Here is a 102,157-nt window from a genome sequence, read left to right as displayed (position 1 = left end):
TCACCGCCGGTCACGGTCGTATCGGCGTCCAGCGTGAGGGTGCTTTCGTTCCCTGCCTCGATACCGGCGCCGCCGTCATCACCGCCACCGCCGGTCACGGTCGTATCGGTGTCCAGCATGAGTTCGTTTCCGTCCCCTGCGTCGATACCGGCGCCGCCGTCGAAAGTATCGCCATCGCCACCGGTGATCTCGCCGGCGATTTCGGCCCAGCCGTTTTGACCCAGCTCGATGCCGGTGCCGCCGTCGTTATCACCGTCACCACCGGTCACGGTCGTATCGGCGTCCAGTATGAGTTCGCTTCCGTCCCCTGCGTCGATACCGGCGCCGCCGTCGCCGTATTCTGCACTTTTGCCACCGAAAGCCTGTCCATCGAATGTTAGGGAGGCCTCCTCGATCATGTCGAATGTGATCTCTGCCCCGTCCCGAGAGGTGCTGTCCGCAACGCTCAGATAGTGGTCGCCGGTTTCGATGGTGAGGTCGCTTTTGATCTCGGGCAGGTCTGAATCGCCGCTGTCGGGGTCGTATGCGATGTTGCCGGTGAAGGTTATAGTGTCCTGGCCATCGCCACTTTCGTTGGCATCGGTGATGGCATTGCGCAGTTCCTCGTAGGTGTTGACTTCGAAGGTCTCGGCAAAGGCGACTGTCGTGGACAGCAGGCCGGCGGTGGCCAGGGCCGTGGTGCCGGCCAGGATCAGATGCGTGCGGCGATTGCGGATCGGCTGGAATGTCATGAGGAAGCCCCCGGGCGTCTTGTGGTGTGTGCCGAACCCTTGTTGTCCGGCGGCATTGCCGGCGTCCCCTCGGCCGGCCGGGCGTGCACCGCGTGCCCTGTCGTTCGGACAGGCGTGGGTGGCGTCCCGATGCCGCTTTCCCCTATACTGGAAAGCAAAAGGGGGCGCATTGAGCACCAAGACAGAGTTTATTGATTATTTTGACAGGCCCTATGACTGGTCTCCGGACCCGGGGCTCAGCGGGGAGGCGCGGCTGGCGGCCTGGAGCGATATCCTCAGCCGGCAGAGCATTCCCTGCCGCGTTGAGGCGGGTCGGGCGCGCAACTTCGAGGCGCTGATCCGGATGTGCAGCTTCGGGCCGCTGACCTTCGCCGAGGTGCGCTCGAAACGGCAGGTGATCCATCGGGGGCCGGAGGAGATCGCGCGCGGGCCGGCGGCGCGCTATTTCGTCAGCGTCATGTCCAGGGGGACGGGCTGGCTGCACAGTGAGGCCGGCGCCGTGGAGGTGCCGCGCGGGTCGGTGTCCTTCGTCGACGGGGACCAGCCCTATGCCCTGGAGTTCCGCCGGCCGTTCCGCTTCGTCACGGCCTTCCTGCCGCGCGCGGCGGTGGACCGCCTGTTGCCGGCGGCGGAAAGCGCCCATGGCAAGGTGATTCCGGAACCGGCCGGGCCGGCGCTGGCGGGATTCCTGATGGCCCTGGCGGAGATCGCCGGGACCGGGGATGGACAGGATGAGGCCGACAGCCCTGGAGCCGACCCAAAGGTATCGACCGCATTTCCCGAATCCCCCTGGCGCGACACGGCCTTCCGGCGGGGCAGCGATCGTGAGCAGCTCTATCACTATTTCCTGGGGCTGGCTGTGACCTCGCTGGCACCGCTGACCACGGCCAGGCGCCGCGGCGAGCCCGGCGAGCAGCTGTTGGCCCGCATCAAGGTCTTCTGCGAGGCGCACCTGCAGCACGAGGGCCTGACCCCGGGCGTCATGGCGGAGCAGTTCGGCATTTCCGAGCGCAAGCTCTATCGCCTGTTCCAGATGGAGCAGGTGTCGCCGGGACGCTGGCTGCGCCGGCAACGGCTGGAGCGCTGCCGGCGCGATCTGGCCGACGGGCGCAAGTCCGGGCGCTCGGTGAGCGCGATCGCCACCGCCTGGGGCTTTTCCGACGTGGCCTTCTTCAACCGCAGCTTCCGCGCGGCCTATGGCCTGCCGCCCGGCGAATGGCGGCGCCGGGCGCAGGGCTGCTGAAGTGTCGTTGGGTGTGCTGGGAGGGAGTTATTGCGAGATCGCGGCGCCCGTCAGGTTGTCGAGGGCCTTTTCCATGTTCTGAACCGCTTCCGAGTCCTCGTCGATATCGTAGCGATCCGCCAGCTCTTCGGGCTCCAGATAGGCGACGCGGGTGTTGCCGGAGCTGTCCTCCCACACCAGGACGCGCACGGGCAGGTCCAGGCCCACTTCCGGGGCTTCCTGGATCAGAGGCGTTCCCATCTTGGGATTGCCGAAGATCAGGACCTCCATGGGCGGCATGTCCTCGTCAATGGCTGCAGCGCCGGCAGCATGGTCGATGCGGGCAAAGACCCTGGCGCCGTTCTCCTCGACGACCTCGCTCAGCCGGTCAAGGGTTTCGGAAACGCCATGCGGGCTGCTCTTGATGACCAGATCGTCGTTTTCAGCCAACGCCGGGGCGCTGACGAGGGCCAGGCCGGCGGCCAGGGCCAGGATGTGCTTGAGCATTGAGAAGACCTCCCGTTTCTTGAAAAGCAATACCCAAGAAATTGGGCTGCCATGCCTTTAGACAAGAGGTGTGCGGAAAACCGGCGCTCACGCTTTCGTAAAAGCGCTGTCCATCAACTCGAAGAAGCGCTCGAACAGGTAGTGGCTGTCCTGGGGGCCGGGCGAGGCCTCGGGATGGTACTGCACCGAGAAGACCGGGCGGTCCTTGACGCGCAGACCCTCGTTGGAGCCGTCGAACAGGCTGACGTGGCTGACCTCCACGTTTGCGGGCAGGCTGTCGTCCTTGACCACGAAGCCGTGGTTCTGGCTGGTGATCTCCACCTTGCCGGTGGCCAGGTCCTTCACGGGATGGTTCCCGCCGCGATGGCCCAGATGCATCTTCTCGGTCTCAATGCCCAGCGCGCGGGCCAGCAGCTGGTGGCCAAGGCAGATGCCGAAGATCGGCAGCTTCTCGTTCTCCATCAGGCGCTGCAGCGTGGGCACTGCGTAGGCACCCGTGGCCGACGGATCGCCGGGCCCGTTGGAGAGGAACACGCCGTCGGGTTCATGGCGCAGGATGTCCTCGGCGCTGGCCTGGGCGGGGACCACCGTCACGCGGCAGCCCAGCGCGGCCAGGCAGCGCAGGATGTTGTGCTTGGCGCCGTAATCCACCGCGACCACGTGATAGCGCGGTGCGGTCATCCGGCCATAGCCCTGGTCCAGCTGCCAGGTGGTCTGGTCCCAGCTGTAGGTCTGGCGGCAGGTAACCTCGGCGGCCAGGTCCATGCCCGTGAGGCCCGGCCAGTCGGCCGCCTGTTTCTGCAATGCCTCCACGTCGATCCTGCCGTCCGGCGCATGGACGATCACGCCGTGGGGCGCGCCCAGGTCGCGGATGCGCCGGGTCATGGTGCGCGTGTCCACGCCGGTGATGCCGGGCAGGTCCTGGGATTTCAGCCAGGCGTCCAGGTGTTGTGCTGAGCGCCAGTTCGAAGGCTCGGTCACCGGGGCGTGCAGGATCAGGCCGCGCGCGGCGGCGGTGGTGGTCTCCACATCCTCGGCATTGGTTCCCACATTGCCCACGTGCGGAAAGGTGAAGGTGATGATCTGGCCGGCGTAGGAGGGATCGGTCAGCACTTCCTGGTAGCCGGTCATGGAGGTATTGAAGCAGATCTCGCCCACCTTGCTGGTGGCGGCACCGATGCCCCGGCCCCAGAAGACGGTGCCGTCCGCCAGCACGACCGCCGCCGTGGCACCGTCCGGTCGCTGTCCGGAGCCGCTGGGGAAGGCGTGCGGGGAGGGGCTGCTGGAGGTCGGGCTGTCGTTCATGATCGGCGTGTCCTGTTGCGCGAGGCCGGTGGAGAGCCGAAACCGCGAAGTCCCGGCAGTCCGATGCGGCCGCAAAGCGGTTGCGTTGTACCCCTGCTTTACTATATAGGGCCTTTCCGATCTGCCGGAGGAAATCCGGTGCTCGGAAGACCGGCGAGCGAGGATAGGGCCGCATCCGCATGATTGCAGATGCAGTCTTTACGTCACGGACCGGGATTGGTCAAGCACCGGGCGGTTACTGTTTTTTCATTGGATATCATGTAGTTGAGTGAACATGCCGGGCGTCCGCCCGGCTCAGGCTCGATGATGCAAGGAGAAGCGCGGTCATGTTGCGCGAAGATCTGACGACAGCCTTGAAGGAAGCGATGAAGAGCAAGGACCAGACGACCCTGTCGACGGTGCGTCTGATCCTGGCGGCCCTCAAGGACCGCGACATTCAGGCGCGCACGGATGGCAACAGCGATGGTCTGAGCGAGGACCAGATCCTGGAGATGCTGCAGAAGATGGTGAAGCAGCGCCGGGAATCGGTCGATTTCTACGAGAAGGGCGGCCGTGCCGACCTGGTGGAAAAGGAGAAGGCCGAGATCAAGGTGATCGAGCGGTTCCTGCCCCAGCCCATGAGCGAGGAGGAAATCCGCACGGCTGTCGACCAGGCGGTCAGCCGGCTGGGAGCCGACAGCGTCAAGGACATGGGCCGCGTGATGGGCGATCTGAAACAGCGTTATGCCGGCCGCATGGACTTCACGCGTGCCAGCCAGATGGTCAAGCAACAGCTGTCTTGACCTCAGGCCAGGTGGACGGCCTCTTCCAGGGAGGATGCCTGCCGGAAGGTAGGAAAATCGGGGTGTTCGGCTTGCTTGTCCACATGGCGGAGAGGCGCGGTCTGCGGCGTCTCGAGGCCCTGAACGGCGAATTTATCCACAGGGTTATCCCCACCGGGCGGTTGCCGCGGTGGATGGCCGGGGGACAACCCATTTTCAGGGGAGGCCTTCCGCAGCGCCGGCCGGGCCCCCATCTCTTGTTGCGTGGAAGTTTTCTCCGCCGCGAAGATCAGGCATAAAGATCTGCCCCCACACGGGCTCTTCCTCTGGCGGGTGATATGGGGTCATGGCATTCGATACGGATTTCCTCGAGCGTCTGCGCGACAATCTGCCCGTTTCCGAGGTTGTCGGCCGGCGCGTGCGCCTGACCCGTCGCGGCCGCGAGCACACGGGTCTTTGCCCCTTTCACAATGAGAAGACGCCCTCGTTTACCGTCAACGATGACAAGCAGTTCTATCACTGCTTCGGCTGCGGGGCGCATGGCGACGTCATCCGCTTCGTCATGGAGACCGAAGGGCTGGAGTTCCGCGAGGCCATCGAGAAGCTGGCGCCGCTGTGCGGCCTGGAGGTTCCCCGCACAGGTCCGGAGAGCCAGGCGCGCGAGAAACGCCGCGCCGGCCTGCAGGACGCCCTCGAGGAGGCCTGCCGCTGGTTTGCCGAGCGCCTTGCCGCGCCGGAGGGCGCGGCCGCGCGCGCCTATCTCAAGGGGCGCGGACTGGAAGACGTCACCCTGCAGCGCTTCCGTCTCGGCTTTGCCCCGGACCAGCGCGGTGCCCTGCGCCAGGCCCTGAATGCGCGCGGCATCGACGATCATCTTCTGATTGCCGCCGGATTGCTGAAACAGCCGGACGACGGCAGTGCGCCGCGCGACTACTTCTTCAACCGCATCATCTTCCCCATCACCGACCGGCGCGGACGGGTGATCGCCTTTGGCGGCCGTGCCATGGCGGCGGATGCGAAGGCAAAGTATCTCAATTCCCCGGATACGGAACTCTTCCACAAGGGGCAGGTGCTGTACAACCTGCACCAGGCACGCCAGGCCGCACGCGACGGCGAGGACCTGGCCGTCGCCGAGGGCTACATGGATGTCATCGCCATGGCCCAGGCCGGTTTTCCCGCGGCCGTGGCGCCGCTCGGAACGGCGCTGACCGAGGCGCAGCTGGGCGAGTTGTGGAAGATGGCGCCGGAGCCGGTGATCTGCCTGGACGGGGACGAGGCCGGCCAACGCGCGGCGCACCGCGTTTCGGAGCGTGCGCTGCCGATGCTGAAGCCCGGGCACAGCCTGCGCTTCGTCACGCTGCCGCCGGGCGAGGATCCCGACAGCCTGCTGAAGACCGGCGGCGCGGCGGCGCTGAAGGCCCTGTTGGACCAGGCGAAGCCCCTGGCGGAGATGCTCTGGGCCATGCAGCTGGCGGGCCGCAGGCTGGATACGCCGGAACGCCGGGCCGCCCTGCGCCACGACGCCCTGAAGCAGACCGAGGCCATTCAGGATCAGGCCGTCCGCGCGGCCTATCGCCGGGATGTCTTCGAACGCCTGGACCAGCTGTTTGGACGGGGTCAGGCCAAGGGCTTCGCCGCTGGGCGGAGCGGTGCGAAGTGGGGGCGTGCGACCCCGGGTTGGCAAAGAGGCGGCTGGCAGAAGGGTGGCTGGCAGGATCGAGGCCAGCCGGTGGCACGCAGCCGTCCCCTGCCGCCGCCGCAGACGGCGCTGCGCCGCCGGCCGGCCCAGGTCCTGCTGGCCCTGGCCCTGGCCTATCCCGAGGCCGCCCGGGCGCGGGCCGAGGAACTGGCCATGGCGGAGCTGGGGGCCGAGGACCTGGATGGCTTGCGCCGGGCATTGCTGGACCTGTTGGCCGAGCCTGCCGACCTTGACTCTTCACAGGTTAAGTGCCACTTACGCGATCAGGGTTTTTCCGGGCTTCTCGAAGGGCTTTCGGAGGCCTCTGTGGTATTGCACGAGCCGTTTCTGACGGAGGATGCGTCCTCCGTAGAAGCACAACGCAGGATGGAATACTGGCTGAGGCGAACGCAAGAGAGTGTCCGGGGGGCGCAGGTTAGCGAGGAAATCCGGAAACGGGCCGAAGATACCTTGGCCGAAAGCGGCGTGGGCGAGGGCAAGACGGAAGGGCATCTCGAAAGAATGCGGGCGGATATCTCCGCGGCGGAAGATTCGACAGCGCATCCGCGCGTCATAAATCGGTTCGAAAAGAAGGACTCGGATGACTGACAGCGGTTCGGCCTGTATCCGGGCCGAAGCAACCGTTTGTATGGTTCTCTGGTGAGGGTGTAGATGGCGACCAAGACGAAGGAAAACAGCGAAGAAACGGAAGCCGGCGAGGAAAGCAGCGAAGGTGCCCTCGGTGACAAGGTTACGGCGGCCGTCAAGCGCATGCTCGCGCGCGCCAAGGAGCGCGGCTACGTTACCTACGACGAACTGAACCAGATCCTGCCGCCCGACCAGGTGTCCTCGGAGCAGATCGAGGACGTGATGGCCACGCTGTCCGAAAGCGGCATCAGCGTGATCGAGGACGAGGAGAGCGAGGAAGCCGAGCCCAGAGACGCGGAGGAAAGCGAGGAAGGCGAGGCCGCCAGCGGCAACATCAACGACGCCGACGCAGCGCGCACGGATGATCCCGTGCGCATGTACCTGCGCGAGATGGGCTCGGTCGAGCTGTTGAGCCGCGAGGGCGAGATCGCGATCGCGAAACGCATCGAGGCCGGCCGCGAGAAGATGATCGGCGGTATCTGCGAGAGCCCGCTGACCATTCGCGCCCTGCTGTCCTGGCGCGAGGCGCTGGTCGAGGGCGATATCCTGCTGCGCGACATCATCGACCTGGACGCCACCTATGGCGCCGATCTGGGCGTCGCCGCGGCCGGGGATGCCCAGGCCGGGGCCGCGCTGGACACCGCGAGCCAGCCTGGAGAGGCGGTCCGCGAGGCGGACAGCGAGAGTCAGGCGGAGAGTGAAAGTCAGGCAGAGGCTCCCGCGACCGAGGAGGCGGCCGAGGAGCAGCCGGCCCAGGCCCCCGCCTCGCAGAAGAAATCCGCCGAGAAAGGCGAGGACGAGGACGACAGCGCCGAGGACGAGTCCGAAGAGGGTGAAGAAGAGGACGACGAGGAGGAGGAAGAAGAGGAAAGCTCCATCTCGCTGTCCGCCATGGAGCAGCAGCTCTTCCCCCATGTGCTGGAGACGCTGGATTCCATCCACGAGACCTTCGTCGCCCTGTCGCAGGCGCAGGAGAAGCGCCTGCAGTACATGCAGGCCGGCAAGGATGTGCCCGAGGACGCCGAGCAGCTCTACACCGCGCTGCGCCACGAGCTGGTCGAGCACATGGAGAAGGTGCACTTCAACAATGCGCGCATCGAGCAGCTGGTCGAGAACCTGTACGAGCACAACAAGAAGCTGGTCACGCTGGAAGGCCGGCTGCTGCGCCTGGCCGAGAAGCACAAGGTCGATCGCGGCGACTTCCTGAAGCAGTACTACGGGCACGAACTGGACCCCAACTGGCTGTCCCGGGTGTCGGGCATCAACAAGAACTGGAAGAAGTTCGCCGAGCGCGAGGCCGACGAGATCGCCCAGCTGCGCGAGCAGATCGGCGAGATTTCGGCCGAGGTCGGCCTGCCGGTCAGCGAGTTCCGCCGCATCGTCACCACGGTGAAGCAGGGCGAGCGGGAGGCGACCAAGGCCAAGACCGAAATGGTCGAGGCGAACCTGCGCCTGGTGATCTCGATCGCCAAGAAGTACACCAACCGCGGCCTGCAGTTCCTGGACCTGATCCAGGAAGGCAACATCGGGCTGATGAAGGCGGTGGACAAGTTCGAGTACCGGCGCGGCTACAAGTTCTCGACCTATGCCACCTGGTGGATCCGCCAGGCGATCACGCGCTCCATCGCCGACCAGGCGCGCACCATCCGCATCCCGGTCCACATGATAGAGACCATCAACAAGCTGGTGCGTACCAGCCGGCAGATGTTGCACGAGATCGGCCGCGAGCCGACGCCGGAGGAGCTGGCCGAACGCCTGGTCATGCCGCTGGACAAGGTGCGCAAGGTGCTCAAGATCGCCAAGGAGCCGGTCTCCCTGGAGACGCCGATCGGCGACGAGGAGGACAGCTATCTCGGCGATTTCATCGAGGACAAGAACGCCATCATCCCGGTGGATTCGGCGGTTCAGTCGAACCTGCGCGAGACCACGACCCGCGTGCTCTCCAGTCTGACGCCGCGCGAGGAGCGCGTGCTGCGCATGCGCTTCGGCATCGGCATGAACACCGACCACACGCTGGAGGAGGTGGGCCAGCAGTTCTCGGTGACCCGCGAGCGCATCCGCCAGATCGAGGCCAAGGCCCTGCGCAAGCTGAAGCACCCCAGCCGCAGCCGCAAGCTGCGCTCCTTCCTGGATACCTGAACGAGAGACCGGCCTCTCCATCATGCATGGAGAGGCCGGAAATCTCTTGAACCCGCGGGCGGAAACGGCACAATGCCGCTCGCTGGGCCCGTAGTTCAGTGGTCAGAACGCGCCGCTCATAACGGTGTTGTCGCAGGTTCGAATCCTGCCGGGCCCACCACTTCTTTTTACAACTTATATGTGCGGTAACGCATATCATGCGTCTGTAACGCATAACTTGCATCTGAGGTAAGTTATGCATTATCGTTTAAAAACAATAACTTATGAAATTCGGAACGCATATATTGCAGTTACCGAAAATTCCCTAAGCTAATCAAAATGCCACTGAGCGGGGTTTTATCCGAGCCATTGGCTATAGCCAAAGCAACGACATGCCCAGGCGACATATCAATCAAATGGCTGTTGCATTTATCCCCTAAGTCATCGACCGATGGGTATGTACATTAAGGGCTACAGCTTACAACCAATTATGTATGAAAATTTTTCGACAAACGACGAACCTGACGATCGTCGTGTCTTCTGTTCGGAAAGTACCCAGAAGAAAGCCGCAGGGAGCCCTGTATCGGGTTCCCTGCGGATAGGTGCAAGAGAGTTCGCGCTGAATCACTCATCACATTGGTGAATGGTGTTCAGGTCCGTCCAGAGGTGGAGGCATTACATTTAGGCTGCTATCAAGCGCTGGTGCCTTCTCGTAATATGGGAACTTGTAATGATATAGTTCCTTGACCTGTTTAAAGAGGGGAATTGCGAAGGCTTTTGTTTCCTCGATGACGGAAGAGAAGTGTTGCGGAATTTCGGGGTCGAGCGGTTGTGAGTTACGGAATTTATGCCAGATGTTCTTAGAGCTTTCTTTTTGGGCGAAGGTTAAGGAAAAACTAGGTTCCCAATAACAATCTGGTCTCATTAAGTACCCCATAGATTGTCTCTGACATAACGCAAGCCACAGCGCTTCAACAAGATTACGACGATCGATGCTGTATGATCTCGCAATAAAGCTAATATCGTAATAATGTTTTAGATTTCTATTCTCGCATCCAAACTCAATAAGAAGTGACAGTTTATCCGCGAGCATAGCCTCCTTCTTTGTTACAAGTACACTAACTGGTTCATCGAGCTTAATCATACTTGGGTAGGGAAGATAATCAGCCCAGAAAGTTTCCAGAGGTGAATTCCATACCGTTACGGTAAGGTTTACTATTGTACATCCCAAGATGGCCCGCACTTTAAATTTATTATATCCTGTGTAGCCATTTCTTACAGATTTCATTCTATGGTCATTTAATTCGTATTTGATGCCGAATAATGAGGCGCTATCATTATTTGTGATGGCCCATAAGAGTTCTTTTGGCTGGACATTCCGGTTTTCGCAGAGAAGTTGAATGTCCAGCCCATTCGAGCAGCGGTAATATCTTTGTTCCCACGCATTTAGTGACTGACCTCCTTTCAATGCCGCATAGGTCACATACTTGGATTTAGATAATCTCCAAATCAGATCCATATAGCTGCATTGGGCGAGGAGATTTGCTCCGTTCTTTGCCAATTCTGGATAACGCCGTTTAACAGAGAGTAATGAAGTAGAGTGTTCGTTAGTCATTTTCGCCTCCTGAATTAAGATCAGGATGAAATTATCAAATAAATAATTGGTAGAATCAAATTCAGGCAATATATACGATAGATAGTGTGCTTATCACTTTAGTATAACAAGGAAAATAGCGTTTAATTCATCATCTCAAGTAAACGAATTTCTTGAAAATCATGCTCAAAAATTTTTATATTCGATATAGGTATCCCTATTGGGAGTGATCGTTTTTTTGTTTTTATACAAAAGATTATTGAGAAATGACGAAAATTCCTTCGGTATACCTATAAAGAAGTTGTTATGTATTCTTAATTGTGTATTTTTTTAAACTATATAGTGAATTCAAATTAATTCTGCGTGATCTGCTCGATCGTCGTTCCAATCAAAACAAGGAATTCCTTTGGATGGCGTTTGTGCTATATGAGCTACAATCTTCTTTACCCCATTTGCGCATCTTTCTGGTTTGTTTTCCTGATAAAATACTTATGTGTGATGGCGAAGAGCGGCAGTGCAATTCAGGCATTTTTTGGCTTGGGTATAAGTCCTTGGCAATTTCTTCGATGAAGCCTTCTGAGCAAGGAATTATTCTCTCGTACTCGCCAGGATGCGGTCTAAGGGTTAAGTCAGTTACCTACAGTATATGCAGATAACTGACTTAACCCTCCCTGGTGCTCTCTCTAGAGGATCTTAGTGACCTCCGCTCCAGCCATTATCATCGCGCGTCTATATGCGCACCATCCACAATCCTAAGGACTAACCAGTTTTACTCAGTGGCGATCATGGGTTGCGCTCAGTTGGAGCGCATTTTACCATTATTCCGCAAAGAGTGATGAGGTAACATCGAGAGGGCCAGTTATGCAGTTCGAGAACGGAATCGAACTCAGTGATGTGGACGAGGGTTTGCTGGTCAGTCAGTTCGATGATGCCTACATCGCGCGAGGGTGGAGACTGACAGCACCAACGATTGAACTCGTGGAAACCGCCCTTGCGAGTGGATTGCGGTGGATGATCCGAAAAGGGCATCCTCAACCCCATGCCCGCTGGCCTTCACGCAAAGGCCGTGTCTACCTGGCTTTCTCCCCAACCCGAGAAAACCAATGGTCCCTGGCAATAGATACTTACAGAGACGGCCGCGGTGACTATGGCGTTGGGGTCTTCAATGGGAAGTATCACGAGCAGTTCCTGGAACATCAGGTTCCCTTTGAATTCGAGAAGCGCAACCGCGGTGCGGGGCATATGGTGGTGGCTCGCGAGCATATTCTTCCCACGCTAAAGCTCTTGGGAGACCTGGATCATAATGTGCTCTTTCTAGGTCGCGACAGTCAGACAGCGGACGGCTTCCAGACCGAATACGATATCCAGCGAGCAATACTGTTTGAGTGGAAGAAAACCCCGTTTTCAGAGCGCCACCGAATCATTGGTGATGAATTCCCTGTCGACCCTGGTGTGAACCCGCGGCGGATTGATGTCCTTGCGCGCGATATGGCATCGGGTGATTGGTTGGTCATCGAGGTAAAGCGTGCGGAAGCCAAGATCGCGGCCGTCCAGCAGATCGAGGACTACCTTGGGACAATAGGGCGACGCGACGATTTTGCTTACGGCAAGCTCACGGGCGCCTTGGTCGCGGAGCGGGTGCCGCCTGCGGTTCGCCATTATGCCGCGTCCCAAGGTATAGAAGCCTATGAAGCCTCGTATCCCTTTGCCTTGAGGCAGGTGGCATGACATTAGGGATAATGTCTACGAAATACGCCCTGCCCTTCATACGGTCTGTCCCACCAGAGGGACAGTAGGCGGCCATGCAGCATCGCGAAGGCCACTTGCATCTGAGTGCCACGGATCTGGTTGGCCATCTGAACTGTGGCTATCTCACCCAATTGGAGCGAGCCGTAGCCGAAGGGCGCCATGAAAAGCCGGAAGGCTGGGACCCTTTTCTGGATATCCTATGGGAGCGCGGTGCCCGGCATGAACAGGGCTATCTGGATCACCTGCGAGAACAGGGGTTTGACGTTCGGCTCATAGAGGGCGTCGAGGTTTCCGAGCAGACTCAATCCGACACCCTGCAGGCTATGAGAGAGGGGGTGGACGTCATTGCCCAAGGCGCCCTTCAGCAAGGACGCTGGCGAGGGCGGGCTGACTTTCTGTTGCGGGTGGACAAGCCGAGTTCACTGGGTGACTGGTCCTATGAGGTGGCGGACGCGAAGCTTGCCCGGGAGACAAAGGCGGGCACCATTCTTCAGCTATGCCTCTATTCGGACATGCTCGCCAAACTCCAGGGTGTGGCGCCGGATTATATGTATGTGATTCCGCCCTGGACGAACTATCAACCTCAACGGTTTCGGGTTGCTGACTTCGGTGCCTATTTTCGTCAGGTCAAGCGCGCCTTCGAGCGTGAGATAGCGAGTCAGACCGGCCATAGCACCTATCCGGAGCCAGTGGAGTACTGCAGCATCTGCACCTGGCAGGCGAACTGCGAGAAGCGTTGGCGAGACGATGACCATCTGTGCCTCGTGGCGGGTATATCGAAATCCCAGATCAATGAGTTGAATGAGCGGGGTGTCTCGACGGTTCAGGGTCTCTCGGATCTTCCCTTGCCACTCCAGTGGCGTCCGCAGCGAGGGGTGGTGCAATCCTATGAACGGGTTCGCGAGCAGGCGCGCGTGCAGGTGGAGGCGCGACAGAGCGGTCAGCTGAAGTATGAACTGTTTCAGGTTGAGGAAGGTTTCGGCCTGACCTGCTTGCCTGAACCATCACCCGGAGATGTCTTTTTTGATTTGGAAGGTGATCCATTCGTTGGCGAGAGTGGGCTTGAATATCTCGTAGGCTATCTCTTCGCGGACGAGAATGGAGAAATCATCTACCGCGGGGATTGGGCTTTTTCACGGGATCAAGAGAAGCAAGCCTTCGAGGCGTTCGTGGACTTCATCATGGCCCGCTGGAAGGCCTATCCCGACCTTCACATTTATCACTACGCACCTTACGAGCCTGCCGCCTTGAAGCGGTTGATGGGGCGTTATGGTACGCGGGAAGAAGAGGTCGACCAGATGCTTCGGGCCAAGCTCTTCGTCGACTTGTACAGCGTGGTGCGCAATGGCCTACGTGCGAGTGTCGAGAGCTACTCCATAAAGCGTCTGGAGCCATTCTACGATTTCGAACGAAGCACTTTGTTGGTTGACGCCAACAAGGCACTGGCGGTTCTCCAGGCGGGGCTCGAGCTTGATGACATTCCTTCGATATCCGAGGAGACCAAGGAGGTTGTCTCTGGTTACAATAGGGATGATTGCAGCTCGACCTTAGAGCTGCGGGATTGGCTCGAGACCCTGAGAGACGAGCTTGTTGCGCAGGGGATCGAGGTGCCTCGTCCCGCAGAAGGAGATGGGGCACCAAGTGAGAACGTCGGTGCATGGCTGGAAAGGATCACACCGATCGTCGAGGCGTTGACAGTGGATGTCCCTGTTGACTCTGAGGATCGGAATCCGGAGCAGCATGCCCGGTGGATTCTCGCAAACCTACTGGATTGGCACCGGCGCGAGGAGAAGGCGATTTGGTGGGAGTTTTTCCGGCTTTCCGACCTCTCGCCCGAAGACCTTCTGGAAGAGCGTGCGGGATTGTCGGGTTTGGTCTTTCAGGAAAATGCAGGCGGGACGGATAAGGTTCCCATACATCGCTATGAATTCCCGCCCCAGGATGTCGATTTGCGTGGAGATGATCTGCGCAGTTATGGCGGGGAGAAATTCGGGACACTGGTGGAGATATCTCCAGAACACCGGTTTATAGATATCAAAAAGCGACAGGACACCGCGGATATCCATCGGGAGGCCATCTTTGCTCATCGGTTCATTAAAACGGATGTGATTAAGGAAGCCATATTACGGTTGGGAGAGTATGTCGCGGAGAACGGCATGTCCGATACAGGTCCCTATCAAGCTGCAAGGGATCTGCTTAGGAGGGCGTCACCTCGTATTGGTGATCAGCCAATCCAGTTGGATGGAGAAACCACCCTGGAGGCGGCTGTTCGATTGGTATCGAGTCTCGAACCGGGTGTTCTGCCTATTCAGGGTCCGCCAGGTGCCGGTAAGTCCTTCACTGGGGCTCACATGATATGTGAGCTGGTTCGCCAGGGTCAGACTGTCGGTATCACTGCCAATAGTCACAAGGTGATCCTGAACCTCATGAAGAAGGCAATTGAGGTTGCCGAGCAACAGGGCGAGGTGCTGACATGCCTTCATAAGTCCCGACAGGGAGATGAGCCCCATGAACGTATTCCCTTCACTACGAGCAATGAGCAGCTCATCGGTTCGTTAGGCAACGGGGTCGATGTTGGTGGCGGCACAGCATGGTTCTGGTCGCGAGAGGATGCCTTCGATGTTGTTGACGTGCTCTTTGTCGACGAGGCCGCGCAGATGTCGCTTGCCAATGTCATTGCTGTTTCCCAGGCAGCGAAAACACTGGTGCTGATAGGGGACCCGCAACAATTGGATCAGCCGATCCAGGGCAGCCATCCAGATGGCTGTGATGTCTCGGCCCTTGATCACCTCCTGGGAGGCGCACAAACAATATCGAAAGATCAGGGGCTCTTTCTTGGAGAAAGCTGGCGTCTACATCCGGATATCTGCGCCTTCACCTCCGAACTCTTCTATGAAGGCCTACTGCATTCCCGGGAGAATTTGGGAAAGCAGGTTATTCAAGGAAGCGGTCCTCTAGAGGGCTCGGGAATGCGGTATCTTCTGGTCGAACACGATGGCAATCAGAACTCCTCTCCAGAGGAGGTTGAGGCTATCGTCAAACTGGTCGAAGAAATCCTGAAGGCCGGTCAAACCTGGGTGGATGGATCGGGCCAGGAACGGCCGGTGACACTTGAAGACATTCTGATCATCACTCCCTACAACGCACAAGTATCGCTGATATCAGAGCGAGTTCCGACTGCGCATGTGGGGACCGTGGACAAGTTCCAGGGCCAGGAAGCACCTATTTCGATTTACTCTGCCGCCAGCTCGAGCGCATCGGATGCTCCGAGGGGCATGGAGTTTCTCTACAGCCTGAACCGCTTTAATGTCGCGACATCCCGGGCGAAGTGCATGTCCATACTCGTGGCTTCGCCTGAGCTATTTGCGCCGAAGTGCCGAACGCCCCGACAGATACAGCTGACGAATGCCTTTTGTCGGTATGCCGAGATGGCGGAAGTGATTCAGTGAAGTTGGGTATGTGTCGCCCACTTTTTAAATCACCTCTCGGATCTGTGCCGTCACCATTTATGATAATTCCCTGAGCAGGTAATCCCATGTCTTCGCTAACCTGGGTTGATTTCGACGCCGAAGAACAGAAACGTGTCCAGCACATACTCGCCATGTTCGAGGAAAGCACGACACGTAATGAGTTGGGATTGGCTGCAATACGCGATTCCATATCAGATCACTTCTTCCCAGGAACGAGCACCATCCATACAAGGCTGAGGTATATGCTCTTCATTCCTTGGATGTTGCAGGAGATCGAGGAAAGGGAGGCTTCTGAAAGGGTCAACCTGACTACACTCAGAAAGTACGAAGGACTATTGATTGACGCCTTGGAGGCAGGAGGGGAGACCAACGGTGTCATAGGGCAGCGCTCCAGAAGTCAGCTGCAGCGTCTACCAACTCATATCTATTGGTACGGGCTGGAGAGCTGGGGTATCCGCATTTTCCACGGGTCATTGGATAGCTACCTGGCGGCGCTTCGGCAGTTGAAACAGACAGGCGGGGCGATATCGCAAATAAATCCTGAGGATACCGAGCCGCGAAGCTTTTTGATCGAAAGCCTCCCCAAGGCACCCGAGGGATTTCTAGACAAAGTCGATTTCACCCTGCGGACCGAGGAAGCGGAATTCCTCCGTGATCGCCTGAGCAAATCCCATCGGAATACACTACTGACACAGTTGTCGGTGCGGGATTATGCAGATTGCAATTACGTCTGGGAGCATCCCTGTCTTTCGGAATTGGAGGAGATAACACGTGATCTTTTGGAGCATGCAAGACTATTCTCTCATTTAATGCATGGTGCAGCCCTGCTTTATGGTCTGCAGATCTGTGAGTTACTTGAAAGAGATGATTGGCTGGAGAAGCATTCGGAGGCTTTACATCAGTGGACCACGGAGTTGGAACTTGGTGCTCTGCGGCATTGGTCATTAGATAAATTAAGGGGAAGTGATTTTCATGATTTTCACGCCATAAAGCCTAAAGTCCGGAACTTCGTTGCCGAATGGAAAACCCGAGTAGTCGAAACTCAGGGGAATTTGGCGAACGATCCCAAAGCACGAGAGCTGATAAAGAAAAGAGAGCGCGGACTGAAGGGAAGTAAGTCCCGCTTCACAAACAGCTCAGTGCGCAGAATGTGGAACGGTGAGACTACGTCGGGGCGTATGGATTTTCGCTGGCCCCAGGCAAACAGCTATTTACGGGACTTGGCCAATGCCCAATAGTCCAAGTCTCTCTCCCAATGATCGTAGCCTTTATACGGAAAACCTGAGGCCGCCTCCAGGTTATCTTTTTGATTCGGCGATTGCGACGACCTACACGCTGGATCTGGAGACCCTACTGACGGTTCCCGTCAGTCTTTCTCTGTTTGCTGTTGAGGATGCGCAGGACGAGTCCAACCCTCTCGCTCTTTTGGAAGGTATCGAACGTACCGCAGAACGAATTGTGGTGTTCACCGAGGCTGGAAATATCAAGGCCAAGGAGGAAGCCTATCCTCGTCTCTGTTCCCTGATGGAGACTATGGTCGTCGAGGTACTGGCTCCGGCGGGTGGGGCTTTTCACCCCAAGGTATGGCTGTTGCGGTTCAAGCCCACGGAGAGAGGACCAATCCGGTTCAGGTTGTTGGTTCTATCAAGGAATCTTACACGGGATCGTGCCTGGGACATTTCACTCTGCCTCGATGGGACTGATACTGGTGAACTCCAGGCCGGAAATGAAGCGATCATCGAGTTTGTGGAGAGCTTGAGTAAGCTTTCGGTTCGCGACGCCCCTGATCATGCAGCGGAGCTGCTCGAGCAGGTCACCGAGCGTTTGCCGTATATTCTCTGGGAACTGCCGTCCCCCTTCACCGAAGTGGCCTTCACGGTGAACGGGCTAGGAAATACTCCGTGGAAGCCGACCCCCTGCTCGCGCCTGGGTATCGTCAGCCCTTTCTGTGACACCAGAGCACTGGAGCGATTGCGAAGGCTTTCTCAGGACTATGAGCCAATGATTGTGAGCCGTCAGGACCAATTGGATGAGGCTTTCGGAAGGGATGATTCTGACGAACTACTGGACGGCTATAAGGCTTTGATCCTGGACGACAGAGTAGAGACAGCGGATGGAGAGGATACGGAGGGTGAGCAGATCCAGGGACTGCATGCCAAGATTTTCATAGCCGAGAGAGGAGCTGAAACGAACCTGACCGTAGGGTCCGGGAATGCAACCGCAGCGGCACTGTTGGATGGACGGAATGTCGAATTCTTTGCATCTCTCGTAGGACCTAAAGCGGAAGTTGGCGATGTGGAGACAATCCTGGGACCCGAGGGTTTTGGCCAGTTGACACAGCCCTATTGTTTTGGGGAAATTGAGGATGAAGTCAGTCCCCAGGACATGGAGAGACATCTTAAACAGGCTCAACGTGACATTTGTCTCAGCGGCCTAAAGTTGCACTGTGTAAGTGAGGGCTGTGACAGCGATGATCAGTGGCGTGTTTACTTATGCGCTGAGAAGCCTCTGTCTTTGGCTCAGGTTTCCAGTTTGCAGGTCTGGCTCATTACCCTAGGCAAGGCTTGTGCTCGGAATGTCTTGGAAGAACTGAGATCCGGGGCGTCCGTAGATTTGGGTAGAATGTCGCTGTTGCATGTCACCGGATTCACCGCTTTCAGTATGGTGGCCTCGGATAACGAGACATCGCATCTCTTCAGTACGTGTTTGGAAGTCGAGGGCTTACCTGAGGGACGGTATACCCAGATATTCCGGAACATAATCAATAACGATAAGATGTTCTTTCGCTATCTCCGTCTGCTTTTGGCTCACTCCGATGATCCTTTTGCGGCCACTGATAATCGAAAGAACTGGAAAGGAGGATCGGAGAACCAGGTTGGAGAACAGGCATCCATAGTGTTTGAGCCTGTCCTAGAGGAACTGGTCCGAGATTACTGCAACGGGGCGACGCGGCTGAAATCTGTGGATCGACTCATCGAGCGATTGAGCTCTTCTGATGATAAGGAAGAAGCTTCTGTCGTTCCCGATGATTTCCTCAAGATGTGGGCGGCATTTCGGGAAGTGATGGTTTCCAAGGGAGGTGGCCAATGACGGTCGACACATTCTCGGCGGAGGCTGCCCTGAAGCCATTGAAAAAATTTCAACGTGATACGGTCGAGTACGCTTTCAGACGCCTTTACCTGGACGAGGGTGGCACAAACCGCTTTTTGGTCGCGGATGAGGTTGGTCTGGGGAAGACGCTTGTTGCCAGAGGGGTCATAGCAAAGACCATCGAGTATCTCCGAGACAAGCAAGACCGAATAGACATCATCTACATTTGTTCCAATCAGGCGATTGCACATCAGAACCTTAAGCGCCTGAATGTTCTCGGTCAGAACACTCTTTCCGCCGCGACACGCATTACCCTCATACCATTCGTACGTGGCGACTTACCTGCTTTGTCGGAAAGCAAGGTGAATTTCATCAGCCTGACGCCGAGCACAACCTTCGACCTGAAATCATCCAAAGGGGTCAAGCAGGAGCGCGCATTCCTCTATCATCTGCTGAGTCCCCTCATTCCTTGCCAGGAGGGTTTCTGCAAACTTCTGCAGTGCAGTGTGGGCGATGGCAATTGGAAATGGGAAGTTTCCAATCTGAACCTTGATAAGGTTGAGGCCTCGCTTATCGAAAGGTTTCGACAAAAGATCCAGGCTGAAACAGAGCTGTTCGAGGAAGTTATCCGTCTCTCGGAATTGTATCGAGCTTATAATACCGAAGAGTTTTCAGAGCCTGTTTACGATCGTAATGCCTTGATCGGAGAGCTTCGGCGACAATTGGCCACTGTGTGCCTGGACGCTCTGAAGCCTGATCTCATCATTCTGGATGAGTTCCAAAGGTTCAAACATGTACTCAACCAGGAAACGGATCATGGAGAGTTGGCCCGGGAACTTCTCTCCTATTCAGGTGAGGGTGTCGTTTCCGATGAGACGTCAGATGTACGAGTGCTGATGCTTTCGGCTACGCCCTACAAGAAGCTCACTTTGTCGGGTGATGCGGACGAGGACGGTGACCACTACGATGAGTTCCTATTCGTTCTGAAGTTTCTCTACGACGATCCCGCTGGAGAGTCGGAGGTTATCCAGAATCTGCCCAGCAAGCTCAAATCCTTCAGAAGGGCTCTCCAACAACTCCCCTCCTCGAAGGAATGGGCTGCTCAGAATCGCGATACGATCCAGACCTATCTCAAGGCCGTCATGGTTCGAAGAGAGCGCGTAAGGCATACGAGCAGGCAGGATGCGATGTTAGAGGAAGTCAAAGCATCTCCAGTGCAGCTGACTGCAGATGATCTTCGAAATGCGGACGCCGTGTCCCGTGTTGCTATGTCCGTTTCAGCACCCAATAACCTGGAGTACTGGAAGTCGGCGCCCTACCTGCTGAATTTCATGCAGCATTACAAACTGAAGCAGTTGATGAAGGAGCAGCTTCCGGGGCCACTATCTGATTATATCGACGCGATGAACTCGGCTCGGCCGAGCCTGTTGAATAGGGAAAGGATCAGTGACTACCAGCCGATCGACCCTGGCAACGGCCGAATGCGACGGTTAATGGAAGACCTATTCGGACAAGGGGAGCCAGGTGAGAATGACCGAAGCCTTCATCGGCATCTCTGGCTGCCTCCTTCCCTGCCATACTATGACCGTAAGCAAAGGCCTTGTGACGGCTCGTCAGAACAGCGGCCCCTGACGAAGTCGTTGATATTCTCCAGTTGGTCCATGGTGCCGGATGCAATTTCTGCATTGGTTACCTATGAGGCTGAAAGGCTTATGGGGTGTGGCCAATCCGGTCATGGTTACTTCGATCAATACGATCAGCGACCTCTTCAGTTTCAATATCACGAAGATAGGCCTACGGGACTGAGGAACCTGCTCCTGCTGTATCCGTCGCCCACCCTTGCGTCAGAAGGCGACCCATTTAGCGTTTTCTCGGATCATGAGACCGGCCTTACCTATCAAGAAATGCGTACATCCCTGACGAAACGGATACAAAAACTCCTCTCCGATCTCGGATTACAGCAGTCCTCTCAATCCAGAGCACATGGAGAACTCTCGACAATACCCCTTGTGCTGGATGCAAAGAAATCTAGTCGTCTCCTCGAATGGGTGACGTCGGCGGAGGTAGGATTGTTGGGACTCTCCAAGGAGGAGGGGTATCAAAAGCATTGTGTGGCGCTAGCCGACAAAGCGAATGAGGTCTCAGAGCCACGAGTATCCCAAGAGGATCTGGATCTCTTGGTGGATCTCTGCCTGGGCAGTCCCGCGGTCTGTGCGTTGCGGTCCTTGCGGCGTATTGCACCGGAGATTGAATGGGAAAATCAGGTATTGCTAACGGCAGCTGCGAAAGTGGCTTGGGCCTTTCGCTTTCTCTTTAACCAGCAGCAAGTTGTTGAACTGGTGCGGAAAGAGGACAAGAGGGGATATTGGAATAAGGTCCTCCAGTACTGTGCGCGGCACAATCTCCAGGCTGTCCTGGATGAGTATGCCCACTGCCTCGTGGAGAACGAGGGATTAAGTGCAAGTGAACCTGAGGAAAAGGTTCGAGGTGTTGCTGAGGCTATGGCCAATGCACTGACCATCAAGCCATCCCAGATTCATGTGGATTGGCCGCAGGTGAAGGATGGGCAGGTCACCATAGCCGCCAATCCTCAGATGCGCGGTCGCTTTGCCATGCGCTTTGCCGATTACAAGGATGAAGAAGGCGAAAGCCAGCGCGTGGACAAGGTGAGGTCAGCCTTCAATTCCCCTTTCCGTCCTTTCGTTCTGGCCACGACCTCGATCGGTCAGGAGGGTCTTGATTTTCACCCCTATTGCTATCGGATCTACCACTGGAACCTGCCAAGTAACCCCGTTGATTTGGAACAGCGTGAAGGGCGCATTCATCGCTTCAAGGGACACGCTGTCCGGTTAAATCTGGCCAACAAGCATGTTGCTGACGCCAAGGAATGCAATAACCAAAACACAGATCCTTGGACCAGGATGTTTCAGGCGGCACAGCAGGAATCTGACTCCGAGACAGGTCTAATTCCATATTGGATCTATGAGGGGGATACCTGCATCGAACGGGTTGTCCCGATGTTTCCCTACAGTCGGGAAGAAAAACAGTTGGAGTGGTTGAAGCGAAGCTTGGCGGTTTATCGATTGGCGTTTGGCCAGCCACGCCAGGAAGACCTTCTGGATTACTTGAACACTCTTCAGGACGAAGTGATGAATGTAGATGATCTCTCCGAGTTTCAGATAGAGCTCCTGCCAGCTGCTGTATAGTTACAAATAAAGAAAAATTATTAATGAATATGTTCACTTTATAATTTATATTTTTATTCTATCAGATTTAATTTTATCCCAGAATTCACGTAATTTAGGGTATTTATTATTGTTTGAGCAATATAGGCATACATCTAGCTTTATTGATCTTAGTTCATTCTCTAATGATATTAACTTTCCTCTCATTAGTTCATCTTCTATAATTTTTTTTGGTAACCAAGACAATCCCATATCTGAAATAGTCATCTCTTTTATACCCATGGTAAAAGCACTTTCACAAACGGTTTCAATAGTATTATTTTTAACTAAATCTAGTAAGCATTCCCGTCTTAATATGCGCCCCAGAAAGCTATCTTCTGGGTATTTTAAAAGTCGAATATTCCCACCATTTTGCAGCGCAGTGCGTATCTGCTGAACTGATATTTCTGTCCCAACAGGTAAAAGGTATTCATGTCCGAGAAGAATGCATGAGAAATCACTCGTTTGATCTAGTCGTGGTTCTTCTTCAGATCTAAACGAGAGAAGTAAATCAGCATGACCTTGTGAGAGTTGCTCTATACAATCATCTAAGTCACCAGTGCGGACTTGGAACGCTGTTTCGTGCCTATATTCTTGTAAGATATTCAGCAATTTTGGTAAGTGACTAACCATTAACGTATGCTGCGTAGCTAATGAAAAACGTGAATCCGCAGCTGCGTCGGCGCGCATGTGGCTGCGAAGTTCATAAGTTGATTCAACGACGCGCCGCATTACTGGTTCGAACCTGGCTGCGGTGGTTGTGAGCTTTAAGCTATGAGAACCGCGATTCACCAGTTGAACTCCAAGCCAATGCTCTAGCATTTGAATTCTGCGTGAAAATGCTGGCTGCGTCACATTCCGGCGTTGTGCGGCTTTTGAGAAAGAGCCGGTTTCTATCAATAACAGAAAATCTTCGAGCCAGTTCAATTTCATAGCTGGTCGTACCTATCTGCAAAAGCTGTATTATGCAAATTTTTAATGCAGCAAGCAATTATTGGCATTGGAGCGATTTATGCCCGACTGGTATTTTTCAGCTACAACCTACTTTGAAGCCATCCCGACATGGAACGGCTCTCAAATGCTAACAGTGAGATCATAAATTTATCGCATAAAGGAGCTAGAGAGCATTATGCATTTGTCTCGTTTCAATCGTCTGCACTTTGCTCACCTCCCGACGCCACTAGAGCCTATGGAGCGTCTTAGTGCCTATCTGGATGGGCCGAAGCTGTGGATTAAAAGAGACGATTGCACAGGGCTATCCACCGGGGGCAATAAGACGCGGAAGCTAGAGTTTTTGATAGCGGATGCCTGGGAGCGTGAAGCTGATTGCGTAATTACCCAGGGCGCTACTCAGTCCAACCATGCGCGACAGACAGCAGCAGCTGCAGCGAAATGCGGAATGGAATGTCATATCATTTTAGAGGACCGCACTAATATAGAACACTCATCGTATACCGATAATGGGAATGTCCTACTTAATCTCTTGCATGGCGCGAATGTTAGTACGCGCCCTGGGGGCACAGACATGAACTCTGAAATGGAAGTTCTTGCTGATGACCTTAGGACTCAAGGGAAAAAGCCATATATAATACCAGGCGGAGGCTCAAATGAGATCGGGGCTCTGGGATATGTGGACGCTGCACTTGAGCTTCTCACACAGGCAAATTCTCAAAACTTACTGATTAATCATGTTGTGCATGCCACGGGGAGTGCAGGGACACAGGCTGGACTTGTAACGGGTTTGGTCGGTTCTAATAGCGGTATACCCGTTTTAGGTATCGGTGTCCGAGCAATGAAAGAGGTTCAGGAACTAAATGTTCTTGCTCTTGCTGAACGTACATCTGAGCATATCGGGATCGGAAATGTAGTGAAGCATAAGCATGTCGAAGCCAATTGCGATTATGTGGGATTGGGTTACGGGTTGCCCACAGATTCAATGATTGAGGCGGTTGCTCTGCTTGCCCGACTGGAGGGGATATTGCTCGATCCAGTTTACTCAGGAAAGGGTATGGCTGGTCTTATAGACTTAATCAGGAGGGGTTATTTTAGTCGTGATCAGAATGTCGTATTTATCCATACAGGTGGGAGTGCGGCACTATTCGGTTATCCTGATATATTCACTGATAAATAGTAATAGGAGGGAAGTGCCAGTGCTATAAATGGGAAAGTTATAACTCGGGCGTTTTGCATTTTCTTTTTGTGCGCAATGGTTGTCCGCAGGAAGTTGGTATGCAAAACCTATCACCAAAATACAAATTCGAATTAGAACAGGGAGATGGGAATGTTTAATAGATCTAAGTTGTGTGCATCAATAGCTTGTTCAGCACTACTTTTTGCTGCGCCATTTAATCAGTCAGTTTTGGCGCAAGATGAGCTTCCAGAAACAGAGGTTAACGTTGTAGGCAGCTGGGGCAACTTAGCTGTATATCAGGAGCGCGAAAAGCCATTTTGGACTAAAACTATTCCGGAAGAATCGGGAGGCGCCGTTACCGCAAATCTCCGTCCATTCACGGAGATGGGTATGAGTGGTGAAGAGGTGTTTAGCCTATTAAGGCAAGGTGTCCTTGAGTTTGCAACTTCTGCGATCGGCTATGTAGCGGGAACAGATCCGCGAACAGAAGGAACTGATCTTGCGGGTCTCACAGAAGACATTGATCAAATACGAGAGGCAAATGAAGCTTATCGACCCTATCTCAATGAGCGATTTGAAGAGCAGTACGGGTTAAAGCTTCTTGCGTTCTTCCCTAATCATGATCTTGCAATGGCATGCAATACGCCTATCAACGGTATTGATGATCTAGAGGGCAAGAAGATCCGTGTCCATAGTCGATCCTTGGCTGAATTTGTAGAGGCTGCAGGCGCTACAAGTTCCAGCATCCCATTTCCGGATGTGGTTCCAGCTCTGGAGCGTGGCGTAATTGACTGTGCTGTATCAGCAGTTTTGGGTCTCTATAACGCAAAATGGTATGAAGTCACCTCTCATCTATACACGCTACCGCTAGGGTGGAGCATGTTGTTCCATGCTGCGAATTTGGAGGCTTGGAATGCTCTCCCAGAGAACGTCCAAACATTCCTCGAAGATGAGCTGCAGGCTTGGGAAGAACGGAATTGGGAGTGGGCCCAAACTGATACCGAAGATGGGGTGGCCTGTTTGACAGGCGGTAACTGTCCTTATGGTGAACCAGCCTCTCTTACCCTAGTTGAGGTATCGGACGAGGACAGGAAAAGGATTCACGAAATTCGTGATGAGGTCATAGTGCCTTCCTGGGCTGAGAGGTGTGGTGAAGAATGCACAACCTCCTGGAACGAAACTGTTGGAAATGTGCTCAATACATCTGCTTCCATTGAAGAATAAGAGAAGCCATAGTGCAAGCTGGGCTCGCCTAACGAGCGTGCCTAGCTTGCGACTATGCACATGGTGTTAAAGAGCATGCAATTGGAAAAAATAATCAATCTTATCCGTACAATAGCGCGCGCCGGTGTTTGGTGCAGCGGAAGCGTAATGCTGATCATTGCTATTTTAATCACCGCTGAAGTTATTTCACGTAAGGCATTTAGTTATCATATTATCGCAGCTGATGAACTAGCGGGATATGCATTAGCCATAACAACGTCATGGTCTATATCATTTACTCTACTCGAACGTGGACACATACGAGTTGATGCTCTTTACATGATACTTCCCAATAAACTGAAAGCCATACTGGATATAATAGGTCTTTTTGCGCTATCAGTGTTTCCTTTATCATTAACATGGTACGCGTATCACATGCTTACTAATTCATGGGAACTTGGAAAAGTATCTAATACTGCAATGGCAATGCCATTATGGATTCCACAGGGTATTTGGTTTATTGGCTTAATTTTCTTTGCTCTTACCACTGTTGTTTTGCTTCTAAGAGTTTTAGTCCTTTTTGCTGCCGGAGATGTGGAGCAGGTGAATCGCTTGGCGGGAACACGATCAGTAAGCAGTGAACTGCACGATGAGATTGACGAGATCACCGTAAACAAACAACAAAGTTATTCAGGGCGATAATAGGTTATGCTCCTTTATACTCTTATCCTACTTGTCGTTCTACTGGCGTTAGCTATTCCAGTGGCCGCCACACTTGTTGTGATGGGGTTCGCTCTCAACTGGCAATTCTCTATGATGCCCCTGCATAAGGTGATAGCGGAGATTACCTGGACTAGTTCTACTAGCTTTATCCTAGTAGCAATTCCTTTGTTCATTCTGTTGGGGGAAATCTTACTACGCGCAGGTATAGCAGAACGCATGTATGGCGCTATGCGAATTTGGTTAACCTGGCTACCTGGCGGGTTGATGCATTCGAATATCGTTGCCAGTGCTGCATTTGCAGCCACTTCCGGTTCAAGTATTGCTACTGCAGCAACAATAGGAACAGTCGCTGAGCCTCAGATTAGAAAACAAGGCTGCAACGAGCGCCTTTTTTTGGGCACCCTTGCTGCTGGTGGTACTGTAGGTATTCTTATACCGCCATCTATTAACATGATTATATATGGCGTACTAACTAACACATCGATCGCTCAGCTTTATATCGCAGGTATTATACCAGGAATACTTTTAGCGATGATGTTCATGCTGACTATTTTTATTGCCTGTGCGTTAAAGCCCAGTTGGGGTGGTAGGCAGGAAGAGGCCACTTGGACGCAAAGGTTTTCCGTCATAGCGGATTTTCTCCCACCCTTTGCGATATTCTTCGCCATCATGGGATCTATTTATTTGGGTTGGGCCACTCCCACGGAATCCGCTGCAATTGGGGTTATTGTAGCGCTGTTTTTAGCTTTGTGTCATGGGCGCCTCAATTTGCGCATGCTTCGTAGTGCGTTCGAGGGAGCCATGCGCACAACAGCTATGGTCATGCTTGTTATCATGGCCGCCTATTTTCTAAATTTCGTACTTTCGGGTATTGGGTTAACATCCCAGTTGAATGAATTCATTGTTTCTCTCGATCTAACCAAGTATCAGCTATTGATAACAATAATATTATTTTATGTTGTGCTGGGTTTTTTCATGGAAGTACTGACACTAATGATAACAACAGTTCCAATAATTGCGCCAATAGTATTCTCTGCTGGTTTTGATCCGATTTGGTTTGGAGTTATTTTGATGATACTACTTGAAACGGCCCTAGTAACACCACCTATAGGTCTGAATCTTTATGTGGTCCAGGGTATTCGTAAAGCAGGGCCTATTCACGATGTTATTATCGGTGTTGTTCCTTTCGTGTTCGCCATGTTTGCTATGATAGCAATTCTGATTGGGTTTCCAGAATTGGCAACTTATCTACCGGGAATTATGAAATAAAGAAGCTGATATTATGTATAAATTGCAATATAATATTATTATAGGTGAAATTAATGAGTAATATTGACATTGGTTCTAATGCTTGGAAGATGCCGTCAAATCATAATGGAATGATTGATTTACAGAATAATTCACCTGATGAGAATTCTGGTGAGGTTGGAATTTCTTATTATGGAAGTTCTGCATTTTGTATAAATTCGCCAACTGGGATATCAATAATGATTGACCCATGGCGTAACCACCCTTCTAGGACATTTGATTGGTACTTTGAGGATTTTCCTCGTGTTAGGGTTAACATTGGTGTTTGCACACATGCGCACTTTGATCATGATGCATTACATAGATTAGACACCGATGTTGCAATTGAGCGCCTTGTCGGTGATTACAAGTTCTCTGATGTATCTATCCAGGGTATTGCTGATAAACATGCGACGGATTGTAGTTGTGGTTTCTATGACTATAACAAGGTCCTGAAAGAGGTATACGCTGTTGACATAAATCCACCCAATAATCCCCGTTCATGGGATAACTGTTTGATTGTTGTGGAAACTGGAGGGCTGCGCATTCTTCATTGGGGAGACAACAGGGCAGATCCTCCTGAGGAAGTCTGGCAAGCACTTGGTCATATAGATATTGCACTCCTTCCGATTGATGATTCCCGTCATGTTTTGGGATATGCGCCAGTTGATTCGGTTATTGCCCGCTTGAACCCAAAAGTTGTTATTCCGCATCACTACTATATCTGGGATGTACTTCAGCGACATAGCACTTTGCTAACCCCTGAAAATTGGCTTGAGAAGCAGTCAACTGTTGTGCGGCTTGATGAAGCTAAAGTCAGTTATAGTCGAGATACTTTACCAAACGTTGGGCCAGTCGTTCATTATTTTGGTGAAAATGTAATGTTTGATAAAGAATCGTGGCGACGTGGTGAGATGATTTAATCCATTTTTTTAAATACCCTAAAGTGGTAAGTGAGGTGAATTATTATAAAAATCTAATTGGATGGCCTAAGTACTTATTTAGAAGTGTCTTCGGAGTTCACCTGCCAGGCCTGCTGTTCAGTATTCTGATTGCCATAGCCGCACACTTCATCACCGATCACTACGGCGGGCCGACGATCCTCTTTGCCCTCTTGCTGGGCATGGCCTTCAATTTCGTCTCCGCTGAACCCCGCTTTGCGCCGGGCGTGGGCTTCACGGCAAAGCAGATCCTGCGTATCGGCGTGGCCCTGCTGGGCGCGCGCATCACGGTGGAGCAGATCCTGGCGTTGGGGGGCGAGGTCATGCTGGCCGTGGCGGCCGCTGTCGTGCTGACCATAGGTTTCGGCTTCCTCGCCGCCCGGACACTGGGGCTTAACAGCCGTTTCGGGATCCTGTCCGCCGGTTCGGTGGCCATCTGCGGCGCCTCGGCCGCGGCCGCCATCTCATCGGTCCTCCCGAACTACAAGAGCAAGGAACGCGATACGGTCTTCACCATCATTGGCGTGACCACGCTCAGCACGGCCGCCATGATCATCTATCCCGTGATTGCCGGACTTTTTAATTTCGACGACACCCAGATCGGCGTCTTCCTGGGCGGCACCATTCATGACGTCGCCCAGGTCGTGGGGGCAGGCTACAGCGTCTCGGATGAGGCAGGTGATACGGCCACCATCATTAAGCTGCTGCGTGTCGCGCTGCTGGTGCCGGTGGTCCTGACCATATCCCTCGCAGCACGTCGCAATTCGGATAGCAACGGCGGCGGCAAGGCCGGAAACCTGTTGCCCGGCTTCCTGATTGCCTTCCTGCTGATCGTGGGCGCCAACAGCCTGACGTTGATTCCCACCAGCGTTCAGAACCTGCTCAGCGAGGCCTCTCGCTGGTGTATCATCACCGCGATCGCGGCCCTGGGGGTCAAGACCTCACTGGTCGAGATGGTGAAAGTCGGAGGCCGTGCCATCGGCATGATCGTAGCCGAAACGCTTTTCATCGCTGCAATCGTCATTACCGCCCTGCTGGCAATCTGAGTGCTCGAGAGTAAAAAATAGAGAATTCCTGGAAATTTATACGATATAAATAAAAGTTAATTTAAAGGAAAAAAGATATCCTGGTCGGTCCAATCAAATCGTTCCCGCAGCACTTCGGCCAGTGTTTTCACTAAGCGACTCACTTCCTTACGAGCAAAACCAGTAGATACGCATCTCCGGTAAGAACCAAAATACGGTGTGCTGTTAACATAGTGCAATTTAAAATTGTTTCGCACTAAATGGTTACTGCTGAGAACAGGAGAAGTGCGCGGTCTGTAGCAATTAGAGTGTTGATGCAATTCAGACGTTAAAGGCAGCCAGCCTTGCAAGCGAGATGTAAGGATGTCTAAAATGCTAATCAAAGTGGTCTAAGGGGTGCGGCTAGGGGTATGCCGAAACCAGAATATCACTAAAGAATACAATATACTTTCTTATACGTGCCCCAATAATGCGTCTGTATGTGACCGCTAAGTACCAGGCGCAGCAAACTAGGGGAAGGTTGGTAGTTAGTGTCCTTACGCAATTTCTTTTCTAGGGTGTTCGGATGGTTCGAGCGTCCTCGTCACACGTATGTTCCATCAACACGCACATTTCCGGTCCCTGATACTGAGGAGCTCAAAAGAGAATTAAACCTGGAGCGTCTTGGTAAGCAGCGGGGTGAAGTGGAGGAACCAGCGTCGGATGCTGAGAATTACGATGATGTTGAACGGGAGATCATATCTGTAATCGAGAGGGAATTTGATAGGTCCAAAGAGAAATACAATGATGAGATGAGGGGATATTCGGATCGCCTTTCATCTATAGATCTGGAAGAACCTGTTAGCTCGATTAAGATAATCTCTCGCGATGCGTTAAGTAAAATACAAGCAAATCTTAGCGGTGGAGCGGATAAGTTATTTAATAGTAGATATTCCTTAATAGGTATAAGGAGGGAGTTGGAAAACTTCAGGAGTAATAATGGATTAGAAAACCGAAATGCGCACTATCCAGAATCTAGAATACTACATTATGGTGTTCTACTATTATTTCTATGTATAGAAGCGATTATGAATGGTTTTTTTCTTGGGGAAACTCATACTTTTGGATTGTTGGGAGGGTTTTCCGAGGCAGTTATAATCGCTATAGTCAATGTATCTATAGGATTTATAGTAGGGTTATTTTTCTTACGACAGTTATTCCATAGAAATATATTCAGAAAACTCATAGGTGGATTATTTTGCATAGCATATTTTTCGGGAATACTATTATTTAATTTGGCTGTTGCTCATTATAGAGATGTGCTTGCCGGGGGAAATTGGGAAGTCGCTCATCTCGAGGTAATCCCGCGACTGCTTTCTGATCCACTTGCGGTAAGCGATATTAAGTCATGGCTGCTGTTTGGCGTGGGGGTTTTGTTTTCGATTTTTGCGTTGGTCGATGGACTCACGGTTGATGATCTGTACCCAAACTACGGTCCCCTTTGGCGGGAACACAAACGGGAAGGGGAGGATTATGCGGAGGTGAAGGATGAATGTATGGGAGACCTCGAAGAGGTGCAGGTGGATGCCATTGAGAGGCTAGAAGAGACAAGAGAGCAGTGGAAACAAGATCGCGGAGAGTACGAAAGAATTATAAATTTTCAGAATAGACTACATCAGTCATATATCGAGCATATTTCTGCGCTCCAACGTGTTGGAAATGAACTTCTGGGTGTCTATCGCAAGACTAATCAAAAATACCGCAGCACACCAAGTCCAACACATTTTCAGGATGCGTGGACACTTCAAGCAGAAATACCCGCAAACCCCCCAGGCGTGAATCAGCAGAAATTGGAGGATGCTTCAAAACAGCTGAACGCTGTTCTTGAGGAGGAGCTCGACAAAATTCACCAAAAGTATGATGAGGGAGTGGCGGTTTATAAGAAAATCGAGGAATTGACGGAAGAGGAGCTCCGTAGTGGCTCGGCGCAGGACATCATCGAGAAGACGTAGTCGATCATCGCAACGGCGAGTTCGGCAGAAGAACGTTCTCGGCTTCGTGATTGGTGGACTGGTTATTGCCGTTATGGGGGGTGGTTTGTTTGCTTACCAGAACTTTACCCGAGAGCCTCTCAATCCAGAAACAGGCTGTCCTGAGTCGGGAGCTGACTCACTGACCGTGGTCATGGTGGATGGTTCAGATCCATTGACTGCTCGTCAGCGTGCGTTCGTCGTAAATCAGTTGGAAGATGTGAAGGAGGAAACACCTGTTGGAGGTGCTCTGAAGGTTTACCGCCTTGGTACGGATATGGAGGACCTTCTGGAGCCATTGGCGTTCGTTTGCAATCCCGGTCGAGCTGAGGATGTTAATGAACTCGTAGCCAGCCCCAAACGCGTGGAGAGGCGTTGGAATGAAGTGTTTCAGTCCAGGCTGGATGAGGTGTTTAAGAAGCTCTTGAAACCCGGTCAGGAAGATTGGTCACCGATTTTTGAGTCCGTTCAGTCCGTGGGTATAACCAATTTCTCGGACAATGATTGGGAGGGAAAGCCAAAGAAGTTGGTGATTATATCGGATCTACTACAGTATACGCCAAGGTATAGTCACTACGAAGATCCGGGAGATTTCGAAGAGTTTAAGAATATAGATTACTACAAGGAAATTCGAACAAACTTAAAGGGTGTTGAGGTGACATTATACTATGTCCCAAGAGATACTCAGAGAGACATTCAAGGGCAGGAACATCTCGAGTTCTGGAAAGATTACTTTATTAATCAGGGAGCGAAACCGGGGGATCCTGCCTTTTTCGTGCATGTTCAGGGATAAGGCTTAATGGCACGCTCAAGGGGCACTCAAAGGAAGAATGCAAAAGAGGAATCTAAAGATAATAAATCATCATTTGTTGATAAGTATGCGTTCTTTCTAATTTTCGCAATCGGCGCAGCTGGTGTTATATTTCTTAGGGCATATTATGATATAGAATATATCTATATCATAATATTACCTCTCGCTCTAATGCTATTATATTTAGTGGTTTGTCATTTTAGTAGACGGCTTCGCCTACGACCTGATCAAATTGGCGACAATATTTATTATCTTGGTTTTCTATATACACTCGTAAGTCTTGCTGTCGCGCTGTATTACTTTTCGGAGGAAGAGGCCCTCGAGCATATCATTTCAAATTTCGGCATCGCCCTTGGCACGACGATCCTTGGTGTAGCTTTGCGAGTGGTTATGCACCAGATGCGCGAAGATCCGATTGATGCAGAACAAGAAGCGCGGTCTGAACTCGTGGAGGCGAGCAGCAAGCTGCGTTCTGAACTCTCCTCGATTACAACTCAATTCAGCAGCTTTAGCCATGCGATGCGCCAATCTGTTGAAGAGGCTATGGAGAGTGTTGGGCAGTCGGCTCAGTCTGTTCTACGGGAATCAACCGAGGAATTCCGGCAATCAACGGAGCAACTTTCGGAGACATCAAAAAGAGTCACCGAGGATATCGCGGCCACATCCGAAGAATATAACAAGCGTGCGAAAGCATTGAACTCAGCGTCACGGCGACAAGTGACAGCAGTTGAGAAAATTGCGGACCGCCTGGAATCCATAGAGATCCCCGAGAACTACATAGCGAACAAGGTATCCGATCTAACAGAGCAGCACCAACGTGCGCTTGAAGAGCAGCTCAGCCAGTTCGGGCAAACGCTCAGCAGTCAGATTGAGGAGAGTTCAAGGCAAACCTTTGATGCCATGCAGGAACTGACGAAACGCCAGAAAGAAGTGTATGAGACTTTCACTGGCCAAGCCAAGGAGGACCTGGAGAACCTGAGAGAAAACAGGCGTGCCATCGAGGCCGAGGCCGAACGTGCGAAAAGAGCGAGTGCAGAGATCGTAAACAGTTTGGCCGAAGTGGAACGTGCGCGAAAGGCGGCAGCAGAGGCCAGCACTCGAAACGAACCCGAAGGGGCATTGCACCGCGAGGCAGAAAAGCGTCCTGGCCCTTTCAAGCGTTTACTCGGGCGTAGATGACACGCCATGAGGCAGAAGTAATCTACACATGAAAATACATCAGCAAGATGAGGCTTATAAACGGGGCCTGGTCCTAGGTCTCACAATGGCGGAAATCGTGATTCTCTTGCTGTTCTGCCTCCTTCTGGCGTTGGCAACCATACTCCTGAACCGCAGGGAAACGATCGAGGAGTATGAGAGCACGATAGAAGCTCAGGCAGAAGAAATAGAGGACATAAAAGAGAATCAGGTCACGGATGAAGAAAGGGAGGCCATACTCAAGATAGTGAGATATTGGGAGGAGTATGGTCCAGAGGATACCTCTGCATCGGAATATTTCAGTGAGCTTGTTCTCAATATCGAGAATCTGAACTCACTGGAAGAGGAGATAACTAAGCTGGCTGAGAAGAGAGAATCCCTTGAGAGGCAGGTATCAAGGTACCAAGAAGAGATTGATCAAAGAGATGTCCTTGAGGAAAGGCTCGCCAATTTGGAACGTGAGCTAGATAGGGCAAGGGAAGAACTGGAGGAGAAGGAAGAGGAACTCCGTGCCGAGACAGAGGGGCACAACTGGCCTCCAATCATTATGCTGAAGGAAACGGAAGGCTATAGGTTTCCAACGGGGGATGCTGAGCTAACGGCTGATTTTGAAGAGAGGTTATCCTCATCGGTCATCCCGGCGATTGAACGGTATGCAAACGAATTTAACGTGGATGTCATTGAGGTTATTGGACATACCGATGAGCAGCCTATCAACAGGAGCCAAAGTAACCTTGATCAGGCGTTGCTCCCGTTTCTCTCGAATGAATCAGATGCAAAACTTATCGCTGCGGATAATCCGGGATTGGGAATGGCTCGGGCAGCCAATGTAGCACGATATCTACTCCGCGACGGTCGTCTTGGGGAGTATGAGATTCTCCCAATTTCGAGTGCGCAGGTGGTGGATAGTAGCGGAGAACTGGCGGACGGCACTGAGAGCGGGGATGTCCCGGAGCGGCGACGCATTGAGATCCGACTAAGAAGGTCGCAGAGCGAAGACAGAGCCCAGATCGAAATTGAATAGTATCCCTTGAGATAGGGCTCTACTGGCTCGAACCTTTATAGGTATATCGCATACTACGACTTTGCGTTTTAGCTTTTGGATGCTTCATACAAGTGAGTGTGATTGGCTCTGCGATGGGGAAGGCTAACAGCCTAATTGGGCATCCAGGGAATTCTTAGGCCACCCAGGCTCCCGCGGAAACAGATCAAGATCGGTGCGCTCCTCGATTTCACTTAGTGACACCGTGTAGGCACAGTAGTCAGCGTCGCGAGGGATGTCCTGGTCCATCACGAAAGCTGATAGGCGGCCGTTTGGTGTGCTGATCACCTTCCAATAAGCCGAGGGCACTTCGTGGACCTCGTCGGCATTAGGCAATTCGGGCATCGGCTCTTCATACAGAGGGCCAGTGATCACGTAGACGCCACCCAGCTCGTAAGCAGCATCCCGAACGGCCGTTTCAAGGTAGCGCCAGGCGCCTTGGTTCATGTCACTTTTCTGGGGTGCAATGTTGGAGATGATGTTGGTCGCCCGCCAGTAGACGGTGCCCGCAAAAGCTGCCAAGGGGGCCAGGTGACCGCGGTCGTAACCAACCTCTCTGTGGGCATACTTGTAGTCATCCCGTTCTAGAACCTGTGGATCATCCAGGAATTCATCATCTTTCCAGGAGCGGTTCAGGGAGCTGGAGGTTCCAATCGTGGAAGGCGTGACTTTGTAGGCAACCCAATCAGCCAGCTTGGTCTCATCATTTGCTGAGAAGGTAAAGATCTCGCGGACAACCAGTGGATTGCTATCTGCGGCGCTCTCTGGGCAACCGGCAAGGCAATGAGCAATATGGATGTCGCGTGCTTCGGCAGAGTCTATCAGTACGCTTGATATTTCAATTACCAGGGCCGTACATAGAAACCATACGGTGGCGGATATTCTGATTTTCATACTTTCGGCATCCTCCTGAGCCTTATTCAGTTAACTCTCCTGGAAAGAATACATCCAATCGGTGGATTCTGAGTCACGCTGTACCCTCTCAAGGTGAAATGAGTGTATGACATTTCTCCTATCAAGAATCGAAATTTTCTAAAGCCTATAGTAGTGTTCTCTCTTCAGGTCGGGGAAGCATAAAAAGATGCGTCTGTTGGGTTCTTTCATCGCAATATTGCCCGAGAGGTATTGAAGTAAGCGAAATTATTAATTTTCGCTGATTTAAGCTGGTGCTTTGGCGGGCTATAGATTTGATGAATGTTATTTTGGCAAGATGGCGGCCCGGGGTGGGTCGGTTAACAAGGTGAATAAGGCTGTGGAATTTAAGAAACTACCACTAGGGGGGGGATATGACACTTTACTTAGATACGGAAACAACGGGACTCAAATATCCAAATGATGACCTCGTGGAAGTGGCGTTGATCGATGAGGATGGACAAAGGCTACTTGATACGCTTTGTCGTCCTTCTGAACACTGCATGCTACGGGGATGGGCGACCGCCCAATCAATTCATGGCATAGGGCCTGATCAAGTGGCTGATGCACCACCTTCCGATGAGGTGCGCTTAGAAGTTGAGCGCCTTGTGCAAGGGCAAGAATTAGTAATTTACAATGCTCGATTTGACTTGGGCTTCTTTAGTTCTCCGCTTCCTGCAAATGACGTGAATTGTGCAATGCTTGCCGCTCAACGTTTTTTTGACTGGTACAAATGGCCAAAATTGGTCGAGGCTGCAGAATGGATTGGCTATGACTGGGACATTGAGGGAATTCCCCCTCATCGGGCAGCTGGAGATGCGCTCGCCACACGAGCCGTCTGGCAATATATGTTTGTAAGAGAATAGGAGCGGCCTAGCCCAGATTTTCCAGAAGCTTCAGTTTGTGACGTGACCGTATAGAGTCATCCAGTTGCGCCTGGAATCTTTAGTTGATGATTGCGCTTGTGAGCAGATGGAGCAAGGCTAACCGCCGTGGCAAATCGGAGGAGCGCCCGATATCCTAAGCCGTTCTTGCTGTTGCTATTTTTGATGGACTCTTGCTTGCACGTATAATCTTCCTCTGACCGCTTTTCAGCGCATCAGAAAAAACAAGATTACGGCACCGATCACAAGCCACCAAATCCAACCATGTCCTGCTCCCGAGGAAGTAACTGGTCGATGAGACTGTCTTGGTTCCTCTAGACGGCCACCCTCCTCCAAATGAACGCCAGAGGCCATTTTGTCCATCAGAACTTCAAGTTCATGATTCCCAACTTTGAGGACCTGAGCCATCCGGTGAGTATGATGCCCTTCATCGCTCTGCAGATGGTCAAGCATTACAGGCAACTGTTCCCGAGCACCTTCCTCGACAAGGGATTTCTCCATCTGCCTCAGGTGATTCAATAGTTCTTGCTTTACGTGAACGTCGCCAGATGAAATCCACTCGAATCGTTGTTCGAGGTTTGTTGGAATTTTGTAGTTCACCACAACGTTTTCGATGTGCTCGCGAATGGCAACCACGACGTCTTCAACATCAGTGTCTAGTCCTACTCGCAGACGTTTACGCGAGCTAGGGCCGACATGCCTCCAAAGATTTTCGATTAAGCGGTACTTCGCCTCGAGCGGCATCCTAGGTGGAAGAAGCTTAAAAAGCCGACTCGCGACCATGCCGCTCATCTTCACACGGCCGGAGCGCCACTTGGGAAGGGTTTCCTCAGCGTATTGCCTTGCCTGAACGCCATAGCGTAGTTCATAGGCGTCGAGGATCTCGTTAAGCTGGCTTTCCGTCAGTGAAAAGAAATACTTCTTAACGTCCTGATCCGTCCCGCCTAACTCCTTCGATAGCTGTTGCGCCTCCTCGATATGCTTAAGGGCGCGTTCACGGCCTTCACTGCGCGAATAGTGTCCGGAGTAGCTGGTCCTCGCAGACCGATACCGACGGCGATCCATTCACCGCCACCGTATTCTTTCCAAGAGCCGCTGGAACCAAGTCCGACGGTCCCCGACGCGAAAGATGAGTTTGACGGAATAACTTTCTCCGGAGACTACTTGTGTCGCATTCATATGTCTGCCCTTGGTCGCCAATTCGCGACCATGTTCCACTAGCGATCTCAGAACCTCTCCAACCCGTTCCGCGACCATAGCCGAATCATGTGGGGCAACGCCCGCGCGCTCGCACTCCGCTTTTAGGTCGGCTACCCTTGCCTCAACGTCGGTCTCCTCGTTGGCGCGGACGGTTGTCTTGAGCATGACTTACCCCCCGCCGACAAGTGCAGCGATCAGAACTACGGCTATAAGTCCGCCAATTACGTAGTAAGGTGTCCAATCACGTTCACCTGTTTGGCTTTTGCTGAGCTTGCCCGACTGAGCTTGATTGGTGTTACCCATTATGACCTCAGTCCGCCCGATAGAGGTTGTTTGCGTGTGGCTCACTGTCACTGCATTTCCATCCTCGGAGACTTCCTTCGTAGTCGACGCGAGTGTATGAAGAGTGTTCTGCAGCGCGCCTACGTCAACATGAAGCTCTTGAGCTTTACGGCTGATATCAAGCATTCCGTTCGTGTACTCCTTAAGAAGAGTTCTTCGCTCTTCTTCGGGTAGCCACGAGAGGTCCATGTTTGTCTTTGGCCCGAGTGGGACTGACGTGGGAGCATCGGTGCTCTCCGTCGTCACATCATTTCCCGATGTTCGTTCGTCGTTATCCATAGTAACCCTCCTCTCCCCAAGGCCTGAAATACTACCATTCTCTGTTAGAAACTAACAATGCTACCTTTCTGAACTCCTTATGTTGAAGGCTTGCCCCTTCGATCAGGTCACACCAGATCATGAATGATGGGCTAAATATTAATCACTGACGTGATAATCGAGTACATGAAATCTCCGCAGATTATATCTGCACACAGGAACGCGCGGACCCGGCACCTTCGTTGCAGCAGTTTGAAGCGTGATTTCCAGACGACATTGCCTTTGCTGTCTATGCGAGCAAAAAAGATGGCCCAAAAGATTCATCAGCCCGGAATGGGCTTCCGTTCGAAGTTGGAGACTCGGGACCAGGCATTGGACACGCAAATGTCGTGACTACGGTCGCTAGATCTTGAGGACAGATACTACGGAGATGGATGGCTCAAAAGTGCACCGTGTACTTGGTTTCTGATCGCCCATCCCATTGCCCCGCATTCTAACGGTATGATCGTTTTGCAGATCCAGGCTAATCTCGGACAAGGGTTCTGCAAGACTGATTAGCTTCTTACGAACAGGCTTAGTCGGGCCATAATCCCCCCCGACTGACGTGATGCTGTGGACGACCTTCGGCCTACTCCTGACCTGATCAGCTACTATGGTCGCTGCAAGACGTCACATTTAGAGAACTGGTAGATGACGGAGGTCGCCGTTGTCGGACTGGATCTGGCGAAGAACTTGTTTCAGGTGCATGGGGTGGGTGAGGTAGGCGTGGTCGTGCTGGGACGTCAGCTGAGACGCAGCCATGTTGCCACTACTTTGAGAGCTTATCGCCGTGCCTGGGTTGGCATGGAGGCCTGCGCCTCGGCTAATCATTGGGCACGGTTGCTGAGAGCGATGGGTCACCAGGTGCGGCTGGTGCCACCCACGTATGTGAAGCGCGGCAAGACCAATGCGGCTGATGCAAAGGTGATCGCCAGAGTGGTGACCCGGCCGACAATGCGTTTCGTCGCCGTGAAGACCATAGTGCAGCAGGCGGTACTTATGCTGAACAAGACCCTCGATCTCCTGGTACGGCAGCGGACGATGACGATCAACGCACTCTGGGGGAATCTGTGCGAGTTTGGCGTTGTCGCGCCTCAGGACGCTGCAGGCGTGCGGGATGCGATTTAGAAACTACCCAATCATCGGGACTGGATTCCACCTCTTGCTGTCCTGGCCCTGACGGCCCTGGCCGATCAGGTAACTGCGTTTGATGGTCGGATCGTCGAACTGGAGCGGGACATTCTCATGTGGCATCGAACCGGCGAGACGAGCCAGCGGCTCGCGACAATACCTGGCATCGGGCCGGTCACCGCCAGCTCTCTGGCCGCCAGCGTACCCGAGCCATCCCTGTCCTGGTCAGGACGGCAGTTTGCCGCTTGGCTGGGCCTGACGCTCAAGGCCCACAGCAGCGGCGTCAAGGAACGCCAAGCCGGGATCAGCAAGATGGGTGATGGTTATCTCAGGCGCCTGCTGGTCATCGGCGCAACGGTCGTACTACGCATGGCGGGACAGCGCGGGTAAGCCAGCTCTTGGCTGAACGGTCTGCTCACTCGAAAGGCGCCCAAGGTCGCCGCCGTGGCCTTGGCCAACAAGATGGCACGGATCGCCTGTGGGTACTGATGTCGAGACGCGAAGACTACATGGCGTCCGTCCGCAGAGCTTGGCCGGGTGATCTCGTCCAGGAGCAGGAGTGATGAGACATGATGACGGACTGGCCGCAGCCGGGGATCGGTGAAATCCATGGGTCAGAGCGCTTCGAGCGCGTTGACGTGATTAGGGAGCCGCTCCGCGGACTTCATCAGGACCAGACAGCCAGAAGTGCTGCATCAACAGGCCGCACACATGACTAAACTCGACCAAAAGTCTCACCGTCAAAATCGCCCTTGCTTTCCGTAAGTCCGTTTACACATGTCGAAAATGGTTAAGACGACAACCAGACATAACCCCGGAAGAGGTCATATAAAGCGATCCCGGTGAGTGTGATCGCAATTAGCACCAAAAGGACTTTTCCAGGCAGTGGCATAGCATGTCTCCTAGATGGGGAGTTAATTGTACACACGGTTCGAGAAACACTATCAACACAATAAAATAGGAAGAAACCAAAAAGAAGAATCTTGCTATTTCTTCGAGTTTCATACGGCCTACCCTGAGCAGGGCGTTGAGTCGGGTCCCGAGCGGTTCTTTCAGACAATTACGACCAAGGTGGCGATCCCTCTTACTGTGGCCGATGACGAGCCCGATGGCCGAGCGTTGTCGCAGGTTGATGATCTAATCCAGGCGTGCCCGTAACGATCGTCAGGGCCGTCTCTCTCCTGTTCTCCAGGGCGCATCACCCCCCGGTTGCCTCGCCAGAAGGGAAGCACGACCGCCCTGAAAACGGAATCAAAATCGCAAGGTTTCATGCCTCAAAATCCCCTAACCTGCATTTTCGAATACTAGGAGAAGCCTTCAAACCCGCAGGTCGCCTGGCCGGGGAACGTCGTTCACGGGAACTAAGTATAAATAATTAATTTATATAATAGCATAATTCAGATTTTTTATATAAAAGTTATTAAGTATAGTATAGTATATGCTTTACGTAATTTTAATTGCATGATTATCAACAATCCAACCTGAATAAGGATCGAATCGAATTTTTACATCTCCAACTGTATGCGATTTAGTTCCGGTTGGAGGGAAAATTACTCTCTTATAATTGTTAACATTTTTCTTCCTAGGCTCACTTGTAAATAATATTTGTATATTTTTTCCTTTAGAAAGTGCGGACACAAGAAAGCTCTCAAATACATGAGATGGACGTAATTTATCGTGGTAGTCGTGTGATAACAGCATATAGGAAGGTTCATTCTGGTTTGGATATCCAGCTTTATTTAAAACATCGTAAAAATACGCATTATTGCCACCGTGATGTGCAACCTGAACTATATGCAGTGTCTCTAGTTCTTTTAATAAGTCTTTATAATAATTTTTTTTATCATCTAAAAAATCAACACATCCAGCATCACCACTAATTAATATTCGTTGTCCTAAAAAATCGAAACATCCGATATAGCTTAGTTCATTGCTTTCTGTAATCCGACGTATTTCTATTGAAGGTTCTGACGCCATTTTTATTAAATCGTAAGTTGGAATTTTATGTAAATGCTTATTTACGAGGGATTGAGAAGGGCCTAGTAGTGTAAAAGTAGGTTCTTTATTTTTTTGTGGTGATAACGTGAAGCGATTAATTCTTGTATTCCACCAATACTTCTGCGGAGTACCATCATCTATGATTTTCGATTGAATCGGGATAGATCTTTTTCTAAGAGCTTGCACTACGTTGTGGAGTGCCTTCGCGTTAATCGCGCGCTTTGCTGAATTTTTTCGGATTGCAGCGTAGGAGTTTGCTATCATCAGCGCAATTTTTGGATCATTACGACGTATAAAATATAAGTGTTTAGCTATCTCTTTAAGGTCATTAAGATTGTGGTGGTAATAGCTTTTATTTATTATAATCTTAGGTATATTACGAAAATAATTATATTCATCTATATTATCATTTTCTGTATCGAAATCAACGTCAGAGTGATAATTATCTTTATAAGAGTCTTCAATTTGCTCTCGGAAAAATGAAAGTTCGTGTAAATAACTTTCATTCACATTTACCTTGTGATAAAATTCATTTATATCAGTTAATTCTGTTTTTAATGTCTTTTCTAAGTATAAGCAAATATTAATTTCTTTATATTTTTCCTTAAGGTAGGATGTAATTAATGTATTATTCACATCTTTTGTGAATTGATGCGGAAGAAGACCTTCCTTAGATACATCTTGATAGCTAGTTCGTTGATCCAAGTCATTAACTACAGGAGGCATCCAGGCTTCATAAATAGTAATCGAGGTATCATTTATTATTGGAACAAGGCCGTTGAGATGATCCTCATCATAATGAGTTCCAATTATGAGGTGGAGACAAAATTCATCAGAGTTAAAAACTTGTTTGAGTTTCTTGTGTACATGATCCGGTGGATAGCCACTCCACCTACTAACACCGCCATCGGCTAATACGTTTATGGGCCGCTTTTTCGTTCCAAATCTTAATAAAAGTGCTGCTCCAAGTTTTACTTCAAACATATCAATCTGAATCATAACGATACGTCGTCCCTGATATTTGATTAAATAATTTTATGTCGTGCAGTACATCTTACTTTTTCCAACTTTGGGATTTCTTGATCACCCGAAATATGCTAATTATCTGTCACATGGAGGCTGATTTGCAAATAAAATTTCCAGCAGCTCTTATTATATTTATTGGGTCATATTTTCCATTGAGCTTAATATTAATAGCCCAGGACTATAATTACGATATGGTTACATCTAGTATATGCAATATTATTACCAGTAATAATTGTATAATACCTTTTAATAATGGATATTATACTATAACTTTCTTCATTGTCTGCTTGTTGTGTTTTCTAATTTCTCTAGGAGCGTTATCAACTATAAAACCTAAAACACCGGTAAATATTACACAATCGAAGTATATTCCTGCAGAACTTATGAGTTACACGCTTCCATATATTGTATCTTTTATGAGTATTGACTATCAAGAAACTGGTAAGTTTGTTGGTCTATTGGTATTCTTATGTTGGATATTTTTAATAACTTTTCGCTCTGGACAATTAATACTTAACCCTCTTCTAATTGTGTTTGGTTGGCGCCTGTATGAAATTAAATATACATTTCCAGGTGATGGGAATGAGCGAACTGCCAAGACACTTTCTAAAAGCCCACTCCAGCCTGGAGAACGCTACAACCAATCTATTATTCAGGATATAATGATTATCAAATCTAACCAGAAACCTTGAGGTGATTGATGCCGGTATTAGAGGATATCAGAGCACTTGATTTTGATAATTCCCAAGTAACATTCTGGACTATAAAAGGGCCTAATGGGTTAGCCTCAGAAGCACCTAAATATTCCGGAAAATGGGTTGAAACGACTGATCAACTAGACGCATTTTTAAAAACAACATTAGTGGAGGATTTGTTAAGAATTGAGGAGGTTCTTGATTATGGTCTTTTGACGCAGAATAACGAAGCAAGTGCACTACACATACCAACTGATGAGACTTATGCACATAAAATATTAGTAGAAATACAAGCGGAAATATCTGAGAAAAAGGTTACTAAAGTTAAGCAATTATTAAATTCAAGTTTATATTTAGCAAAAATAATAATCGAAGATGATGTTATAATAGCTGTTCGTAAAACTGATTCGAGATGGCGGACAAAAAAGGCAGCCAATCTTAAAAATATTTATTTTTCAGATGAACAACTGGCAATTGACAATTGTCCTCATTTTGAATTGAGTAAGACCTTTGATTTTATTATTTTCAGAGGCGATATACTCATATTAAACAAGGGAGCGTTCGAATCGGTACTGCGTCACAAGCAAGCTCAAAAGGATGACTTTGCAGAACTTTTGCAAGAGGAAGAATTCCACGCTGCATTCGTCGATGTTGCTCCTCTGGTGAATTATATAGGAGATAATAAAATTCAACTAAGACGTGCTTGTGCAATCCGTATGAAGGGACACTATAGAGATGCGGATTTTATGGAAAGACTGCGCGTCAACCAAGCTGAATATGGGTTCAATATTCATTTTGACGTGAATGGTAAAATTATCGCAACAGAGGAATCTTGCCCACAGATTATGAAGGCGTTACTTGATCATAGACTAAAGTCTGGTTTTTCAACACATATATATGATGTACAAGATACAACACCTGTATTAGTAAGATAAAAGTACCTGAAAAGAAATAGTAATAATTTACATTTAAATGTTGCATAATATATTATTATTTATTAGTTAATATACTAATGATATTATATTTATATACATATTTTTATAATGCCACTAAAGAAATTGTTCTCTAGTGCGAAAACTATCATAACATTAAGCTATGAGATTCTCCTTCACCCAAGCTTCTGCTCCCTGACAGTCAAACATTCGCCTTCCATACCCTTTTTCTAGAAGCCCCGCTGGCAGGTATTCGTCGTATTTTTCGACCATCTTGTTTGACACCATCTGGGCAAGTACCATTTCATTAGAAAATCCACCTTCGCAGGCTTTCCTTAGGCAATCCCTGACATTGGTTGCTGCTGTGTCCTGAACTTCAATAATGCCACCGAATGAACTTGCCTTCAGGCCAGATTGCATCAAAACGGCGCTCAAGGTGTTGACTACTCTATCCCCCAACCAGGGAAACATGTAGCAGGTCGATCCCATCTCCAAGATAGGATTATTGGCCAGCTCGGCATCCTGGAAGCTTTGCAAGCCTTCCTGGAAGAGGGACCTTGCTTCTTCAGTGAGGTAGTCGACAATCCCGCTGGAGGTCTCAATACGATATTCACCAGACGTATATATCCTGTACATCTCCTGGCGAATGATATCGTGCAGATCAAAGCCGCCCCCTCCAAATCTTGGTGGGTCGCCTCCCTTGGTGGCTTCAACACGCACTACCTTTTTATCGGAATCAACTTCGAGCACGATCCAGCGCTTGCCCGCAAAAACGATATGCTGCTCGGGAAGGAGCATGGATTCCACTGGCACTGTGCCAATGGTCCTTCCTTTGTTCTCGATGCGGTATTCCTCGGGTGTCTCGAAGACTGCGTAAAAGGTGTAGTGATCCACCAAACGTTCGCCTTCGACACCGAGCGTCAGTTCACCACTGGTCAGCTGTGTCAGATATTCTTGCTGTCCCATTTCGTGCAATAGTGTTTTGAACTGTTCAGGACTGACCTTCTGAAAGGGGCCTTGTTTACACAGCAGTGCATAGAGCCGGTCAGCTCGAATGCCGCCCCATTGGGCCGTGGTCGCGAGCACCTGATGGAACAATGTCGAGAAGTGATACTGACTCGTATCCGGAGGCTCGAACCATTTATCAGCGATTAATAACCGAACCATGGCCAGGGATTGGACAAGGTTTAACCGAAGACGATTGGGTAACGCTGTATCGCCTGTAATCTCCGGCTCCGAGATGAGCATCCTTAGAACAGAAGGCTCCCCGCGGCGGCCCGAACGACCCATGCGTTGACGAAGACTGGAAACCGAATGAGGTGGTGTGACCTGTACAATGGATTGGACCTTCCCGATATCGATGCCGAGCTCCAACGTCATGGTGCAAATTGCTGTGGTCGGTTTGTCTTCCTTCTGTAGTCGCGATTCCAGTTCGTGACGCAGGTCACGGGCAAGCGATCCGTGATGAGGAAAGAATTCGTTGGGCACCCCGTTTTTGTCAGAAAGTTCCGCCAGACTGGCCGCAATCGCTTCCGTGCGGCCTCGTGAATTGGCAAATACGAGATGAGAATCGCCCCGACAGATATCGTAGATGTCCTGAACAACCCGATCCTCAGCAAGAGGGCGGCGATCTTCTTCATCGCGTAATGCAGGATCCAGATAGCCGCGAACCTGAACCTTGACCCCGGACTGCGCGTTCGGATCAGTCAGAATCTTGCATGACAGAGATCCATTCGGCCTGAGTGCTGCAGGAACCAGTTCCAGTTCGCCCAGGGTTGCCGAAAGCGCTATGCGCGGCACTGGGGCTTCCAGACGCCCGGTCAGATGCTCGAGGCGCGTTAGGATAGAGAGCAAATGCTGGCCGCGTTCGGAGCCTATGAAACTATGGAACTCATCGATGATGACGTACTTCAGATTTCCGAAAGCCCAGCGTACCCATCCCGCTCGGGTGACCAGCATGGCTTCCAGGGATTCCGGGGTGATCATCAAGACACCAGATGGTGACTTGCGTGCATGCTCCTTGCCTTTTTGAGGGGCATCGCCATGCCATGGAGTCACCTGCATATCCAGCGCTTCGCAGAGCAGCTCGAGGCGTCTGTACTGGTCGTTGATGAGGGCTTTCAGTGGGCTGATGTAGAGGATGCCGAAGCCGTCTTCATCGTCGCCAATCGCCGTCAAGGCAGGCAGGAAAGCAGCCTCGGTTTTGCCCGCGGCTGTCGAGGCGCTGATCAGGATATCCTGATCAGCCGCCAGGATCGGCTCGATGGCGTGCTTTTGTATGGTCCTGAGGTCAGGCCAGCCTTGTTTGTAGATCCAGCGCTGGATGCGAAAATCCAGCTTCTCGGCATCCGTTCCCATCTACAGTCTGAAATCCGCCAGCCCATCTTCTTCGGAAGAGGTTTCCTGTTGCTGGCTACCCGCATTGTCCGGGATTTCTTCGTCCAGATCGTCGGGGCGATCCTCTTCGAGTTCGACCTTGGCAACGAGGTCTGACCACTGAATCTCGGGGTGTTGCTCCATCACGGAGAGCATGTCCAGGAACGCTTTGATGATGCTCCGAGGCGTTTGGAAATACGCAGAGCCGACCGTCTGATGGATATGGCTTAGAAAGGCTTTCAAAGCCTCGTCCGGCACCAGGTATTCATCCGGATTACCGCTGGCATAAACATGCCTGAGATTTTGCAAGAGGATGTAGAGTTCCTCGGGTGTCAACGTGGCCAGATGCAGGCTTGGAGAGTTGTAGTCCACAACACCTGCCTGCTTGGCAAAGCTGTTCTCGGCCAGTCGGGACTGCAGAGCTTCGTAGCTGTAAAGTCCCTTGCGCGGATCCATCAGGAACTCCGGTGTTCCGCCCAGCAGGAAACCAAGTCCTTCCACGGAGCCTTGAAGGCAATCATTGAGCATACGCAGGATCTGCTCGTAATTGGCTCGACGTGCCTGAGCCGAGGCCAACTTGTAGAGATTCACCATCTCATCAAGATTAACCAGAAGCCCACTGTAACCTGCCTGGCGCACGAACAGACTCATCAGCTTTAATGCGTCATATAAAGACGCATCATCAATGATCGTGCGTACACCAAGGTCTGATCGCGCCTCCGTCTTCGTGGAGTATTCAGCCCGCAGCCAACGGATAGCATTGGTTTTCAGTGTTTCATTGCCCTCTTCGTGGCCGCGCCAATAGGCGTTGATTACGGACGCAAAGTCATAGCCGCCGACCATTTCCGTAAGTGCAGACAGTCGGTCGTGAATAACATCCTGAACATTACGCCCCTGAGAATCAGCCTCCTTACGAGCTTCGGTAACAAAGCGTTCAACAACGCTGTTCAGTGCATTGCCGTCCGGTTTGTTCCGGGTCGCCATATTGCGCATCAATTCGGAATAGAGGTTTCGTGCCTGACCTCCACTGGCATGCAGGCGGCGATCGGGTGAGAGGTCTGCGTTGATACAAACCAACTTCTTTTGCAGCGCAATGGAGCGAATAACCCCGAGAAAGAATGTTTTTCCCGAACCGTACTCACCGATTACCAGGCGAAACGCAGAACCGCCATCAGCGATCCGGTCCAGGTCCTGCGTGAGGGCCTCGATCTCTTTTGCGCGTCCGACTTGAATGTGTTGGATACCCAATCGCGGAGTGACGCCTGACCTTAGGGACTGGATAATTGCGTCACGTTCACGCGTCCGAATTGCTTTGTTGGTCATACGCTCTTACTCCACCCTTTCCGCGATTTCATCGACAACATCCGGACGCATATAAATAGTGTCCCCTGCATCCTCGATAACGGCATCATCAACTGTGTCGAACGCCCAGTCGTTGATGGCCTCAAGGGCCCCGTCCATCATTAATTCCATCTCATTGCACAGTGTCTCAATCTGAGTGCGGCTCCAGGTCTCTCTTTCGGTCATCTGCAGATAAAGAGCACTGTGGGCAGCATCCAGTCCATTGATAGCGCCATTGGTGGACTGAGGATCTGCTGGCTGTGAGAGAACTTCTTCCTCATCAGCCTTGTTCTCTTCGGCGCCTTCCTCGGCAAATATCCGGCCGAGCATACTCTGGACATCCCGCGTTTCGCTCGCGTGGAAGGCAAGCACAGACTCATCAAGTCTAAAGGCTTCACGTCCTGTTGCGGCTTTATCAGTATGCGCCGGTTTGCTGGCCGATGACTGATCAGCTTCCTTGTAGTCTGCCGGAGCACGTGTAGCAGTAACTCCATGAACATCACTGCTAACCAATGACTTATCGAGCCCGAGCTGCGTATAGAGCTTTTCGAGTTGTCGAATCTCATCAGGTGTGACGACACCATCAGCGAGAGCAACCGAGACCAAAAAGCGGCTTACGGCATGCTTTGCCTCTTCAGACAGTTCCTCCAAACGCGCCTTGAGACCGGCTGTGCTGGGTTTGTTGATCAGTCGATATTGCAAATAGGCGAGCAAACTTCTGCGCTCGACGTCTCGAAGTTCAGGATGCTCTTCGATAAGTGATTTCAGGATTTGAGCTTCGTCCGTATGTACATGTCCGTCCCCCTGCGCAACCATGGCCCCCAGACGCACGGACATACCCGTTTCATAGAATGCAGATGAAGGTTCGTAGTCTGGGCCGGGTGAAGTGTCGAATAATACGATCGTGTCTTCTGCCTTGGGCTTTGCGTCATGCCAGCGTGGATCCGGAGCAAAGCCAAATCCGGCTTTGTCGCCCACGGCTTGTAATAAGGTAATCTCTTTCTTGTTGAGCTTGGTTACCTTTTCATCGTTTACTTGCGCCCAGAAATCGCGCGTTGAAACTTGGCCTTCTCGTTGATCGATAATATCACTGGCCCACTGCTGGATATTCTCAAGAGTGCCATCCTGCCGTGCCTCGAGCAGTTCATTCGGTAGAAGCAGAAGCCCTTCCAGACCTGGCTCATCTTCATCATTGCGTCCCAGATATCTGCTGTAGGCATCAAGCTCGTCACAGCATTCATCACCAATACGAGCGACCTTCTTCTGATGAGACTTGAGGCCAGTGGGGTCGGGAAGCTCGAGTTCCTCAAGCTCCTGTCCCCTTAAAGTGCCGCTTGCGGGATGATAGGTGGGACGAAACAGAGTCTTGTTTGGCTTAACCTTGAAGCCTTCGCCATACTTCTCTTCATATTTCAGCCGAAAAAGCTCTTTGAATTCATCGTAGCAACGTCGCGCTGGTGCTCTGAAAGTGAACTCCTCGGAAAACCGCAACCACAGGAATGCAGTTGTGGGGTCGATCGGCTGTCCCGACACAGCATACCGGCCAACTCTCAATGAGAATGCCTGCCTCAGGCTGTGATCCAGAATCTCTTCATCGGTTAACTCGACCACATCAGGCCTGAGCAGAGCCATCCATTCCAGTAGCCTGCGGCCGTACGCCGAAAATGAGCGATTATAGCTATAAATCGACAGGAGGCGACGAACCTCTGCCGCCAACTCCCTGAACTCTGCATCTGTAACCGCATCCTTCTGGCGGGAATCGTGAACGCCGCGTCTTTCCAGGCCATAGAAGTAGATGAAGACATATCCGATCGGCACATCCGTGCGATCACGGCTGCTCGACAGCCAGGCTAGATACGCCCCTCTACATTTTGGCGATAGCTGATTGTACTTCGGCCAATATCCCAAAGTTTCGTCAGAATAATCCGGACTGGCAGCCCGAATGGAAAGGTGGTCATCAATAAGGGAAGCTTCCTGTCCGGAATAGGAGAGCGAAGGCAGACGGCCGCCAAGATAGAAATTGCCCCCTTCGATGCGTTGGCCTTTGAACTCTATAACCTGATCGGGCCCTATCCATTCTCCCGGACGCTTGTTCGAACTTTTCTCTTCACGGTTTGGGCTGCGTACGAAACTCGCCATTCCGCCATCGTCGACGTATCCATGGATATCGGGCTTTGACATCCGAGCCGTTGATCTTTGTGCATTAGTTCCGGGAGCGGAGCGAGTTTTCGATGACTTTCGTTTTCGTGAGGGCGCGCTCTTTGGCTTCAATTTTCCCAGCATGTGGATGAGAACAAAGAACGCTATAACGCCAACAACCCATTCCATGGCATGCCCCCCATGCAGCCATCAGTTTTATAAATTCGATGGCTGATACAGAATACCCAAGAGTAAGCTGTCAATTCTGGTTGTATTTGTCAAAGATCATGCACCCCCTGGAAGTTGGAAATCTGTTCGGTTGGTTGGGACTAGATACATAAGACTTCAAGCAAATATGATGTGAGCCGAGTTTGAGTGTGACCATATACCTCTCTGGTTTGCAGTCATAGCTTGTGACACACCAGCGGAACTTATGAATCTTCGTAAAGAAGCATTCCAGTGGTCTGGAAAAGCGGCAAAAGGGGCTAGATACAGAAAAGGCCTGCCCGGATAGAAGAACACCATAAAATGGTATTAACCATCTAGTCGCAATTGAGTGATGCTCCAAGGACCATGTGTCCACCATCATGAGCTTCCTCACCAAGCAGGACATTGCCAAATGGCTTAATTACCCCTACATTATGCCAAAGGAGTGAAGCCATGCTGCAGGAACTCGAGAAGACCAAAGCCAATCCGGAGAACCCAAGAATCACCGCTGAAGAAGCGCGGGCCATGGCACGCACTGTGCTTCGGCTTTTCGACAAATGGCAGATCACGACGGCACAGGCCCAGGAAATCCTCGGCGGTCTTCCGCAGCGGACCTATGCGCGCTGGAAAGCCGGGGACATCGGTCGCATCGATCGCGATCTGGCCACCCGGCTCTCGCTTCTCATGGGCATCCATAAGGGATTGCGCTATCTCTTCTCGGATCCGGCCAGAGGCTATGCCTGGGTCAAGAAGCCGAATCGCGTCTTCGGCGGCCGTGCGCCGGGAGATGTCATGGCCGAGGGGGACATCTTTTCCCTGCAGCGTGTGCGCGCCTATCTCGATGCGGAGCGTAGCGGTTGGTGAGGGTCCGGCCCGATCTCGCCCATATCTCCTGGCCCCGGGCGTACCGGGTCATCCGCTCGATCCACCCGCCCATCGATCTCTTCGAGGACGTTGCCGACCCCAGGGATTGGGAGGCCCTGGCCTCGGCGGAGTCCAAGACCAATCCGCGGATCTGGGAGCATCTCGGACGGCTCGACCTTGTCCCACCCGAGCGGCGCGTGAGCGGCCCGGGGGCGGGCTGGCTCATGGCGCCCTTCGTCCATGCTTCCACCGATCGGCCGGACCGTTTCACCGATGGGATCTATGGCGTCTACAGCGCCGGGGACAGCGAGGCGGTGGCGATCTATGAGGTGGCGCACCATCATGCCGTCGCCATGACCGCCAGTGACGAGGAACCGGGCTGGACGTCGCAATTCCGGCTGCTCGTGAACAGCATAGATCTCGATCTGCACGACGTCCGCCCCTTCCCTGACTGTCATGATCCGGATGACTACAGTGTGCCCCAGGAACTTGGCCGACGGTTGCGTGGGCAGGGAAGCAACGGGCTTGTCTTCCGCAGCGTGCGCTCTCCCGAGGGGAACTGCGTGGCGGTGTTCTGGCCCGACCTCATGGATATACCGGTCCAGGGCGACCACTATCACTTCCATTGGAACGGCGAGGCGGTGGACTTGGTCCGCAATATGCGCAGCGCAGCGATTTTCGCGCTGTAGTCAGTCTCCGCCATGACCTCACCTTATGTAAGCAGGCTCCTGAGGTGTTCTTGGGCCTAAGGTGACTGGAGGCTGGGAATTAGGGGACAGCGAAACCAGGAGAAATACCCCCTTCGATCTAGAATAAACATAGTTGGTAAGATGGTAAGGTTTTTAGGAAAGTATTAAGTATTTGGCAAAGCCAAGCTTTTAAGCTAATAGGGGTAAATACATAACTCCTTCATGGTTCAGGATCTTAAATATTGGATTCTTGGTCCTTGGTTTAGGGTAGATCTGGGCTGGGTAGAATAGGAATTACAATGGCTGACAATGAACCGACAGACCTAGAGCTGTTGACGTATACAACGGAAATCGTCGCTGCCCATGTACGGCGGAATTCGGTCGCCTCGTCCGACGTTCCCGGGCTGATTCGGTCAGTGCATGAGGCATTGGCAGAATCGGGCCAGCCTGCCCCGGAAGAACCCAAGAAAGTACCCGCCGTTCCCATCAATAAGTCGGTGCAGCCGGATTATATCATCTGTCTGGAGGACGGAAAGAAGCTCAAGATGCTGAAGCGCCACCTGAAAACGGCGTACGGCATGACTCCCGAGGAATACCGGGAGAAGTGGAACCTTTCGCCGGACTACCCGATGGTGGCCCCGAACTATGCGGAGCAACGGTCTTCACTTGCTAAGCAGATTGGTTTGGGTAAGCGGAGCAAAGATATGCCGGAAGCTCCAAAGACCTCAAAGGCCGCAAAGGGTACCAAGAAAGGTTCGGCGAAGCGGGGCCGAAAGGCTGCAGCAACTGGGTAAAGCTTTGGTGTCACGTCAGCTCTGCGATTAGTGAGCACGCTATTATGTGCGGGCGTTACACTGAAAGCCGATCCCTTAAAGAACTTTAGGACCACTTCACACCTGATTTGATCGGCGACGAGCTAGATCTAGCCCCAACGCAGCGAGCTCCAATCCTCCGAAAAATTGACGGCGAGCGGGGACTCACGCAGCTCATCTGGGGTCTTGTTCCGTTCTGGGCTTAGAACAAGTTGATCGGCAGTCGGATGATCAATGCTCGAGTTGAGACGGTGACAAAGAAGCCAGCCTATCGAGCGGCCTTTAGGAAGCGCAGGTGTCTGGTGATCGCGGACGGCTTTTATGAATGGAAGCGCGAGGAGGACAGGAAGTGGCCTTGGTACTTCTGTCGAAAAGACCGAGGCCTCTTCGCGTTTGCCGGTCTTTGGGAACAGTGGACGGGTGATGGAGACACACTTGATACCTTCACCATCCTCACGACAGGCGCCAACGAACTGGTGAAGGAAGTACATCCTCGGATGCCAGTCATGCTGCGCCTCGACCAGGAAGACCCATGGCTGGATTTGGAAAAGACGGACCTTGCTCCGCTGGAGGCCTCTGAAATGATGTCCTGGCCAGTACCGAAAGCAGTTAACTCTCCTATCAACGCGCAATCGCCTTTTAGCAAAGCTTTATAAGTTCGATTGTTCGGGGTGCCCTTTCATGGAACACTCAGTTGCAGAGAATAACCTGAGAGCTGCCAAGATGCTCATTGCAGAGTTCTTAGCCTTACATTCTTTTTCCAGTGATTTCAGGTTAATTCATTTACGTTCCGAATAGGCGGCGACATCTCGATGAATACCCATTGCACGCACCACGATCTTATCATTAAAGACGTCCGTATCTTCGACGGCACGGGGGAAGAGGAACGTCGCGGGGATGTGGCCGTTAAAGGGGATCGGATCTCGGCAATAGGATCGCTCGAACGAAGCTCCTCGGCCGCCGTGATCGAAGGTGGAGGGTTGGCGCTCGCCCCTGGGTTCATCGACGTTCACACGCACGATGATGCGCAAGTTCTGTCTCAAGACCCGATGGCGTCAAAAATTACTCAGGGCGTGACAACCGTTATTGTTGGTAATTGCGGCATCAGCCTTGCGCCGCTCCAGCCCGATGGGCCTGTGCCTGCACCCCTAAATGTTATTGGCGACGAAAGCATCTATCAGTATCCAAAGTTTTCTGACTATATCGCGTCGCTGCAAAGTGCACCCCCGGCGGTAAATGTAGCCCCTCTGGTAGGGCATTCGACATTACGTGTGGGGGCGATGGATTCCCTTGATCGACCTGCCACAGACAAAGAGCTCGATAAAATGGGCGCTTGCCTACAGGAAGCGCTGGACGCCGGTGCTATCGGTCTTAGCACCGGACTTTATTATCCACCTGCCCGCCACGCCCCGGCGACTGAGGTCCTCCAACTTCTGAAGTTAATGGCAGGTACGGGGGGCATATATACGACCCACATGCGAAATGAGGACGATCATGTCGAGGAATCGCTACGCGAATCCTTCGAGACGGCTGCGTCTGCCGGTGTCCCGCTGGTTGTGTCCCATCACAAATGCATGGGTCATAAGAATCATGGTTTAAGTACCCAAACGCTCAAAATGTTCGACGAGGTTCGGCGGCATCAAACGGTTGGCCTCGATGCATATCCCTACATAGCGGGTTCGAGTTCACTGTTGCCGGAAATGGTCGAGCAATCTACTCGCGTTCTGGTGACCTGGTCCCAACCCTATCCAGAATTCAATGGATGGGACCTGGAACGTATCGCCGAAGTGTTGAACTGCACGATAGACGAGACAATCGAGCGTCTGGTTCCCGCTGGTGCGATATATTTTTGTATGTCGGAGGACGATGTACGACGCATCATCACGTATCCTTATACGATGATTGGCTCCGACGGCATTCCGTACGGAGCGCATCCTCATCCTCGCCTCTGGGGCACCTTTCCCCGCGTACTGGGACGCTACGCGCGAGATTTGGAATTGATGCCCTTAGAAACAGCGGTCCACAAGATGACTGGATTAGCAGCCAGCACGTTCGGTTTGAAGGATCGAGGACGCATAGTCGAAGGCGCATTTGCTGATATTGTGCTATTCGACGCGGACCGGATCGCTGACACCGCGACGTACGAGGAGCCTATCAGGCCCGCTAATGGGATAGAGCTGGTTCTTGTCAACGGTTTGATCGCACTCGATCACGGAACAATGTTGGAAGCATGCGCGGGGCATGTCGTTCTCCGAGAGAAATGATTGCCAAACAACAATCGATTGGAATCAATCTCCTATCAGGTAGGCGGTATTTTTAGATCGCCGATGTCGTCACTACAAAACGTCTATCAACACCTAGCTGATCCAGACGCCCATGGCGACGTCACTGTCGATAACAAACTGAATTAATCAGTTTAGTTAACACATCAGTTGACCGCTAAAATTTTACTGTATGTAACCCTGTGGGCAAGGCTTCAGGATGCCAAGGAACTTACCGTTTGCCCACGGTGCGGGCGCGTGTCAAAGCGGTTCATGCAGCCTGTTCGCTTCTCGCTTATTGGTGTCTGCCCGGTTCGCAGGCCGCCTAGCGACGGATGTGCTTGGAGGTATTGACGGGTGTGGAGCGACGGAGGCTCTGGTCACCGGGCCATAAGCAGGTGATCCTGACTTCGGTTGGGGTTAAACGGACGAGCATTACTGATGTTGCGCGTCGACACGTCATAACGCGCTAGCATGACTACCAGTGGCGCTGCGACTTGCGTCGCAAGGACCTTTTTGCGGATGGACACGTCGTAGTCATGGTAGTGGATATGATGCCGCAAGCCATGGCTGAGCAGACTTCGATGTCGGAGCAGGTGGTGTTGTTGATATTGGCCTCGCAACGTACAGCGCCTACGTTGTGCTGGCGCTTCGCCAGAGGCGGTGGTGCGCCACATGATCCGCTGGGCAGTGGCGGTATGATCGGCCCAAACAATAGCATGCACGAATAGTTTCCCGATTGGTTGGTATGCGTTCTGCTAGGCCGCAACTCCATGGGATATCATCATCCTTCGGAGAGTTTGCGTATCAAATTCCCAGAAATGGCTGAGCTCAGAAGGCCTGGAAGCTATAGCTCCAGGGTCAATAAATACGTAAGCAAACAATATGCACTAGAATTTGCATAATATACGTATGTGCAAAAAACTATTGCGTAGATAAATTATGCATGTACAGTTTGCACATATGGACGCAACGCAAATGCGGAAGGCTCCTTATGGCGACAATCGAAGCTTCTCAAGCTGTACCTCAGACGACTTCTGAGCTAAGCGCCATAGTGGAGGGGGTTCGTCGTGGGGATGATCGACGGATCGGGCGTCGTGCCCTTGGGGCTTTGGTCTTAATGCTTGAGCATCCGCATCGTGCGGCAGTTCAGAACATTTCCCAGATCGCGAAAGAAACCAATGTCGATCCCTCGACCCTGACCCGGTTAGGGCAACGCCTAGGGTTCAGCGGGTTCACTGAGTTACAGGAGGTCTTTCGCAGACATGTCGCTGAACGCGGGCTTTTCTACAGTAGCCAGACACAGGGGCTCATAGAAAGGAATCATCCTGGCGCTGCCAATGGGTTTCAGGATCTCGCGAATGAAGAAGTCGGCAGATTGCTGGAGACAGTCGCTGGGCTCGATGAAGAGGAAGTCAGGCGTGCTGCAGAACTGATCTGCAATGCGGAAGTGGTTTACGTGATGGGGCTTAGAGCAACCCATGCTGTCGCCTACTTCTTCACGTCCTTCGCCAGCTTCTTGCGTCCCAGAATTTTCATGCTGGGTACATCCGGAGCTGCAATTGCCGAGGAGATGGCGCAGATAACGGACAAGGATGTCTTCGTCCCCGTCTCGTTCAGGCCCTACACCCAGATCACCGTGGATGCGTGCTCAGCGATGATGAAGAGGGGAATTCCCATCGTTTCGCTGACCGATCTGTCTTCCCCGATCGCTGGAGAGGGGCCCTCTCATGTGACCCTCAGGGCCAGAGGTCCCTTTTACTTCAGTTCAGCCGCTTCGAACTTCTTTGTGGCGCAGATCCTGTTGTCTGCTGTCGCGCAGCAGCTTGGCGAAACCGCGATTAATCACATGGGGAACGTGGAGACCTTGCTGAAGGAGCTGTCTATCGAAACCGAATAATAATGTGCCGGGAAAACAAAAACGAGCCGGTGAACCGCTTAAACAAGGGAGTACACGGATGAGTGAGATATACCAATCTGATGCGATCAATAAAGATCGCAGGACATTTCTGAAGGGTGCTAGTGGGCTTGCAGGAGCTGCATTTCTATCAAGCCTCGGCTGGTCAACTAAAAGCGCCAAAGCTGCCGACGGTGTGCTGAGAGTCGTTCCGCAGGCTGATCTCCGTACTTTGGATCCTGTTTTTACAACAGCCCAGATCACGGCCAATCACGCCCACATGATCTATGACATGCTCTTCGCGATGAACGATGAGCTGGAGCCACAGCCTCAAATGGTCGGGGATTATTCGATCAGTGACGATGGCCTGACTTACCAATTCAAGCTGAGGGACGGACTCAGGTTTCACGATGGGACTGACGTCACGGCCAAGGACTGTGTTGCTTCAATAAAGCGTTGGTCTCAAACGAGAACCGAGGGCGGCTTGATGATGGAGCGGGCAGAGTCTCTTGAGGCCGATGATGAAAAGAGCTTTACGCTACAGCTCTCCGAACCATTTGGGATGGTCTTGTTGGCATTGGCCAATCCAGTTCTTCCCTGCGTTGTCATGCGCGAGGAAGATGCTCAAAAAGCTGCCAGTGAGCAGGTTGAAACGACGGTTGGCTCGGGGCCCTTCATCTTTGTGGATGATGAATGGGATCCAGGACACAAGGTGGTTTATCGTCGCAACCCTGACTATGTTCCGAGAGACGAGCCAGCCAATGGTTTGGCAGGGGGCAAAGTCGTAAACGTCGAGCGGGTGGAATGGCTCTACATCCCTGATCCCGGGACGGCAGTACAAGCCCTTCAGGCAGGCGAGGTGGATATGTTGGAGTTCCCCTCGCACGACATGCTGCCTCAGTTGGACAGCGATCCGAATATTGCCGTTAAGGTCATAGATCCAGTTGGCTACCAAGGGATGCTCAGGATGAATACCCTGATTCATCCGTTTGATCATCCCAAAGCCCGCCAGGCGTTGCTTCATCTGGTTCAGACGCAGCAACAGGACTACTTGTCTGCGATGATTGGAGTGCCGGATTACGAACGCGTCTGCCTTTCACCGTTCATTTGCGGATCTCCTAGTGAATCTGAAGCAGGCCTCGAGCAATTCGAGGGCAGCGAAGATCCGTTTGAGGTTGCGCGGAAGCTTTTCGAAGAAGCCGGATACGATGGACGACCGGTTGTATTCATGGATCCAACCGATCAGAACCTAATGCACCTCATGAGTCTCGTTGCTGCAGATCATCTACGGCGTGCGGGACTGGAGGTGGAGCTACAGGCTCAGGATTGGAGTACACTTACGTCTCGCCGCCCCATCAAGGAAAGCCCGGAAGAGGACCGGGGTGGTTGGCACATATTCCCCACATGGTGGCCGGGCTTCACGATGCAGAACCCGATCACCAATGTACCGCTGGACACGAGCTGTGATGGAGACAACTGGTATGGATGGCCCTGCGATGAAGAGCTTGAAGAGTTGCGGGTTACCTATGCCAACGCCCAAGGCGTCGAAGAACGCCAGGAAATCATAGATGGATTACAGACTCGGTTCTTTGAGTCTGTACCTTATGTCCATGTCGGACAGTTTTTCCGACCAGTAGCCTTCGTAGAAGATCGAATAAGTGGTGTTGTTGGGCAGCAAAGCCCAGCTTTCTGGAACATCGAGAAATCATGATTATTAGAGTGCGGGTATCTACGGATAACCCGCACTCTCTTTTTTTGGGTAATAAAAATCAAATACTAAAAGGGACTAGGGATTAAATGTCACCTGATCCAAAGCCGAACACAGATTTGGCAACAGCTCTTGACGATGCTGCTTCGCGATACCTCTCAAAGAATCCCCTTAGCTTCGAGCAGCACAACAGGGCTCGTCAATCGATGCCCGGCGGTAACACGCGCACGGTTCTATACTGTGAGCCGTTTCCGATTACTATTGCAGAGGGAGATGGGGCGTATATTCGTACACTGGATGGACATGAATATGTTGATTTTCTGGGCGAATATACGGCCGGTTTGTATGGTCACTCCGAGCCGATCATAATCGATGCGGCAAAAAAGGCCCTTGATGGGGGCATCGTTCTGGGCGGGCACACACAGCTTGAGCAACAGCTCGCCGAATTGCTCTGTGATCGCTTTCCCTCTTTGGAGCGCGTGCGCTTCACCAATTCAGGGACAGAAGCCAACCTCATGGCTATGTCGTTGGCCCGAGCGACCACGGGGCGAAACAAGATACTGGTATTTCACGGTGCTTACCATGGCGGCGTGTTCGTTTTCGCCGGTGGAGGGAGCCCAATTAATGCGCCGTTCGAGTTTGTTCTGGGACAGTATAACGATATCGAGAGCACCCTAGAGCTTGTCAGGGAGCATGCCTCGGATCTAGCAGCCATAGTGGTAGAACCCATGATGGGGGCCGGGGGCTGCATTCCGGCAAAAGCAGAATTTCTGCAAGGACTGCAGGACGCCGCTACGGATGCAGGTGCGTTGTTCATCTTTGATGAAGTCATGACATCACGCCTGGCTCCCGGTGGCCTGCAGGAACTCCTGGATATCACTCCAGATCTGACCGTCCTGGGGAAATACATTGGGGGAGGCTTTAGCTTTGGGGCCTTCGGTGGGGCGTCCAGACTGATGGACCATTTTGACCCGCATAAGCCGGGTTCATTCCCTCATGCAGGAACGTTCAACAATAACATACTGACGATGTCAGCTGGATATGCCGGGATGAGCCGCGTCTTCACTTCGGAAGCCTCGCGTGAGCTTAATCAACGGGGGGAAAACCTGCGCCATCGCCTGAATGAGATTTGTAAAGCTGCTGGGGTCCCAATGCAGTTCACTGGTCGGGGCTCGATGATGACCGTGCACATGCGCGAGGGTGAAATTCACTCTCCCAAGGATGCAGCTCAGGCGAACAGTGATCTGCGTGAACTTTTCTTCCTGGATCTTATAGATGCAGGTGTGTGGTTGGCACGACGTGGAATGATCAACGTCTCGTTGCCCATGAGGGATGCGGAATTCGATAAGCTGTGTGCTGCGGTGGAAGAATTTGTCTCGGTAAGGAAGCCACTGCTTGTGAAACACTGAGTTTCTGAAAAGGAGAGAGTCATGAAAGCTGGCCTGATACAGATGTCACTCAAGGGAGAGACGGACCTTTCGCCGGATGTTCTACGAGAGCACATGCTCGATGCTCATGAGAAGCTGATCGATCAGGCTGGTGCCCAGGGTGTCCAAGTTCTCTGCATGCAGGAGATTTTCAATCAGCCGTACTTCTGTGCTGTAACTGATGACAAGTGGTTTAACGCGGCCGAAGAGGTTCCAGATGGCCCCACGGTTCAGCGAATTTCATCCCTGGCTCGAAAACACGAGATGGTTATCGTCGCGCCCATCTATGAAATAGACGACGGAAAATACTACAATACAGCTGCTGTTATAGATGCCGATGGCAGGTATCTGGGGAAATACCGAAAGAATCACATACCCAACCTTCCTCAAGGCAAGGAGACCTACTACTTCGAGCCAAGCAACATGGGCTATCCGGTGTTTGATACCCGGTATTGCAAGCTTGGCGTCTATATCTGCTACGACCGGCATTTCCCGGAAGGATGGCGCGCGCTGGCACTGAATGGTGCGGAGTACGTGGTGAACCCAAGTGCGACGCCTGCAGACCTGAGCCGATACCTCTGGCAAATCGAGCAGCCTGCAGCTGCTGTTGCCAACGGCTTCTTCATTGGTGCCATCAATAGAGTCGGCAGAGAAGCCCCCTGGAATATCGGCGACTTCTACGGATCCAGCTACTTTGTGAGCCCAAAGGGACAGATCATAGCCCAAGCCAGTGACGATCAGGATGAGCTTGTAGTGGCTGATCTGAATTTGGAGGAAGTAAAGGAAGTGCGCTCGAAATGGAAATTCTTCGAGGCACGGCAACCAGGAACTTACGCTGAGCTAACGAAATAAAAACCAGAACTCAAGCTCGCGAAACGAATAATATGTACAGTGGAGGCAAGGGATGAACCGGGAAGACCTAAAAGGCAAAATTCAAACAGTAACCGGCTTGATTGAGCCGGAGGCTCTTGGCCAAACGCTCATGCATGAACACGTTTTGTGCGACATCCGCTCCCCAGCAAAGCGGAAGATCGAGGCCAACGATCCCGAGATCACTCTCCAGAACTATCACGACATCGCTTACGGCAGAGTCGAGCACATCACCAAATACCGGTTAGATATGATTGAGGTGGCCAAAGAAGAAATGCGCCAGCTCAACAAGGTTGGTGGCCAAGCCGTTGTAGAACTGACCTGCGGTGGATTGCGCCCCGATCCAGAAGGCCTGGTTGAAGTCGCCAAAGACAGCAACGTCGATATAATCATGGGCTGCGGCCATTACGTCGAAGAATACCAAGACCCTGAAAACTTCAATCGAAGTGTGGACGATTTTGCTCAGGAGATGGTTGGTCAGGTTTTCGGGGGAGCCTGGGGAACCGAAATACGGGCAGGCTTAATTGGTGAGATCGGTTGTCAGTCCCCTTGGACGAACCTGGAGAAAAAAGTGATGCGCGGGGCTATCATCGCGCAGGAAGAAACCGGGGCGGCATTGAACGTCCATCCTGGACGCGATCAAGATCAGCCTCAGGAAGTCGCGGATTTTGTCAAAGAGCATGGGGGTGATGTTTCGCGGCTGGTTATCAGCCATATTGATCGCACGATCTTTGATGAGGAACGGCTACTTCGTTTGGCGGACACCGGTTGCATTATCGAGTTCGACCTTTTCGGTCTCGAGCACACCTACTATCCGCTGGCAGACATCGATATGCCGAATGATGGTGCCCGGTTGAAGTTCATCCGGACGTTGATCGAACACGGTCACCTGGATCAAATCGTGATCTCACAGGATATTTGCTATCGCACAAGGCTCTCCCAGTTTGGTGGCCACGGTTACGCTCACATTTTCAAGAATGTTCTGCCGCTGATGCGAGAGCGTAATTATACCGAAAACGAGATCGAGGCTATTCTTGTCCGGACTCCTCGCAGAATTCTGACAATACAATAAGACTCTGGAATCTGCAGAGAGGAGCGACTCGTGTTCTCCTACATAGTTCAACGACTGCTAGCTACCATTCCTGTTATGGGCGTCGTCGCTCTGGTGGTGTTCTCCCTACTTTACTTTAGTCCTGGAGACCCCGCGACGATTATTGCCGGAGACATGGCCAGCGCAGAGGACGTGCGCGAGATCCGCGAGCAGATGGGCTTGGACCAGCCATATTTTGTTCGCTTCGGCACCTGGATTGGCGGGGTTCTGCAAGGTGATTTGGGAACGTCCATTTTTACCAATCGCCCGGTTGCAGACCTTATATTGCAGAGATTGGAGCCGACCGTTGCTCTGACCGTATCAACGATGATTGTGGCTGTTGCTCTTGCTGTACCTTTAGGGGTGATCGCCGCCTGGAAGGCTGGCACGGCTATTGATCGGATTGTGATGGGGTTTGCGGTTCTGGGATTTTCAGTACCGGTTTTTGTTATCGCATATACCCTTATTCTGGTCTTCTCCGTATGGCTAGAAGTCCTGCCGGTTCAAGGATATGTCAGTATTTCCGAAGGGTTCCTGCCCTTCATTCAGCATCTAATTCTGCCCAGTCTTGCCCTTGGGACCGTGTTTGCCGCTTTGATAGCGAGGATAACAAGGGCGAGCATGCTCGAGGTCCTGAGCCAGGATTATGTCAGGACAGCCAAATCCAAGGGGCTTAACCAGAAAGAGGTCTTGCTGCGCCATGCGCTGAAGAATGCAGCTGTTCCCATTGTTACAATAATTGGGATTGGAGTTGCTCTGCTGATTGGTGGAGTGGTCATCACAGAGACGGTGTTCGCCATTCCCGGCTTGGGGCGGCTAACGGTGGACGCAATCCTGCGTAGAGACTATCCGATAATACAGGGAGTTATCCTGCTGTTTTCATTTGTATATGTATTCATCAATCTTCTTGTCGATGTCAGCTACTGCTTCTTCGACCCGAGGATTCGGTACTAACATGGCAATCTCAACTCTTACCCCTCCTCGGATTGCAAGGAGTCGGCTCACTGGTCGACTGGTTGCTCAGATAAAGCGTCATCCCACTGTGGCTCTGGGCTCATCACTGCTGCTTTTGATGATGGCTATGGCTCTTTTAGCTCCGGTACTACAGACCCATGGCCCTCAAGCTATTTCTCCAGCTGATCGACTTCAGGGCCCCTCAGGCGAATTTGTCTTTGGCACCGATATGCTGGGCAGGGATCTGTATAGCCGCGTTGTGCATGGCTCAAAGATATCACTGCTCGTCGGTGTTGGGGTCGCTGCTATTAGCATCAGTGTCGGGTTGGCCATTGGCTTGTTAACAGGTTTTCTCCGTTGGTTTGACGCCATTGTAATGCGGATCATGGATGGACTGATGTCCATCCCTCCTGTGTTGCTAGCAATCGCCCTTATGGCCCTTGCCGGAGCTAGCATTCAGAATGTGATAATGGCGATTGCCATTGCTGAAATACCAAGAGTGGTTCGTCTGGTTCGAAGCCTGGTTCTCAGTTTACGAGAGGAACCTTATGTTGAAGCGGCCGTGTCCAGTGGCACGCCCCTACTGCGTATTCTGATACGACATATACTTCCAAACACACTTGCTCCGTTGCTCGTGCAGGGAACCTATATCTTTGCGTCCGCAATGATCCTGGAGGCTATCCTTTCCTTCATTGGAGCAGGCACACCTCCGGAAATCCCGAGTTGGGGAAATATTATGGCCGAAGGGCGGACCTACTTTCAGTCCGCACCTTACATAATTCTCTTTCCCGGCTTCTTTCTATCGCTCGCTGTTCTGGCTGTGAATCTCCTGGGAGATGGTCTGCGCGACGCCCTGGATCCGCGCTTAGCACGGCGACTGTGAGGAGGCTATGGTGACAACAATCGAAAGCGCCGAGGAAGATGCGGTTGGCCACCAAGGGCACGAAGAGTGCGCTCTGCTGGAAGTGGAAGGCCTATCTACGTATTTTTTTACCCGCGATGGTGTGGTGCGTGCCGTAGATGACGTTTCGTTCTCTGTTAGGGCTGGGGAAACCTTAGCAGTTGTTGGCGAAAGCGGCTGTGGAAAGAGCGTCACCTCCCTCTCGATTATGGGGCTTCTTCAAACGCCTCCGGCAAGGATCGTCTCCGGGCATATCAAGCTTCAAGGACGTGACCTCTTGGATTTGCCTGAAGCGGAGATGCGCAAAGTCCGCGGCAATGAGATCTCCATGATCTTCCAGGAACCAATGACCTCTTTGAATCCCGTCCTGACGATCGGTCGTCAGATAGGAGAGACATTGGTTCTGCATGAAGGGTTAAGTGAAAAAGAGGCAGAGAGCCGAGCTGTTGACTTGCTGCGCCTCGTGAACATTCCGGAAGCCGAACGCCGGGTGCGTGAGTACCCACATCAGCTTTCAGGCGGCATGCGTCAGCGTGTGATGATCGCTATGGCGTTGGCATGCAAACCCAAGCTCCTTGTAGCCGATGAACCGACCACTGCCCTGGACGTAACGATCCAGGCGCAGATTCTTGAGCTCATGAGTGACCTTAAGCAGAAAACCGGTAGCGCGATCATTTTCATCACGCACGACCTGGGTGTAGTGGCGGAAATGGCCGAAAGGGTCGTCGTGATGTATGCCGGAAAAAAAGTGGAGGAAGCGCCTGTCGTAGACCTCTTTGAACGTCCTCGTCATCCCTATACAGAAGGCTTGCTTGCATCGGTACTCAAGCTTGGAAGCTCCTCAGGAGAGGGGGAGGAAAGACGGCTGAACGAGATACCTGGAACAGTTCCTTCCTTGAAAGATGAAATAGTCGGGTGCCCCTTCGCCCCGCGTTGTTCCTATGCGACGGACTATTGCCGAGCCAATGCTCCTGTCTTGGAGGAAAAGGCTCCTGAGCATTTTGCCGCTTGCTTCCATTCCGATCAGCTGGTTGAGCAGGAAGGCAGAGAATGACTATCGGAACTGTAGCTCCAGAGACGGAAACGCCTCTGCTGGAAGTAGAGAACCTGAAGAAGCACTTTCCTATCAGGAAGGGCTTGTTTTCACAGGTGGTTGGCCAGGTCTATGCCGTGGATGGCATCTCTTTCTCCGTCGCTTCCAATGAAACACTGGGAATTGTCGGGGAAAGTGGTTGTGGTAAGTCGACAGCAGGCAAAGCGATCCTGAACCTCATCAAGCCCACTGATGGACAAGTGAGGCTTGAGGGCCAACGAATAGATAATTTAAGCGGCGCAAAGATGCGGGCCGTCCGAAAGCAGCTTCAAGTCGTATTCCAGGATCCATACTCTTCACTGAATCCGCGTCTCCGGGTCGGCGAGATTGTGGGTGAGCCGATACTCAACTTTGATAGCCGCAGTCGACATTCGCGAGAAGAACGCGTTGTCGAACTGCTGGAAAAAGTGGGGCTGCCTGCAGAGGCAGCCAAAAAGTATCCCTATGAATTCTCGGGTGGGCAGCGCCAGCGAATTGGTATTGCGAGGGCGCTCGCCTTGGATCCCAAGATGATAGTGTGTGATGAGCCTGTTTCTGCCTTAGATGTCTCGGTCCAGGCACAGGTCGTAAATCTCCTAATGGACCTTCAACAAGATTTGAAACTTTCGTACTTGTTTGTAGCGCACGATCTGGCGGTGGTTGAGCACATCAGTCATCGTGTTGCCGTCATGTACCTTGGCAAGATTGTCGAGCTTTCCGACAAGCACTCTCTATTCAGTGGTCCTCTCCATCCGTATACGGAGGCGCTCCTCTCCGCAGTTCCGCAACCGTCGCCACGGCGAAAGCCAGATAGAATTGTGCTCAAAGGAGATGTGCCGAGCCCGATAAACCCTCCCAAGGGGTGTCGGTTCCACACCCGTTGTCCTTATGCTTTCGACCGCTGCTATGTAGAGGAGCCACCACTGCGTGAAGTTCAGCCAGGGCGCCAAGTGGCTTGTCATCTTCATGATGAGACAGAAGAAACTAAGAGCTCTTCTGTACCTTTGTAGGCCCAACTGATCCAAACTTGGGGCAAGATCACTCAACCAAAGATTCCAGTCGCAACTGGATGAAGCCTTGGGGTCATGTCACTGCTTAGGTTCAAAGAAGCATAGATAATATCGGTGGAAGTCCCTGCAAATTTAGTGAGTTCCCGCAGTATAACTTGCGTCCGGATTTACAATTCGTGAGCATGTCACTATGTGCGGACGCTACACTGAAAGCCGTTCCCTGGTGGATATCCAGGACCGCTTCACGCCTGACGTGATTGGCGACGAGCTAGACCTAGCCCCCCGCTTCAATCTAGCCCCAACACAGCGAGCTCCGATCCTTCGAAAGGTCGACGGCAAGCGGGAACTCACGCAACTCGTCTGGGGCCTTGTTCCGTTCTGGGCGAAAGATAGGTCAATCGGTAGTCGGATGATCAATGCTCGAGTTGAAACTGTGACAGAGAAGCCCGCCTATCGAGCGGCTTTTAGGAAGCGCAGGTGTCTTGTGATCGCGGACGGCTTTTATGAATGGAAGCGCGAGGAGGACAGGAAGTGGCCCTGGTACTTCTGTCGGGAAGACCGAGGTCTCTTTGCCTTTGCTGGTCTGTGGGAACAGTGGACAGGTGACGGAGACGCACTCGAGACCTTCACTATCCTCACGACAGACGCCAACGACCTGGTGAAGGAGGTACATCCTCGGATGCCGGTCATACTGCGGCTCGACCAGGAAGACCCATGGCTGGATTTGGAAAAGACGGACCTTGCTCCGCTGGAGGCCTCTGAAATGATGTCCTGGCCAGTCTCAAAGGCAGTCAACTCGCCAAAGAATGACGGTCCGCATCTTGTAGAAGCCGCAGTGAGCTAGAGGCTAAGCAAGACCACCAACGAAGCCGCTCAGCTCATCTAAGCGTACCATGGAGAGCCTAACCTGGCCGCGACAGCCACGTGCCTTACAGATCGTCTCCTTTTCCAACTCGGCGATCGACAGAAACTCCCGCTCCGGTGACACACAGACAATCGCACGTGTGAGGTAATGGGTATGCCCACACTTCCGACAGCGGGCCTCCAGCTTCTGCTCGTCGGCTAGGTCTCCAACGCGGATGTTCTCCTTCCAGCCGCTCACCAGAAGTCCTCCGCTGAAGGCACTCGGGTGTAGCTGATCTTGCCGCCCACGTGGCCGCCTTTGGGAGGGTTCCAGTACCCGAGGCTGACCACCGTACCTGCATAGCGAGCGTTGAGTTCATCGATGGCCTGACTGATGTTCTCCCAGCGTTGACGAGTTCGATCGTCACGTAACAACAGGTCGAGCTGTCGTTCGCTCGCGGGGGAGAGATCATAGAGGGTCACGCCCACGCGGAAGATCATTACTCCACGCGGAAAGGCTTTCTCCACCTGGCCCCACAGTCCCGTCAGAGCTTTGAGGACCGCCTGGTCATCACGAACGATCGGTAGCTCAGTCTTGCCAAGCCAGGTACCGCTGCGGGTCGATAACCAGAGCCAAAGACCACCCGCGTAGTAATTCTCACGGCGTAAGCGACGAGCTGCCTTAGTCAGGAGCAGTCGGGAGATCTCACGTGCCGCCGGGACTGTTCTCGAATCTGGGGGCAAGACACGCCCGTGACCGAACATACCCCGCCCGGAAGGCTGGGCCTGGATGTCATAGCCGTGCAATGCGTACCACAGGCGCTCACCGGTCACGTTGCCCCAGAGCTTACGCATGTGCTTGGGTTGGAGACTGTACAGTTCTTCCGTAGTGACCACGCCCGCCATCTGTAGGCGTACTTTCATGTTGCTACCAACGCCTGGGATATCGTCGAGCGGAACGGCAAAGAGGGGTTCCGGCATGTCCTCCGGGTCCCAGATGGCAAGGCCGTCACCGTAGCTCCCCTTGCTGTGCTTGCCTTCCTTGCAGGCGATCTTCGCTAGCTGCCGGTTGGCCGCGAAGCCGATGGAACAGGTGATCCAAGGCCCGATGTTCTCCCGGATCGCCACCTTGATCCGTCGGGCCAAATCCACTGGATCATGTCGGTCAGCCTCGTCCAGACGGCAGGTCAGTTCGTCGATGGATTTTGCTGCGTCGATGGGAATGACGGTCTCGATCTCTGAGAGGAGGGCGTTGTGTGCTCGCCTATAGAGGTCAGGCTTCTGTGGCACCAGGACGAGGCCGGGGCAGCGTTGCCGCGCTTCACGGACCGGCATGACGTTCTTGACGCCATAGGCCTTGGCTTCACGCGAACAGGCAATGACTGTCGTTCTGTCTGTACCATCAAAGGGGACGACACCGATGGGACGGCCGCGCAAGCGGCGGTCACATTGCTGTTCAACCGCCGCAAAGAAGCCGTCGAAGTCGAGGTATAGGCGTTCGATGGTCTCCGGTTTGCGCATAGTGCCTCTGCCCTGAATGAGAACATATAGAGAACATCTATGTAGGGCTGTGAGTCAAGGCAGTGTTGCTGACTCGTTCAAAGCTTGTGATGGAGACGCTTATGTACAGAGAGGAAAGCGATTGGGTTGCATAAGGATAAAATGGGATATACCCTACAACCTAGGGAGGTGATAACATGTTGAAAACTCTTACTTTAAGTGTGGTAACGGTGGCTCTGGCCGGGGGTATTGGATTAGCTGCCCCAAGTCAGCCCCAGGCAGCTTGCGTTGGCTCTGGGTCCTATCAGTCCTGCACGGATCAGTACGGTAACACCTACAGCATCCAGCGTTTTGGCGATCAGACGTATATGCAGGGCTATAATAGCCAAACGGGTTCCACGTGGTCCCAGAACTCAACGACAATGGGAAACACGACGTTCCATAACGGAATGGATAGCGATGGAGATAGCTGGAACTCGACCACAACACAGATGGGTGACTTCAGAAGCTGGTACGGAACCGATAGCGATGGGAACTCCTTTCAGGGTTCCTGCACGATTGGCTTCAATTGTTAGCGGACATTTGAGGGTATAGGCAGATGCCCTAGAGTTTAAGTTGTGTGCCTTAAAGTAAATGGTCTAAAGGGGTGTGGAGGGTGATCTCTCCAGTCATCCTCTCATCTCCTTGCTCTACGCCACCCAGCGTCTCGAGCTTCCTCTTCGGAGCAGAACCATCGCTCTCCCCTCGAAGGACTGATTCTCGTCCTGCCGTAATAGTCGTCGCTGGGCATGTGGTAGATCTTGACCCCGTCCCTGTTGATGTTCCCCTTGATATTGCAGTTACGGCTTTGGGAGGGAGCCTCTGACCTAGTAGCAGCTTCCTGGCCTCCTACACGGTCTCCACGACGCCAGTCCCACGGCATCACGAAGTCACTTGCCCAGATGTTTCTTTCGGCCTCTTGGGCTCGCTCTTCGTGGTTCACGTAGGCTTCAGAATACTGTCGGTATGCGACTGCCCAGCCTTGACTGACCATCCAGCCGTTGAGGTCTACATCGCCCTTCCGGCAGACGCTGACCACACGGTCGTAACGGTCCATAGCGACACCCTCACATTGAACAGGGGCCTGCCCGATGCGATCCGCCAGGGCGAAAGCTGCCTTCTGTCCGCAGCTCCATTTCTGACCGGAGTCATCTACACAAAGCTGACGGCTCTCAGGAGCATCGATCCCATGTAGGCGTATGCGATGGCCGTGAATTTCAATGGTGTCCCCATCGACCACTGAGGCCCTGCCAGAGATCTCTGGGGCGGCGAGGGTTTCAGCAGAGGCCAGGAGGCAAAGTGAAACCAAGAAGGCGGATATGCGGAGCATTCTATACATGGTGCATCAATATCATCGATATCGTTGAAAAGATGTTACTGAGCTGTAAGGCTCAAGTTTAGCAATGGATTGGGCAGCTCTCCGCACTGCGCTGTGAGTTACTTTCGGACACTCCGTCTCGATTGCTACCGGAGCCATGGCGTTCAATGCGCTCCATCTTTGGCAAACTCACAGCCATTGTGCGGATTATTGCTTCCACGCCTGTTTTTGAGTGCCATAAACGCTGCCCCTTGGCGTTCCCATATGCGTTGCGAGGAGATGTTGATTACGCAATCAATACTTCTCGTCATCATCAATGTAATCTTTTGCTGAGAACGGTTTCAGAGATACAACGCCTTGATCGGGATTCACTGGTTCCGCCACCGTACGCTTGGTCAGGATCATCGCTCTGATCCTCTGCCCAACCGTCGCCCAGGTCAGGCTGCGTGGAAACCCAGAGGGTGTCGTAGGTCGTCGGACTTCGCTTCGGCCTCCTCTTGCAGCATTTGGACAAGAGCTTGGTGGTCATTCCGTGTCCCGAGAACATTCGCCTTGTGCCGAACGAGGGCAAAATCCGCCGGTGTCAAGTTGCGCAGAGTCCGCAACCTCTCCGGCGGCTCCATCTGATAGAAGCCGCGGAACGCTACCAGCACCATCGACTCCGTCAGATAATTGAACTTGAGCTTGAACGTAAAACGCCTCAGAGAGGCTTGGTCGATGCGTTCCATCAGGTTTGTGGTGCATATGAAGGGCAAGGGGTGCCGCTCCATTTGCGAGAGCATCTCATTGACCTGGGTGATCTCGAACTGGCGATGTGCCTGGCTTCGCTCCGCCAGCAGACTGTCCGCCTCGTCGAAGACCAGGACAGCATCCCGTTCCCGAGCTTCCGCGAAGGCACTTGCGATGCTGGCCTCGGTCTGACCGACATAAGGACCCAAAAGGTCCGAAGCACGCTTTTCCAGAACGTCCATGCCCAGGGTCTCGGCCAGGAGGTGGGCGAGTTCGGTCTTGCCGGTTCCGGGGTGGCCGTAAAGGCAGAAGGATATATCGCGTCTCTCACCTTGGGCCAGGCGCTCGAGCAGATCCGGAAGGTCGCTCTGCGTGTTGAACAGGCGCAGGTCCAGGGAGTTCGTGTCGCGGCCCGTCGCGCTGGTTGCGGTCCCAGCGCCCGACAGGGCCTGCTGGATGCCGGTGATCGCGTGCTCCACATCCTGAAGGTTGCCACTCGCCAAGGCCGCCGCACGCAGACCGTTCGCCCCCACGCCTGGAGAAACGAGGAACCGCGAAAGTTGGTCCGTTTCCTCAGTGGTAAGGGTCAGGTTCTCCGTCCGCGCCATGCGCTCCCAGATTCGGGCCCGTACCTTGGCGGGCGGCAGTCCCATCCGGATCGAGAAGGTCATGCGGCGTCGCACTCTGACGGGAATCGAACTTAGATCGTTCACGATCCAGATAATGGGGCGGTTGTTCTCCTCCAGCAGCCTGTTGAGGAAGACCTTCGAGCCGGTGGTGGACGAATTACCTCGGAAGACCGGCAGGTTCCATTCGAAGAGATCCTCAGCGTCATCAACAAGAACCGCACTCTGTGTGTCGAGGCAGAGTATATTCTGCAGCAGCAGGAGGTCCTGGAGGCGCTCGCTGCGCATGGGCTCGAAGCCCTTCTCGTCTTCCTCGCCCGCCGGATAAAGCGACAGGCCTGCCGCGGCGGATGCCACCTTGGCGAACTCGGTCTTACCGGTGCCGGGCGGGCCATGGATCAGAATGTTTATACCTTCGGGTTCTTGCTCCCTGGTCCCTTGCAGCAGTCGAACCAGCAGGTCCTGGTCCCGGTTCAGATGGGCAAAGTCCTCCGGCTCCAGTTCGGAGCGACAGGCCTCTCCAATAATATCCTTTTGCAGCTGTTCGACATTTTCATAGGGGCGTGCGAGGATCCGTTCCAGACGGGGCACCAGCTTGAACCAGCCATAGAAGGAACAGTCGCTTTCATCCACCAGCAGCACGCCCGAGCGCCGCAGGGTGCAATCGGGCAGGGTGAGCCTGTGAGCCTCTTCCCGCGATATGTCGAGCAGGCAGGAAACTGTTTCCGAGGCTGATCTCAGTTTGGCGATAAGCTCATCGGTCAGGTCTTCCAGGCCACGGCTGTACTGACAGGCGGCGACCGTGAACAGAAAGTGGGCCTCGGTCTCGCCAAGACCGACCAGCTCGGCGATATGGGATACATTCCGCTCGACCTGATTGAGGAGCGAATCCTCCTTGCTGCTGTCGTCCTGCTGCAATGAAAGAATGAGGTGATCGAGCAGCGCCTCCTTCTCCTCTCCGGTACTGACATCGGGGCTCGTCTCCAGGAACTGGTCCAGCGCGTCCGCGGCTTCGTCGACAGCTTCTTCGTTGCGTTTCGGGAAAAGTCGCGCCAGACAATCCCGGCCGTCCTGGTCGAGGCTTTCCGGCGGTGTGTGTTTGAGTACCTTCAGGCAGGGAGGAACGATCTTCGGATAGATATGTCTTTTTTTAAGGGCAGCGGCGGCATACCTGAGTGCGAGCCTGTCGCGCAGATCATTGCGTCCTGTAATGTCTCTATAGTTTAGCTTCATTATACCTCCAACCCGGTTGAACTGGCTTGCCATGGAGCTCGGTAACGCAAAACAAAGCGCGACAAATCCCCCCCTCTGTCTGGACGTGAGCACGCCCCCAAGACCAAGGGATTATCAGGATGTCGGTTCTTGCCGGAACTTCATGGAAGTGCATGGATTATATCAAATGCCACGGAAATATATCGTACAAACTTGAGCTGAGATCAGTCATATTATATCGATTGAACGATCCAGTCCGGTTTACCATTCATACAATCCTGGTGATGCAGGAAGAACATAACGTCTCATGCAGCTGCGCTTACGCCGGTGGTGGGGCGCAAGCGGAGGCAGGTAGAACCCTTGGGCTCTTTTCTTCCAGAGGAAGTATTTCGAGGGGCAAGCGAGCCCAAGTCTTGAAAACCAATCGCTCGACCATGAAGCCTCGCATTGGTTTCATATCCCGAAAACCAATAGGTCTATATCGGTTGATGAAAAGAGCCTTCTGGTGGCTCTTACCCGCGCCAATCAGGTTTGGAGATTGCCGCTCCATCCTGATGGGACCACCTCCAAGGTCTCAGCGTTTATAAATCTGTCCGGGGGGCTGGCCGGACCTGATGGGCTTGCCATGAACAAAGACGGCGGACTTGCCATTGCACATTGTGGATTGGGGACTGTCTGGGTGCTGAATAGGCTGGGAGAGCCGCTCTATCGAGTGCAGTCCTGTGAAGGCCTGTCCACAACGAATATTGCTTATGGGGGCAGCGATAACCGGCAACTCTTACATCACTGAATCTGATACCGGGTGTATTCTGAGGGCCACCCTGCCAATTGCTGGGCAACCAATGTACTCTCATCTCTGAAGCGGTACTGGAATATGGTGTCGTGCAGCAGCTTCAAGGTTGGATTGATATCCCGTGTATCCTAAGCGTGGCGCTTTTGACCGGTTCATATCCGGCGGCCTTGAAGAAGTTGTTGCACTCTTGCTTAGCGAAGACTTCGCAGAAATAGCTGATGGTCTGCCAGCGCTCGTCGTGGGAGTGATCGGCGGTTTTGTGTGTCAGGGCCATCTATATGGAAACGCCATATCGAAGGGTGTGAGATCAGGGCTGTAGGGCGATAGGAAATAGATCTAGGCGCCGAGATTCTGTAGGGTTTGGAGGCTTTGGGCCTTTGTGGTTGGGGAGGTTGTCGAAGGTGATCACATCGCTCGGCTACAGAAGGCCTTATAGAGCTGTGGAATGGCCATCTTCCGGCCCGGAACCAGAATTCAAGGAGGTGAGCGAAAATGCTCGGGTGGGGGCAGCAAGACTGTCATTGCTCAGGTGATTCACTGGGGAAGGGACACCACCGGGCACAATAGTTCCATTTGCATATTGATATTTTGGCAGTCTTTCCCCGGGTGCCGGTCGTGCTCCGAACTCAATTTCCTGAATGTCGCTCTTGGGGATGGATACGCTGATCTTCGATTGTTTTCTGGTTGCTGATCCGGACCTCACGCATGGAGCATTGTAAAGGTATTAAACTGGGTGCGGGACCCAATGAAAAGCTGTATCAGACAGTAGTGGCGAATGGGGCGCACCTTTTCTCCTCGGCAAAGCAAATATGTATCATGGAGGATTAAGTGGACCGCGCACTAACGGTATTCATCTATGTCTGGATTGGCCTGTTCGTACTGGCAAATCTTGCGGGCATCCTTGGACAGTTCTATCTGAACGGTTTCTCCGAGGGTGTTAGCTACATCCAGGAGATTTACAACCCGTTCAATTTCATAAACTACCTGTTTTCCGCTATCGTTCTGTCACCAGCGATCGGAGCTTACTTTTGGCGGGAAAACAGGAGGGCAAAGATCGCGTAATGTGATTCAAACAACCTGGGTAACACTCTGCCATTGGTGACCAGATTGCATTATGAGCGGCCTACCGGATTGAGTGCAGTAAGCGCGTTGCCTCAACATACAAAAGCAACTTATCGTACTCGGTAATCGTCCGCGCGTGCATCGTGTCCAAGCGTATTGGGTGCAATCGGTCGAAGCTCTCCTGAACGCTTTCCGGGCGGTTGAAATATGGATGGAATACGTTGCGCCAATTGTCCTTCTTGACAATCAGCTTTTCGTAATCCGTGAAGTCCGCATAGTGGATCAATGATCTGCTGACCGCCCCACCCTTTTCCGTCCTGTGTTTCTTAGTCTTCCACTTTACAAGGATGTCCCTGGGTACCTGTGTCTCGACCCAATTCGGTCCATAAAAGTGCTCCATCTGTCTGACGACGAAAGCTCGAAGCTCGCTTTCCAATCGCATAAGCCAGTTGTGAGCTTCATTCGTGCGCTCAAAGGCTTCCTCGGTTTCCTCATCATCAGCTAATGGCAAAGGTGGGGTGTGCAAATCCAATAGATGAGGCTCAGGAATTTGCAGTCCCGAACAGCGCAGGCCTTCCTTGCTGTCCTCGAGAGAACCCGACGTCAGTTCCCGATCAAATCCAAGATCCCTGTAGAAATCAGTGCGTGCATCAAGGTTGGTAAAGATGTCTCCAGGCCAATCAAGGGATCCCCGCCAGTCACCAAGATCCCCACGCAACGAAGTTGCCAAGTCATCACTATATGGCGGCAGCCGCGATACGGCCGTGCCAATGTTCATCAGGGCCTCGAAACCAGGAGACAGCCTGACTTTCTCCATCGTCTCACGGTAAGGCTCGAGCATCCTTTCGACGGATGCGTTGATCTCGTCAACTGTCTCTCTATGTCGTGCAAGGGCATGTGCATATGGGCCGGAACTCAGCCTTTCGCTCAGTTCCGTAAAGGAACTGAAGTCAGGTGACTGTATACGGTCGTAAAACTGACTGAGGGCATCATGCCTTTGAACGACTTCTTCGACCCTTTTAACCATAGGGTGCACAGCTAAACGTGTCAGTTCGTGCTGTTTGGATATATCCGCGAGGATTTTCGGATACTGATTCAACGCTCTCACCTTCGAATCATCGATCGAAAATTGTACTCTGATTCTGAGTGATTCGCGACCCGCTGGTAGCAGTAGGGTTGAAGAGCTAATCCTTGATCTTTCAAGGGCTTTCTGAACATACCCCGGCGAAGACAGCGTATCTATCTATCGTTACCAGTCAGCCTCCAAAAATCCTCTGGCGTTAGGTCAGCAGCGTAGAAGAGGTCGTAGGGAATGCCCGTTTCCTTGATATGCCTTGCAACCAACCGCTCGATCATCAAGCGCCGTGTTGGGTTCATGTTCCCATGAACCAGTAGGTCTATGTCAGAATGGAGGTAAAAGCTTCCGTCTACCAAGGACCCGATGACGGAAATCTGGATGTCGGCCTCTATTGCCTCCTGGCATATTTGCTCGACACAGGCCTGTGCCGTTTTCAAACGGGCGTCCGCTCTTTTTCGGGTAAGTGCCTCGAGCTTGTTCATCCATCATCCCCTGGCTTTCAGGCCGATAGAGCAAAAGGCTAGACGAGGCATTCTATGCCGACCCGGCTTGTTTGTGACTACATCGGTGGAAAGCCAATTGCAGTGAGGCATCGCACGCTACATGGAGCTCAAATGATGCGATCCAAAGGGAACACGCTGGGCCAGATATGAAATGACCGGTCCACGCTGTGGTGACCCGGTCATATTGAGAGGACAGACCCTATTCGGGTTTGCCGTTTGCAGCCTATGCTGAAGGCTGAGGTATGTGGGTATCTCATCCTTCAGCCCTCAATGTTGATTCGTCATTTTCTCGCGAGTGGCCACCACAGCATCGATGAGTCGCCGCAGATGCCGGACAGAGCCGCCCTTCCAGTAGGAGCCGAGAATGTCCAGCTCCTTCCCGGTCAGGGGAAGCGCCCAACGTTTGTCCATTCCCAACTCTTCGTAGGCCTGTACCAGGAGCGAATTCCCAATCTTGTATAGATGCTCCGGCCCTGGCTCTGGGAAAGTGATGATGCGACAGCGATCGCGGAATGGTGCTGAGAGTGTGTCCAAGCTGTTCACAGTAGCGAGCCAGATGACTTGCGAGATATCGACATTGGCTTCGAGATAGGGGTCATGCCAGTTCCTTGCTGACTGTGGTTCGAACATGCCCAAAAGCGCGTCGACAAGATTGCCGTTGTGTCGTGAAGAGCCCGCCTTCTCCAACTCATCCATGATAATTCCGGGCGAAGCGCAATTGAAGCGCCGCACCAGATTGATCGGCAAGGAAGGCTCCCCTGTCGACCAACGCCGTGGTGTGCCCGCAATTGCACCATCGGAGACCCCACCACAGGAAAACGTCTCATTCGGTACCTTCAACGCACTCAGAAACTGTTGAGCAAACCGTGTCTTCCCTGTACCCGGCGTACCAATGAAAATAGTAGGCCGGATATAGACTTCCGTACGCATCGTGAGGTCATTAAGCATGGTGTCGATGATCTGCTGAGCATGCGGAAACTCCGCCAAAAGCTGTTCCCGCACGTCCTGAAGGTCTGGTCGTGGGATGAGCGGCAACTTAGCGCTTTTCAGACGGCGGTAGGTTCTCTGTACAGTCTTACCCTCCGAGGTATCCGGATTGCCGATTTCCTTGATGACCACAAGACCAGGTTCCCCGGGTTCTGACTTGTCCTTTTCCGATTTGTCATTGCCATCCGGCCACGCAAAAACTCTCCTTCTGGCCGTCTCCCGCTCTTTCCATTCAGACACGAGGAGGTTGATCAATTGGCTTCCCTCATGCTCAATCCGATCCCGGATTTCGTTGGAAGATAACGCTGTGCTGATGTCGTCCAGCTCAGCCTGATCCAGTTTCGCTGCCAAGTATGACCAGCCCAGGGCCTGTTCAATTAGCAACAAAAAGCCATGATGAAGCTTTTTGTCCGATAGAGCGAGATAGACGATATTCACTGCAACCCGGCGCGCGGATTCCGGACAACGCATGCTGGCGGCATAATAGTCGAAGCGAAGTGCGTCATATTCACGTGCAATCCGATTGCGATCGGTCTTGATGGCGCGGAATGCCTGGGCCGCCCTTCTGAAAGATTCAGCACCCGGCTCATGTTGCACGGCTTTCAGGCATTGATGGAGCTCAGCTTCCTCGTCAGGGAGTTCCGGCCATCGCTTGTACAGACGATGGATGAACTCTTGAGCATCCGTCATAAGATGCTCCTCGCGAAAGGGCATGCTGTGCAGGAGTTCCACTGTCGAAGGAAGGTGAAGGCCTTTGATCGCCAGCTTGCTACGACGGGAAAAGATGGCCTCAAGGCGTGCGCGTTTAAATTTGTCTTTCATGATATTGTTCCTGGAAGTCTGAAGCCTTCCGGAGTGCACGAGCTGGGTATGCAGCAGCCATTAGCGAAGCTGAATGGCACCGCAATCAGCACCCGCGGCCTCCGGAAGATCCGTTTGGAAGAGGAAACCCTAAGGGCGGCTTACGGCCGCCAAATGAGGGTTTCGGGGCCGATCGGACTATCTTCCAGGTCGACTATGATCTGATGCTTGAAATAGAGATATGCGATGATGCTGATCGCACTGGTGCTCATCATAAGCGACTGAACACACTCAATGATCTGTAATGGGCCACAAGCGTCCAGCAACGCCAGAAGCTTGATCCGGTCCTCGAGAGATCCGGGCTCAACACAGGCGTCAAGAAGATCCTTTACATTCATGAGCTTGTAGCCCCCGCGGATCTCTTCTTCACGGACCACGCGGTAATCCGGCTCCGGATCCATCACCGGTGCTGACAAAGGGCTCTTCTCGGTTTGGGTTGCGACCGATCCAGCTGGAAGGGCATCCACCAGACTGTGTGTGCCATCAAGTCGATACACATGGAAATCCGGGACATGAATGCGCTGGATGCCCTCATGATCGGTGCTTGTCACGGTCCCTGCCAAGCATCGCCAGGACACGATTTCAGGATCCGCATCGAAAAGGCAACTCAGATCGCGCGCGAGCTGACTACGGAAACGTGGCTCGCTATCACAATTGACGACCTTCTGTGGTGGGAAACTCAGCCCTTCCGCGGCGGAATGGGCCTCGTTGCTCACCTGGGCGGCTTCTTCCGATAGGAGGCGCAAATGATTGATTGATAGACTCGACATAACACTAACCTCCGACGATTGGGCACAGCATGCCCAAAGCCATGAAACGGGTTCGATGGGGGAGTGGTTAGCGTATTATCGAAGAACGGACTCCACCTGCCATGGCGGCAAGCGCGCCAGTCTTGATTGAGGATGGGGCAGGTGTCTGTTGCATAATGAGTGGATGATCTCTGAAGTTCTTTGAGGAAGTCAATTCCCAAGAGTGGGTAGTACTTATGGGTATGGTTAATATTTTCCTAATGGGCCCTAAAGTGAAAATTGGAAGAGGATGGTAATTCATAAGCAGTAGGAAAATGTATCAGAGTTGAATCATCTGGAGAGGCGCAATAATCCTAGTATCACAGGGACATCTGCTGCTTTCTGGAGTGCTCATTGGTGGAGTTCGCAAAAAAAATTATTGACTCCAAATCAGAATTTTGATCATATCCCAGCCTCAACTTTCTCGGAACGACGGCTCCAATGAAATACTCCCTTCAACATAATGCAGCTTTTGCTCGCAGCCGAGCCGTCTCGGAGTCTGCCCGCCTCATACGCGGCTGAGCCTACGCGGTCTACTTAGGCCGCCATCCCACAACTAGGTTCAGACTCTCCGGGAGTTTATCCCAATGTCTAAAAAGTATGTGCCCAGTGCGTCTCGCACTGGAAGGCGAGCTGTGCGTAACAGCACAGAGTATATCGCTGTTGGTGTGCGAAATCCCATCACGCGGAAAACAACCAAATGGAATGGCTACTTCCAAAGCAGGAAGATTGGCGCCTCAGTCCCGTGGGAATCCACGTTGGAGAAGGACTACCTGTATCTCCTTGAATATGACTTCAATGTTGTGAGTTTCTACCCACAGCCTGAAGTGATGAAGCTCGAGGTAGAGGGGAGGTCCGTAAAGCACATCCCTGACTTCCTGGTTGAGTATTCAGATGGGCATTATGAGCTCGTCGAGGTGAAGTATCGAAAGCAAGCTAAAAAACAAAAGTATAGGAATGTAGCAAGGGCTGCAAAAAGAGCTGCATGGGAGCGCGGAATCAATTATCGCTTGTTAACCGAATACTCTATTCGAAAACAACCCCTTCTCCGTAACTGCCAATCGCTATTCTCCTACAGAGAGCGCGAGCTGAGTGATGTTTCATCAATGGCCGTTCGCCATGCGCTGCCTAGTTGTCCAATCTCATTGGGCGATGTTTGCAGGTTGGTTGACTGCAATTACTATATGGGACTTGCAATAATCGCAAACCGTATTCTTAAAACAGATTTATCAGAAGAAATTAATTCTGAAACACTAGTAATTGTAAATTGGGAGAATCATAATGATTACCTATAAAATTAAGAAGGGTGAGTGCGTGAAATTCAGAAAGAAGTTTCTTGTTTTTCAAGAGACCACGTCTGATGGATGCTATTTGTTCAAAACGAAGGATGAGAATATTAATAAGTTTCTCACTCATAAGCAAATGGAGGAGGCATATGAATCTGGTAACCTTGAATTGGATGTGAAATTTGATTCAGATGGATTCTATGATGACAGTCGTAAAATTAATCTTCTTGATTTATCAGAGGAAGATAAAAGAACTACATTCGCAAGGCTGGAGTACTGTGAAGCTCTAAAAAACGCCAATATTCCCCGCTCAAAGACTTATCTAGACTTATTGATTAGAAAAGTTGCTAGGGAGCGTGGTGATAGAATTGAAAGGGAATCTAGCGATGGTTCGTCAGGATTCACTGCGCCATCGGCTGACACCCTGAATAGGTGGTTTAAAGAGTACCTGGACAAAGGGATTTATGGTCTAGTTCCGGCTACGGATAGGCGTGGGAACCGCACTAACAAACTCCTTGCGGACTATACGAAAAAAGTTGGCCCTGTATACGCCAATCAAGTGATGGATGAATTACACTCGGAAGTGCGTACCTACTGCAAACCCGAGCGCCCTCCAATCAAAGCCGTACGCGATGCGCTATGCGCAATCTTGCTGTCACACAATGACAATTTGCCAGAGGACCAGAAGTTGCATTACCCGTCCGAACCTACGGTAACACGTATGCTTCATAAACTTAATGCTAGGGAGGTGGCTAAAGCTCGAGATGGCGAACAAGCTGCCTCTAATAAATATGACCCTGTTGGTGTGCGCGAAGCACCTACAGTTCCAATGCGTATCGTGGAGGCGGACCACACAACCCTTGATGTGAATGTTCTATCAGATGATGGCCACAATTTAGGGCGCCCAACGATGACGGTGCTCCTTTGTCGGGCAACGCGCATGGTTGTGGGTTATTACATCGGTTTTGCACCGCCAGGTGGCGAAGCTGTCATGTGTGCCATGAGAAGCATGGTCATGCCCAAGAAACCTATTCTGAAGAGACTAGAGCATCTTGGGGAGTTTGATAATGCTTGGAACGCCTATGGCAAACCCCAGGAGTTAGTTTTGGATAATGGCCCCGAGTTTCACGGAGGTGCTCTCAAAACTGCATGCCTTCAGCTTGGCATTAATCTTACACACTGTGCTGCCGGAACTCCTAAGCATAAAGGTGCCGTTGAGCGCTTTTTTGGAAGCCAGAACGGGATTATTCACCAGATTCCAGGGACAACTTTCTCAAATATCCAGGAGAAAGGTCGATATGATTCGGCGGAAAATGCTTGTATCTATCTGGAAGAACTCCGGCATCTCTTAACAAAATATATTGTGGATATTTACAATCAAACGCCGCACAGAGGTGATGGAATGAATCTAAGAACGCCTCAGTGTGCTTGGGATGAAGGTGTCCGGGAACATACTGTTACTATTCTAAGAGATTATTCTGATATGGACTGCCTGCTGGGTGGTTATGAAAAGCGTACTTTAAGCCGTAAGGGGATTGAGCTCTTCGGTCTGCGGTACCCACCAAATATGCGGGCCAGCGAGGTCTTGGAAGAGAATAGAGGCCTTCATAAACCCAATACTGAAACTCCTTCTATGGAGGTTCAGGTGCGGTATGACCCTGCTGACATCAGCTATGTCAAGTTTCTGGTACCGGGAACCAAAGAATACGTAACTCTGAAGTGCTCGGCACCGGAGTCGTATACGAAGAACCTGACGCGTGAGGTTCATAGACAAATTATGAGTGCCGTTCGCCAGAAAGGTCTCAAAACCGATAACTTCGAGAATCTTATCAGAGCAAAGGCCGCTCTAATGAAAATGATTTCTACGTACTCTGAGCGAACTGCGACTAAGGGACTGACCAGGCTGAAGCGTATGATGGGGGAAGGACGTGATGTTGCGAACATCACGTGCGCGGAAGACCTGAAGACCGAGCATGAAAGCTCGTCTGAACCAACGGAAGTGAATCCGGAACTTACAACAGAAAGTCACTCGGATTCTCAGGAAACTGATAAGGAATTTAAATTTCCTTTCGAAGAAGAAGATGAAGATGTATATGAGCGTTTCGTGGTAAGTAAACGATAATATTTTATGAGGAGATTATAAATGAATTCATTTTCAATGTTTTCCGACAAGCAGAATGAAAACGAAATTCGTAAGAAATTAGTGGATTTCAAGGGTACCTTTGTTTTCCATACAGAAGTTATGGAAAACTGGGAGAAACTAAAACAGTTGTATCATTATGGGGCGATGCCTGGCGGTTCGACACAGGTGACTCTGACAGGGCCGTCCCGCACTGGAAAATCTGAATTACTTTCAGTATTCACTGAGGAGATGAATCGTGAATATGGTGACTCCTTCACTAGCGGAGTTGTGCCGGATGTACAATTCAAGTCCGTTCCTGTCCTCTATGTGGAGACGCCTAGCAAAGCAACATTGAAAACGCTAGCGAGTGCGACACTAACCGAGTTGCTTGGTCATCATGTTTCCACGAGGGAATCTGAAGCTTCCCTTGTCTCAAGGGTTCGGAAGGCCCTGAACTATCATAAGACACGCGTTCTCATCTTCGATGAATTTCAGCACCTGACCAATCATGGACAATTGCATTCGCGTTCAGGTCATAGCCCAGCGGCCGACTTTATCAAGACGCTCCTGAATTCCGGGGAAACATCAATCGTGCTTGCTGGCATGCCTGAGGTTCGTGGTGTGGTTAAGGGAGATAAACAGGTATTGAATCGAGGGTGGCAAAATCTGACTCTGGATAGGTTCCGTCTTGGTAGCAAAAAATCCCATCAGAGATTCGTAAATTGCCTGAAAGACTTTGAGGATTCTGTGCCGCTACCTAATAGATATGAGTTCTCAACTCCTGAGATGGCAATTCGTCTTCACTACGCCACCGATGGCCTAATTGGCCTGGTATCTCAACTTTTGAGAATTTCCATCCAGAAGGCGCTCGAACAGGGCCAGGATAGTCTTTCCTATGAACTGATTGCATATGTCTATCGCGAGCAGATGTGGGCAGAGGGGAAAGAAGACCCGTTTTCGTGTGATAAGGAGAAACTCAAAAATCTATTTAATAGTTCGATTCCAGATAATTTTAACGACGACGATGGCTCGGGGAAAAATAAGAGAAAAGCACCCAAAAGCTTAAGTGAATTTAGAGCGGGAATTTACTAATGGATTACACATATACTATTAATAGTCTTCCTGCTCAAATCAAGATGCATAAAGACGAGAGTGTCAGTGGTCTCATTACGAAACTTTCTGACGCATTTAGCCTTGAAAGCACAAAGCGAATTGGAGAGTTGATTGATGCCCCTCAGGCGCGCACTAAACTCGACTATTCGGACTGGTCAAAGCGGATGGCGCTTCTAACCAGTTTGGATGAAGATTTTCTTCGTCAACGAGCCCACATCCACTGGGATGATGAGCACGTCAATGTGCTTGGTGTAAAGTTTCCTCGCTTCGCCACTTGCTTGCAGCAGCCCAGGATTTGTCCGGAGTGTCTGTCGGAAGAAGGTTATCGACGCATCTCTTGGGAACTCTTGCCTATGAAAGTGTGCGTGAAACACCAGTGCAAGCTGTTATCACACTGCCCGTTCTGTGATGGGGCCCTCTCATGGACCACACCCTCACTCACGACATGCAAGTGTGGGTTCGACCTGCGCTTAGCCAAAGGCGAAAAGGTGCTGAATAAGGATTTGTTGGCTGCGAAAGAGGTCGGCATCAGGTTGGGATTGTTCGCCGGGAAAACGACATTATCTCCGCCCTTCGCTGGCCTCGATTTGCCGGACCTTTTGACAGCATTTGGTTATTTGGGTCGGGCCGCTTTGGTTCGAGAGAATGGCGCAATCCTCGATAAGGCAACGCTTCGTCGCGAAGATTCCCATGCCATCCTATCCGCCGGAGCTCGGGTGGCGGCTAAGTGGCCAGGTGCATTCCACAAGATTCTGGATGCTCGTTGCATGAAAGCACAACAGGAAAACGCTTCCAGTGTCACGGCCATGTTTGGACCTATCTATAAGACTATGACCAAAGGAGGAGATACGGGTATTTGGCCCACAATTCGAGAGGCATACGTTGCATATGTAAATGAAAGACCTGACCTGCCTATCGGGTTTGTCGGTCGAGGGCTTGCACGCAGCTGTGCGGTGACCTGGATTTCAATGAAGGAAGCTCGGGCAGTGCTTGGAGTTACTCGACGCCAGATGGAGCGTCTGAAAACCAAACAGGCCTGGCGTAAGATTGGGACGACAGGTTTTGGGAAAACTAGGAGGTATCATGCTTCTGATGTGAATGCGCTTGCGGCTAAGCTATCTCGACAGGTTTGTCTTGAGGAGATGTCCAGACTCTTGGGGATGGACCGCAGGCGCGTGCATGACCTACTCAAAGCATCTCCTGTAGAGCTATGCCTCTTGCCTGACCTGGAGAATGCTCGTGGATACACAATTGACCCAGACGAAGTGTTCTCATTTCTCAATCATTTGAAGGATGGCGCCCAGAAAACCCCTTTAAAGGATGGTATGGATTTTCGGCAGGTGGTCTCAGCGGCAAGTCAAAAAGGAATTAAACTTTCGGTCCTGCTGCAGCTAATGAATAAGGGTATGCTGCCTGCAAAGGGCTTTGATGATACGAAAGCGGGTTTCGATGCTCTGCTGTTCGAGACTTGTGATGTATGGGACTCATTCAATAGTTACTTTGAGGAAGATAAGGACACGCTCTCTGTCGCAGAGGCTGCTGAGATGCTCAGGGTTTCGGAAGGTGAGATGTCCACTCTAATTCGTAGCCAGATTGTTGGGGAGACGACTTTTACCAAGCGACTTCCGCAAGGCTATCGAGTGGCCCGCAAAGATATCGAAACCTTTAATCGGAAGTACGTAATGGGGCGCCAGCTCGCTCGCGAATTGGGCTTCTCAAAGCGTCCGGCCAGGTGGCGGACCAAAGACTTGAGCGGTATGAAGCTGGTAGCTGTTATTGGCCCCCGCGATTTGGATATCTACCGGAGAAGACGAGAAGGTAGACTGCCGAACCTAAAGTCTACTCACGTCGAGAAGATGGAAAGTGCAAACGACAACAGTCATATAGATTGCCGCTTCGCGGCATAAGGGAACCATCCCAAACAATATAGACGTATGTCGTATGAAAAGGAGCCCTGGATTAGGGCTCCTTTTTTTTATTCACATCTCTAAAAATCGACTTAAGAGTGCTCTTTTTTGAGCCGAAATTTCGGTAGATGCAATTTATGAGTTTTCTGTTTCGGTAAACGCATTTTATGCATAGATAATGTTCGGTAGATGCAATTTATGCATCATGATTTGAGAATAATAGAGTAACGCATAAATTGGTAACTAATTGATTTTAATGCATACTTAAATTCAGATTATGCGTTACCGGACATTATAGTTGTTTCAGTGTTTCCTATGAACGGGGAATGGGCAGTCAGTTGGATCGGGCGTCGGCCAGGAGGGCGCGTCGAACGCATTCGATCGTCCAGATCCAGATGATCGTGCCGACGATTTCCGAGACATATCCTTCGAGCGGGATCGTCCAGAACATCGGCCCGACCCCGATGATCGGCAGCACGATAATGTGCGCCCCCAGCCCCATGGCCAGCCCAAAGGGAATGCCCTGTCCTGTGCGAAGGATGGGCTTGGCCTGGACCAGCAGGCAGTAGGCCACGGCAATCACCACCGAGAACAGAATATGCACCCCGTTCCCGCCCCAGTTCACGACCTGCTCCGAGAACTGGTAGGTCATCCCCGTCGCATTGAAGCCGAAGAGTTCGAGCAGGCCGATGGGCGGAGGGACTGCGTCTGGCAGTCTTGGGGGTAACAGCGTCTCCACGCCTGACTTCACGAGCGCAGAGACGACGCCAGCCGCGACCCCGGCACCGATCAGTTGGTTGAGGCTGTGTCTCAGTTGTCCCCTGCGAATAGTCCCATCACCGGTCATGAATCTTTTCCCCGCCGCTAAACCGCACAGCAGTACTGTACGTTGTGGAAAGCTCTACAACTTTAAGCTACACAAGTGTCCGTTCGTTGGCCACACCGCGACCATAAAAGCTGTCGGGCGACCGCAAGGGAGTCCAGCTTGAGCGGCGCGTGCGGCGCACTAGCTGTCGCTCAATCCCCTGCCCAACCCGGCAGGGTGGTTGGAAAACGAGACGGGGCTCGAGCGAACCCGGGCTGCGCTGGCCGCATTCTTCGCCTACTACCGCCGGACCGAGCACATGTGGCACGTCTCATTCCGGGATGTCGAGGCGGTTCCGGCCCTGCAGAAGCCGATGAACCAGGTCCAGCAGTCCCAGTATGACATCGGCGAGGACCTTCTGCGCCATTTCGAGGTCTCGGATGGGCGATGCGCGGCTTTGGCGGCCACGCTCCATCATGCCCTGGCCTTTTCCACCTGGTCCTCACTCAAGTCCCATGACCTCGGCGACGAGGCCATGGAGGAGCCGCCTGCCTCTGGAGCGAGGCGGCCCTGACTTCCCCGGCGAAATAGGGAAACGGTCATGTGTGTTCTGTCGTGACAAGGCCTGACGCCAACGCTCTGTTGACGTGAGTCGACGTTCCGTCGATCAGGAAAGGCAAACGCCTGCACTCTAGGGCGGAAGGCTTCAGTTGCGAGAGCCTGGCCTCCATACCGTCACGAAAGATGAATCTTTGCAAAGGATTGACAGGGCGAGCCAAGGCACGCCATAGTAATTGAACAACAATAATGATTATTGCTATTCAATAACGAGGCTGTGTTGGGAGTCGAACTCGAGCGCAAAGGCTCGCTGCTGTGTCTGACGCTGAACCGTGAAGAGCGGCTGAATGCGTTGGATACGGATATGCGAACGGCCATCGCGGAGGCACTGAATGCTGCTTCCGAGGATGATGAGGTCAGGGCGGTCGTTCTGACCGGAAAGGGCGCGCGCGCGTTCTGTGCCGGGCAGGACCTGCATGAGAGCCAACAGCTTTCCCCGGAAGCCGGCGATGCCTGGATGGACACCTGGCAGCGCTTCTTTGCCGCCGTTAGCCAATGTCGGAAACCCATCGTTGCGGCGGTCAACGGCACGGCCGCGGGGGCCGGACTGCAGCTTGCGTTGATGGCGGACCTGCGTGTCGCCGTGCCAACGGCCCGGTTCCTGATGGCGGAGATCAACGTGGGCCTTCCCGCCATTGCGGGCAGCTACCTGTTGCAGACCCATCTCGGTCAGGCCCGGATGCGCGAACTGGTGCTCACCGGCCGCGTCTTTACCGCAGAAGAGGCCAGTGAATGGGGGCTCGTACAGGAGACCAGGCCGCCTGACCAGTTGTTGGAGCGCGCCGAAGCCATGGCTCTCCATCTCGCCGAAAAACCACCGGTCGCGATGCGACTGACCCTGGAAATGCTGAGAGGAATGATGCGCCGCGGCCTGTCCGAGGCCGAGACGGCTGCCGTTCAGTATCAATCGGAAGCTATCGCCACCGGGGAGCCGCAGGCCCAGATGGCTCGCTTCTTCGAAGCGCGGCGATAGGGCGAACACGACACACGAAAACGCTAGGAGGCAAAGAATGTATGAATTCCTGAAGGTCAGCACGGAAGGAAAGGTGGGGACCATAACCTTGAACCGTCCGGATGTGCTGAACGCCTGGCATTCGCCGATGCGCCGGGAACTTGCGGCGGCCCTCGAGGCGATGAATGCCGATGAAGAGGTTCGCGCCGTGATCATGACCGGGGCGGGTGATCGAGCCTTTTCCGCCGGACAGGACCTGAACGAGACCAAGTCGTTCGATACCGAGCGCGCGAGCGAATGGATCGAGGAGTGGCGTGCCCTCTACAGTGCCATACGCGGCATGTCGAAGCCGTTGATTGCCGCTCTGAACGGCGTGGCCGCCGGTTCCGCATTCCAGGTGGCCCTGCAGTGTGACATTCGCATCGGCCATGCGGGCAGCAAGATGGGGCAGCCGGAGATCAATTCGGGGATCGCCAGCACATTGGGGCCGTGGCTCATGAAGGAGATGCTGGGTCTGTCGCGAACCATAGAGCTTACACTGACGGGGCGCATGATGGACGGAGAGGAGTGCCATCATATCGGCCTCATACACCACCTTGTGCTCGCGGAGCAGGTTCATGCCAAGGCGATGGAGGTGGCGGGCCAGCTGGCGGAAAAACCCCCGGTGGCCATGGCACTGAACAAGCGTCGCTTTGCGGAGATGACCCAGCCCGGGTTCGAGGATGCCCTTGCTGCCGGCAGCCGGAACCAGAAAGAGGCTTACGCCAGTGGCGAGCCGCAGCGCATGATGGAGGCATTCTTCGCCGAGCGCACAAAGCGCAAGCAGAACGCCTGATAGGCCCGAAGGGAGGTACGACGCTGTGGACTTGCTGGAGTATCAGGGCAAGGCGCTTCTGCACCGACACGGAATCCCGATTCCCAAGGGAGCGCTCTGGCCTGACCTGCCGGGCTGTGAAGGCCGGATTGTTCTCAAGGCGCAGGTCGCGAGTGGCAAGCGTGGAAAGAGAGGCGGCATTCGCGTCCTGGATGGTCCCGAAACGGCTCAGGATGCCGTCCGCGAGATGGAGTCTCTGATATTCGACGGCGAGACCGTGAGCGAGGTCTATCTGGAAGAATGTCTCGATATCGCGCGGGAACTGTATCTTGCGTTTGCCGTCGACCGGGATCGGCGCTGTCCGGTGCTTCTGGCCTCCCCAGAAGGAGGGATTGATGTCGAGGAGGCGCCGGCAGACGCACTGTTGCGCCTGCCGATAGATCCCTTCCTGGGGTTGCGGGAATTCCACATTGCCGCCGCTGCCAGGTGGCTGGGGGTTGGCGTGGAGGCGCGTGAACAGCTGGCCGGGGTCGTGCGCTCCCTCTATTCCCTGATGATCTCGGAGGATGCCGAACTGGTGGAGATCAATCCGCTTGTGGTGACCGGCGACGGGAATATCGTCGCCGCGGATGCCAAGGTCAGCCTGGACGACAACGCCGCCTTCCGCCGCCAGGCAATCACAGAATCCCGAGAGCCTTCCCAGACACGCATGTCCCAGCTTGAACAGGCCGTGGCAGAAGCCGGAGCGGTGGGAATCGAGATCGATCCGGACGGAGATATCGTTGCGGTCGTGAGCGGGGCGGGGCTGATGATGGCCACGCTGGATATCCTCTGCCAGGCCGGTCTGCGGGTGCGGGCCGTCGTCGATCTCGGCGGCTCCGTCCTCGCCGGCGGCGAGGTGCTCGGCAGGGTCTTTCAGGCCGTGGTCGCTGCGGGTCCGCAGGCCACCTTCCTCAATGCCTACATGCATACGGCGCTGTGCGACGAACTGGCAAGAATGCTGATCGAGGCCCAGCAGATCGCGCCTCTCGAAGGTCAGGTGGTCGTCCGCCTGAAGGGGCGCAACAGCGATGCAGGGCGCTCCCTTCTGGCGGACCAGGGCTTCGAGGTCTTCGAGGATCTGGCACCGGCCATCCAGGCGTTGACGCAATCCAGGGAGCTTGTCTGATGGCGATCCTTGTCGACGCGAACAGCAGGATCCTCATCCAGGGCATCACGGGCCATACCGGGCGCAACCTGGCCCAGAAGATGCGCGCCGAGAACAGCCCGCTCGTTGGCGGGGTTTCGCCCAAGCGGGCGGGAGAGACCGTCGACGACCTGCCGGTCTACGCCTCCTGCTACGAGGCCGTGGCGGCGAGCGGGGCAAATTGCAGTTTCGTTTCCGTGCCCGCGCCCCTGGCCTGCGAGGCCGCGCTGGAGGCCATCGATGCCGGCATAGCCACGCTCGTGATCTATACCGAGGGCGTGCCCATCATGGATGCCATCCAGATCTCGGCCTATGCGAGAAGCCGCGGCGTGCGGGTTCTGGGTCCCAACGCCGCCGGCTGCATCAGCCCGGACCTGGCCAACCTCTCGGATCTGAACGCCGCGCTGCTGCGCCGCGGACCGATCGGGATCGTCTCGAAGAGCGGAACGCTGACCTATGAAGTCATCGAAACCTTGAATGCCCATGGCCTGGGGCAGAGTACCGTCGCCTGTCTTGGCGGCGATCCCGTGGTGGGGATGAGCCATGGCGAAGTGCTGGACCTGTTCGAGGCTGATCCCGAGACCGAGGCTGTCGTGCTTATCGGCGAGATCGGAGGACGCAGCGAACTTGATGCAGCTGAGCGGGTGACCCGTATGCGCAAGCCTGTCGTAGCGTATATCGCCGGTTTGCATGCCCCGCCGGGCAAACGCATGGGACATGCGGGCGCCATGCTTGGGTCACCTGAAGAGAATGTACCCGGAAAACGTGCCGCGCTGGAGACTGCGGGTGCAAGCGTAGTCGATGACGTCATGGGAATCGGTGAGGCCTTGCGGCGCGTCATGGTCCCGGCTGGGGCCGGCTGAACACTGATTCCGCCAAGTATAACAAAGGATTGGGAGTACAATCATGTCTAGGACAAAACATCACAAGATCTTCCCGCTGACACGGCGGGAAATGCTTCTCGCAACAGGGGCCGGCGTGGCTGCCGGTACCATGGGGCTGCCTTTCAATGCCCTGGCTCAGGAACGCCTGACGGTTGCCGATCCCGGCGGGCCGTTCGAAGCCGCATTCGGGGAAGCCTTCTATCGCCCCTTCGAGGAGGCAACCGGGCATACGGTTGCGAACACGGCTCGTGAACACCAGCCGACCAGTCAGGTCCAGTCCATCGTGGAGACGGGCTCCTACAGCTGGGACGTTGTGACGGTCACGCAAGCCGACCAGGTTCTGCTGGGCGGCCGGGACCTGCTGGAGGAACTGGATTGGTCCGGGGAGCACATGGACAATATCATGTCCGATGCCCGAACCGATGTCTGGATGGGCACGGATGTCTACGCCACGATCCTGGCCTATCGCAGCGACACATTCCCGGATAAGGCGCCCGAATCTTGGGCCGATTTCTGGGATGTCGAGACCTTCCCGGGTCGGCGGGCACTGCGCCGCAGCCCGATCGACACGCTCGAGATCGCACTGATGGCGGATGGCGTGGCGATGGAGGACCTGTATCCTCTGGATATCGACCGGGCATTGGCGAAGCTGGATGAGATCCGCGAGCATGTCGATGTGTGGTGGACAGGCGGCGCGCAGACCAGTCAGCTGCTGGCGAGCGGCGAAGTCGATATGCTGCCGACCTGGAACGGGCGTGCCCAGACCGTGATCGACGATGGTGCTCCGGTGGGCATACAGTGGAATCAGGGACTCTATTCCATCGAGGGTTGGAGTATTCCAAAGGGGAACCCCAAAGCGGACCTGGGTCGGGAGTTCATCAAGTTTTGTGCCGATCCGGAACGACAGGCGGCCTTTACGGACAAGCTCGCCTATGGGCCGACCAACCCGAAAGCCTATGATTTCATCTCGGAGGAGCGGGCGAAGTTCCTGCCCACGGCACCTGACAACCTGGAGCGCATGACCCTGGCCGACCAGGGTTGGTGGGGCGAGCACAAGGAAGAAGCGGAAAGCCGCTTCAACGAATGGCTCCTCTCGTAACGCCCAGTGTTTTGCAGTTACGGGGACGATGCCGGTAAACTCCGGCATCGTCCCTCCTTGGCGATTTCCTTACAGGCTGTCCCAGCTTCGCTGCGGCCCTACCCGCGACGGGGATGTGTAAATGACCACCTCACAGGTGCAGAAGAAACTTCAAGTCCGTCAGCTCCGTAAGACGTTCGGCGACCTCGTTGCCTTGGAGGGCGCCGATCTGGACCTTGCGGATGGGGAGTTCCTCACTCTGCTGGGGCCTTCGGGTTCCGGCAAGACGACCTTGCTCCTGGCAATTGCCGGCTTGAACGAGCCCGACAGCGGCGAAATTCACATCGATGGGAGGTTGGCGACCTTCCTGCCATCGTACAAGCGGGATATCGGGATGGTTTTCCAGAACTATGCCCTGTTCCCGCATATGACGATCTTCGACAACATCGCCTTCGCGTTGAAGATGCGCAAGTGGCCGAAGGACAAAACCACGGAGGCGGTGGAGCGCGTTCTGGAGATCGTCCAGCTGCCGCACGTGGCGACGCGCTATCCGCGCCAGCTGTCGGGAGGGCAGCAGCAGCGCATCGCGCTTGCACGTGCCATGGTGTACGAGCCCTCCGTCATCCTGATGGACGAGCCTCTCGGCGCGCTCGACAAGAAGCTCCGCGAGCAGCTGCAGCTCGAGATCAAGCGCCTGCACAAGGAACTCAATATCGCAGTGCTCTACGTCACCCATGACCAGGAGGAAGCCCTGGTCATGTCCGACCGCATCTGCCTGATGCGCGAGGGGCGCATCGAGCAGCTAGGCACGCCGACGGAATTGTATTTCCGGCCCCGCACCCTGTTCGCCGCCGATTTCCTTGGTGAGGCGAACCTGCTGAGCGGCCGCGTGGCTGGAGAGGATAATGGAACCGTGCTGGTCGATCTTGCGGACGGCACGCGCGTGCGCGGGGTGAGCGACCATACCCTTACCATCGGCCAGGATGTGCGCATGATGGTCCGACCGGAAACGCTTCAGGTGCTCGCCCAGGGAGAAAGTGCGGAGAATGTGCTCGAGGCCCGCTTCACTGAAGAGGTCATGAGCGGCAGTACGACGCAAAGCTTCTTCACCATCGGGTCCGACCAGCGGCTCTTTACCAAGTCCTTGACCCAGACAGGCGCGTCTGCGGCGAACGGCGAATCCCTGCGTCTGGGGTGGGCCTCAGAGCGTGCCGTCGTGCTTCCGGACGAATGAGCAGGAATGGCGCAATGATGGGCTCAATAGTCTCAAGGATATCCCGGGGGCGGTTGCCGTGGCCCCTCATGCCTGCCCTGCTGTTCCTGGCAGCTGCATTTGTCTATCCTGTCGTTCTGCTGCTCAGCCAGAGCGTCAGCGGAGAGCAGGGCGGCTTCACGCCGGATCACTATCTGAAGCTGCGGGAATCCTTTGTCGTCGGGCAAGTCCTGGCGACAACCTTCAAGATTGCCGGCTGGACGGCGGTCTTCTCGGTGCTGGCCGCCTATCCTGTTGCCTTCCTGCTGTCCACGGTGGGCAAGAACCGGCGCAACTTCCTGATCATCTGGGTGTTGATGCCGTTCTGGACCAGCTTCCTGGTTCGCACCTTCGCGTGGATCGTTCTGCTCGGCCGCAATGGCGCCATCAACCAGTTCGCGGCTGCTCTCGGCCTGCCGGAGATGCCGAGCATGCTCTACAACTTCACGGGCGTGATGATCGGCATGGTGCATGCGCTCATGCCCTTGTGCGTGCTGACCATGCTGTCCGTCATGGAGGGCATCGACCAGAATCTGACACGCGCGGCCAATACGCTGGGGGCGCGGCCCTCCCAGGCCTTCCTGCGTATCTACCTGCCGCTGTCGATCCCTGGCATGGCGGCCGGCGGACTGCTGGTCTTCATTACCGCGCTCGGGTTCTTCATCACCCCCGCATTGCTGGGCGGTGAGCAGGAAACCGTGATCGTTCAGCTGATTATCTTCCAGATCAAGGACCTGCTGAACTGGGGGTTCGCGGGCGCCATCGCCGTGATGCTGCTGGTCGTGGCCCTGATCGTGTTCTTCTTCTATGACCGCCTTGTGGGCCTGTCCACCTTGTCGGGCGGAGCCATGCGTGCCGATGACAAACCCTGGCGCAATCCGATCGGGTGGGGCGGGCGCAAACTTGGCAGCTGGATAATCGAGGCACTGGCGTTCGTCTGTGAGACCATAGGCCGCGGCGTCGAGATGCTGCGCCCAACCCGTCCCGACCGCCCGAGAGCTCCGGCGGGTCGGCGGGTTCTGTGGCTTGTCGCCGGCCTGATCCTCTTTTTCCTGGCCGGTCCAGCCTTCTTCATCATCCCGGTCAGCTTTACCGAGGGAAACTTCCTGGGCTGGCCGCCCGAGGGCTTCTCCCTGAAGTGGTATGAGTCCGTATTCCAGGACCCCCTCTGGATCGAGGCGGCTGTGCGTTCGCTGGTCGTCGCCCTGCTGGCCGGCACCATGGGGCTGCTGCTCGGGGTACCGGCGGCCTTCCATATCGTCAGGCGCTCACGCCACAAGACGGCCCTGATCGGCTTCCTGGTCTCGCCCATCATCATGCCGAACATCATCATTGCGGTCTCGCTGTTCTATCTTTTCGCAGGCATCGGTCTTGTGGGCACGACCATCGGCCTGGCCATTGGTCATACCGTGCTGGCCGTGCCCTACGTCGTCGTGACAGTCGTCGCCATTCTCAAGCAATATGACGAGCGGCTTGACCAGGCGGCCTACACGCTTGGGGCCAACAAGGCGAAGACATTCCGTCATGTTACCTTCCCCCTGCTCAAGTCGGGTTTGATCGCCGCCTTCATGTTCGCCTTCGTCATCTCCTTCGACGAACTGACGATCGCCCTCTTCCTCGCAGGCGGGACGATGACGACGCTGCCCAGGCAGATGTGGGACAATGCCCTTCTTCAGGTTTCTCCCACGCTCGCTGCTGTGGCCGCGATGGTCCTGCTGTTCATGACCGCGATCATTCTCCTCTCCGAGTACATGCGGCGTCGGCGAGAGAAGGCATGAGCGACCAGGCTCCGACTTACGCAGACCCCTTGGCTCTAAAGCGTCCCGTTCATGGCGAGGAGGCCCCGGACACCTACTGGCATGCGACAGCCGGACCGGCGGCGCCTGATGATGGCGTACTCAAGCAGGATATGACCTGTGAGGTTGCCGTGATCGGGGGCGGATATACTGGCCTGTCCTCAGCCTACTACCTGGCCCGGCAGGGGATCGGACCGGTCGCGGTCCTGGAGGCCAATCGTCCTGGCTGGGGATGCAGCGGTCGCAACGGCAGTTTTGCGCGCCCCGCCATCGGGCGCATCCCCTATGAAGAGTGGGACCGTCGTTGGGGTCGCGACATTGCCGATGAAATGTTCTCCGAAGCCCTGGCCGCCTTGCAGTCCGTGCGCGATACCATTGCCGAAGCTGCTATCGATTGCGAGGTCATGCCGGAAGGCTGGCTGAAAGTCGCCCACCGGCCCGGACAGGTTTCCGCCCTGCAGACGGAAGCAGCGCTGCTTCGAGAACGCTTTGGTCTGGATGTCGATTTCCTGGACGGTGAACGCCTGGCGGCAGAGCATGTCCGTGGCGGAGAGGCTTATGCTGCCTTGCGCTGGCCGGTGTCCTTTGCCATGCATCCGGTGAAACTGGCCTACGGACTGGTGAATGCGGCCCGCGAGGCTGGCGCCAGTGTCCATGGCGGAACCCCTGTCATCGGACTGGACAAGGAGGGTGCGTATCATCGCCTGAGCACGCCGGCGGCCGAAGTCCGGGCCCGGCATGTGGTCATCGCAACAAACGGCTATTCCGTGGAGAAGCTGTTTGCTCCCTTGCGCAGTCGCCTCTTGCCCGTTCTGTCCAACGTGGTCGTGACGCAACCCCTGACGGCCGAGGAGAAGGCCGAGGGAAACTTTCATACCACGGACTGCATCAGCGATACCCGCAAGATGCTGTATTACTATCGTCGTCTTCCCGACGATCGGATCATGCTTGGCGGAAAGGGGCCGGTCCGCCCCGGGCCCGAGGCCATGGCGCGTCACAGAGACGCCCTGTTGGCCGCAGTCGGCAGGAAGTTTCCTTTCATGCAGCACCCGCGCGCCGATTATTTCTGGGGTGGCTGGGTGGCGCTGACCCGGGATTCCATCCCGCATGTCGCAACGGCGGAAGACGACAGGACGTTACACTATGCCATGGGGTATATCGGCAGCGGTGTCTCCTGCAGCATTCATGCAGGCCGACGGCTGGCGGAGCATATTGCGGGAGGGGGGCAGGCGTTTCCCGCGCCGATGGCGCGAGGTCTTCCGAAATATCCTTTTGCTGCGTTTCGCCGGCTGGGGCAGGCCGTGGCGATGTCCTGGTTTGCCCGCAAGGATGAGAAGGGGCTGTGACGATGGGCAAGGATCAGGAACGGCAGATTGCCGTAGTGGGTGCCGGTATCGTCGGCGTTTCCTGTGCATGGCAGCTCCAGAAGCGGGGGTTCCAGGTCACCTTGATCGATCGGTTGGAGCCGGGCGAAGCCTGTTCCTTCGGCAACGCCGGCGTTATAGCGACGAGTTCCTGCATCCCCCTGGTCCTGCCGGGAACCTGGCGCAACGTTCCGAAATGGCTCCTGGACCCGGATGGACCTCTGGCGATTGACTTGCGCGATGTGCCCCGCTTGGCCAGCTGGTTTCTCCAGGCTCAGCGTACGGCGACCGCTGAGGGCGTTCATACTGCCAGCACGGCATTGCGCCGGCTCCACGCCCCGGCACTCATCGATCATCTGGACCAGGCGAGCGAGGCGGGATGCGATCACTTGCTCCGCCGCAGCGAGTACCTGCACGTATATAAAACCACTGCCGCTTATAAAGCGGATCGGCTTGGGTGGAAGCTGCGCCGGGATCTTGGCATCCCGATGCGCGAGGTGGGGGGCCAGGAATTGCAGGATCTGGAGCCTGCGTTACCCGACAGTTTTGCATGCGGCGTTCTGCTGGAGGGACATGGCGCGGTGTTGGATCCCGGCGGGTTGGTCAAGGCACTGGCAAGCGACTTCAAGAGCCGGCAGGGACGATACATTCAGGCAGAGGTCCAGGATATCATGCCAGGTGGTCCGCGCGGTGTGAGCGTGCGGGCCGGGGGAGAGGAAATACAGTTTGATACGCTGGTCCTGGCGGCAGGTGCATGGTCCGCACAGCTGGCGGGAGCGCTCGGGCACGATTTTCCCCTGGTCGCCGAGCGAGGCTATCACGTCATGTTTGGCGAACCGGCTGTCAGTTTGAACCGTCCTGTGATGTTCGCCGAGGCAAAGTTCGTGGCAAATAGCATGACCGCGGGATTGCGTGTTGCGGGCACGGCGGAGTTTGCCGGCATAACGCGTCCCGCGAAGCAGAGGCGCATTGACATGCTGACGCGATTGGCCTCAGAGAACCTTCCCGACTTGAATCTCGACCAGCAGATCTCGTGGATGGGGCCCAGGCCAAGTTTGCCGGACACCCTGCCGGTGATCGGCCGTTCGCATCTGCATCCGGATGTTCTCCTGGCTTTCGGGCATGGTCATACAGGCCTGACGGCGAGTGCAACGACCGGGCGGATCATTGCGGCACTGGCATCGGGTGAAAGCCCCGAGATTGATATCAGCGCCTTTCGGCCCGAGAGATTTCCCACCAAGTCGCCTGGGCCAACATCTGGAACAATTCGTACTGGCCGGGAAGCCGCAGGGGCAGCCGGATGACAGCACCTGTCTATCTCACCGATGATGAGGTAAGGCGCACAACCCTGCCGATCGGCGAATTGGCGGATGCGCTTGTTCCGGCGTTTCGAAAGCGCTCTGAAGGGGTCGTCATGATGCCGGCGAAGACCGGGATGCACCCCAGCGGCTCGGATGCGTATTTCCATTCGATGCCCGCGCTGGTCCCCGGGGTCGCTGCGGGCGTGAAATGGGTCGCAGGGTCTCCGTCCAACAGCAGCCGCGGTCTGGCGCATATTCATGCGCACCTGATCCTGTCGAATGTCGAGACCGGGGCGCCGATCGCAGTTGTTGAAGCAGGGTATCTGACCGGGTTGCGAACGGCTGCTTTGTCCCTGCTGGCCGCCCGGTCCTTGGCGAGGCCCGAAGCGAAGAGGCTGGGCTTCATCGGTTGCGGGTTTCAGGCACGAACGCATCTCCAGGCATTCGCTGAGGAATTTCCCGTCCGCCAGGTTGCCCTATACGGCCCTCGCCGGCAGAGCGTGACAGCCTTCGAGGAACATGTTGCGGATTGCTACGACCTGGAAACGGTTGCCTGCTCCCATCCGGGAGAGGTGCTGGCTGCGAGTGACATCGTCGTAACCACGGTTCCGGCCCATCGTGATCTGGAAGGGTTCCTTGATGCGCGTGTCCTTCCCGAGGGTGCTTTCGTGTCCATGGTGGACCTGGGGCGGTCGTGGGATGCGACCACCGTCGGGAAATTCGATCGCTGCCTGACGGACGATCTCGAGCAGAGTGCGGCACTCGCTCACAACAACGCCGCGTTCTCCGCAATGTCCTTCTCAGGCGACCTCTCGGGATTGCAGACGGGTGACGTCGAGGGACGACGGAGTGCTTCGGAGCGTATCGCCTTCCTGTTTCCCGGCGTTGCCCTGGCGGATATCGTTGCCGGGCAGATGGTTCTGGAGCGAGTCCGGGCAACGCCGGGGCGCTAGATCTTCCGGCCCCCCAAGGCTTTCGTGATCGCCCAGGCCGTTTCGATCACCACGGGTGCCAAGTCACGTTCGGCCTCCGCGATAGACCAGCGCGGATGGGGGACTGCAATGTTTATGGCGGCCACCACGTCCCCTGCATGATTGCGAACGGCCGCGGCAATCGAAATGTCACCCAGGAAGGATTCCTGATCGCTCAGTGCGTATCCGAAGTGACGGATTTCCTCGAGCTTCCTTTCGATTTCGGAAAGCTCGGTGATGGTGTGTTTGGTCCGGGCTTGGCGATCCGACCTTTCAAGTATGTCGGTCGCCTGTTCGGGCTGAATTCCTGCCAGGATGGCTCGTCCGGGTGCCGTGCAGTAAACGGGCAAGCGTTGTCCGAGAAGGATGTCCACACTGATCAGGTTGCGACTGGGCAGCCGGGAGACATAGATAACCTCCGTGTCGTCGAGCTCGGTCAGGTTGACGGTTTCATCCGTGCGTTTGCTGGCTTCCAGAAGGTAGGGGAACGCCTTCTCGACAAGGTAATCGTTGCGCAGATAGGCAAAACCGAAATCCAGGACCTTGGGGGACAGCGTGTAGCGTTTGGTGAACTTGTCCTGTCGCAGATATCCCAGAGCCTTCAACGTGTAGATGAACCTCTGCGTGGCGCTGCGTCCCAGGCCAGTCGATTCGGTGATCTCGGTCAGGCTTTGCGGATGCCGATGGTCCTGGAAAGCCCGCAGAACGCGGAGAGCCTTCTCCGCACCGCCTACGAACAATCGGGGATCAATACTGTCTGCTTCGGCTTCTTTATTTTTCATTGTCGGTGTAGGGCAATACCTGGATTTTATTCGAGTGTATTATAGGAATGGAAATATTGAATTTTCAGCGGGGGTCTGGCTTACGCCGATCCTGAGACTTGTGGTTGTGGCAAACGTGAAGTCTGTCCACACTGCAAATTATTGTAGCATTGCACGTGCATGCCTGAAATGCCTTACCGAGCAGCAATGAAGGTGCGTCAGGCGAGGGGGTCGGACACGGGGTATTCGCTGTGGAAACGGGACCTGAAAGGAGTTTTCACCTGGTCCGTGCCCTTGGCAGGGTTTGTCTGCAAGCCTGGTGAAGCTGTGAGGTCAGAGGTGCAGGTCAGGTCGCCGCTATGTCCTGTCCACGAGGGCATACCAGGCTGCCAAGACGCTGACAGCAGGTTTGCGCAGAAAGTAGAAGGGGATGGTTCGGACCGGCGTCACCGGGAAGTCCAGGTCCTTGTCCGCCGTGCCGCTCGCCTTGTCTGCGAGGACCCGGCCCATCGCGGTGGCCATGGCTACGCCGCGACCGTTGAAGCCCAGGCCTGCAATCAGGCCGGGCTCGATCTCGTGCAGATGCGGGAAATGGTCCCTGGTCATGGCGACGAAGCCTCCCCACCGGTGTTCCCAGTCCGGCTCGCCGAGTTGTGGGTACAACTGGCAGGCCCGCGCGCGCAGGCGCGCCATTTGGGCCTCGATGCCGCCATCGCCATAGGCTCCGCGCCCCCCGATCAGGAAGCGGCCGTGCTCGTCCAGACGATAATAGACCAACAGCTTGCGGGTGTCGGACGCCACATGACCATAGGGCAGGATGGAGCGGCGCACATTCTCGGACAACGGGGCGGTGGCCACCTGGACGGAGCAGGCCGGGACCATGCTGCGCCTCAATCGCCCGGTCAGGTCCGGCGTATAGGCATTTGTGGCCAGCACCACCTTGCCGGTGTGCACTGAACCCAGGGCCGTTCGCACCAGGAAGCCGTCGCTCCGACGGTCCAGGGAGATGACGCGACTGTGTCCGAAGACTCGCGCCCCCTGGGCGATTGCGGCACGGGCCAGCCCCAGCGTGTAGTTGAGCGGATGGACCCCGCCGCCGCGCCGGTCGATCAGTCCGCCATGATAGGCCTCACTGCCCAGCAGGTCGTCGACCTGCTGCTTGTTGAGCGCTTCGATATCGGCCCCGCGCCTTTGCCACTGCTCCGCCCGTTCCTGGCAAGTCCTGACGGCCTCCGCATTGTGGGCGGATTGAATCCACCCCTCGCGTACGGCGCCGCAGTCGATGCCGTACGTGTCGATGAGGGAGAAAACGAGGTCGGGGGCCGCGCCGGACAGGCGGACCATGCGGCGGCCCATCTCGGGACCGAACATCTCCTCGATGGTGTCCGGATCCTCCTTCAGACCGGGGATGACCTGGCCGCCGTTGCGTCCCGACGCTCCCCAGCCCGGATGCTCGGCCTCGAGAAGCGTCACGGAGACGCCCTTCTCGGCAAGATGAAGTGCGGTGGACAGTCCGGTGTAGCCGCCGCCCACCACGGTGACGTCACTTTGCAGGTCTTCTCTGAGTGGGGGCGTGTCGGGGCGGGCATTGGCGGTTGCCGTCCAGGTGGAGCTGGACAGCACCGGGCGTTCGTTCTCGATGATCATAGGGGGCTTCCGGCTTCTTCGCCCTTCGGGCCTTGTACGTATATCTGTACGCGTACCGCTCAGTAGATGGCGGGGGCGACCACCCAGGCAACCCGGCAGTCGTGGTCGCCGGCGCACCAGAAGCGATGCAGCTTGACGGCCTCGAAGGCGAAGCTGTCACCGGTTTCCAGGCGATAGCGCGTGCCCTCGAGCTCTAGGCCCAGCACGCCTTCCAGGACGGTGCCGCACTTGGCCCCCTCAGGGTGGTTGTAGGGCTGGTCGCCCGAACTGCCGCCCGGCCGGATGGTGATGAACATCATCTGGACGCCGGGACAGCTGTCGGGGGTGAGAAGTTCTTTCACCATGCCCTTGCCGGTGAGGTCCAGAACGCGCCTGTTGTCGGCGCGCACCACCACGGAGTCGTCGCCTTCCTCGCTGTTGCTGCCGCTGTCGAACAGCCAGCCCATGGGCATGTCCAGGGCCGAGCAGATCAGGCGCAAGGAACGCAGGGAAGGTGAGGAGATGTCCCGCTCGATCTGGCTCAGCTGGCCGATGGAGATACCGCTGCGGGTGGCAATGTCCTGCAGGGACAAGCCGCGTACCTTGCGGCGCAGGCGCAGCTTTCGCCCGATGCTGCCGCTTGGCAGGCCGTCTTCAAGCTTGTCTTCGGCAAGGCTCACAGGCGCCGTCTCCCCTCAGAATCGCGATCTCCTTTCACTTATAATGAAAAAAACGGAGAGAGAATTCAAACAAAACCGCTCCTTCGGACATGACTCGGCCTGCCTTCGCGTTACAGCACCGGGCCGGTCTCCGGCGGGCCGTGGAGCAGGTGGTCGGTGATGTAGTCGTAAGCGGCGTCCACCGAGTCGGTGCGGTAGAACAGGTTGAGGTCCTCCTTGTTGATGGTGCCGTAACGGGCCATGACATCGAGATTGAAGATCTCGTCCCAGAACTCGCCGCCGAACAGTACGATGGGAATGCGCTTCTTCATCTTGTTGGTCTGGACCAGGGTCAGCAATTCGAACAGCTCGTCGAGCGTGCCGAAGCCGCCGGGCATGGCGATCACCGCCTTGGCGAGATAGGTGAACCAGAACTTGCGCATGAAGAAGTAGTGGAATTCGAAGGCCATCTCCTCGTTGACGTAGGGGTTCTCGAACTCCTCCTTGGGCAGAGAGATGGTCAGGCCCACGGTGCGCGCGCCGGCCTCGCGGGCGCCGCGGTTGGCCGCCTCCATGATTCCGGGTCCCCCGCCGGTGCAGATCACGTAGCGGCCGGGGTCGTCCTCCAGCCCCATGGACCATTCGCTGAGCCGGTGGGAGAGTTGCCGCGCGGCTTCGTAATAATGCGACATGCCCTTGAGCCCCTCGGACTTGTCGCACTGGCCGGACTGCACCTCCTCTTCGCTGGGCACGCGGGCCGAGCCGAACATGACGATGGTGTCGCGCAGGCCCAGCTTCTCGAAGCGGGACTGGGGCTCGACGAACTCGGAGAGGATGCGCAGCGAGCGCGCCTCGCGGCTCTTGAGGAAATCGCTGTTCTCGTAGGCCTTGCGGATTTTCTTCTCGGTTTCCATGGGCAGGGACTTTCCTTGGCAAAAGGGCCGGCGGCTCCGCCGGCCGGATACGTACCCTCCCATAATGGCATTCAGGTGTTGATTCGGGCAAAATAGTTCGATATTTCTCGAATTATGGATAAAGAAGCCGCCGTCGATGTTCTCTCCGCCCTGGCCCAGACCCACCGTCTGGAGGTCTTCCGCCGCCTGATGCGCGCCGGTCCGGGCGGCCTGCCCGCCGGGCAGCTGTCGGCGGAGCTGGAGATCGCCCAGAATACATTGTCCACCCACCTGAAGATCCTTTCGCACAGCGGCTTGATCCGTGCGCGCCGTTCCGGCCGCTCCATCATCTATTCAGTGAACTTCTCCGGCATGCAGGAGCTTATGGACTTCCTGCTGCGCGACTGCTGCCAAGGCCGGCCGGAGATTTGCGATCCCCTGCTGGCGTTTGCCGGTGACACGGCGAGTCGGCCGGCTGTCACGGCGGATGAAACGGAGCCCGCCCAGGACCGAAAGGCGGCCCGACATGGCTGAACAGGTCTATAACGTCCTATTTCTCTGCACTGGAAACTCGGCGCGCAGCGTCCTGGGCGAATGTCTGCTGACCCACATGGGCCAGGGCCGCTTTCGCGGCTACAGCGCCGGCAGTCACCCTTCGGGCCGGATCTTTCCTCCGGTCCTGAACTTCCTGGAAGGCCAGGGCGTGGAGACGGGACACCTGCGCTCGAAGAGCTGGGACGAGTTCGCCACTCCGGATGCGCCGCGCATGGACTTCGTCTTCACGGTCTGCGATTCCGCCGCCAATGAGGTCTGCCCGGTCTGGCCGGGCCAGCCGATCACGGCCCATTGGGGCATGCCGGACCCCGTGGCCCGGGCCGCGGACGAAGAGCAGGCCCGTCGTGTGGTGCAGCAGGTGGTGCGCATGCTGA

General features: G+C 53.9%; 80 protein-coding genes, 1 tRNA gene and 2 pseudogenes (1 of these 83 cut by a window edge). 58 read left to right on the top strand and 25 right to left on the bottom strand.

The window, feature by feature from the left end:
• A pseudogene (locus ACFOW6_RS12230) lies at positions 1-731 on the bottom strand (hypothetical protein); the annotation flags it as partial.
• Positions 732-900: 169 nt separating this feature from the next.
• On the opposite strand from ACFOW6_RS12230, the gene ACFOW6_RS12225 reads away from it, so the two are divergent.
• The gene (locus ACFOW6_RS12225; protein WP_382422655.1) at positions 901-1,974 is read left to right on the top strand and encodes a helix-turn-helix domain-containing protein; all 1,074 of its coding nucleotides are present in this window, start codon (positions 901-903) and stop codon (positions 1,972-1,974) included.
• A 27-nt stretch (positions 1,975-2,001) separates the two neighbouring features.
• On the opposite strand, the gene ACFOW6_RS12220 is transcribed toward ACFOW6_RS12225, so the two are convergent.
• Positions 2,002-2,460, bottom strand: a complete 459-nt coding sequence (locus ACFOW6_RS12220; protein WP_382422654.1) for a DUF302 domain-containing protein — start codon at positions 2,458-2,460, stop codon at positions 2,002-2,004.
• Positions 2,461-2,547: 87 nt separating this feature from the next.
• On the bottom strand, positions 2,548-3,765 hold the full coding sequence (gene carA / locus ACFOW6_RS12215; protein ID WP_382422653.1) for a glutamine-hydrolyzing carbamoyl-phosphate synthase small subunit: 1,218 nt from the start codon (positions 3,763-3,765) through the stop codon (positions 2,548-2,550).
• A gap of 326 nt (positions 3,766-4,091) precedes the next feature.
• On the opposite strand from carA, the gene ACFOW6_RS12210 reads away from it, so the two are divergent.
• Positions 4,092-4,547 carry a GatB/YqeY domain-containing protein gene (locus ACFOW6_RS12210; RefSeq protein ID WP_382422652.1) on the top strand — a complete coding sequence of 152 codons (456 nt, stop codon included), beginning with the start codon at positions 4,092-4,094 and terminating at the stop codon, positions 4,545-4,547.
• A gap of 2 nt (positions 4,548-4,549) precedes the next feature.
• On the opposite strand, the gene ACFOW6_RS12205 is transcribed toward ACFOW6_RS12210, so the two are convergent.
• Complete coding sequence (locus tag ACFOW6_RS12205) at positions 4,550-4,687, bottom strand: hypothetical protein (protein WP_382422651.1); 138 nt, start codon at positions 4,685-4,687, stop codon at positions 4,550-4,552.
• A gap of 185 nt (positions 4,688-4,872) precedes the next feature.
• Between ACFOW6_RS12205 and dnaG the strand changes: the two genes are divergently transcribed.
• From dnaG to ACFOW6_RS12190, 3 genes are all read left to right on the top strand, one after another.
• Entirely contained in the window at positions 4,873-6,813 is a 1,941-nt protein-coding gene (gene dnaG / locus ACFOW6_RS12200; RefSeq protein ID WP_382422650.1) for a DNA primase, read from the top strand.
• 63 nt (positions 6,814-6,876) lie between these two features.
• Positions 6,877-8,991 (top strand): RNA polymerase sigma factor RpoD, encoded by a 2,115-nt coding sequence (gene rpoD / locus ACFOW6_RS12195; RefSeq protein WP_382422649.1) that lies wholly within the window; start codon positions 6,877-6,879, stop codon positions 8,989-8,991.
• Between the two features lie 84 nt (positions 8,992-9,075).
• Positions 9,076-9,151 (top strand) — tRNA-Ile (locus ACFOW6_RS12190).
• A gap of 450 nt (positions 9,152-9,601) precedes the next feature.
• Here ACFOW6_RS12190 and ACFOW6_RS12185 read toward each other — a convergent pair.
• Entirely contained in the window at positions 9,602-10,585 is a 984-nt protein-coding gene (locus ACFOW6_RS12185; protein ID WP_382422648.1) for a nucleotidyl transferase AbiEii/AbiGii toxin family protein, read from the bottom strand.
• A gap of 840 nt (positions 10,586-11,425) precedes the next feature.
• Here ACFOW6_RS12185 and ACFOW6_RS12180 point away from each other — a divergent pair.
• From ACFOW6_RS12180 to ACFOW6_RS12160, 5 genes are all read left to right on the top strand, one after another.
• Entirely contained in the window at positions 11,426-12,292 is an 867-nt protein-coding gene (locus tag ACFOW6_RS12180) for an endonuclease NucS domain-containing protein (protein ID WP_382422647.1), read from the top strand.
• A 74-nt stretch (positions 12,293-12,366) separates the two neighbouring features.
• Positions 12,367-15,762, top strand: coding sequence for a TM0106 family RecB-like putative nuclease (locus tag ACFOW6_RS12175; RefSeq protein WP_382422646.1), 3,396 nt, complete (start codon positions 12,367-12,369; stop codon positions 15,760-15,762).
• Positions 15,763-15,848: 86 nt separating this feature from the next.
• Positions 15,849-17,021, top strand: coding sequence for a DUF6361 family protein (locus ACFOW6_RS12170; RefSeq protein ID WP_382422645.1), 1,173 nt, complete (start codon positions 15,849-15,851; stop codon positions 17,019-17,021).
• A complete protein-coding gene (locus tag ACFOW6_RS12165; RefSeq protein ID WP_382422644.1) occupies positions 17,011-18,873 on the top strand; it encodes a phospholipase D family protein in 1,863 nt (620 codons plus the stop codon). Before ACFOW6_RS12170 ends, ACFOW6_RS12165 begins: the two co-directional genes overlap by 11 nt.
• The gene (locus ACFOW6_RS12160) at positions 18,870-22,079 is read left to right on the top strand and encodes a DEAD/DEAH box helicase (protein ID WP_382422643.1); all 3,210 of its coding nucleotides are present in this window, start codon (positions 18,870-18,872) and stop codon (positions 22,077-22,079) included. The genes ACFOW6_RS12165 and ACFOW6_RS12160 overlap by 4 nt, the downstream gene beginning before the upstream one ends.
• A 45-nt stretch (positions 22,080-22,124) precedes the next feature.
• On the opposite strand, the gene ACFOW6_RS12155 is transcribed toward ACFOW6_RS12160, so the two are convergent.
• The gene (locus ACFOW6_RS12155) at positions 22,125-23,030 is read right to left on the bottom strand and encodes a LysR family transcriptional regulator (RefSeq protein WP_382422641.1); all 906 of its coding nucleotides are present in this window, start codon (positions 23,028-23,030) and stop codon (positions 22,125-22,127) included.
• 196 nt (positions 23,031-23,226) lie between these two features.
• Here ACFOW6_RS12155 and ACFOW6_RS12150 point away from each other — a divergent pair, with 196 nt between their 5' ends.
• The 10 genes from ACFOW6_RS12150 (at position 23,227) to ACFOW6_RS12105 (ending at position 34,448) form a co-directional block, all read left to right on the top strand.
• Positions 23,227-24,228 carry a D-cysteine desulfhydrase gene (locus ACFOW6_RS12150; RefSeq protein WP_382422640.1) on the top strand — a complete coding sequence of 334 codons (1,002 nt, stop codon included), beginning with the start codon at positions 23,227-23,229 and terminating at the stop codon, positions 24,226-24,228.
• Between the two features lie 150 nt (positions 24,229-24,378).
• Positions 24,379-25,452, top strand: coding sequence for a TRAP transporter substrate-binding protein (locus tag ACFOW6_RS12145; RefSeq protein WP_382422639.1), 1,074 nt, complete (start codon positions 24,379-24,381; stop codon positions 25,450-25,452).
• Between the two features lie 81 nt (positions 25,453-25,533).
• On the top strand, positions 25,534-26,133 hold the full coding sequence (locus tag ACFOW6_RS12140) for a TRAP transporter small permease subunit (RefSeq protein WP_382422638.1): 600 nt from the start codon (positions 25,534-25,536) through the stop codon (positions 26,131-26,133).
• Between the two features lie 6 nt (positions 26,134-26,139).
• Positions 26,140-27,423 carry a TRAP transporter large permease gene (locus ACFOW6_RS12135; protein ID WP_382422637.1) on the top strand — a complete coding sequence of 428 codons (1,284 nt, stop codon included), beginning with the start codon at positions 26,140-26,142 and terminating at the stop codon, positions 27,421-27,423.
• A 53-nt stretch (positions 27,424-27,476) separates the two neighbouring features.
• Positions 27,477-28,364 (top strand): MBL fold metallo-hydrolase, encoded by an 888-nt coding sequence (locus tag ACFOW6_RS12130; protein ID WP_382422636.1) that lies wholly within the window; start codon positions 27,477-27,479, stop codon positions 28,362-28,364.
• A gap of 35 nt (positions 28,365-28,399) precedes the next feature.
• Complete coding sequence (locus tag ACFOW6_RS12125) at positions 28,400-29,428, top strand: YeiH family protein (protein ID WP_382422635.1); 1,029 nt, start codon at positions 28,400-28,402, stop codon at positions 29,426-29,428.
• Between the two features lie 662 nt (positions 29,429-30,090).
• Complete coding sequence (locus ACFOW6_RS12120) at positions 30,091-31,398, top strand: hypothetical protein (RefSeq protein ID WP_382422634.1); 1,308 nt, start codon at positions 30,091-30,093, stop codon at positions 31,396-31,398.
• Between the two features lie 46 nt (positions 31,399-31,444).
• A complete protein-coding gene (locus ACFOW6_RS12115) occupies positions 31,445-32,209 on the top strand; it encodes a hypothetical protein (protein WP_382422633.1) in 765 nt (254 codons plus the stop codon).
• A 6-nt stretch (positions 32,210-32,215) separates the two neighbouring features.
• Complete coding sequence (locus tag ACFOW6_RS12110; RefSeq protein ID WP_382422632.1) at positions 32,216-33,406, top strand: hypothetical protein; 1,191 nt, start codon at positions 32,216-32,218, stop codon at positions 33,404-33,406.
• 28 nt (positions 33,407-33,434) lie between these two features.
• Positions 33,435-34,448 carry a hypothetical protein gene (locus tag ACFOW6_RS12105; RefSeq protein ID WP_382422631.1) on the top strand — a complete coding sequence of 338 codons (1,014 nt, stop codon included), beginning with the start codon at positions 33,435-33,437 and terminating at the stop codon, positions 34,446-34,448.
• Positions 34,449-34,571: 123 nt separating this feature from the next.
• On the opposite strand, the gene ACFOW6_RS12100 is transcribed toward ACFOW6_RS12105, so the two are convergent.
• Complete coding sequence (locus ACFOW6_RS12100) at positions 34,572-35,360, bottom strand: DNA/RNA non-specific endonuclease (protein WP_382422630.1); 789 nt, start codon at positions 35,358-35,360, stop codon at positions 34,572-34,574.
• Between the two features lie 392 nt (positions 35,361-35,752).
• Here ACFOW6_RS12100 and ACFOW6_RS12095 point away from each other — a divergent pair, with 392 nt between their 5' ends.
• On the top strand, positions 35,753-36,244 hold the full coding sequence (locus tag ACFOW6_RS12095; protein WP_382422629.1) for a 3'-5' exonuclease: 492 nt from the start codon (positions 35,753-35,755) through the stop codon (positions 36,242-36,244).
• A gap of 225 nt (positions 36,245-36,469) precedes the next feature.
• Here the strand turns inward: ACFOW6_RS12095 and ACFOW6_RS12090 are convergent, their stop codons facing one another.
• A complete protein-coding gene (locus ACFOW6_RS12090) occupies positions 36,470-37,327 on the bottom strand; it encodes a hypothetical protein (RefSeq protein ID WP_382422628.1) in 858 nt (285 codons plus the stop codon).
• A 303-nt stretch (positions 37,328-37,630) separates the two neighbouring features.
• Positions 37,631-38,083, bottom strand: coding sequence for a hypothetical protein (locus ACFOW6_RS12085; RefSeq protein ID WP_382422627.1), 453 nt, complete (start codon positions 38,081-38,083; stop codon positions 37,631-37,633).
• Positions 38,084-38,752: 669 nt separating this feature from the next.
• Here ACFOW6_RS12085 and ACFOW6_RS12080 point away from each other — a divergent pair.
• Positions 38,753-39,795 (top strand): annotated as a pseudogene (locus ACFOW6_RS12080) (IS110 family transposase).
• A gap of 880 nt (positions 39,796-40,675) precedes the next feature.
• On the opposite strand, the gene ACFOW6_RS12075 reads toward ACFOW6_RS12080, so the two are convergent.
• Positions 40,676-42,229 (bottom strand): hypothetical protein, encoded by a 1,554-nt coding sequence (locus ACFOW6_RS12075; RefSeq protein WP_382422626.1) that lies wholly within the window; start codon positions 42,227-42,229, stop codon positions 40,676-40,678.
• 113 nt (positions 42,230-42,342) lie between these two features.
• Here ACFOW6_RS12075 and ACFOW6_RS12070 point away from each other — a divergent pair, with 113 nt between their 5' ends.
• Both ACFOW6_RS12070 and ACFOW6_RS12065 read left to right on the top strand, forming a co-directional pair.
• Positions 42,343-42,948 (top strand): hypothetical protein, encoded by a 606-nt coding sequence (locus ACFOW6_RS12070; protein ID WP_382422625.1) that lies wholly within the window; start codon positions 42,343-42,345, stop codon positions 42,946-42,948.
• 8 nt (positions 42,949-42,956) lie between these two features.
• Complete coding sequence (locus ACFOW6_RS12065) at positions 42,957-43,886, top strand: Kiwa anti-phage protein KwaB-like domain-containing protein (protein WP_382422624.1); 930 nt, start codon at positions 42,957-42,959, stop codon at positions 43,884-43,886.
• A 153-nt stretch (positions 43,887-44,039) separates the two neighbouring features.
• Here ACFOW6_RS12065 and ACFOW6_RS12060 read toward each other — a convergent pair whose 3' ends face one another.
• From ACFOW6_RS12060 to ACFOW6_RS12050, 3 genes are read right to left on the bottom strand one after another with little or no spacing between them, the layout of a single operon-like run.
• Complete coding sequence (locus ACFOW6_RS12060) at positions 44,040-46,241, bottom strand: DEAD/DEAH box helicase (RefSeq protein ID WP_382422623.1); 2,202 nt, start codon at positions 46,239-46,241, stop codon at positions 44,040-44,042.
• Complete coding sequence (locus ACFOW6_RS12055; protein ID WP_382422622.1) at positions 46,242-47,582, bottom strand: ATP-binding protein; 1,341 nt, start codon at positions 47,580-47,582, stop codon at positions 46,242-46,244. It abuts the gene before it with no gap.
• 6 nt (positions 47,583-47,588) lie between these two features.
• Positions 47,589-49,781, bottom strand: a complete 2,193-nt coding sequence (locus ACFOW6_RS12050; protein WP_382422621.1) for a tellurite resistance TerB family protein — start codon at positions 49,779-49,781, stop codon at positions 47,589-47,591.
• A 618-nt stretch (positions 49,782-50,399) separates the two neighbouring features.
• On the opposite strand from ACFOW6_RS12050, the gene ACFOW6_RS12045 reads away from it, so the two are divergent.
• From ACFOW6_RS12045 to ACFOW6_RS11975, 15 genes are all read left to right on the top strand, one after another.
• Positions 50,400-50,810: an antitoxin Xre-like helix-turn-helix domain-containing protein gene (locus ACFOW6_RS12045; protein WP_382422620.1), complete on the top strand. Its 411-nt coding sequence runs from the start codon at positions 50,400-50,402 to the stop codon at positions 50,808-50,810.
• On the top strand, positions 50,807-51,499 hold the full coding sequence (locus tag ACFOW6_RS12040; RefSeq protein ID WP_382422619.1) for an RES family NAD+ phosphorylase: 693 nt from the start codon (positions 50,807-50,809) through the stop codon (positions 51,497-51,499). The genes ACFOW6_RS12045 and ACFOW6_RS12040 overlap by 4 nt, the downstream gene beginning before the upstream one ends.
• A gap of 299 nt (positions 51,500-51,798) precedes the next feature.
• Complete coding sequence (locus ACFOW6_RS12035) at positions 51,799-52,293, top strand: MucR family transcriptional regulator (protein WP_382422617.1); 495 nt, start codon at positions 51,799-51,801, stop codon at positions 52,291-52,293.
• A 245-nt stretch (positions 52,294-52,538) separates the two neighbouring features.
• Positions 52,539-52,967 (top strand): SOS response-associated peptidase, encoded by a 429-nt coding sequence (locus ACFOW6_RS12030; RefSeq protein ID WP_382422616.1) that lies wholly within the window; start codon positions 52,539-52,541, stop codon positions 52,965-52,967.
• Between the two features lie 156 nt (positions 52,968-53,123).
• Entirely contained in the window at positions 53,124-54,575 is a 1,452-nt protein-coding gene (locus tag ACFOW6_RS12025) for an N-acyl-D-amino-acid deacylase family protein (RefSeq protein ID WP_382422615.1), read from the top strand.
• Positions 54,576-55,566: 991 nt separating this feature from the next.
• Complete coding sequence (locus tag ACFOW6_RS12020) at positions 55,567-56,472, top strand: MurR/RpiR family transcriptional regulator (RefSeq protein WP_382422613.1); 906 nt, start codon at positions 55,567-55,569, stop codon at positions 56,470-56,472.
• Positions 56,473-56,530: 58 nt separating this feature from the next.
• Complete coding sequence (locus ACFOW6_RS12015) at positions 56,531-58,180, top strand: ABC transporter substrate-binding protein (protein ID WP_382422612.1); 1,650 nt, start codon at positions 56,531-56,533, stop codon at positions 58,178-58,180.
• 86 nt (positions 58,181-58,266) lie between these two features.
• Entirely contained in the window at positions 58,267-59,586 is a 1,320-nt protein-coding gene (locus tag ACFOW6_RS12010) for an aspartate aminotransferase family protein (protein WP_382422611.1), read from the top strand.
• Between the two features lie 21 nt (positions 59,587-59,607).
• A complete protein-coding gene (locus ACFOW6_RS12005; RefSeq protein WP_382422610.1) occupies positions 59,608-60,456 on the top strand; it encodes a nitrilase-related carbon-nitrogen hydrolase in 849 nt (282 codons plus the stop codon).
• A 52-nt stretch (positions 60,457-60,508) separates the two neighbouring features.
• Entirely contained in the window at positions 60,509-61,546 is a 1,038-nt protein-coding gene (locus ACFOW6_RS12000) for a phosphotriesterase family protein (RefSeq protein WP_382422609.1), read from the top strand.
• Positions 61,547-61,576: 30 nt separating this feature from the next.
• The gene (locus ACFOW6_RS11995) at positions 61,577-62,518 is read left to right on the top strand and encodes an ABC transporter permease (protein ID WP_382422608.1); all 942 of its coding nucleotides are present in this window, start codon (positions 61,577-61,579) and stop codon (positions 62,516-62,518) included.
• A 1-nt stretch (position 62,519) separates the two neighbouring features.
• A complete protein-coding gene (locus ACFOW6_RS11990) occupies positions 62,520-63,401 on the top strand; it encodes an ABC transporter permease (protein WP_382422607.1) in 882 nt (293 codons plus the stop codon).
• A 7-nt stretch (positions 63,402-63,408) separates the two neighbouring features.
• Positions 63,409-64,473: an ABC transporter ATP-binding protein gene (locus tag ACFOW6_RS11985; RefSeq protein ID WP_382422606.1), complete on the top strand. Its 1,065-nt coding sequence runs from the start codon at positions 63,409-63,411 to the stop codon at positions 64,471-64,473.
• Positions 64,470-65,501, top strand: a complete 1,032-nt coding sequence (locus tag ACFOW6_RS11980; protein ID WP_382422605.1) for an ABC transporter ATP-binding protein — start codon at positions 64,470-64,472, stop codon at positions 65,499-65,501. Before ACFOW6_RS11985 ends, ACFOW6_RS11980 begins: the two co-directional genes overlap by 4 nt.
• Before the next feature lie 190 nt (positions 65,502-65,691).
• The gene (locus ACFOW6_RS11975) at positions 65,692-66,345 is read left to right on the top strand and encodes an SOS response-associated peptidase (RefSeq protein ID WP_382422604.1); all 654 of its coding nucleotides are present in this window, start codon (positions 65,692-65,694) and stop codon (positions 66,343-66,345) included.
• A 254-nt stretch (positions 66,346-66,599) separates the two neighbouring features.
• Here ACFOW6_RS11975 and ACFOW6_RS11970 read toward each other — a convergent pair whose 3' ends face one another.
• The 3 genes from ACFOW6_RS11970 to ACFOW6_RS11960 form a co-directional block, all read right to left on the bottom strand.
• Positions 66,600-67,865, bottom strand: coding sequence for a Y-family DNA polymerase (locus tag ACFOW6_RS11970; RefSeq protein WP_382422603.1), 1,266 nt, complete (start codon positions 67,863-67,865; stop codon positions 66,600-66,602).
• Between the two features lie 655 nt (positions 67,866-68,520).
• On the bottom strand, positions 68,521-69,213 hold the full coding sequence (locus ACFOW6_RS11965; protein WP_382422659.1) for a thermonuclease family protein: 693 nt from the start codon (positions 69,211-69,213) through the stop codon (positions 68,521-68,523).
• A 425-nt stretch (positions 69,214-69,638) separates the two neighbouring features.
• Positions 69,639-71,789: an AAA family ATPase gene (locus ACFOW6_RS11960; protein WP_382422602.1), complete on the bottom strand. Its 2,151-nt coding sequence runs from the start codon at positions 71,787-71,789 to the stop codon at positions 69,639-69,641.
• 484 nt (positions 71,790-72,273) lie between these two features.
• On the opposite strand from ACFOW6_RS11960, the gene ACFOW6_RS11955 reads away from it, so the two are divergent.
• Together ACFOW6_RS11955 and ACFOW6_RS11950 are read left to right on the top strand one after the other, a co-directional pair.
• Positions 72,274-72,558, top strand: coding sequence for an SMP-30/gluconolactonase/LRE family protein (locus ACFOW6_RS11955; RefSeq protein ID WP_382422601.1), 285 nt, complete (start codon positions 72,274-72,276; stop codon positions 72,556-72,558).
• Positions 72,559-73,389: 831 nt separating this feature from the next.
• A complete protein-coding gene (locus ACFOW6_RS11950; protein WP_382422600.1) occupies positions 73,390-73,623 on the top strand; it encodes a hypothetical protein in 234 nt (77 codons plus the stop codon).
• 61 nt (positions 73,624-73,684) lie between these two features.
• Here the strand turns inward: ACFOW6_RS11950 and ACFOW6_RS11945 are convergent, their stop codons facing one another.
• The 4 genes from ACFOW6_RS11945 to ACFOW6_RS11930 all read right to left on the bottom strand — a co-directional run bounded on the left by ACFOW6_RS11945 (position 73,685) and on the right by ACFOW6_RS11930 (position 77,822).
• Entirely contained in the window at positions 73,685-74,722 is a 1,038-nt protein-coding gene (locus tag ACFOW6_RS11945) for a Swt1 family HEPN domain-containing protein (protein WP_382422599.1), read from the bottom strand.
• 140 nt (positions 74,723-74,862) lie between these two features.
• Positions 74,863-75,183 (bottom strand): nucleotidyltransferase domain-containing protein, encoded by a 321-nt coding sequence (locus tag ACFOW6_RS11940; RefSeq protein ID WP_382422598.1) that lies wholly within the window; start codon positions 75,181-75,183, stop codon positions 74,863-74,865.
• Positions 75,184-75,471: 288 nt separating this feature from the next.
• Positions 75,472-77,013, bottom strand: coding sequence for an AAA family ATPase (locus tag ACFOW6_RS11935; protein WP_382422597.1), 1,542 nt, complete (start codon positions 77,011-77,013; stop codon positions 75,472-75,474).
• Positions 77,014-77,153: 140 nt separating this feature from the next.
• Positions 77,154-77,822: a hypothetical protein gene (locus tag ACFOW6_RS11930; protein WP_382422596.1), complete on the bottom strand. Its 669-nt coding sequence runs from the start codon at positions 77,820-77,822 to the stop codon at positions 77,154-77,156.
• Positions 77,823-78,598: 776 nt separating this feature from the next.
• Between ACFOW6_RS11930 and ACFOW6_RS11925 the strand changes: the two genes are divergently transcribed.
• The 4 genes from ACFOW6_RS11925 to ACFOW6_RS11910 are packed head-to-tail and all read left to right on the top strand — an operon-like array spanning position 78,599 to position 84,268.
• On the top strand, positions 78,599-79,135 hold the full coding sequence (locus ACFOW6_RS11925) for a TnsA endonuclease N-terminal domain-containing protein (RefSeq protein ID WP_382422595.1): 537 nt from the start codon (positions 78,599-78,601) through the stop codon (positions 79,133-79,135).
• Positions 79,122-81,248 (top strand): Mu transposase C-terminal domain-containing protein, encoded by a 2,127-nt coding sequence (locus ACFOW6_RS11920; protein WP_382422594.1) that lies wholly within the window; start codon positions 79,122-79,124, stop codon positions 81,246-81,248. Before ACFOW6_RS11925 ends, ACFOW6_RS11920 begins: the two co-directional genes overlap by 14 nt.
• Positions 81,249-81,269: 21 nt before the next feature.
• A complete protein-coding gene (locus ACFOW6_RS11915; protein WP_382422593.1) occupies positions 81,270-82,340 on the top strand; it encodes a TniB family NTP-binding protein in 1,071 nt (356 codons plus the stop codon).
• Entirely contained in the window at positions 82,340-84,268 is a 1,929-nt protein-coding gene (locus tag ACFOW6_RS11910; RefSeq protein ID WP_382422592.1) for a TniQ family protein, read from the top strand. The genes ACFOW6_RS11915 and ACFOW6_RS11910 overlap by 1 nt, the downstream gene beginning before the upstream one ends.
• Positions 84,269-84,602: 334 nt before the next feature.
• On the opposite strand, the gene ACFOW6_RS11905 is transcribed toward ACFOW6_RS11910, so the two are convergent.
• On the bottom strand, positions 84,603-85,115 hold the full coding sequence (locus tag ACFOW6_RS11905; protein WP_382422591.1) for a DUF1440 domain-containing protein: 513 nt from the start codon (positions 85,113-85,115) through the stop codon (positions 84,603-84,605).
• Positions 85,116-85,314: 199 nt separating this feature from the next.
• Between ACFOW6_RS11905 and ACFOW6_RS11900 the strand changes: the two genes are divergently transcribed.
• From ACFOW6_RS11900 to ACFOW6_RS11850, 11 genes are all read left to right on the top strand, one after another.
• The gene (locus ACFOW6_RS11900) at positions 85,315-85,647 is read left to right on the top strand and encodes a hypothetical protein (RefSeq protein ID WP_382422590.1); all 333 of its coding nucleotides are present in this window, start codon (positions 85,315-85,317) and stop codon (positions 85,645-85,647) included.
• Between the two features lie 264 nt (positions 85,648-85,911).
• On the top strand, positions 85,912-86,664 hold the full coding sequence (locus ACFOW6_RS11895) for an enoyl-CoA hydratase/isomerase family protein (RefSeq protein ID WP_382422589.1): 753 nt from the start codon (positions 85,912-85,914) through the stop codon (positions 86,662-86,664).
• Positions 86,665-86,701: 37 nt separating this feature from the next.
• A complete protein-coding gene (locus tag ACFOW6_RS11890; protein ID WP_382422588.1) occupies positions 86,702-87,478 on the top strand; it encodes an enoyl-CoA hydratase/isomerase family protein in 777 nt (258 codons plus the stop codon).
• Between the two features lie 25 nt (positions 87,479-87,503).
• Entirely contained in the window at positions 87,504-88,625 is a 1,122-nt protein-coding gene (locus ACFOW6_RS11885) for an ATP-grasp domain-containing protein (RefSeq protein ID WP_382422587.1), read from the top strand.
• Complete coding sequence (locus ACFOW6_RS11880) at positions 88,625-89,506, top strand: succinate--CoA ligase subunit alpha (RefSeq protein WP_382422586.1); 882 nt, start codon at positions 88,625-88,627, stop codon at positions 89,504-89,506. The genes ACFOW6_RS11885 and ACFOW6_RS11880 overlap by 1 nt, the downstream gene beginning before the upstream one ends.
• A 43-nt stretch (positions 89,507-89,549) precedes the next feature.
• A complete protein-coding gene (locus ACFOW6_RS11875; protein WP_382422585.1) occupies positions 89,550-90,626 on the top strand; it encodes an ABC transporter substrate-binding protein in 1,077 nt (358 codons plus the stop codon).
• A 121-nt stretch (positions 90,627-90,747) separates the two neighbouring features.
• On the top strand, positions 90,748-91,839 hold the full coding sequence (locus ACFOW6_RS11870; protein ID WP_382422584.1) for an ABC transporter ATP-binding protein: 1,092 nt from the start codon (positions 90,748-90,750) through the stop codon (positions 91,837-91,839).
• A 68-nt stretch (positions 91,840-91,907) separates the two neighbouring features.
• A complete protein-coding gene (locus ACFOW6_RS11865) occupies positions 91,908-93,635 on the top strand; it encodes an ABC transporter permease subunit (protein ID WP_382422583.1) in 1,728 nt (575 codons plus the stop codon).
• Positions 93,632-94,999 (top strand): NAD(P)/FAD-dependent oxidoreductase, encoded by a 1,368-nt coding sequence (locus ACFOW6_RS11860; protein ID WP_382422582.1) that lies wholly within the window; start codon positions 93,632-93,634, stop codon positions 94,997-94,999. The genes ACFOW6_RS11865 and ACFOW6_RS11860 overlap by 4 nt, the downstream gene beginning before the upstream one ends.
• Before the next feature lie 2 nt (positions 95,000-95,001).
• A complete protein-coding gene (locus ACFOW6_RS11855) occupies positions 95,002-96,321 on the top strand; it encodes an NAD(P)/FAD-dependent oxidoreductase (RefSeq protein ID WP_382422581.1) in 1,320 nt (439 codons plus the stop codon).
• On the top strand, positions 96,318-97,271 hold the full coding sequence (locus tag ACFOW6_RS11850) for an ornithine cyclodeaminase family protein (RefSeq protein ID WP_382422580.1): 954 nt from the start codon (positions 96,318-96,320) through the stop codon (positions 97,269-97,271). Before ACFOW6_RS11855 ends, ACFOW6_RS11850 begins: the two co-directional genes overlap by 4 nt.
• Here the strand turns inward: ACFOW6_RS11850 and ACFOW6_RS11845 are convergent.
• From ACFOW6_RS11845 to ACFOW6_RS11830, 4 genes are all read right to left on the bottom strand, one after another.
• Positions 97,268-98,071, bottom strand: a complete 804-nt coding sequence (locus ACFOW6_RS11845; RefSeq protein WP_382422579.1) for an IclR family transcriptional regulator — start codon at positions 98,069-98,071, stop codon at positions 97,268-97,270. The two genes, ACFOW6_RS11850 and ACFOW6_RS11845, sit on opposite strands and share 4 nt — an antisense overlap.
• Positions 98,072-98,407: 336 nt before the next feature.
• Positions 98,408-99,697, bottom strand: coding sequence for an NAD(P)/FAD-dependent oxidoreductase (locus ACFOW6_RS11840; protein ID WP_382422578.1), 1,290 nt, complete (start codon positions 99,695-99,697; stop codon positions 98,408-98,410).
• A gap of 59 nt (positions 99,698-99,756) precedes the next feature.
• Positions 99,757-100,356 carry a helix-turn-helix domain-containing protein gene (locus ACFOW6_RS11835; protein WP_382422577.1) on the bottom strand — a complete coding sequence of 200 codons (600 nt, stop codon included), beginning with the start codon at positions 100,354-100,356 and terminating at the stop codon, positions 99,757-99,759.
• A gap of 110 nt (positions 100,357-100,466) precedes the next feature.
• Positions 100,467-101,249: an LOG family protein gene (locus ACFOW6_RS11830; protein WP_382422576.1), complete on the bottom strand. Its 783-nt coding sequence runs from the start codon at positions 101,247-101,249 to the stop codon at positions 100,467-100,469.
• Between the two features lie 114 nt (positions 101,250-101,363).
• On the opposite strand from ACFOW6_RS11830, the gene ACFOW6_RS11825 reads away from it, so the two are divergent.
• Positions 101,364-101,762 carry an ArsR/SmtB family transcription factor gene (locus tag ACFOW6_RS11825; protein WP_382422575.1) on the top strand — a complete coding sequence of 133 codons (399 nt, stop codon included), beginning with the start codon at positions 101,364-101,366 and terminating at the stop codon, positions 101,760-101,762.
• On the top strand, positions 101,755-102,157 hold the 5' portion of the coding sequence (locus tag ACFOW6_RS11820; RefSeq protein ID WP_382422574.1) for an arsenate reductase ArsC. 113 nt of this gene lie beyond the right edge of the window; only the first 403 of its 516 coding nucleotides appear in the window; its start codon is at positions 101,755-101,757; its stop codon lies off the right edge, out of view. The genes ACFOW6_RS11825 and ACFOW6_RS11820 overlap by 8 nt, the downstream gene beginning before the upstream one ends.

It is taken from the genome of Fodinicurvata halophila (assembly GCF_042651425.1).
In the GTDB taxonomy this organism is placed as follows: domain Bacteria; phylum Pseudomonadota; class Alphaproteobacteria; order Kiloniellales; family DSM-21159; genus Fodinicurvata; species Fodinicurvata halophila.
The sequence above is the reverse complement of the archived record's forward strand: the minus strand, read 5'-3'. Positions and strand labels throughout refer to the sequence as shown.

What these genes read in the sequence shown, in the direction of transcription:
- ACFOW6_RS12220 (WP_382422654.1), bottom strand. Translation starts at nt 2,460, where the DNA reads ATGCTCAAGCACATCCTGGCCCTGGCCGCCGGCCTGGCCCTCGTCAGC.
- carA (WP_382422653.1), bottom strand. Translation starts at nt 3,765, where the DNA reads ATGAACGACAGCCCGACCTCCAGCAGCCCCTCCCCGCACGCCTTCCCC.
- ACFOW6_RS12210 (WP_382422652.1), top strand. Translation starts at nt 4,092, where the DNA reads ATGTTGCGCGAAGATCTGACGACAGCCTTGAAGGAAGCGATGAAGAGC.
- dnaG (WP_382422650.1), top strand. Translation starts at nt 4,873, where the DNA reads ATGGCATTCGATACGGATTTCCTCGAGCGTCTGCGCGACAATCTGCCC.
- rpoD (WP_382422649.1), top strand. Translation starts at nt 6,877, where the DNA reads ATGGCGACCAAGACGAAGGAAAACAGCGAAGAAACGGAAGCCGGCGAG.
- ACFOW6_RS12185 (WP_382422648.1), bottom strand. Translation starts at nt 10,585, where the DNA reads ATGACTAACGAACACTCTACTTCATTACTCTCTGTTAAACGGCGTTAT.
- ACFOW6_RS12180 (WP_382422647.1), top strand. Translation starts at nt 11,426, where the DNA reads ATGCAGTTCGAGAACGGAATCGAACTCAGTGATGTGGACGAGGGTTTG.
- ACFOW6_RS12175 (WP_382422646.1), top strand. Translation starts at nt 12,367, where the DNA reads ATGCAGCATCGCGAAGGCCACTTGCATCTGAGTGCCACGGATCTGGTT.
- ACFOW6_RS12170 (WP_382422645.1), top strand. Translation starts at nt 15,849, where the DNA reads ATGTCTTCGCTAACCTGGGTTGATTTCGACGCCGAAGAACAGAAACGT.
- ACFOW6_RS12165 (WP_382422644.1), top strand. Translation starts at nt 17,011, where the DNA reads ATGCCCAATAGTCCAAGTCTCTCTCCCAATGATCGTAGCCTTTATACG.
- ACFOW6_RS12160 (WP_382422643.1), top strand. Translation starts at nt 18,870, where the DNA reads ATGACGGTCGACACATTCTCGGCGGAGGCTGCCCTGAAGCCATTGAAA.
- ACFOW6_RS12155 (WP_382422641.1), bottom strand. Translation starts at nt 23,030, where the DNA reads ATGAAATTGAACTGGCTCGAAGATTTTCTGTTATTGATAGAAACCGGC.
- ACFOW6_RS12150 (WP_382422640.1), top strand. Translation starts at nt 23,227, where the DNA reads ATGCATTTGTCTCGTTTCAATCGTCTGCACTTTGCTCACCTCCCGACG.
- ACFOW6_RS12145 (WP_382422639.1), top strand. Translation starts at nt 24,379, where the DNA reads ATGTTTAATAGATCTAAGTTGTGTGCATCAATAGCTTGTTCAGCACTA.
- ACFOW6_RS12135 (WP_382422637.1), top strand. Translation starts at nt 26,140, where the DNA reads ATGCTCCTTTATACTCTTATCCTACTTGTCGTTCTACTGGCGTTAGCT.
- ACFOW6_RS12130 (WP_382422636.1), top strand. Translation starts at nt 27,477, where the DNA reads ATGAGTAATATTGACATTGGTTCTAATGCTTGGAAGATGCCGTCAAAT.
- ACFOW6_RS12110 (WP_382422632.1), top strand. Translation starts at nt 32,216, where the DNA reads ATGGCACGCTCAAGGGGCACTCAAAGGAAGAATGCAAAAGAGGAATCT.
- ACFOW6_RS12105 (WP_382422631.1), top strand. Translation starts at nt 33,435, where the DNA reads ATGAAAATACATCAGCAAGATGAGGCTTATAAACGGGGCCTGGTCCTA.
- ACFOW6_RS12100 (WP_382422630.1), bottom strand. Translation starts at nt 35,360, where the DNA reads ATGAAAATCAGAATATCCGCCACCGTATGGTTTCTATGTACGGCCCTG.
- ACFOW6_RS12095 (WP_382422629.1), top strand. Translation starts at nt 35,753, where the DNA reads ATGACACTTTACTTAGATACGGAAACAACGGGACTCAAATATCCAAAT.
- ACFOW6_RS12090 (WP_382422628.1), bottom strand. Translation starts at nt 37,327, where the DNA reads ATGGATCGCCGTCGGTATCGGTCTGCGAGGACCAGCTACTCCGGACAC.
- ACFOW6_RS12085 (WP_382422627.1), bottom strand. Translation starts at nt 38,083, where the DNA reads ATGGATAACGACGAACGAACATCGGGAAATGATGTGACGACGGAGAGC.
- ACFOW6_RS12075 (WP_382422626.1), bottom strand. Translation starts at nt 42,229, where the DNA reads ATGATTCAGATTGATATGTTTGAAGTAAAACTTGGAGCAGCACTTTTA.
- ACFOW6_RS12070 (WP_382422625.1), top strand. Translation starts at nt 42,343, where the DNA reads ATGGAGGCTGATTTGCAAATAAAATTTCCAGCAGCTCTTATTATATTT.
- ACFOW6_RS12065 (WP_382422624.1), top strand. Translation starts at nt 42,957, where the DNA reads ATGCCGGTATTAGAGGATATCAGAGCACTTGATTTTGATAATTCCCAA.
- ACFOW6_RS12060 (WP_382422623.1), bottom strand. Translation starts at nt 46,241, where the DNA reads ATGGGAACGGATGCCGAGAAGCTGGATTTTCGCATCCAGCGCTGGATC.
- ACFOW6_RS12055 (WP_382422622.1), bottom strand. Translation starts at nt 47,582, where the DNA reads ATGACCAACAAAGCAATTCGGACGCGTGAACGTGACGCAATTATCCAG.
- ACFOW6_RS12050 (WP_382422621.1), bottom strand. Translation starts at nt 49,781, where the DNA reads ATGTCAAAGCCCGATATCCATGGATACGTCGACGATGGCGGAATGGCG.
- ACFOW6_RS12045 (WP_382422620.1), top strand. Translation starts at nt 50,400, where the DNA reads ATGCTGCAGGAACTCGAGAAGACCAAAGCCAATCCGGAGAACCCAAGA.
- ACFOW6_RS12035 (WP_382422617.1), top strand. Translation starts at nt 51,799, where the DNA reads ATGGCTGACAATGAACCGACAGACCTAGAGCTGTTGACGTATACAACG.
- ACFOW6_RS12030 (WP_382422616.1), top strand. Translation starts at nt 52,539, where the DNA reads ATGATCAATGCTCGAGTTGAGACGGTGACAAAGAAGCCAGCCTATCGA.
- ACFOW6_RS12025 (WP_382422615.1), top strand. Translation starts at nt 53,124, where the DNA reads ATGAATACCCATTGCACGCACCACGATCTTATCATTAAAGACGTCCGT.
- ACFOW6_RS12020 (WP_382422613.1), top strand. Translation starts at nt 55,567, where the DNA reads ATGGCGACAATCGAAGCTTCTCAAGCTGTACCTCAGACGACTTCTGAG.
- ACFOW6_RS12015 (WP_382422612.1), top strand. Translation starts at nt 56,531, where the DNA reads ATGAGTGAGATATACCAATCTGATGCGATCAATAAAGATCGCAGGACA.
- ACFOW6_RS12010 (WP_382422611.1), top strand. Translation starts at nt 58,267, where the DNA reads ATGTCACCTGATCCAAAGCCGAACACAGATTTGGCAACAGCTCTTGAC.
- ACFOW6_RS12005 (WP_382422610.1), top strand. Translation starts at nt 59,608, where the DNA reads ATGAAAGCTGGCCTGATACAGATGTCACTCAAGGGAGAGACGGACCTT.
- ACFOW6_RS12000 (WP_382422609.1), top strand. Translation starts at nt 60,509, where the DNA reads ATGAACCGGGAAGACCTAAAAGGCAAAATTCAAACAGTAACCGGCTTG.
- ACFOW6_RS11990 (WP_382422607.1), top strand. Translation starts at nt 62,520, where the DNA reads ATGGCAATCTCAACTCTTACCCCTCCTCGGATTGCAAGGAGTCGGCTC.
- ACFOW6_RS11985 (WP_382422606.1), top strand. Translation starts at nt 63,409, where the DNA reads ATGGTGACAACAATCGAAAGCGCCGAGGAAGATGCGGTTGGCCACCAA.
- ACFOW6_RS11980 (WP_382422605.1), top strand. Translation starts at nt 64,470, where the DNA reads ATGACTATCGGAACTGTAGCTCCAGAGACGGAAACGCCTCTGCTGGAA.
- ACFOW6_RS11975 (WP_382422604.1), top strand. Translation starts at nt 65,692, where the DNA reads ATGTGCGGACGCTACACTGAAAGCCGTTCCCTGGTGGATATCCAGGAC.
- ACFOW6_RS11970 (WP_382422603.1), bottom strand. Translation starts at nt 67,865, where the DNA reads ATGCGCAAACCGGAGACCATCGAACGCCTATACCTCGACTTCGACGGC.
- ACFOW6_RS11965 (WP_382422659.1), bottom strand. Translation starts at nt 69,213, where the DNA reads ATGCTCCGCATATCCGCCTTCTTGGTTTCACTTTGCCTCCTGGCCTCT.
- ACFOW6_RS11960 (WP_382422602.1), bottom strand. Translation starts at nt 71,789, where the DNA reads ATGAAGCTAAACTATAGAGACATTACAGGACGCAATGATCTGCGCGAC.
- ACFOW6_RS11940 (WP_382422598.1), bottom strand. Translation starts at nt 75,183, where the DNA reads ATGAACAAGCTCGAGGCACTTACCCGAAAAAGAGCGGACGCCCGTTTG.
- ACFOW6_RS11935 (WP_382422597.1), bottom strand. Translation starts at nt 77,013, where the DNA reads ATGAAAGACAAATTTAAACGCGCACGCCTTGAGGCCATCTTTTCCCGT.
- ACFOW6_RS11930 (WP_382422596.1), bottom strand. Translation starts at nt 77,822, where the DNA reads ATGTCGAGTCTATCAATCAATCATTTGCGCCTCCTATCGGAAGAAGCC.
- ACFOW6_RS11920 (WP_382422594.1), top strand. Translation starts at nt 79,122, where the DNA reads ATGATTACCTATAAAATTAAGAAGGGTGAGTGCGTGAAATTCAGAAAG.
- ACFOW6_RS11915 (WP_382422593.1), top strand. Translation starts at nt 81,270, where the DNA reads ATGAATTCATTTTCAATGTTTTCCGACAAGCAGAATGAAAACGAAATT.
- ACFOW6_RS11910 (WP_382422592.1), top strand. Translation starts at nt 82,340, where the DNA reads ATGGATTACACATATACTATTAATAGTCTTCCTGCTCAAATCAAGATG.
- ACFOW6_RS11905 (WP_382422591.1), bottom strand. Translation starts at nt 85,115, where the DNA reads ATGACCGGTGATGGGACTATTCGCAGGGGACAACTGAGACACAGCCTC.
- ACFOW6_RS11890 (WP_382422588.1), top strand. Translation starts at nt 86,702, where the DNA reads ATGTATGAATTCCTGAAGGTCAGCACGGAAGGAAAGGTGGGGACCATA.
- ACFOW6_RS11880 (WP_382422586.1), top strand. Translation starts at nt 88,625, where the DNA reads ATGGCGATCCTTGTCGACGCGAACAGCAGGATCCTCATCCAGGGCATC.
- ACFOW6_RS11875 (WP_382422585.1), top strand. Translation starts at nt 89,550, where the DNA reads ATGTCTAGGACAAAACATCACAAGATCTTCCCGCTGACACGGCGGGAA.
- ACFOW6_RS11870 (WP_382422584.1), top strand. Translation starts at nt 90,748, where the DNA reads ATGACCACCTCACAGGTGCAGAAGAAACTTCAAGTCCGTCAGCTCCGT.
- ACFOW6_RS11865 (WP_382422583.1), top strand. Translation starts at nt 91,908, where the DNA reads ATGCCTGCCCTGCTGTTCCTGGCAGCTGCATTTGTCTATCCTGTCGTT.
- ACFOW6_RS11860 (WP_382422582.1), top strand. Translation starts at nt 93,632, where the DNA reads ATGAGCGACCAGGCTCCGACTTACGCAGACCCCTTGGCTCTAAAGCGT.
- ACFOW6_RS11855 (WP_382422581.1), top strand. Translation starts at nt 95,002, where the DNA reads ATGGGCAAGGATCAGGAACGGCAGATTGCCGTAGTGGGTGCCGGTATC.
- ACFOW6_RS11850 (WP_382422580.1), top strand. Translation starts at nt 96,318, where the DNA reads ATGACAGCACCTGTCTATCTCACCGATGATGAGGTAAGGCGCACAACC.
- ACFOW6_RS11845 (WP_382422579.1), bottom strand. Translation starts at nt 98,071, where the DNA reads ATGAAAAATAAAGAAGCCGAAGCAGACAGTATTGATCCCCGATTGTTC.
- ACFOW6_RS11840 (WP_382422578.1), bottom strand. Translation starts at nt 99,697, where the DNA reads ATGATCATCGAGAACGAACGCCCGGTGCTGTCCAGCTCCACCTGGACG.
- ACFOW6_RS11830 (WP_382422576.1), bottom strand. Translation starts at nt 101,249, where the DNA reads ATGGAAACCGAGAAGAAAATCCGCAAGGCCTACGAGAACAGCGATTTC.
- ACFOW6_RS11825 (WP_382422575.1), top strand. Translation starts at nt 101,364, where the DNA reads ATGGATAAAGAAGCCGCCGTCGATGTTCTCTCCGCCCTGGCCCAGACC.